General features: G+C 40.9%; 103 protein-coding genes, 6 tRNA genes and 6 pseudogenes (1 of these 115 running past the window's edge). 67 read left to right on the forward strand and 48 right to left on the reverse strand.

The genetic code is table 11. The features are described from left to right. From GTU69_RS09650 to GTU69_RS09665, 4 genes are all read left to right on the forward strand, one after another. Nucleotides 1-641: cytochrome d ubiquinol oxidase subunit II (locus tag GTU69_RS09650; RefSeq protein ID WP_171522018.1), on the forward strand; the 641-nt coding region annotated here is incomplete at its 5' end. A 9-nt stretch (nucleotides 642-650) separates the two neighbouring features. After that, the gene (locus tag GTU69_RS09655; protein WP_004973777.1) at nucleotides 651-758 is read left to right on the forward strand and encodes a DUF2474 family protein; all 108 of its coding nucleotides are present in this window, start codon (nucleotides 651-653) and stop codon (nucleotides 756-758) included. Between the two features lie 127 nt (nucleotides 759-885). Further along, nucleotides 886-1,203 (forward strand): hypothetical protein, encoded by a 318-nt coding sequence (locus GTU69_RS09660; RefSeq protein ID WP_086194969.1) that lies wholly within the window; start codon nucleotides 886-888, stop codon nucleotides 1,201-1,203. A gap of 715 nt (nucleotides 1,204-1,918) precedes the next feature. Next, nucleotides 1,919-2,233, forward strand: coding sequence for a LysR substrate-binding domain-containing protein (locus GTU69_RS09665; protein ID WP_240921618.1), 315 nt, complete (start codon nucleotides 1,919-1,921; stop codon nucleotides 2,231-2,233). Between the two features lie 225 nt (nucleotides 2,234-2,458). On the opposite strand, the gene GTU69_RS09670 is transcribed toward GTU69_RS09665, so the two are convergent. The 3 genes from GTU69_RS09670 to GTU69_RS09680 form a co-directional block, all read right to left on the reverse strand. Then, a complete protein-coding gene (locus GTU69_RS09670; protein ID WP_166170098.1) occupies nucleotides 2,459-3,433 on the reverse strand; it encodes a class I SAM-dependent methyltransferase in 975 nt (324 codons plus the stop codon). Nucleotides 3,434-3,771: 338 nt separating this feature from the next. Beyond that, nucleotides 3,772-4,470 (reverse strand): pirin-like bicupin family protein, encoded by a 699-nt coding sequence (locus GTU69_RS09675; protein ID WP_166170100.1) that lies wholly within the window; start codon nucleotides 4,468-4,470, stop codon nucleotides 3,772-3,774. Nucleotides 4,471-4,652: 182 nt separating this feature from the next. Beyond that, nucleotides 4,653-5,888 carry a L,D-transpeptidase gene (locus tag GTU69_RS09680; protein ID WP_086194972.1) on the reverse strand — a complete coding sequence of 412 codons (1,236 nt, stop codon included), beginning with the start codon at nucleotides 5,886-5,888 and terminating at the stop codon, nucleotides 4,653-4,655. A gap of 203 nt (nucleotides 5,889-6,091) precedes the next feature. Between GTU69_RS09680 and hemE the strand changes: the two genes are divergently transcribed. From hemE to GTU69_RS09705, 5 genes are all read left to right on the forward strand, one after another. Continuing rightward, on the forward strand, nucleotides 6,092-7,162 hold the full coding sequence (gene hemE / locus GTU69_RS09685; RefSeq protein WP_086194973.1) for a uroporphyrinogen decarboxylase: 1,071 nt from the start codon (nucleotides 6,092-6,094) through the stop codon (nucleotides 7,160-7,162). 38 nt (nucleotides 7,163-7,200) lie between these two features. Further along, entirely contained in the window at nucleotides 7,201-8,001 is an 801-nt protein-coding gene (locus GTU69_RS09690; protein WP_171522020.1) for a DUF817 family protein, read from the forward strand. Nucleotides 8,002-8,147: 146 nt separating this feature from the next. Then, on the forward strand, nucleotides 8,148-8,618 hold the full coding sequence (locus tag GTU69_RS09695) for a DUF3015 family protein (RefSeq protein ID WP_166170104.1): 471 nt from the start codon (nucleotides 8,148-8,150) through the stop codon (nucleotides 8,616-8,618). Nucleotides 8,619-8,704: 86 nt separating this feature from the next. Beyond that, complete coding sequence (locus tag GTU69_RS09700) at nucleotides 8,705-10,606, forward strand: DUF4105 domain-containing protein (RefSeq protein WP_166170106.1); 1,902 nt, start codon at nucleotides 8,705-8,707, stop codon at nucleotides 10,604-10,606. Between the two features lie 140 nt (nucleotides 10,607-10,746). Beyond that, nucleotides 10,747-12,123: a diguanylate cyclase gene (locus tag GTU69_RS09705; protein ID WP_166170108.1), complete on the forward strand. Its 1,377-nt coding sequence runs from the start codon at nucleotides 10,747-10,749 to the stop codon at nucleotides 12,121-12,123. An 89-nt stretch (nucleotides 12,124-12,212) separates the two neighbouring features. Here the strand turns inward: GTU69_RS09705 and GTU69_RS09710 are convergent, their stop codons facing one another. The 6 genes from GTU69_RS09710 to GTU69_RS09735 form a co-directional block, all read right to left on the reverse strand. Next, nucleotides 12,213-12,572, reverse strand: coding sequence for a cupin domain-containing protein (locus GTU69_RS09710; RefSeq protein ID WP_166170110.1), 360 nt, complete (start codon nucleotides 12,570-12,572; stop codon nucleotides 12,213-12,215). A gap of 114 nt (nucleotides 12,573-12,686) precedes the next feature. Next, nucleotides 12,687-13,235 (reverse strand): GTP cyclohydrolase I FolE, encoded by a 549-nt coding sequence (gene folE, locus GTU69_RS09715; protein WP_171522021.1) that lies wholly within the window; start codon nucleotides 13,233-13,235, stop codon nucleotides 12,687-12,689. Between the two features lie 94 nt (nucleotides 13,236-13,329). Next, the gene (locus tag GTU69_RS09720) at nucleotides 13,330-14,019 is read right to left on the reverse strand and encodes a Smr/MutS family protein (protein ID WP_166170114.1); all 690 of its coding nucleotides are present in this window, start codon (nucleotides 14,017-14,019) and stop codon (nucleotides 13,330-13,332) included. Between the two features lie 15 nt (nucleotides 14,020-14,034). Then, entirely contained in the window at nucleotides 14,035-14,841 is an 807-nt protein-coding gene (gene trpC, locus GTU69_RS09725; protein ID WP_166170116.1) for an indole-3-glycerol phosphate synthase TrpC, read from the reverse strand. Between the two features lie 18 nt (nucleotides 14,842-14,859). Continuing rightward, entirely contained in the window at nucleotides 14,860-15,906 is a 1,047-nt protein-coding gene (trpD, locus tag GTU69_RS09730; RefSeq protein WP_166170118.1) for an anthranilate phosphoribosyltransferase, read from the reverse strand. A gap of 17 nt (nucleotides 15,907-15,923) precedes the next feature. After that, complete coding sequence (locus GTU69_RS09735; protein ID WP_166170120.1) at nucleotides 15,924-16,508, reverse strand: aminodeoxychorismate/anthranilate synthase component II; 585 nt, start codon at nucleotides 16,506-16,508, stop codon at nucleotides 15,924-15,926. 965 nt (nucleotides 16,509-17,473) lie between these two features. Here GTU69_RS09735 and glnA point away from each other — a divergent pair. The 4 genes from glnA (at nucleotide 17,474) to ubiA (ending at nucleotide 20,757) form a co-directional block, all read left to right on the forward strand. Next, nucleotides 17,474-18,889, forward strand: a complete 1,416-nt coding sequence (glnA, locus tag GTU69_RS09740; protein WP_171263131.1) for a type I glutamate--ammonia ligase — start codon at nucleotides 17,474-17,476, stop codon at nucleotides 18,887-18,889. Nucleotides 18,890-18,981: 92 nt separating this feature from the next. Then, nucleotides 18,982-19,257: a hypothetical protein gene (locus GTU69_RS09745; protein ID WP_166170122.1), complete on the forward strand. Its 276-nt coding sequence runs from the start codon at nucleotides 18,982-18,984 to the stop codon at nucleotides 19,255-19,257. Between the two features lie 103 nt (nucleotides 19,258-19,360). Then, nucleotides 19,361-19,861, forward strand: a complete 501-nt coding sequence (locus tag GTU69_RS09750) for a chorismate lyase (protein WP_166170124.1) — start codon at nucleotides 19,361-19,363, stop codon at nucleotides 19,859-19,861. A 17-nt stretch (nucleotides 19,862-19,878) separates the two neighbouring features. Next, nucleotides 19,879-20,757, forward strand: coding sequence for a 4-hydroxybenzoate octaprenyltransferase (ubiA, locus tag GTU69_RS09755; protein ID WP_166170126.1), 879 nt, complete (start codon nucleotides 19,879-19,881; stop codon nucleotides 20,755-20,757). 80 nt (nucleotides 20,758-20,837) lie between these two features. On the opposite strand, the gene GTU69_RS09760 is transcribed toward ubiA, so the two are convergent. Next, the gene (locus GTU69_RS09760; protein WP_166170128.1) at nucleotides 20,838-21,722 is read right to left on the reverse strand and encodes a LysR family transcriptional regulator; all 885 of its coding nucleotides are present in this window, start codon (nucleotides 21,720-21,722) and stop codon (nucleotides 20,838-20,840) included. A 188-nt stretch (nucleotides 21,723-21,910) separates the two neighbouring features. Here GTU69_RS09760 and GTU69_RS09765 point away from each other — a divergent pair, with 188 nt between their 5' ends. Together GTU69_RS09765 and GTU69_RS09770 are read left to right on the forward strand one after the other, a co-directional pair. Continuing rightward, a complete protein-coding gene (locus GTU69_RS09765; protein WP_166170129.1) occupies nucleotides 21,911-23,653 on the forward strand; it encodes an FAD-dependent monooxygenase in 1,743 nt (580 codons plus the stop codon). A 140-nt stretch (nucleotides 23,654-23,793) separates the two neighbouring features. After that, nucleotides 23,794-24,036, forward strand: a complete 243-nt coding sequence (locus tag GTU69_RS09770; RefSeq protein ID WP_166170131.1) for a hypothetical protein — start codon at nucleotides 23,794-23,796, stop codon at nucleotides 24,034-24,036. A gap of 61 nt (nucleotides 24,037-24,097) precedes the next feature. On the opposite strand, the gene GTU69_RS09775 is transcribed toward GTU69_RS09770, so the two are convergent. From GTU69_RS09775 to GTU69_RS09805, 7 genes are all read right to left on the reverse strand, one after another. Beyond that, nucleotides 24,098-24,544, reverse strand: coding sequence for a DUF2726 domain-containing protein (locus GTU69_RS09775; protein WP_166170133.1), 447 nt, complete (start codon nucleotides 24,542-24,544; stop codon nucleotides 24,098-24,100). A gap of 54 nt (nucleotides 24,545-24,598) precedes the next feature. Next, nucleotides 24,599-24,674 (reverse strand) — tRNA-Asn (locus GTU69_RS09780). A gap of 103 nt (nucleotides 24,675-24,777) precedes the next feature. Then, on the reverse strand, nucleotides 24,778-25,083 hold the full coding sequence (locus tag GTU69_RS09785) for a hypothetical protein (protein WP_166170135.1): 306 nt from the start codon (nucleotides 25,081-25,083) through the stop codon (nucleotides 24,778-24,780). Nucleotides 25,084-25,280: 197 nt separating this feature from the next. After that, nucleotides 25,281-25,356 (reverse strand) — tRNA-Asn (locus GTU69_RS09790). A 5-nt stretch (nucleotides 25,357-25,361) separates the two neighbouring features. After that, nucleotides 25,362-25,437 (reverse strand) — tRNA-Asn (locus GTU69_RS09795). A gap of 158 nt (nucleotides 25,438-25,595) precedes the next feature. Further along, a complete protein-coding gene (locus GTU69_RS09800) occupies nucleotides 25,596-26,222 on the reverse strand; it encodes a superoxide dismutase (protein WP_166170137.1) in 627 nt (208 codons plus the stop codon). A gap of 150 nt (nucleotides 26,223-26,372) precedes the next feature. Beyond that, a complete protein-coding gene (locus GTU69_RS09805) occupies nucleotides 26,373-27,131 on the reverse strand; it encodes a Nif3-like dinuclear metal center hexameric protein (RefSeq protein ID WP_166170139.1) in 759 nt (252 codons plus the stop codon). 170 nt (nucleotides 27,132-27,301) lie between these two features. Between GTU69_RS09805 and GTU69_RS09810 the strand changes: the two genes are divergently transcribed. Beyond that, complete coding sequence (locus tag GTU69_RS09810) at nucleotides 27,302-28,483, forward strand: trypsin-like peptidase domain-containing protein (RefSeq protein WP_166170141.1); 1,182 nt, start codon at nucleotides 27,302-27,304, stop codon at nucleotides 28,481-28,483. Nucleotides 28,484-28,651: 168 nt separating this feature from the next. Here the strand turns inward: GTU69_RS09810 and GTU69_RS09815 are convergent. Beyond that, nucleotides 28,652-28,727 (reverse strand) — tRNA-Asn (locus GTU69_RS09815). 238 nt (nucleotides 28,728-28,965) lie between these two features. On the opposite strand from GTU69_RS09815, the gene GTU69_RS09820 reads away from it, so the two are divergent. Next, entirely contained in the window at nucleotides 28,966-29,424 is a 459-nt protein-coding gene (locus GTU69_RS09820) for a hypothetical protein (protein ID WP_166170143.1), read from the forward strand. A gap of 60 nt (nucleotides 29,425-29,484) precedes the next feature. Here GTU69_RS09820 and GTU69_RS09825 read toward each other — a convergent pair whose 3' ends face one another. After that, nucleotides 29,485-29,916 (reverse strand): PaaI family thioesterase, encoded by a 432-nt coding sequence (locus GTU69_RS09825; RefSeq protein ID WP_166170144.1) that lies wholly within the window; start codon nucleotides 29,914-29,916, stop codon nucleotides 29,485-29,487. Between the two features lie 466 nt (nucleotides 29,917-30,382). Between GTU69_RS09825 and GTU69_RS09830 the strand changes: the two genes are divergently transcribed. Beyond that, entirely contained in the window at nucleotides 30,383-31,234 is an 852-nt protein-coding gene (locus tag GTU69_RS09830; protein ID WP_166170146.1) for a DMT family transporter, read from the forward strand. 119 nt (nucleotides 31,235-31,353) lie between these two features. Here the strand turns inward: GTU69_RS09830 and GTU69_RS09835 are convergent, their stop codons facing one another. The 3 genes from GTU69_RS09835 to map all read right to left on the reverse strand — a co-directional run bounded on the left by GTU69_RS09835 (nucleotide 31,354) and on the right by map (nucleotide 34,298). Then, nucleotides 31,354-32,580: a pyridoxal phosphate-dependent aminotransferase gene (locus GTU69_RS09835; RefSeq protein ID WP_166170148.1), complete on the reverse strand. Its 1,227-nt coding sequence runs from the start codon at nucleotides 32,578-32,580 to the stop codon at nucleotides 31,354-31,356. A gap of 308 nt (nucleotides 32,581-32,888) precedes the next feature. Then, nucleotides 32,889-33,308 (reverse strand): hypothetical protein, encoded by a 420-nt coding sequence (locus tag GTU69_RS09840; RefSeq protein WP_166170150.1) that lies wholly within the window; start codon nucleotides 33,306-33,308, stop codon nucleotides 32,889-32,891. Between the two features lie 162 nt (nucleotides 33,309-33,470). Then, nucleotides 33,471-34,298, reverse strand: a complete 828-nt coding sequence (gene map / locus GTU69_RS09845; protein WP_166170152.1) for a type I methionyl aminopeptidase — start codon at nucleotides 34,296-34,298, stop codon at nucleotides 33,471-33,473. A 207-nt stretch (nucleotides 34,299-34,505) separates the two neighbouring features. Between map and rpsB the strand changes: the two genes are divergently transcribed. The 3 genes and pseudogenes from rpsB (at nucleotide 34,506) to GTU69_RS09860 (ending at nucleotide 36,836) form a co-directional block, all read left to right on the forward strand. After that, nucleotides 34,506-35,258 carry a 30S ribosomal protein S2 gene (gene rpsB / locus GTU69_RS09850; protein ID WP_086175302.1) on the forward strand — a complete coding sequence of 251 codons (753 nt, stop codon included), beginning with the start codon at nucleotides 34,506-34,508 and terminating at the stop codon, nucleotides 35,256-35,258. 140 nt (nucleotides 35,259-35,398) lie between these two features. After that, nucleotides 35,399-36,274: a translation elongation factor Ts gene (gene tsf, locus GTU69_RS09855; RefSeq protein WP_086194999.1), complete on the forward strand. Its 876-nt coding sequence runs from the start codon at nucleotides 35,399-35,401 to the stop codon at nucleotides 36,272-36,274. Between the two features lie 77 nt (nucleotides 36,275-36,351). Then, nucleotides 36,352-36,836 (forward strand): annotated as a pseudogene (locus tag GTU69_RS09860) (DUF3465 domain-containing protein). 114 nt (nucleotides 36,837-36,950) lie between these two features. On the opposite strand, the pseudogene GTU69_RS17180 reads toward GTU69_RS09860, so the two are convergent. From GTU69_RS17180 to GTU69_RS09890, 7 genes and pseudogenes are all read right to left on the reverse strand, one after another. Beyond that, nucleotides 36,951-37,359: pseudogene (locus GTU69_RS17180) on the reverse strand (Mpo1-like protein). A gap of 247 nt (nucleotides 37,360-37,606) precedes the next feature. Beyond that, entirely contained in the window at nucleotides 37,607-38,215 is a 609-nt protein-coding gene (locus tag GTU69_RS09865; protein WP_086195000.1) for a septal ring lytic transglycosylase RlpA family protein, read from the reverse strand. A gap of 285 nt (nucleotides 38,216-38,500) precedes the next feature. Further along, nucleotides 38,501-39,502: a lytic murein transglycosylase B gene (mltB, locus tag GTU69_RS09870; protein ID WP_166170154.1), complete on the reverse strand. Its 1,002-nt coding sequence runs from the start codon at nucleotides 39,500-39,502 to the stop codon at nucleotides 38,501-38,503. Nucleotides 39,503-40,424: 922 nt separating this feature from the next. Continuing rightward, entirely contained in the window at nucleotides 40,425-41,075 is a 651-nt protein-coding gene (locus GTU69_RS09875; protein ID WP_086195002.1) for a hypothetical protein, read from the reverse strand. Nucleotides 41,076-41,101: 26 nt separating this feature from the next. After that, nucleotides 41,102-41,917 carry an NADPH-dependent 7-cyano-7-deazaguanine reductase QueF gene (gene queF / locus GTU69_RS09880; protein ID WP_166170156.1) on the reverse strand — a complete coding sequence of 272 codons (816 nt, stop codon included), beginning with the start codon at nucleotides 41,915-41,917 and terminating at the stop codon, nucleotides 41,102-41,104. Further along, nucleotides 41,917-42,690, reverse strand: a complete 774-nt coding sequence (locus GTU69_RS09885; RefSeq protein WP_086195004.1) for an ABC transporter permease — start codon at nucleotides 42,688-42,690, stop codon at nucleotides 41,917-41,919. Before GTU69_RS09885 ends, queF begins: the two co-directional genes overlap by 1 nt. After that, complete coding sequence (locus tag GTU69_RS09890) at nucleotides 42,687-43,622, reverse strand: ABC transporter ATP-binding protein (protein ID WP_166170157.1); 936 nt, start codon at nucleotides 43,620-43,622, stop codon at nucleotides 42,687-42,689. Before GTU69_RS09890 ends, GTU69_RS09885 begins: the two co-directional genes overlap by 4 nt. Nucleotides 43,623-43,801: 179 nt before the next feature. On the opposite strand from GTU69_RS09890, the gene GTU69_RS09895 reads away from it, so the two are divergent. The 22 genes from GTU69_RS09895 to GTU69_RS09995 all read left to right on the forward strand — a co-directional run bounded on the left by GTU69_RS09895 (nucleotide 43,802) and on the right by GTU69_RS09995 (nucleotide 62,868). Next, nucleotides 43,802-43,877: transfer RNA gene (locus GTU69_RS09895), tRNA-Arg, on the forward strand. A gap of 168 nt (nucleotides 43,878-44,045) precedes the next feature. After that, nucleotides 44,046-45,371 carry an integrase arm-type DNA-binding domain-containing protein gene (locus tag GTU69_RS09900; RefSeq protein ID WP_166170159.1) on the forward strand — a complete coding sequence of 442 codons (1,326 nt, stop codon included), beginning with the start codon at nucleotides 44,046-44,048 and terminating at the stop codon, nucleotides 45,369-45,371. Between the two features lie 306 nt (nucleotides 45,372-45,677). Continuing rightward, the gene (locus GTU69_RS09905) at nucleotides 45,678-46,979 is read left to right on the forward strand and encodes a hypothetical protein (protein WP_166170161.1); all 1,302 of its coding nucleotides are present in this window, start codon (nucleotides 45,678-45,680) and stop codon (nucleotides 46,977-46,979) included. 135 nt (nucleotides 46,980-47,114) lie between these two features. Beyond that, entirely contained in the window at nucleotides 47,115-47,330 is a 216-nt protein-coding gene (locus GTU69_RS09910) for a transcriptional regulator (RefSeq protein WP_166170163.1), read from the forward strand. 3 nt (nucleotides 47,331-47,333) lie between these two features. Then, on the forward strand, nucleotides 47,334-47,717 hold the full coding sequence (locus tag GTU69_RS09915; protein ID WP_166170165.1) for a hypothetical protein: 384 nt from the start codon (nucleotides 47,334-47,336) through the stop codon (nucleotides 47,715-47,717). Beyond that, nucleotides 47,714-47,929: a helix-turn-helix domain-containing protein gene (locus tag GTU69_RS09920; RefSeq protein WP_166170167.1), complete on the forward strand. Its 216-nt coding sequence runs from the start codon at nucleotides 47,714-47,716 to the stop codon at nucleotides 47,927-47,929. The genes GTU69_RS09915 and GTU69_RS09920 overlap by 4 nt, the downstream gene beginning before the upstream one ends. Then, nucleotides 47,926-48,432: a BRO family protein gene (locus GTU69_RS09925; RefSeq protein WP_166170169.1), complete on the forward strand. Its 507-nt coding sequence runs from the start codon at nucleotides 47,926-47,928 to the stop codon at nucleotides 48,430-48,432. The genes GTU69_RS09920 and GTU69_RS09925 overlap by 4 nt, the downstream gene beginning before the upstream one ends. After that, nucleotides 48,425-48,793 carry a hypothetical protein gene (locus tag GTU69_RS09930; RefSeq protein ID WP_166170171.1) on the forward strand — a complete coding sequence of 123 codons (369 nt, stop codon included), beginning with the start codon at nucleotides 48,425-48,427 and terminating at the stop codon, nucleotides 48,791-48,793. The genes GTU69_RS09925 and GTU69_RS09930 overlap by 8 nt, the downstream gene beginning before the upstream one ends. 9 nt (nucleotides 48,794-48,802) lie before the next feature. Further along, nucleotides 48,803-49,108, forward strand: coding sequence for a hypothetical protein (locus GTU69_RS17185; protein ID WP_240921619.1), 306 nt, complete (start codon nucleotides 48,803-48,805; stop codon nucleotides 49,106-49,108). A 118-nt stretch (nucleotides 49,109-49,226) separates the two neighbouring features. After that, nucleotides 49,227-49,508 (forward strand): hypothetical protein, encoded by a 282-nt coding sequence (locus GTU69_RS09935; RefSeq protein ID WP_166170172.1) that lies wholly within the window; start codon nucleotides 49,227-49,229, stop codon nucleotides 49,506-49,508. A gap of 2 nt (nucleotides 49,509-49,510) precedes the next feature. Continuing rightward, complete coding sequence (locus tag GTU69_RS09940) at nucleotides 49,511-49,915, forward strand: hypothetical protein (protein WP_166170174.1); 405 nt, start codon at nucleotides 49,511-49,513, stop codon at nucleotides 49,913-49,915. Further along, entirely contained in the window at nucleotides 49,908-52,028 is a 2,121-nt protein-coding gene (locus tag GTU69_RS09945; RefSeq protein ID WP_166170176.1) for a DUF3987 domain-containing protein, read from the forward strand. The genes GTU69_RS09940 and GTU69_RS09945 overlap by 8 nt, the downstream gene beginning before the upstream one ends. A 240-nt stretch (nucleotides 52,029-52,268) precedes the next feature. Next, on the forward strand, nucleotides 52,269-52,595 hold the full coding sequence (gene ssb, locus GTU69_RS09950; RefSeq protein ID WP_166170178.1) for a single-stranded DNA-binding protein: 327 nt from the start codon (nucleotides 52,269-52,271) through the stop codon (nucleotides 52,593-52,595). A gap of 179 nt (nucleotides 52,596-52,774) precedes the next feature. Next, nucleotides 52,775-53,965: a Fic family protein gene (locus tag GTU69_RS09955; RefSeq protein ID WP_166170180.1), complete on the forward strand. Its 1,191-nt coding sequence runs from the start codon at nucleotides 52,775-52,777 to the stop codon at nucleotides 53,963-53,965. 91 nt (nucleotides 53,966-54,056) lie between these two features. Further along, entirely contained in the window at nucleotides 54,057-54,734 is a 678-nt protein-coding gene (locus GTU69_RS09960) for a hypothetical protein (protein WP_166170181.1), read from the forward strand. Between the two features lie 243 nt (nucleotides 54,735-54,977). Beyond that, complete coding sequence (locus GTU69_RS09965) at nucleotides 54,978-55,589, forward strand: hypothetical protein (protein ID WP_166170183.1); 612 nt, start codon at nucleotides 54,978-54,980, stop codon at nucleotides 55,587-55,589. A gap of 554 nt (nucleotides 55,590-56,143) precedes the next feature. Then, the gene (locus tag GTU69_RS09970) at nucleotides 56,144-56,389 is read left to right on the forward strand and encodes a hypothetical protein (RefSeq protein WP_166170185.1); all 246 of its coding nucleotides are present in this window, start codon (nucleotides 56,144-56,146) and stop codon (nucleotides 56,387-56,389) included. Between the two features lie 60 nt (nucleotides 56,390-56,449). After that, nucleotides 56,450-56,737: a hypothetical protein gene (locus GTU69_RS09975; RefSeq protein WP_166170187.1), complete on the forward strand. Its 288-nt coding sequence runs from the start codon at nucleotides 56,450-56,452 to the stop codon at nucleotides 56,735-56,737. A gap of 94 nt (nucleotides 56,738-56,831) precedes the next feature. Beyond that, nucleotides 56,832-56,908 (forward strand) — tRNA-Met (locus GTU69_RS09980). A 272-nt stretch (nucleotides 56,909-57,180) separates the two neighbouring features. Continuing rightward, nucleotides 57,181-57,417: a hypothetical protein gene (locus GTU69_RS09985; RefSeq protein WP_086175106.1), complete on the forward strand. Its 237-nt coding sequence runs from the start codon at nucleotides 57,181-57,183 to the stop codon at nucleotides 57,415-57,417. Nucleotides 57,418-58,132: 715 nt separating this feature from the next. Then, nucleotides 58,133-62,512, forward strand: coding sequence for a tape measure protein (locus tag GTU69_RS09990; protein WP_166170188.1), 4,380 nt, complete (start codon nucleotides 58,133-58,135; stop codon nucleotides 62,510-62,512). Nucleotides 62,513-62,514: 2 nt separating this feature from the next. Then, nucleotides 62,515-62,868, forward strand: coding sequence for a hypothetical protein (locus GTU69_RS09995; RefSeq protein ID WP_166170190.1), 354 nt, complete (start codon nucleotides 62,515-62,517; stop codon nucleotides 62,866-62,868). 51 nt (nucleotides 62,869-62,919) lie between these two features. On the opposite strand, the gene GTU69_RS10000 is transcribed toward GTU69_RS09995, so the two are convergent. The 6 genes and pseudogenes from GTU69_RS10000 to GTU69_RS10025 form a co-directional block, all read right to left on the reverse strand. Beyond that, complete coding sequence (locus tag GTU69_RS10000; RefSeq protein ID WP_166170192.1) at nucleotides 62,920-63,252, reverse strand: hypothetical protein; 333 nt, start codon at nucleotides 63,250-63,252, stop codon at nucleotides 62,920-62,922. A gap of 52 nt (nucleotides 63,253-63,304) precedes the next feature. Next, nucleotides 63,305-63,955, reverse strand: a complete 651-nt coding sequence (locus GTU69_RS10005; RefSeq protein WP_166170194.1) for a hypothetical protein — start codon at nucleotides 63,953-63,955, stop codon at nucleotides 63,305-63,307. A 176-nt stretch (nucleotides 63,956-64,131) separates the two neighbouring features. Continuing rightward, the gene (locus GTU69_RS10010; RefSeq protein ID WP_166170196.1) at nucleotides 64,132-64,746 is read right to left on the reverse strand and encodes a hypothetical protein; all 615 of its coding nucleotides are present in this window, start codon (nucleotides 64,744-64,746) and stop codon (nucleotides 64,132-64,134) included. A 3,921-nt stretch (nucleotides 64,747-68,667) separates the two neighbouring features. Then, nucleotides 68,668-68,760: pseudogene (locus GTU69_RS10015) on the reverse strand (IS1 family transposase); the annotation flags it as partial. Nucleotides 68,761-68,862: 102 nt separating this feature from the next. Beyond that, nucleotides 68,863-70,605: a gamma-glutamyltransferase gene (ggt, locus tag GTU69_RS10020; protein WP_166170198.1), complete on the reverse strand. Its 1,743-nt coding sequence runs from the start codon at nucleotides 70,603-70,605 to the stop codon at nucleotides 68,863-68,865. Between the two features lie 348 nt (nucleotides 70,606-70,953). Further along, the gene (locus GTU69_RS10025) at nucleotides 70,954-71,316 is read right to left on the reverse strand and encodes a MerR family transcriptional regulator (protein WP_166170300.1); all 363 of its coding nucleotides are present in this window, start codon (nucleotides 71,314-71,316) and stop codon (nucleotides 70,954-70,956) included. Between the two features lie 94 nt (nucleotides 71,317-71,410). Here GTU69_RS10025 and GTU69_RS17385 point away from each other — a divergent pair, with 94 nt between their 5' ends. Further along, nucleotides 71,411-71,737 carry an SDR family oxidoreductase gene (locus GTU69_RS17385; protein WP_346764480.1) on the forward strand — a complete coding sequence of 109 codons (327 nt, stop codon included), beginning with the start codon at nucleotides 71,411-71,413 and terminating at the stop codon, nucleotides 71,735-71,737. Between the two features lie 144 nt (nucleotides 71,738-71,881). After that, nucleotides 71,882-72,070 carry a hypothetical protein gene (locus GTU69_RS17390; RefSeq protein ID WP_346764481.1) on the forward strand — a complete coding sequence of 63 codons (189 nt, stop codon included), beginning with the start codon at nucleotides 71,882-71,884 and terminating at the stop codon, nucleotides 72,068-72,070. Nucleotides 72,071-72,303: 233 nt separating this feature from the next. Here GTU69_RS17390 and GTU69_RS10035 read toward each other — a convergent pair whose 3' ends face one another. Then, nucleotides 72,304-73,707, reverse strand: a complete 1,404-nt coding sequence (locus GTU69_RS10035) for an LLM class flavin-dependent oxidoreductase (protein ID WP_166170199.1) — start codon at nucleotides 73,705-73,707, stop codon at nucleotides 72,304-72,306. 641 nt (nucleotides 73,708-74,348) lie between these two features. Between GTU69_RS10035 and GTU69_RS10040 the strand changes: the two genes are divergently transcribed. Continuing rightward, nucleotides 74,349-75,599 (forward strand): SfnB family sulfur acquisition oxidoreductase, encoded by a 1,251-nt coding sequence (locus tag GTU69_RS10040; protein WP_166170201.1) that lies wholly within the window; start codon nucleotides 74,349-74,351, stop codon nucleotides 75,597-75,599. A 13-nt stretch (nucleotides 75,600-75,612) separates the two neighbouring features. Beyond that, the gene (locus tag GTU69_RS10045) at nucleotides 75,613-76,869 is read left to right on the forward strand and encodes an acyl-CoA dehydrogenase family protein (RefSeq protein WP_166170203.1); all 1,257 of its coding nucleotides are present in this window, start codon (nucleotides 75,613-75,615) and stop codon (nucleotides 76,867-76,869) included. 149 nt (nucleotides 76,870-77,018) lie between these two features. Here GTU69_RS10045 and GTU69_RS17395 read toward each other — a convergent pair. The 4 genes and pseudogenes from GTU69_RS17395 to lipA form a co-directional block, all read right to left on the reverse strand. After that, nucleotides 77,019-77,426, reverse strand: a pseudogene (locus tag GTU69_RS17395) (monooxygenase); the annotation flags it as partial. A 124-nt stretch (nucleotides 77,427-77,550) separates the two neighbouring features. After that, nucleotides 77,551-79,170, reverse strand: coding sequence for an oleate hydratase (locus tag GTU69_RS10060; RefSeq protein ID WP_166170209.1), 1,620 nt, complete (start codon nucleotides 79,168-79,170; stop codon nucleotides 77,551-77,553). Nucleotides 79,171-79,667: 497 nt separating this feature from the next. Beyond that, the gene (locus tag GTU69_RS10065) at nucleotides 79,668-80,759 is read right to left on the reverse strand and encodes a transcriptional regulator (RefSeq protein WP_166170211.1); all 1,092 of its coding nucleotides are present in this window, start codon (nucleotides 80,757-80,759) and stop codon (nucleotides 79,668-79,670) included. Nucleotides 80,760-81,035: 276 nt separating this feature from the next. Beyond that, nucleotides 81,036-82,013 carry a lipoyl synthase gene (gene lipA / locus GTU69_RS10070; RefSeq protein WP_166170212.1) on the reverse strand — a complete coding sequence of 326 codons (978 nt, stop codon included), beginning with the start codon at nucleotides 82,011-82,013 and terminating at the stop codon, nucleotides 81,036-81,038. Nucleotides 82,014-82,373: 360 nt separating this feature from the next. Here lipA and GTU69_RS10075 point away from each other — a divergent pair, with 360 nt between their 5' ends. The 12 genes and pseudogenes from GTU69_RS10075 (at nucleotide 82,374) to GTU69_RS10130 (ending at nucleotide 95,739) form a co-directional block, all read left to right on the forward strand. After that, nucleotides 82,374-83,336 (forward strand): thiamine pyrophosphate-dependent dehydrogenase E1 component subunit alpha, encoded by a 963-nt coding sequence (locus GTU69_RS10075; RefSeq protein ID WP_166170214.1) that lies wholly within the window; start codon nucleotides 82,374-82,376, stop codon nucleotides 83,334-83,336. 15 nt (nucleotides 83,337-83,351) lie between these two features. After that, a complete protein-coding gene (locus GTU69_RS10080; RefSeq protein WP_166170216.1) occupies nucleotides 83,352-84,371 on the forward strand; it encodes an alpha-ketoacid dehydrogenase subunit beta in 1,020 nt (339 codons plus the stop codon). Between the two features lies 1 nt (nucleotide 84,372). After that, nucleotides 84,373-85,923, forward strand: a complete 1,551-nt coding sequence (locus GTU69_RS10085; RefSeq protein WP_166170218.1) for a 2-oxo acid dehydrogenase subunit E2 — start codon at nucleotides 84,373-84,375, stop codon at nucleotides 85,921-85,923. A gap of 10 nt (nucleotides 85,924-85,933) precedes the next feature. Continuing rightward, the gene (gene lpdA / locus GTU69_RS10090; RefSeq protein ID WP_166170220.1) at nucleotides 85,934-87,334 is read left to right on the forward strand and encodes a dihydrolipoyl dehydrogenase; all 1,401 of its coding nucleotides are present in this window, start codon (nucleotides 85,934-85,936) and stop codon (nucleotides 87,332-87,334) included. A 125-nt stretch (nucleotides 87,335-87,459) separates the two neighbouring features. Further along, on the forward strand, nucleotides 87,460-88,518 hold the full coding sequence (locus tag GTU69_RS10095) for a 2,3-butanediol dehydrogenase (protein WP_166170222.1): 1,059 nt from the start codon (nucleotides 87,460-87,462) through the stop codon (nucleotides 88,516-88,518). A gap of 118 nt (nucleotides 88,519-88,636) precedes the next feature. After that, nucleotides 88,637-89,258: pseudogene (locus GTU69_RS10100) on the forward strand (SDR family oxidoreductase). Between the two features lie 256 nt (nucleotides 89,259-89,514). Further along, nucleotides 89,515-90,309 carry a thiazole synthase gene (locus GTU69_RS10105; protein ID WP_166170224.1) on the forward strand — a complete coding sequence of 265 codons (795 nt, stop codon included), beginning with the start codon at nucleotides 89,515-89,517 and terminating at the stop codon, nucleotides 90,307-90,309. Between the two features lie 658 nt (nucleotides 90,310-90,967). Then, the gene (locus GTU69_RS10110; protein ID WP_166170226.1) at nucleotides 90,968-91,954 is read left to right on the forward strand and encodes a putative oxygenase MesX; all 987 of its coding nucleotides are present in this window, start codon (nucleotides 90,968-90,970) and stop codon (nucleotides 91,952-91,954) included. Between the two features lie 27 nt (nucleotides 91,955-91,981). After that, a complete protein-coding gene (locus GTU69_RS10115; protein WP_166170228.1) occupies nucleotides 91,982-93,010 on the forward strand; it encodes a methionine synthase in 1,029 nt (342 codons plus the stop codon). A 97-nt stretch (nucleotides 93,011-93,107) separates the two neighbouring features. Further along, nucleotides 93,108-93,602, forward strand: coding sequence for a flavin reductase family protein (locus tag GTU69_RS10120; RefSeq protein ID WP_166170230.1), 495 nt, complete (start codon nucleotides 93,108-93,110; stop codon nucleotides 93,600-93,602). A gap of 44 nt (nucleotides 93,603-93,646) precedes the next feature. Further along, nucleotides 93,647-94,447 carry a sulfite exporter TauE/SafE family protein gene (locus tag GTU69_RS10125; RefSeq protein WP_166170231.1) on the forward strand — a complete coding sequence of 267 codons (801 nt, stop codon included), beginning with the start codon at nucleotides 93,647-93,649 and terminating at the stop codon, nucleotides 94,445-94,447. A gap of 1,073 nt (nucleotides 94,448-95,520) precedes the next feature. Further along, nucleotides 95,521-95,739 carry a hypothetical protein gene (locus GTU69_RS10130; protein WP_086195017.1) on the forward strand — a complete coding sequence of 73 codons (219 nt, stop codon included), beginning with the start codon at nucleotides 95,521-95,523 and terminating at the stop codon, nucleotides 95,737-95,739. 97 nt (nucleotides 95,740-95,836) lie between these two features. On the opposite strand, the gene GTU69_RS10135 is transcribed toward GTU69_RS10130, so the two are convergent. From GTU69_RS10135 to GTU69_RS10145, 3 genes are all read right to left on the reverse strand, one after another. Continuing rightward, the gene (locus GTU69_RS10135) at nucleotides 95,837-96,187 is read right to left on the reverse strand and encodes a hypothetical protein (RefSeq protein WP_166170233.1); all 351 of its coding nucleotides are present in this window, start codon (nucleotides 96,185-96,187) and stop codon (nucleotides 95,837-95,839) included. 215 nt (nucleotides 96,188-96,402) lie between these two features. Beyond that, nucleotides 96,403-97,029: a hypothetical protein gene (locus GTU69_RS10140; RefSeq protein ID WP_166170235.1), complete on the reverse strand. Its 627-nt coding sequence runs from the start codon at nucleotides 97,027-97,029 to the stop codon at nucleotides 96,403-96,405. Between the two features lie 85 nt (nucleotides 97,030-97,114). Continuing rightward, complete coding sequence (locus GTU69_RS10145; RefSeq protein ID WP_166170237.1) at nucleotides 97,115-97,813, reverse strand: DUF3820 family protein; 699 nt, start codon at nucleotides 97,811-97,813, stop codon at nucleotides 97,115-97,117. Nucleotides 97,814-98,420: 607 nt separating this feature from the next. Here GTU69_RS10145 and GTU69_RS10150 point away from each other — a divergent pair. The 5 genes and pseudogenes from GTU69_RS10150 to GTU69_RS10170 all read left to right on the forward strand — a co-directional run bounded on the left by GTU69_RS10150 (nucleotide 98,421) and on the right by GTU69_RS10170 (nucleotide 103,873). Beyond that, a complete protein-coding gene (locus tag GTU69_RS10150) occupies nucleotides 98,421-99,671 on the forward strand; it encodes an alpha/beta fold hydrolase (RefSeq protein WP_166170239.1) in 1,251 nt (416 codons plus the stop codon). 154 nt (nucleotides 99,672-99,825) lie between these two features. Beyond that, a complete protein-coding gene (gene glyA, locus GTU69_RS10155; protein ID WP_086195022.1) occupies nucleotides 99,826-101,079 on the forward strand; it encodes a serine hydroxymethyltransferase in 1,254 nt (417 codons plus the stop codon). Nucleotides 101,080-101,246: 167 nt separating this feature from the next. Continuing rightward, nucleotides 101,247-101,651 carry a nucleoside diphosphate kinase regulator gene (gene rnk / locus GTU69_RS10160; protein WP_166170241.1) on the forward strand — a complete coding sequence of 135 codons (405 nt, stop codon included), beginning with the start codon at nucleotides 101,247-101,249 and terminating at the stop codon, nucleotides 101,649-101,651. Between the two features lie 407 nt (nucleotides 101,652-102,058). Beyond that, nucleotides 102,059-103,025 (forward strand): annotated as a pseudogene (locus tag GTU69_RS17400) (TauD/TfdA family dioxygenase). 149 nt (nucleotides 103,026-103,174) lie between these two features. Beyond that, nucleotides 103,175-103,873: a Crp/Fnr family transcriptional regulator gene (locus tag GTU69_RS10170; RefSeq protein WP_166170243.1), complete on the forward strand. Its 699-nt coding sequence runs from the start codon at nucleotides 103,175-103,177 to the stop codon at nucleotides 103,871-103,873. Between the two features lie 121 nt (nucleotides 103,874-103,994). Here the strand turns inward: GTU69_RS10170 and slyD are convergent, their stop codons facing one another. Beyond that, a complete protein-coding gene (gene slyD / locus GTU69_RS10175) occupies nucleotides 103,995-104,477 on the reverse strand; it encodes a peptidylprolyl isomerase (protein ID WP_092819263.1) in 483 nt (160 codons plus the stop codon). A 446-nt stretch (nucleotides 104,478-104,923) separates the two neighbouring features. After that, a complete protein-coding gene (locus tag GTU69_RS10180) occupies nucleotides 104,924-106,234 on the reverse strand; it encodes a D-alanyl-D-alanine carboxypeptidase PBP6B (protein WP_166170245.1) in 1,311 nt (436 codons plus the stop codon). 180 nt (nucleotides 106,235-106,414) lie between these two features. Between GTU69_RS10180 and GTU69_RS10185 the strand changes: the two genes are divergently transcribed. Continuing rightward, a complete protein-coding gene (locus GTU69_RS10185) occupies nucleotides 106,415-108,118 on the forward strand; it encodes a M61 family metallopeptidase (RefSeq protein WP_166170247.1) in 1,704 nt (567 codons plus the stop codon). Between the two features lie 250 nt (nucleotides 108,119-108,368). Here GTU69_RS10185 and GTU69_RS10190 read toward each other — a convergent pair whose 3' ends face one another. Continuing rightward, on the reverse strand, nucleotides 108,369-109,160 hold the full coding sequence (locus GTU69_RS10190; RefSeq protein ID WP_166170249.1) for an rRNA large subunit pseudouridine synthase E: 792 nt from the start codon (nucleotides 109,158-109,160) through the stop codon (nucleotides 108,369-108,371). Between the two features lie 194 nt (nucleotides 109,161-109,354). Between GTU69_RS10190 and icd the strand changes: the two genes are divergently transcribed. Next, entirely contained in the window at nucleotides 109,355-110,608 is a 1,254-nt protein-coding gene (icd, locus tag GTU69_RS10195) for an NADP-dependent isocitrate dehydrogenase (protein ID WP_166170251.1), read from the forward strand. 277 nt (nucleotides 110,609-110,885) lie between these two features. Here the strand turns inward: icd and GTU69_RS10200 are convergent, their stop codons facing one another. Beyond that, entirely contained in the window at nucleotides 110,886-112,064 is a 1,179-nt protein-coding gene (locus tag GTU69_RS10200) for a YbfB/YjiJ family MFS transporter (protein ID WP_166170253.1), read from the reverse strand. Between the two features lie 230 nt (nucleotides 112,065-112,294). On the opposite strand from GTU69_RS10200, the gene GTU69_RS10205 reads away from it, so the two are divergent. Then, a complete protein-coding gene (locus GTU69_RS10205; protein ID WP_166170255.1) occupies nucleotides 112,295-114,271 on the forward strand; it encodes an acyltransferase family protein in 1,977 nt (658 codons plus the stop codon). 73 nt (nucleotides 114,272-114,344) lie between these two features. Here GTU69_RS10205 and GTU69_RS10210 read toward each other — a convergent pair whose 3' ends face one another. Next, nucleotides 114,345-115,343, reverse strand: partial view of a pyridoxal phosphate-dependent aminotransferase gene (locus tag GTU69_RS10210; protein WP_166170257.1) — the 3' portion only. The gene runs 432 nt beyond the window's last position; only the last 999 of its 1,431 coding nucleotides appear in the window; its start codon lies off the right edge, out of view; the stop codon is at nucleotides 114,345-114,347.

Raw genomic sequence — 115,343 nt, forward strand, 5'->3', positions numbered from 1 at the left:
TCTTGAGCTCATTTTTCCAAGGATTGATTTTGGGAGCCTATATTCAGGGGATTAAAACCACGAATGGCATCTATACTGGCGGTGGTCTGGACTGGTTAACACCTTTTTCCCTGTTTACCGGTCTAAGTGTGGTTGTACTGTATGCAACCTTGGGATGTGGCTGGTTGATCTTTAAAACCGAAAAAATGCTGCAGAATCGCATGTTTGAACTGATGCCAAAACTGCTCATCGCATTATTGCTGATTTTTGCCTGTGTCAGTATTTATACGCCTTTGCTTCATCATGAAATTGCAGCGCGCTGGTTCAGTCAACCGCAACTCTTTTATTTTAGCCCGGTACCCGTACTGGTTCTGCTGTTTACCTTCCTGGCAATCAAAGCCTGTAAGCAGCGCAAGGAGTTCCTGCCATTCATTTATACTTTGGCTTTGGTAATTCTCGCTTATAGCGGTTTTCTGATTAGTTTATGGCCTTATGTCATTCCACCATCTATCACTATCTGGGAGGCTGCAGCACCTGCCAGTAGTCAATTATTTGCCCTTATTGGCGCACTGATCTTAATTCCGATCATTCTTATTTATACCGGATTATCGTATTGGGTTTTCAGGGATAAAGTGCGTGTGGGTGATGAAGGTTATCATTAAGGAGGCTGAATGAAAATTTCTGAATTGAAATGGTTTATTGGCTTATGGCTGGCTGGTTTTTTAAGCTTGGCCTTGGTTGCAGGGCTATTTAGATTGCTGTTGAAATTAGCGTATTAAGTTTTAAACACAGATCAGTGGGAGTTCTCACTGGTCTGCTGAATCAAGATACGGTATGTTAATCATAAAGCTGTTCATGGAATTGAACCAATTGAATCAGACAATTCATATCAATCAGGAGTCGATAATGAAAAAATATCTTTTTTGTGTAGGCATTGAATTTAAAAAAGCATCAGATCCATCGGAATCTTATGCGTATGTGACAGCTTATTTAGGCGCAAAAAACATCGATGAAGCAATTCAACGGGTGAAAAAACAGCTGGAGCAAGAAGGAAATGAAATCCTGTTTGTCCGTGGTTGTTGGGTCGTCGATTCAGACTGTGATGATGGTTTCTGTCCAACAGATGAGAGTAAAGTACTTGCAAAAAATGACTTGCTCTTTAATGACCAGATCTTGTTTGGAAAGTTACAGGAATGGTCTATCGATAATAACTACGAATACTAATTTCGTGAACGATGCGTCAGTTGGTTTTCTTTCTGATGTATCGTGCTTTATCCCAGTCCATGTATGGTCAGTGATGAACAGGAACTATGTTCGTTAACAGACAGAACATCATCTGATTCAAATAGCTGTGGATAATGCTGGTGACATTCTAGTAGTGAAAAGTATTTACAAAGAGTTTGAAGAATACTAGAAAGAATAACAAGAAAAGCAATCCTTGTTCGCTAGAACTCATCAGAGTCTTAACATAAAAGCTATTCCAATCTTATCGGAATTACGCTGAGAATCGTAAATTGCAGTTGAGATATAAATTTCAAACTGTTTTTGTCATGTAGAAGTTTCTATATTCACAGACCTCATAAAATATGAAGGGGTATATTTTTCCCTTCCAGCAGTTAAATTGCTTTTGCATCTTTTTTATGCAGCCATAACAGAGATAAGGCCGATAGAATAATCCAAGGTAGGAGAGCAATATTCATGATTTGCCATCTCCAAATATCTAATAAAGCTCCAGCACTGAAAGAACAGGCTAACCTGACAATGGGAGTGGAAGCTGGTCTGGACTTGTCGCTGAAAAATTAATGGGAGAAGAAACGTTTCCCGTCTGTTCACCCACCTTTTATCAAGCACATTTAGAACAATTAAAGTCTCCTGAAGGATTGTTAAATTTACCTTTAATTCATGATCTTTCAATGGATCATCACTCTGGTTTCACGACTTGGGATATACATGGTTACATTTTCATCAAATAACTAATGAAGATAATCCACGGGGTCTCAAAATCAATAATTCAGCTGCGGTATTACAGGCTGCAATTAATGGTCAAGGAGTAGCACTCGCGAGAAGTGTCATGATCTATGATGATTTAAGAGCAGGGCGTCTGGTCCGCCTGTATCCAGAAATAAAATGTCCTTCCACTTTGGCTTATTATGTTGTTTACAGAGAAGAATGCCGGACTTTACTCAAGCTGAGTGCATTTAAAGACTGGCTGATACAGCAGGCTCAACAGGCTGATATTTTGGAGTTAATTTGACGATGCGCTGATGAATAAGTCCCGCCGGGTCCCCCATTTTAAAAAACGTGTCGATGATATTGCAGAGCCGACTGTCATTGATGCGGTTCAGCTATAGCTTCCTAATTCATCCTAAAACAGAATAGGTGGAAAAGCGGCGACTGATTTAACTGTAGTCGCTTTATTTTTTAATGGTTTCGATTTTAGCTAAACGCCTTTTAAAGTCTTTCAATATTGCAGCCGCTTTTAATCCATCAGTTCCGCCTTCACCAAAACCAAAGCAATCCTTTCAATCTGCTGATAAGCAGGCTGATCCAGTTCTTCACCAAAAACATCGGGATCAATTTCTTCATAACACCAATCGATACTCGGTTGCGACAGCATCAACTTTTCAAGCTGTTGTAAAAAAGGGTTACCGTCTGGACGAATAGCTACACCGGTATATAAAAATAAACATCCTTGAGGATTAAGCCGCTGAATGCCTTCTTTTACAATATTGAAGGCGAGTTCATTACCATCGAGTTGATCGCCACCATGACGATATTGACGCTGATCAGCATCCATTAAATAAGGCGGATTGGCAAAAATAAGATCGAACTGTCCTGCAAGATAAGTAAATAAATTGCTGTAAACCGGAGTGATATTATTTAAACCTGCAAAGCTGGCATTGATTTGACTATACAACAATGCTTTCGGATTAAGATCCGACACGGTTATTTCATTAAAGTCAGGATAATGTTTAGCCAGACTAATCGCAGCAGCCGAACTGCCACAGCACAATTCCACAGCACGTTTAAATGAATGGGGACGAGCTGCTAAATATTGTTTAAGATGGTATGCAAAGCGGTAAGTATCGGGACCAAAAAATACCGAATCGTGTTGAAGGGTTGGGAAACTTGAATGAATAAATAATTCACGATCAAGCGAAGCGACACGTACATCACTCAGCCATTGATGATCATCCTGAAAATGGATGAGCCGATTTTCTTTTAGAATTTCAAAAAGTGCCGGATCAAGATCGGTTTCGGCAAATGCCAAATTCCAGCCAAATATATCTCGAAGCGTAATTAGGGTGTTCTTTTCTTGTCTTTTTCGGCTCAGAATACTTTGATGGGAAAGTGGGGTAATGGCGGTAAACTGATAGTCTCGTTGTTTTAAGAAATCTAATAAAAAAAGCAAAGCCTGTTGTTGAACGGTATCGACATTCAAAATTTGGTTCATATGGATGTTCTCTTCTGATTATTAAAAACCAATTCCGAGGTTTTGGAGCTTATTTAAGCTTTTGAAACGAGGTGTGACCAGACGAGTCCTGATTGATTAAAGGGCTTTTTATCGGGTAATTGCATACAAACGACAAGCTTGATTTTCGCCTAAAAAGCAGTTGATTTGGGTAAAAAAGTGCTGCTGATTGGTTAGATTTATATTTTTGTATAGATCGATAAGACAGGCTATAGACAACAATTAAATTTGAATAAATTATTCATTTTATTATTTTATTTAAATAGTTTGAGATGACTACCTGACAGTAATCATCTCGAACTTGGAGGTATAAAATGACTTTAATCTTGCAGTTCAGGCAAATCAAACCAGATGACTTGAGCATCTTGCAAAGCTTCAATCTGACTTGCCTCTAAAAAGGCAATGGCACCGCCAGCTTCTACAGTATGCTCTGCAATCTTGATTGAACCCGAAATAACATGCACATAATTAATATATTGGGTCGCTTCAATGTTTAGGCTTTGACCCTGGTTAATCACTGCAGTTTTAACTTCGGCTTGCTGACGAATATGCATCGGTGCATTTTCATTAGGACCAACAATCAAATGCCATTGATTCGGCTGTTCACGTGGGTCACATTTGATTTGTTGATAGTTTGGTTCTGCATTGCGTTCATTTGGAATAATCCAGATCTGTAATAAATGAACCGGCTCATCACCTTGGTTAATTTCACTGTGCTGAACACCTGTGCCGGCACTCATCAGTTGCCATTCACCGGCAGAAATTCCACCTTCATTACCCATGCTGTCTTTATGAGAAATCGTTCCCTTAAGCACACAGGTCAAGATTTCCATATTGTCATGGGGATGGGTGCCAAAACCATTATGCGCTGCGATTAAGTCATCATTAATTACACGCAAGGCGCTGATACCCATGAGTTTTGGATTATACCAGCTACCAAAGGAGAAGCTGTGTTTAGACTCAAGCCAGCCCATGTTTACATGACCGCGGTTGTCACTGGGGTGTAAAAAAGCATTCATATTGATGCTCCTATCATTATTTTAAACATGAGCTTATTTTAATGGTTTGAAAATGACATAGAAATCATAAAACGGCAACAAGTCATCCTGTTTTTGAAACGATGATGTTTATATTGTTGAGGCAGTAGTTTATAAAAAAGCCTGCAACAGATGCAGGCTTTTCTTGATACAGGGTGCAGGGATTATTCCAGGAATTTAACCGTGACACCCGATTTGACTTTTTTACCCAAATCATTAGCATCCCAGTTGGTCAAACGGATACAGCCATGCGATGCAGTTTTAGAAATGGCAGATGGATTTGGTGTACCGTGGATACCAAATGATTTTTTACTTAAACCGATCCAAATGTTTCCGACAGGAGCATTTGGACCTGGTGGTAAAGAAAGCGGTTTTGTATTATTGCCTTGAATAAAGTTACTTGGTGAATAGCTGTACCATGGGTTTTGCGCTACACCGGTAATTTTATAAGTACCTGTAGGGGATGGTGTATCTGAGCTACCAATTGTGGCAGGGAATGAGCCAATCATCTGGTTACGACTATTAAATAAGTACAGTTGTTTCGCACCTTTATGCGCAACGATCAGATGAATATCTTCTGGAACTTCATTGCGGATATTGGCCACAATAATTTTTTCACCAGCTTTTTTGAAGGTTGCCTTAGGATTTAACTTTTTCAAAAAGTCTTCATCCATATGGAATTTTTCACCCAGCATTTCGGTTACGCGCGTGTAATACAAACCTTTCATTTTGGCTTGCAAGGCATAATCATGCGGAATGGTTTGTGCATAAGGACCTTTCAAGTCTGCATCGGTAATTGTATATTCAATAAATGCAGGCTTAGCACCTTGGCGAGCAATCAAAGCATCCCAAGTTTCCTGAGTTAAAATACCTGTCGGTTTAATGCCGTTGATTTGCTGGAAGGATGCAATGGCTTTGAGGGTATTTTTACCACTAGCACCATCAATCGCACCTGGAGAAGCATGGGCATTGTTGAGCATCACATGGGCACGTGCATAAACAGGGAATTGGCCTTTACCAATATTGTCATACCATGTAGCGTTATTTAAACCTTCTAAGGTCCAAGAGGCTTTCGCAGAAGCAGGAGTAGTAGTTGGCGTGCTCAGTGTTTTTGTAGTCGGTGCAGCACCAATCGCAGCATTATTATCTTCAGTATTTTGAAGATCTTGCAGGGTTTGCGAGGCCTTGTTCAGGTCATTTTGTTCTTGTGGGGTAATCTGTGCATTCGCAGTGCTTGCAGCACCAGATGCGGCATCGGTTGCCAGTGGGTCAATCGGATCTTGAACCGCCGTATTCGCAATCTTTTGAGGATTTAATGGTTGTTCAGCAGTAGATGCGGCAAACGCTGTACCCGCAAAAATGCAACTTAAACTCATGGCGAGTAATGTGCGAACGTACATGTAATTCAACCTTAAGAATTATTCATTAACTATGTGACAAAACTAGGCAAGTATTGCAGAAAAAATGAGGAGATGCAGTATTTGTTTTGTGTAAAAAAAATTTTACATTTAACGTGATCGATTTTTAGCTGCAAGAGAAGTTACTAAATTTTCGACCTTTTTGTTATGATGGTTCGAAGATTAAAAATGAGATGGGAAAGTAAATGACGACGCTAAAAAACGATCGTTTTCTGCGGGCCTTATTGCGTGAGCCGGTAGATACCACACCAGTTTGGATGATGCGTCAAGCAGGACGTTATTTGCCTGAATATCGTGAAACACGTGCCAAAGCAGGTGATTTCCTTTCCCTGTGCAAAAATAATGATTTTGCCTGTGAAGTGACCTTACAGCCTTTGCGTCGTTATGACCTGGACGCTGCCATTCTATTTTCAGATATTTTAACCGTGCCAGATGCTTTGGGGTTGGGCTTGTATTTTGAAGCGGGAGAAGGTCCAAAATTCCATAAGACTATCCGTACCGAGCAAGATGTGGCGAATTTACCCAATTTTAATGCCAAATCCGATCTTGATTATGTGATGAATGCAGTAAGCACTATCCGTTCAGCCTTGGGTGGTCAAGTGCCGTTAATCGGTTTCTCGGGTAGCCCGTGGACATTGGCCACTTATATGGTGGAAGGCGGTTCCAGCAAGGAATTTCGCTATACCAAACAGATGATGTATGCACAGCCTGAAGTGTTACATGCTTTGCTGGACCGCTTGGCGATTGCGGTGATTGATTATTTAAATGCGCAAATTGATGCTGGAGCACAAGCGATACAGATTTTTGACAGCTGGGGTGGTGCGCTGGCACATCGTGAATATATCGAATTTTCACTGAATTACATGCAAAAAATTGTTGCCGGTTTAAAACGTGAAAAAGACGGACGTAAAGTTCCGGTGATTTTATTTACCAAAGGCGGCGGTCAGTGGCTTGAACCGATGGTGGCAACTGGTGCTGATGCCTTTGGACTGGACTGGACTACATCTTTGAACGTGGCACGTCAAACTGTGAATGGCCGTGCTGCATTACAGGGCAACCTCGATCCGGCCACTTTATATGGTAATGCTGCATCGATTGAAAAAGCCACCAAAGCCATGCTGGATGACGCTTATGCGGGTGGTGAAAAAACAGGTTATGTGGCCAATTTAGGGCATGGTATTACCCAGTGGGTTGATCCTGCGAATCCTAAAGTGTTTATTGATACAGTGCATGAATACAGCGCTAAATATCTTTAAATCTGTATGAGTTAATTCATTATTAGGATTCAACCTTGATCAGTTTTTTTAAATCATGTTTTGAGTTCTCATTTAAGGCAGCTTCGGCTGCCTTATTTGGGATATTGCTGCTGATTGCTTTTGCACTTAGCGCCTCTATGGGCAATCAGGAGTTTTACGGCCTCTTCAGATATGATTATTTATTGTTCTATGCCTTGATCATTCAGGTCTGTTTGCTGTATTTAAAACTGGAATCGTGGGCCGAAGCCAAAGTCATTGCCTTGTTTCATATCATGGCCATGGGCATGGAAATTTTTCTGACCCATCCTCAGATAGCATCCTGGCAATATCCACAGCCGGCGGTGTTTAAAATACTGACCGTACCCTTATTTGCCGGATTTATGTATTCGGCAGTGGGCAGTTTTTTTGCACGCTCACTCAGACTGTTTCAGGTGTCCTTTGAGAAACTGCCAAGCTTTCCCAATATGCTGGTTTTGGCGGTTTTTTCCTATATCAATTTCATGAGTAAATTTTTTGTTCCCGATATCCGCCTGTTTCTCTTCGCCTGGAGCGTGATCATTTTCTGGAAAACCAAAATTCGCTTCCAGTTGCAACAGCATCAGCTACAACTCCCGATGTTGCCCGTACTGATTGTATTAGCGTTTATAATCTGGATTGCAGAAAATATCAGTACTTTTTACAGAATCTGGCTGTACCCCAGTCAGGTCGATGCCTGGCATATGGTCGGCTGGGGCAAGATGGGTTCCTGGTATTTACTGTTGCTCTTGAGTCTGGTGTTGGTGTTAAAAATATTGGGTAATCGCAGCAAAGATGAAGTCTGGACTTTAAAAAACAAATAACTTCAATGTTTTATGTGGTAGGTGATGACTTTGGTGTAAATTGTTTTGCCTTATAAGAAAGTTGCCGCTATCTTACAGAGGTGTAATAAAATTTACACAATGGTGAAGAATTAGAACGCTTGAATAATAAATTTTGGAGAATAACCATGTTGAAAAAATTAGCTTTAGCTGCAGTGATAGCGCTCGGTTCTACAGCAGCATTTGCAGATCGAGATGCAGGTTGTGGTATCGGTTCTCAAGTCTGGGCAGGTCAATCCGGTAAAGTACCTAAAATTCTTGCTGCAACAACCAATGGACTTTTTGCCAACCAGTTATTCGGTATTACCTTTGGTACGCTAGGTTGTAGCGGTACAGGGACAGTGACTGCTCAAGCAGTGACTTTTACCAATGAAAATGCCGAATCTTTAGCACGTGATATGGCCGTTGGAGAAGGGGAAAGCCTAAATGTACTGGCTGAACTTTTAAATATCAAAGCACAAGACAAACCCCGTTTTTTTGCGGTTTCTAAACAAAACTTCACTAAAATTTATGCTGCAGAAAATCACGATTCACTTCAGGTACTTGCTTCTTTGCAAGCGGTGATGGCTAAAGATGAAGTGTTGAAAGCCTACGTATAATAGATAAACACAAAACCCTGTCATTCTGACGGGGTTTTTTCTTATTTTACCTTTCTTCTTGAACAAAAGATAAATACCCAATTTGCATGAAATCACTTGCGTTCGTTCTTGCTTTAACCTTTTCCACAATGACCTACTCGGCAACGGCTATTCAAAGCATTGAAGCTCATATCGCTCAGCCCTACATAGAACGTGCAGCACAACAAAAACTAGATCAAGACATTACTTGGCGCAGACTTATGTATGCCGATAAACAAGGGCAAAGTGAAGTCAGCTATGCAGGTTATTTCTTATCGCCAAATGGTCAAGTTGATTTAAAACAGGAATTGCAGGCCAATATTCAGGCTTTATTTCAACCCTCAGCGCCGAATCGGTCGCTGCGTTGTCGCTTTCCAGCACGCAGCCAGTGGTTAATGCAGCAACTGCATATTTCTGAACAGCAATTGCCTGTGGTTACTTGTCCGGAACTGGACGACTGGATTGGTCAAATCAAGCCTTATAAAGCCACACTGATTTATGCAACCGACTTTATGGGCAATCCCAGTTCCATGTTTGGGCATACCTTGCTGCGCCTGGATCCCCAAGATCAGAAACAGCTGAATTTGGTATCCTACGCCGTGAATTATGCAGCCACAGTCACCGATGGCGAAGGCTGGTCTTTTGCCTGGAATGGCCTAACGGGGCAGTATCCGGGGGAATATTCCTTAATGCCTTATTACCGTAAGGTTAAGGAATATGGGGATCTGGAAAGTCGGGATTTGTGGGAATATGAACTTAGCTTAACTCCTGACGAAACCCGATTTTTGGTACAGCACATTTGGGAAATGAAGCATGTGAGTTTTCCTTATTACTTTGTTAGTGATAACTGTGCCTATCGTTTATTGGGGCTGATTGATCTGGTTCGTCCAGCACTGAATTTAAAGCAACAGTTTAAAGTCGCAGCCATTCCTGTTGAAACCATGAAAGCCATTGAGCGGCAGGGTTTGGTCAAGGAAACGATCTATAGACCGGCTTTAGAAACCCAGCTGTTATCGCAAGCCAGACAGCATGGCAAAAGTCTGGCTAAAGTGGCGCATCAAGTCGCTTTTGCCGAACCTATAGAAATGTCTAGGCAAATGGAGGCGTATCAGGACTTGGATAAAGCCAAGATTTTAGAAATGGCCTATGATGATTTATACCTGCAATTTATCGGGCGTAAAGTTGAGCCGGTTTTTGCCCAGCCACGCTTGCGCCAGCTATTGAGTATGCGCAGTGAAATAGATCTGGAAAAACAACGCCAACAACCACAACGCCCTAAAGTAGACCCTACTCAAGCACATGATGCCCGTCATTTTTCGGTCAATATGGGGGAGTTACAGGGTGAGAAGTTCGTCGAGTTGGGACATCGTCAGGCTTATCATGACCTGATTGATCCGCAAGGGGGCTTCAGGACGGGTACGCAGTTGCTATTTTGGGATGGTTCAATTCAGTATCGTGATGATGAGTTGAAACTGGAGCATTTTAATTTTCTCAACGTGAATTCTTATAACCCTATAACTCCATTTAAAATGCCACTGAGCTGGGGTTTTAACTTTGGCTGGAAGCAGGAAGCTTTGGAACAAAATGGTCAGTTCAGTGAGCAGGAACAACATGGCATTGCCAATTTACAGGTTCAGATGGGCTATAGCTATGCAAACCCGGCACGTGAACATTTGTGCTATATGCAACTGCAAAACCATATACAGGCCGGCAAGGCTTTAGATCAGGGCTGGCGTGTCGGGATGGGACCGACTATAGGTTGTCAAAATATCTGGTCAGATCACATCAATAGTCTGCTACAGCTGGAATTACCGTATTGGGAAGATTCCAAGCAATGGCAACTTAAACTGAACACCCAGTGGCAATATGTCCTGAATCCGCAAAATGTCATTCGTTTTAATTGGCAATATCAGCAACAAGATCATAAGGACTGGATGAAAACCAGTCTGGGCTATGTACGTTTTTTTTAATACTTTATAAAAATAAATTTATTTTTTCTCATTACTTATGAAAAAACATCGAATAGTTCACAAAGTTATTTTTATTAAAATTTGTTATATTAGTCATCTAAACATCTCCCTCATATTCAAAAGCTGTTGGAATCAATTGTATGAATACTGAAAGTATTGCTGTGCTTGCCGCACAATGGAAGTCGGTTTGCCAGGACTTTTCAACAACTGATTTAAACGATACTTTTCAATTTATTCAAGCGCATTCCCAGACCCTGGTCGATGAGTTTTATAAAGATATCATGCAGGAAAAGGAAGCATCCTATTTCTTATCCGATGATATGGTTCAGAACCGTTTAAAAATCACGCTGAATCAATGGTTAATCGATTGCTTTAATGTGCCCTTGCAGCAGAACTTTATCGAGATTGTCGAAAAGCAGCTGATGGTGGGTAAAGTCCATGCGCGTATCGGCATTCCATCATGGTTAATTATGCGGGGTATCGGTGAAATTGAGAAGAAAGTCTTTTTGCTTCAGACCGAGCAGACGCAAGAAAACCGTCTGGCCATTGCAGCGTATATTGTGCAGATACTGGGTTTTGCTTCGGAAATTATGTGTCGCTCCTATGAAGTCAATCTGGAAAAAAATAATGACACAAAACATACCTATCGTTTATTTTCTGCCATGCAGGATGTGTCGGCGCAAAAGGACAAGCAACGCAGTTCATTATTAGACTGGGAAAATGAGCTGATGTTTAAGGTATTTTCGGATGAGCCGAAATTTACACATCCCTTGCTGTCAAAATCTGAATTTGGCTTATGGTTTATTCATAAAGCTGCTTATGCGTTTACGGGAACTGAGCAGGTCTCGACCATTATTGACCGTATTCACCAGATTGATTTGCTGAGCCAGCAAGTTTTAAATGCCACTGAAAGAGAGCAGGCCATTCAGCTGATCCAGCATATTCGTGAAAACAACAGGGAGATTCAGCATCTGGTCGATCAACTGTTTCAGGTGGCTGACTATATCGACTCGGGCAGTGATTCCCTTACTCAACTGCTCAATCGGCGCTATTTACATACCATTGTTTCGCGTGAAATTAATTTTTCCCGTAAAAATAATGCTCCCTTGTCTTTGCTGGCTATAGATGCCGATTACTTTAAACGGATTAATGACAAATTCGGCCATGCAGCGGGTGATTCAGCTTTAAAGTTTATTGGTGAAGTCCTGCTCACTTCCATTAAGGGCAGTGATTATGCATTCCGTGCAGGTGGGGAAGAGTTTTTATTGTTGCTGGTAGATAGCGATTTGGTTCGGGCACAAGAGATTGCAGAACAGGTCCGTAGCCGGATTCAGGAAACTACCATTCGTACCAGCATGGGCATCAGTTTTAATTTTACAGTCAGTATCGGCTGTGCATTATATGATGGTCATCCAGACTATCAGCGTTTTCTGGATGCAGCAGATGCAGCACTCTATGCAGCAAAAAATAATGGCCGAAACTGTATTCAAGTCACCAAGCAGGTTGCGAGTTCTTAATCTGGAAAAATCAAATCGATGAATAAAAAACTCCTCATATTCAGGGAGTTTTTTATTTGAAAATTTATGGTGAGTTATATTTTTAAAAGTTAGGCTTCGACAATCACGTAGTATTTTTTCACAGCTTCAAGCACTTCAAAGCTTCCCTTAAAGCCGGGCGGAATAATCCCAGCATTTCCAGCAGTCACTTCAATATAAGTTTCGGTCGCTTGGTCGTGGATGCGAACTACACCTTCAATCACCTGAAAGAACTCCTGTTTGTTGTCGGCAAACTGAATATTCCAGCAACCGACTTCACAATGCCAGATGCCACAGTCCATATTGGCATGTTCATACAGGCTATACGTTTCACGTTGAGGATTGCCTTGAACCAAACGGTCAGGGCGGGGGTAATCAATTGATTTTTCAGCGTGCGTTAAACCTTGTCCAGCTAACAGAATTTGCGACATGATCGGTCCTTAATATATGTGCTTCAATCAGGAGATATCAATTTTTGTACGGTGTTATTTAACCACACACAAAAAAGCCTCAATCGCGATTGAGGCTTTTTTTTTAGAATTAAATTAATAGCTTTCAGGCAAGGCAGCCAAAAATTCACGACGTTCATCTTTATTGGTTTTGAAATCACCCACAAAAGACACAGTACGGGTAGTCGATTCCTGTTTGCCTACACCGCGCATCATCATGCACATATGCGCAGAATCAATCATTACCGCAACACCACGTGCTTGAGTCACTTCAGCCACCGCCTCAGCAATTTGCTGGGTCAGGTTTTCCTGTATCTGCAAACGGCGTGCAAACATTTCAGTAATGCGGGCAAATTTGGATAAACCCAAAACCTGCCCTTCAGGTAAATAGGCAATATGCACACGGCCATAGAATGGCAATAAATGATGTTCGCAGAGTGAATAGAATTCGATATTTTTGACCAAGACCATTTCACGGTTGTCAGAAGGGAAGACCGCATTATTTGTCACTTCTTCCAAAGTTTTGCTATATCCAGACGTTAAATACGAAAAAGCTTTAGCAGCACGCATTGGCGTATCTTTAAGACCAGGACGATTAAGATCTTCACCAACGGCAGTTAAAATGTTGGCGTAGGATTGCTGCATAGACATAAGACGTGTTCACTTACACTGATATTGAACAAGGACGGCATTGTAGCAGAAAACCGCTACAATGCCCTGTTTTAGAGAAAAATTCCGATTACTGTTTGAATTTTGGGTTCTTTTCTGCACGTTTTAGCAGAACCAGAACAGCACCGGTGCCACCTTGCTTTTCAGGTGCACTGACAAAGGCTAAAACATCACGGTGCTGACGCAGCCAGCCATTGACATAGGTCTTTAAAATGGCTTCAGGACCTTTGCCGTGCACAATTTTAATAACATTCTGATTTTCATCTTTGGCCATTTGAATAATCTGGAGCACCGCAACACGGGCTTCTTCCACCGTACAGCCATGCAAATCAACTGCTTCAAACCAGCGTAGGTTACCTGCTTTTAAATCTTCAAATACTTTATGCTGCAAAGTTGCAATGCGATAGCTTAAGGTCGCCTGACTGGCTACCGGATTGAGCATGGCCTGTGTATCAGACAACTCTGCCTGATCGGTTTGCATAGGGCCGGTCGCAGCTGCACGTTTCGCTAAAGTTTGTGCATCTGGCTTTTTCTTTGACGCTCTTTCAAGTTTTGCAATGTTGCTAGTGTCCATCTTTTTGACACCTTGCATTTGCTTTTGAAAAAGCGCGAAGTCATCTTCCTGCTCTTGTTCAGCAGTCTTTTGCACAGGCTCAGGCTGCTTCGTAATCTTCGAGGAATGCGGATTAGTGATTTGCTTTTTAAAAGATTTCAGTAAATTGTACTGATCTTTCGAAAGCGAAGAATCATGTTTACTCATAATCTTAATTATTCATCAAACAGTTTCAGGCTGACCAAATAATGCCGTAAAGGCATGATCTGGACGAGGCTGTTTCATAAAACTTTCACCCACAAGGAAGGCATGAATATCATGTTCTTGCATCATGTGGACATCATCTGGTGTGGCAATGCCGCTTTCAGTCACCAATAAACGTGAGGGTTCGAGCAATTTTTTCAAACGCAGCGATGTATTTAAATCGACATCAAAGGTTTTTAAATTGCGGTTGTTTACACCTAGCAAGCAACGTTCTGAAAGTTTCAGTGCACGTTCCAGCTCATCTTCATCGTGTACTTCAACCAGTACATCCAGATTATGTTCGAATGCGGTTTTAGACATTTCTTCCAGTTGCTGGTCAGACAGACATGCCACAATTAAAAGAATACAGTCTGCATGCAGGGCACGGGCTTCAATCACGCCATAAGGGTCAATCAGAAAATCCTTGCGTAATGCCGGCAGGGCACAGTGTGAACGGGCAATCTGGATATTTTCGTCGGCACCCTGAAAAAAGTCCACATCTGTCAGTACAGACAGGCAGGCTGCGCCAGCTTGCTCATACTGCTGGGCAATTTCAGTAGGATTAAAATTCTCACGAATCACGCCTTTAGATGGAGATGCTTTTTTGATTTCTGCAATCACACCTGGGCGCTTGTGTTGTAAAGACTGTGCAAAACCACGCACAGGCGTTGCTGCTTGTGCCAGTTCTTCCACATCTTTATAGCTGCGTTGCTTAAGACGGGCAGAAAATTCTTCCTGCTTACGGTCGACAATTTTGCCTAAAATTGTATTTGCGATATCTACCATGATCTTTGCCCTACCGTCTTAAGCTTCGTATTCTTTTAAAGTTTTGGTGAATTCAGACAAAATGCCCATTTTTTCTAAAGCTTGACCGCCATAGATAATGTCATGTGCCAAAGCGACACCTTGCTTATAGCTATGGGTCAAGCCTGAAACGTAGATACCTGCACCGGCATTGAGTGCAATCATATTTGCCGCCTTTTCACCGATTGCAGATTTTTTCTTGCCTAAAGCATCTTTAATTAAAGCCAGGCTTTCAGCTGCACTATCTACAGAAAGGCCGGTTAAAGTTTGCGATTCAATGTCGACTGCTTCAGGCTGAATTTCCCATTCCGTGATTTTACCATCTTTCAGTTCAGCCACATAAGTTGAAGAGGCAAGACTGATTTCATCTAAGCCATCTTTAGAATGCACTACCATGGCATGTTCTGCGCCCAGCTGTTTCAATACTTCAGCCATTGGGCGACAAAGTTCAGTGGAAAATACGCCAATCACAAAGCGTTTCACCCCGGCCGGATTGGTGAGCGGGCCAAGCAGGTTGAAAATACTGCGAAAGCCGAGTTCTTTACGCGGACCAGCAGCATATTTCATCGCTTTATGGTGATTCGGTGCAAACAGGAAGCCAACCCCCATTTCACGGATGCAGCGTTCAGTTTGTTGCATGTTCAGGTCAAGATTAATTCCTGCCTGTTCAAGCAAATCAGAAGAACCTGATTTGGATGACACACCACGGCCACCATGTTTGGCAATGGTGGCACCAGCAGCTGCAATAACAAAGCTTGATGCAGTCGATACGTTAAACAGGTTCTGGCCGTCACCCCCTGTACCCACAATATCAACTAAATGTGGAAGATCGCTGACATCAATTTTAATTGCAAATTCACGCATGACACGTGCAGCGGCAGTAATTTCATCAATACTTTCGCCTTTTAAGCGCAGTCCCATCATCAAGGCACCAATCTGGGCATCAGTGGCCTGACCATTCATGATGGTACGCATCACGTCTTCCATTTGCGGTTGAGTGAGTTCGATATTTTTAGTGATGTTATTTAAAGCTTGTTGAATATTCATAATCTTTGTAGCGCTCATTATGCGTAAATTTCTAAAAAGTTTTTAAAGATCTGATGACCGTGCTCACTCAGAATGGATTCAGGATGGAACTGCACGCCTTCGACCGGCAATGTCTTATGTTTCACACCCATGATCTCTTCCATAGAGCCATCTTCTTCATTGGTCCAGCAGGTCACTTCCAGGCATTCTGGCAATGTCGCCTGATCAATCACCAGTGAGTGATAGCGCGTTGCAGAAAATGGGCAAGGGAGATTACTGAAAATCCCTTTATTGCTGTGATACATCTCCGATAAACGGCCATGCATGACTTTTTTAGCCCGAATCACATTTCCACCAAAAGCTTGTCCAATACTTTGATGTCCCAGGCATACGCCCAATAGGGGGATTTTACCGGCAAAGTGCTGGATCGCTGGAATAGAAATACCTGCTTCGGAGGGAGAACAAGGGCCAGGACCAATGACGATATACTTCGGTTGCCATCGCTCGATATCTTCCAATGTCACGGCATCATTACGGACTACTTTTACTTCCTGATTTAACTCGCCAAAATACTGCACGATGTTGTAGGTAAAAGAGTCATAGTTGTCGATCATTAAAAGCATGAGCTAACCTATTGAAATTTGCGCACATATATGTGCTCGAATAGTCCAAGAATACTCGCATGATTCAGATTTTCACTGCCTGGTCCAACTTAAACTAAAGGCAGTAAAACGGCTAAAAAAATGGAGTGCGAATCATCATAGCAAAAAATAAACATTTTCGGCTGAACTATTTCCATGATAATGATTTTATAGAAATCACTACATGAGAATAAGCTGATTTATTTGCATTTTATGTTGAAGAAAATTCATTGAAGATGAGGTTAATCATCTTATGTTATTTTGAAAATACGCTACAAGTACCACCTCCATTTAAAAGCTTAATATAAGATACTTAGTTTTTATTAGTAATAAACTATTTTTAAGTAAGTATGGCGCTAGTTAAATTAATTTGATTGAAGTTTGGCTTCATAAAGGTTCATAAAACTGTTGCAATCAGATTGGCAGCTTGTCACCAAAATGGCGCAGAGTATTTCACGCTTTCGACTGTTTGAAATATCTGCAATTTAAGGGCCAAAAATAAAAAACATATCTATAATAATAAGATAGCTTGTATTTATGCTTTAGGTGAGTTTTAGCTTGAAATAGAAAATGCTGAAAATATTCAATAATGAAATCATTAACATGACAGAAAATAAATTATTAAGAATTTATTTTAAGCGGAACTGATGGATATTCAGGCAAATCGCAAGAAAAATAGGACTCTTATAAAAGGGAAAAATAAATGTGCACCAATTTGATACACTAAAAGCTACTTTTCAAGTAAATGTGATTATGAGTGTTTGAATATGGTGCATTTAGATTTACACACAGTATAATAGTAACAAAGCAAAAGGCTCAAATCTTCTATTCTGATAAAGAATTCAATATTTTAGCTTTGCTTTTTAAAAGTTGGTACGAGAATTGCTTTATAGATACCAACTACTAACACGCACTTAGCAGGTGCAACAAAAAATCATCGGAGCAAAATGAGCATGGCGAACAAGGTCCTTCAACTCATCCAAGAAAGTGGCGCAAAATGGGTCGATTTTCGCTTTACTGATACTAAGGGTAAAGAGCAGCACGTAACTTACCCTGCAGATACAATCGACGAAGATACTTTTGAAGACGGTAAAATGTTTGACGGTTCTTCAATTGCTGGTTGGAAAGGCATTGAAGCATCTGACATGATCTTGCGTCCAGACGCTGAAACATGTTTCCTTGACCCGTTCTTCGCTGAAGCTACAGTTGTGGTAACTTGTGACGTAATCGAGCCATCTACTGGTCAAGGTTATGAACGTGACCCACGCTCTATCGCTCGCCGTGCAGAAGAATACTTAAAATCAACAGGTATCGGTGATACTGCATTCTTTGGTCCAGAACCAGAATTCTTCGTTTTTGACGAAGTAAAATGGGACATCGACATGTCTGGCGCGCGCCACACATTGATCGCTGAAGAAGCTGCCTGGTCTACTGGTAAAGATTACGAAGCTGGTAACTCTGGTCACCGTCCACGTGTTAAAGGCGGTTACTTCCCGGTTCCTCCTGTAGATTCTTCACAAGATATGCGTGCTGATATGTGTGCTCGTATTGAAGACATCATGGGTCCAGGTCGTGTGGAAGTACATCACCATGAAGTTGCATCTTGCCAGTTAGAAATTGGTGTGAGCTTCAATACTATGGTGCGTAAAGCTGACGAAGTTCAACAGTTTAAATATGCAGTTTGGAACGTTGCACACCAATATGCTAAAACTGCGACTTTCATGCCTAAACCAATGGTAGGTGACAACGGTTCTGGTATGCACGTGCATATGTCAATCTCTAAAGATGGCAAGAACCTGTTTGCTGGTGATGAATATGCAGGCCTTTCTGAAATGGCATTGTACTTCATCGGTGGTGTGATCAAGCATGCTCGTTCATTGAATGCGATTACTAACCCATCTACTAACTCGTACAAACGTTTAGTTCCGCATTTCGAAGCGCCGATCATGCTTGCTTACTCAGCACGTAACCGTTCTGCTTCTATCCGTATTCCTTACGTTTCTAGCCCTAAAGGCAAGCGTATTGAAGCACGTTTCCCAGATCCAATGATGAACCCGTACTTAGGTTTCGCTGCATTGTTGATGGCTGGTCTTGACGGTATTCAAAACAAGATTCACCCAGGTGAAGCTGCTGACAAGAACTTGTATGATCTTCCTCCTGAAGAAGAAGCTAAAATCCCTACAGTGGCTCACAGCCTGGATATGGCGCTTGAAGCTCTTGCAGCGGATCATGATTACCTGCTTAAAGGTGGCGTGTTCACTAAAGAAATGCTTGAAGCCTATATCGAACTTAAAACTGAAGAAGTACGTCGTCTGAACACGACTACTCACCCAGTTGAATTTGATATGTATTACAGCCTGTAATTCATATTCGAATTTAGGTTCAAGAAAAACCCGCGCTTGTCGCGGGTTTTTTTTGTATGATCTATTCAATTACTTGAAGTATGTACACGACTATGGCGCAGCGTAAAAAGCACACCGGTTTTTTTCCTTGGATTGATCCAAAGGATCATGAAAAAGGATTTAAACTGAACTTTTCAGAAGTGACTTATATTGAGGTTGGGCGAACAGTGGAAGGCTATAAGCAAGCTGAGTTCGTCGCTTTGAAAAATCCTGAACTGGCTCTGGATTATACTTATCCTAAAAGTTTTTATTTAACTGCCGAAGGCATGATTTTAATTAAAACTCCGCAGGGAAAATTTGAAGTCATCGCCAAAACAGACAACAGTTAAACCAAAATTTCATTTTAAATTAAATGATAACAAGTAAGCTCCAGTCTTCTGAATATCATTTAAACTGTGTATAAATTTTCATATTTTTAAGAGCTTTATCGTTATGCGTGAACCGCGTGCATACGCAAATCAAAATTCAACTATTTTACCTGCATTCAAGCCGTGGTTATATGCTTCAGGTTCACTGACACAACAATTAACCGATTTGGCGGGTGGGGTATTCAAGGTTCAGCCTATTGAAGAGCATTATCAACGTTTAAGTCGGGTTGATAGCCGCTGGATGAACATGCCGCATCAGCATACCTCCTGGGTACGTGAAAGCTATTTATATGGTTGTGATGCAGAGCCGTGGGTCAAAGCGAAAAGCATTTTTCCAATCCTAAGCTTGCAGCGTCGGGCACGCCTTTTTAAGCATATTGGTAAAAAACCTATAGGATGGTTTTTATTTCAACGCACAAACCCTATATGTCAGCGTCGTGTCATTCTGCTGGAAGATGGCTGGACACGACAAAGTTGCTATACTTGGCATGGTTGTAAATTTATTGTGCAGGAAACTTTTTTACCTGCATTTGAGCAATTTATTCAACAAAAAATTAAACAGTAATCTGGTTAAGGATGGTCATGGCAACTGCGCATCAAATTACCTGGCGTGAACGCCTGGAAGCTTATTATTATCTCTGTCGTTTTGATAAGCCTATTGGTACGGAACTGGTGTTTTGGCCAACCATGTGGGCGCTATGGATTGCTAATCACGGCATGCCATCCATCAGTATTTTGATTCCCATGATTTTAGGCACCATCTTTATGCGTGCGGCAGGCTGTGCCATTAATGATTTTGCCGACCGTAAAGTCGATGCACATGTGGAACGGACTAAAACCCGTCCACTGGCGACCGGAATTATCAGTGCTCAAGAAGCAATATATGTATTTTTAGCTCTGGTTGCTGCCAGTGCCTGTATGTTGTTCTTTTTGCCGATTGAAACCTTTTACTGGTCATTTGGGGCGTTGTTTCTGGCATTTATCTATCCGTTTATGAAGCGCTATACCCACTTGCCACAGTTGTTTTTGGGCGCGGCATTTTCATGGTCTATTCCGATGGCCTATACCGCAGTGGGACAGACACCGGATTTAACCTGCTGGCTTCTGTACTTTGGTAATCTGGCCTGGACCGTGGCTTATGATACTCAATATGCCATTACCGACCGTGAGTATGATTTAAAGATTGGTGTGAAATCCACAGCGATTTTATTTGGTAAATATGACATTGAAATTATTTCTTTATTGCAAGTTATTAGCCTTGTATTGATTGGCAGTGCCCTGTATTTGGAAAGTCTGTTGATGCCATTTGGTTTAATCGTATTGCTATGCGTTGCTGCAGATTTTATTTACCAATGGAGCAAAACCCATGATCGTGATCCACAGCGCTGTTTTTGGGCATTCCGTCATAACCGCTGGGTAGGCGTCATGATTTTTGCCGGAATTTTCCTTGCTTTGTTTTAGTAATTATTTGAAGTAAAAATCGTCATAAAAAAGTATCCGTATGGATACTTTTTATTATGGGTTAAATGTAGGCTGCGACATCAGTTCAACTGAGTTTGTATCTTTAGTTCTCGGGTAATGAACTGTAATGCGGCATTTTTTGAATTTTTTCTAAAACTGGCATACAGTTGCAAGGTAGGAAGTTCGAATTCGGTCGCAACCACTTGCACATGATCGCCGAGAAATTTTAGCAGGTATTCCGGAACGAAACTAAAGCCCAAGCCCATATTGATCATGTTGATATGTTGCAGAACATTGGTCACCCAAAGCATCTGATGATGCGGTAGATGTTTAAGCTGCAATTGTTGATTGATTTTTTCATAAAATACTGGCGAAGCACTTTGTTCACACATGATGATGTTCTGTTTTCTCAGGTACTCACGGTTGATCTGATGTTTAGAAGGATGTAATTTTTCTGCTGCCACAACATAGATTTTTTCAGTCAACAGGCACAGGTTTTCATAATCATCATGCTGCACGGCGTAACGAGTAAAGGTCAGGTCTAGCTCAGCATTTTTTAGGCGCTGAATCTGCTCAAGGCAGGTCAGGCTTTGCACATGAATTTGCAGATCCGGAATTTGCTGCTTGAGTTTGTCTAGAATTAAGGGCATGACCTTCAGTTCTGCCACATTTAAAAAGCCAATATAAATCTGGTTGTTTTTATTGTAGGCGACCTGACGTGCAGCAGAGATAGCGAGCTGGGCATTTTCCAGCGCATGCTGCGCATAAGGTAAAAAGGCTTCACCTTCATCAGTTAGACGGATTTTTTTAGCAGAGCGGTCAAACAGTAACACGCCGATTTCTTCTTCCAGGTCTTTAATTTGCTGGCTTAATGACGGCTGTGCGGTAAACATTTTTTCGGCCGCCTTGGTGAAACTGCCTTGCTGGACCACGCTGACAAAATACCTTAAATGACGTAATTCCATAATTCACCACACCTATAAACCCGATTGCACAGTCTCTTTCTGAGCTGATGCTGCAAATCAGATTATGAAATGTGGCAGACCTAAAAACTATGCAACCATAGTTTAAGTCTATGGGTGTTCTGCAAAATAACGTGGTTGCATACACTGAGATCAGACAGCTGAAGGGTGACATTGAAAAGGAGTAGGTGATGTCTGAGCAATTTGATACGGATGTGCTGGTGGTAGGAACAGGTCCTGCAGGGTCAACCTTGGGGCTGGCATTGGCCAATTATGGTATTAAAGTCCAGCTTTTTACCCAGTTTAGCTGGCTGGCCAACAGTCCACGTGCACATATTACCAATCAGCGGGCCATGGAAGTGTTGCGCGATCTCGGCGTAGAAGAACAGGTCAAGCAGATTGCCACGCCTTGGGAACAGATGGGGGAAAGCCTGATTACCACCAGTCTGGTTGGGGAGGAAATTGCCCGTTTAAGTGCCTGGGGTACTGGTGATGAACGGCATGGCGATTATATTAAAGGCAGTCCCTGTCCATTGGTGGATCTGATCCAGCCGAAAATGGAAGCATTGTTAGCAAAGAATGCCGCCGAACGCGGTGCGATTTATAACTTTAATACAGAATATCTGTCTCATACTCAGGATGAACACGGTGTGACGGCAACCTTTCTAAACCGGATTACCAATACCGAGTTTAGCTTACGTGCCAAATATCTGGTGGGTATGGATGGTGCACGCTCTAAAATTGTCGAGCAGTTAAATCTGCCGTTGGAAGGCGTCATGGCGCGTGCCGGTACTGTGTATGTGACCTTCAAGGCGGATTTAAGCCAATATGTGCAGCATCGTCCAGCAATCCTGCAATGGATTGTTAACCCCGAAGCCAGTTTTGGTGATTTGGGTATGGGGCTGTTGCGCGCTATTACCCCATGGAATGAGTGGATTATGGGTTGGGGCTTTGATATTTCCAAAGGTGAGCCGCAGGTGACTGAGGAACAGGTTCGTGCTCGCCTGAATGCCTTTGTCGGGACTGAAGTTGAAGAAGTCGAAATCCAAAAACTGTCGTATTGGTACGTAAATCAGACCTGGGCGACAGAGTATTCCAAAGGTCGTGTGTTCTGTGGTGGTGATGCCGTACACCGTCATCCACCATCCAGTGGTTTAGGCTCGAATACCTGCATGCAGGATGCCTTTAACCTCGGCTGGAAACTGGCCTATGCGGTGAAAGGCTGGGCCAAAGAAAGCTTGCTGGATTCTTATACTCGTGAGCGTGCACCTGTGGGCAAGCAAATTGTGGCCCGTGCCAATCAATCCCGCTTTGACTATAAGCATTTGAAAGATGTCTTTGGTTTTGATCATGGTGTAACAACACAGGCAGAGATGTTACAGCGAATTTTCGCTGAAGATGATGCGGGTGCTGAAATTCGTCAAAAATTATTCCAGGCGCTCGAGATTAAGCATTTCGAATTTAATGCCCAAGGGGTAGAGCTAAATCAGCGTTATGATTCAAATGCTGTGATTGCCGAGGCGACAGCGGAAACCTTTATGCAAGATTCGCAGCTTTACTTGCAGGCAACGACACGCCCGGGGGCAAAAGTGCCGCATACCTGGTTGATTAATGCTAAAGGACAGAAGCAATCGACCCTGGATATCGTAGGACAGGGCCGCTTTACCTTGTTGACCGGGCTGTCTGGTACAGGCTGGAAAAATGCGGTGCATGCTATGAATTTACCTTATCTGGATGTGATTCAGATTGGTTCCCGCGAATACCGCGATGTTTACGGAACCTGGGACCAGAAATCTGAAATCCATGAAGCGGGTGCGATACTGGTACGTCCGGATGGTTATGTGGCTTGGCGAATGCAAGACAAGCCTGAAGCTGGTTTTGATTATGTAAAAACCTTGCAAGAGGTATTGCAGCAAATTCAGCTTGCTGTCTGACTGTGGAGATAAAAAGCCGGTTTCGACCGGCTTTTTGATGCGGGTTTACAAAGTAGGTGAATGATCTATTGAGACGGCACAGGGTTTTGTTATATTGGACAGGTAAATTTAGTGTGTATATAGATTGACAGGTATTGATTATGTCGCAGTCAGGCGCGAAGCCAAATCCCAAGAAGATGATTATTCTGATGAGCCTTGGTTTACTTATCCCGATTTTTCTTGTCTCTATGGCTTATCTGGCAGTCAGTAGCGATGAGAAAAACCAGCAAAAATACAAGCAGCAACAGGCTGAAATGCTGGAACGGATCAAAGCTCGTGAAGCAGCTGAACAGGCTGCTTCTAAGCCCACTGTAGAGCTGTCTGAACAGCAAGCCAGCAAATAATTGAGATCGATACTAATTCAGCCACTGCATCATACGGTGGCTTTTTTATGTCGAAATAGAATTAATTTAAAATGTCTTTTTTTAAGTTGTGGGTACTTGGAATATCGGTATAGCGATAGACCTGATAGCCTGCTTCGTTCAGCATGGCATCACGCTCGGCATCTTCCTGTTCCTTACCGAGATGGCTGGGATCATCCAGTTCAATAATCGCGACCACTTCGAGCTTTTGATTCAGTAAAACGAAGTCGGTAACTTTACGGTTGAACTTGTTGCGTATCTTAAAGTTATTATTGGTGATTAAGGCACTAAAAGCGACTTGAGCCAAGATGTGATGCTGTGGAAAAGCTTCTTTCAGCCGGATAAACATTTTACTTTCAAAAGGCGTGATCACACGTTTAGGGAAAAATTTCTGCTGTGGTTTGAGCAGTTGCTGAAAAACAAGGGTCAGCAAGGCAAGAGTGGCAATGCAACCAATAATGAAAAAAGTGGCTTGGCTTGAGTCGAACACAATAAAATCTTGATATAAGAAAAAACCCACTCTGTTGAGTGGGTTTTTAGAATTTGGCTCTCCAACCTGGGCTCGAACCAGGGACCTGCGGATTAACAGTCCGTCGCTCTACCGACTGAGCTATTGGAGAATCTGGTACGCATTCTATGTATCTCAGCTTACAGGGTCAAGAGTTTAGTGTTAAAAAAGCCATGAAAATGAATTGAATGTTTTAAAAATAAACTTATTTCTGGTTATTTAAGTGATTTTATTAGGTCTATATAGTTTTCTTTGCTTTGTAATGGGTGGGCTTGACGGCATTCGTCCAGCAATTTCATCACTTCAGCTTGGGTAAGCTCAGGTTTGAGTTGCTGCTGAATGTGTTTTAAAACCTCCGGGTTCTTTTGGACTAAATTACGGGTGCAATGAAACAGGCGTTCATACATGAGCGCGGAAGCCTGCTTTTTATTTTCAGAATTTTGACTACATTGAAACACTGCAAACATCACAATAATCAAAATAATCCAGAAAATGAGAGATTTTAACCAGGTGGCATTCATAGCAGTTTATTAGAATATTGTTATTAGAATGAACATAACCAAATTTTAATCAGCGAACAAGAGATAGGAGAATGATCTACAATTTTAATAAAAAGTGATGACTCAAAAGCATAGATCGTAAAAGTGCAGATTGCAGGAAATGTAAATCTGCTGAATAAAAAAAGCCCACTTCGCAATGAGTGGGCTTTTTAGAATCTTGGCTCTTCCACCTGGGCTCGAACCAGGGACCTGCGGATTAACAGTCCGTCGCTCTACCGACTGAGCTATGGAAGAATAGATGGCTCTCCAACCTGGGCTCGAACCAGGGACCTGCGGATTAACAGTCCGTCGCTCTACCGACTGAGCTATTGGAGAATCTGATGCGCATTTTAGGGATGAAAACTAAAGTCGTCAACAAGATAATGTAAAGAAATGAATTATTTGCTTTATTAATATGCGTTTGGGTCCTGAAAATAAAAAAATCACCCATAAAGGGTGATTTTTTAAGCAAAAAATAAAAAATATTTTATTTCTTATTTTTCAACGCCAGCAGCTTGACCAGCATATTTAGCATTTGCGTAATCCCAGTTTACCAAGCTTTCCAGGAAAGTTTTGATATAAGCAGGACGTGCATTGCGGAAGTCGATGTAGTAAGCGTGTTCCCAAACGTCAATAGTCAACACAGCAACTTTACCATGAGCAAGTGGAGTGTCGGCATTTGAAGTTTTAAGGATAGAAAGGTTGCCATTTACTTCATCAGCAACCAACCAAGCCCAGCCTGAACCGAATTGAGTGGTTGCAGCAGCAGCGAATTCTTCAGCAAATTTTTCATAAGAGCCGAAAGCTTCATCAATTTTAGCCGCTAAAGCACCAGTCGCTTTACCACCACCATTTTTAGCCATACAGTTCCAGTAGAATGTATGGTTCCAAACTTGAGCCGCGTTGTTGAACACGCCAACTTTAGCAGCATCACCAGCAGATGCTTTAATGATTTCTTCTAAAGTTTTACCTTCCAGGTCTGTGCCTTTGATCAGGTTATTCAAGTTTACAACGTAAGTGTTGTGGTGTTTGTCGTGATGGTATTCTAAAGTTTCTTTGCTGATGTGCGGAGCAAGATCTTCGTAACCGTATGGAAGTGCCGGTAAAGTAATCATTGTCATGTCTTCAATTCCTTGCATTTTGCTGGGTTTTAACATTAAGTGGCTTTATTGTAATAGATTCTTGAGGAAAATTGCGCATTGCTTATAAATAACAATACAGAATAAAGCCTCAATTTATACGTATAAAGAAAATGTTAAACCGTCATTAAATTAAATCGGATTGTTTAATTCAAAGTAACTATACTCAATATCGAACTGTTCTGAAATAGCTTTTGCCAGACGTTGTACCCCATAACGTTCGGTAGCATGATGCCCGCAGGCATAGTAGTGCACATTCAGTTCTTTGGCCTCATAAAAAGTCCGTTCACTGACCTCGCCGGAAATGTACGCATCACAATTTTGCTCCGCCGCTTTGCCAATAAAATCCTGAGCGCCACCTGTACAATAAGCCACTTTCTGAATGCTGGTTTTTTCGGCAGGAAGGTGAATGGCATTAAAATTTAAACGTTCAGAGACATATTGTTTAAAGTCTTCAGCAGACATGGCGTTTTTTAAATAACCAATATTGCCAATCGGGTTGCGTTCAGCTGGATCTAAAGCTTCAATATTTTCTAATGCTAACATCTCGGCAATCGCGGCATTATTACCTAAAGTAGGGTGACTATCTAAAGGTAAGTGATAGCCGACCAGTGAGATATCATGCTGAATCAGGCTTTTAATACGTTTACCACGCATACCTGTAATCGGGTAGGGTTCACCTTTCCAGAAATAGCCATGATGCACCAGCAGTAAGTCGGCACCTTGTTTAATTGCAGCCTCAATCGCATCCTGAGATGCCGTAACAGCACACAAAATTCTGCTAATCTCCGGTTTGCCTTCTATTTGCAAGCCATTTGGTGCATAGTCTTTAAATTCGTGTGATTTCAGGGTTTGATCACACCACTGAATAATCTCGCTGAGCTTTGCCATAAATTTCTCAAAAGCCTTAATATTGAATATCATCAAAAGATATTTTGAATTGTAACTAAAGCAGCACAAAACTCTGAATTATTTTTAAGTTTCCTGCTGTATTTCATTTTACAATGGCCAATAAATTACTTAGTCATCAACGAATTAAAATATTGTTAGAGGAAATTACCGTGCGCCGCACCTTTTCATGGTTACCTTGGGTTTTACTTGTTTTAGTCACTCTCGGTTTTCTTGTCTGGCAACATTCTCAGAAGCCACAAGCCCCTGTTGCATCTGACGGTATAAAAATGCCAAGAGAAAAAGTCGAGCCTTTAGTTAATACCAACAGGGCGGGTGCAGTCGAATCTTACAGTAATGCCGTGAAGGTGGCGGCTCCTGCGGTGGTAAATATTTTCACTACCCAGAAAGTGAATAAAGCAGAGCACCCTTTGTTAAATGACCCTGCATTTCGCGAGTTTTTTGGTGATCAGGTCCCTGAACAGTTTGATCAGGAGCAAAATGAAAACAGTCTGGGGTCGGGTGTTATTGTACGTTCAGATGGTTACATCTTGACTAATAACCATGTAATTGCTCAGGCTGAACAGATTGTGGTGGGTCTGAATGATGGACGCCGTGCAGTCGCTAAAGTGATTGGTACAGACCCGGATTCTGATCTGGCGGTGATTAAGATTGAACTCGACAAGCTGCCGGTTTTGCCTTTTAAACTCAGCGGCAATGAAGTTGGGGATGTGGTACTTGCAATTGGTAACCCATTCGGTGTGGGACAAACGGTCACTCAAGGGATTATTTCCGCCACCAACCGTTCAGATTTGGGCATTAATACTTATGAAGACTTCATTCAAACCGATGCGGCGATTAATCCGGGGAACTCGGGTGGGGCACTGATTGATGTGGCGGGTAATCTGATTGGTGTGAATACGGCTATTTTCTCGCAATCCGGTGGTTCATTGGGGATCGGTTTTGCCATTCCTGCAAAAGTGTGTCAGCAAATTCTCAATTCAATTCTGAAAGACGGTCGTGTAGTTCGCGGCTGGTTGGGCATTAGCCTCATGCCAGTACAACAGGACAATATTCTTGAACCTAAGCAAACTGGCGTAGTCGTTGCTGACGTACTTCCTCGTGGTCCTGCAGCCAAGGCGGGAATTAAAAAGGGTGATAAAATTATCCAAGTCAATGGAGAACAGATTACTTCTGCTTCCCACTTGATTAATTATGTAGCCTTGCAAGCACCGAATAGCACCATTAAAGTTGAAGTGGTGCGAGACGAGCAGCCATTAACCCTGAATGTGGTGGTGACTGAACGTAAAGCACAGAATAATAATTCACAATATATTCCTTTACCTCAACAATAAAAACAATCCTGCTATTGATCCATGTTGAGGTGAGTGAACACAGAAAAAGCGCATTTCGATGCGCTTTTTTTTTATGGCCTGGCTTAGAGTTTATCTGATGACTAGATAATTATAGATTATTTAGGCAATAAAAAAAGCCCGCTTTAGTGCTGCGGGCTTTTTTGTATTTGGCTCTCCAACCTGGGCTCGAACCAGGGACCTGCGGATTAACAGTCCGTCGCTCTACCGACTGAGCTATTGGAGAATCTGCATGCGATTATAAGCAGATTTTACAGGGGGTCAAGCTAAAAGTGTCATGATTCCTTAATTTTTATGCCGTATGCTTTTTATTTAAACAACTCAATTAAAAATCCTAAAAAAACTTGCACAGCCAAAACTGGATTGTTAGATTAAATGCATAACAGAGCGTTTGAATGTAAGTTCAAACAGTGTGGATTTAAACCAACTTGCCAGCACTAAAATGGCTAAACAGGAGAAAGCGAATGCATACGCTCACGATTGCCGAAATTTTTTCAAATTTATCTTTTTATCAAGACAATTACCTTTCTATTATTCAAGACCCGCAGTGCTATCAGACCGCTGTTGAGGATGCTTATATCCAAGTCTGGCCTGTCGGAACTCAAGCCTTATATTTAGGTGACTTATTGCAGCTTTGGTTTAGCGATAAATGGTTGATTAATTCACCTTGTCAGTTACTTTTAGATAGTTATTCCAATGGTCGCAAGCAACCTTTGCAGCGTGATCATGACCTGTATTTATATCAATTGAATGGCAGTGCCTTATCCGGACGTAATAATTCAAAAGTGTGGTCGGTGTCGGAACAGAAAAAACTTTCCATATCACTCGATAGCGTATTTAAGTATTTATGTATTTATAAGGGAATTTCACGTCCAGAAGTGTCTTTATCTGCACTCACCAAATCGTTTAAATCTGCCGTTTAATTATGCATTAGCATAAGAGCTTAGGAAATGACTTAAGCTCTAAATGCAGTATATTGTGTATTAACGGATAATCATACAAGTCGCAGTAGCATGGGCATAAAGTTTGCCATCTTCATCGACAATTTTACCTTCAGAAATACCTAGGTTCTTGCTGATATTCATTACTTTGCCTATAGCGATTAGTTCCTGATCTTGAGGAATAGGGCGGCACATTTTGATATTTAAATCGATGGTGCCATAACCCACACCTGCTTCCAGCATACTGTGAACGGCACAGCCAGTAACGGAATCCAGTACGGTTGCTGCAAAACTGCCATGTACGCCCCCTAAAGGGTTTAAATGATGGTTATCCGCTTTCACTTTGAAATGAATCGTGCCTTCCGAAACTTCATAAGGCTGTATGGGAATGTTTTTACTCATTGAGGGTGTTGCAATTCTGCCATTACAAATGGCTTGTAAAAGTTGCAGTCCAGTCATTTCTTTGGGATTCATTGTTATTATTTCCTTATTTCCTTATTTCCTTATTTCCTTATTTCCTTATTTCCTTATTTCCTTATTTCCTTATTTCCTTATTTCCTTATTTCCTTATTGATTTATAAGTTCCAAAAAGGAACTTGATTTTAAATTAGCGGTGTTGATCAAAACCGTCAAGAAATATGCAGCAGGTCTTAGGGAAATAAAATTTATTGAATGAGCAAAAGAATAGAAAATTATTAAAGCATAAAACTAAGCGTACTATCTCTCGTACTATAAAAAGTTGCCAAAGGATAAGTCGAGAGTCACTTGCAGTAGTTTGTAAAGATTGAATGTTGATCATCAAGTGCGTGTGGATCATTGTTATGTATCTCCAGAATTTTGCTCATGTGTATTTTTTATAAAATGAATCGGCAAATTTCTATGGATTTAAAAAGCTAGATTGGCTATATCTAAAGCAGGTTGTTGATAGGGACGCTCAACCATGCTGTTTAAAATCATGATTGCCATGCTGGCTTTTGCTGCCAATTCGGTTTTATGCCGTTTGGTATTGGCAGGCCAGCAAATTGACCCGATGAGTTTTAGTCTGATTCGTGTCTGTAGTGGTGCTGTCGTTTTATTGGTGCTTTACCTGTTTTCTGCACAAAAAGCCAAAATTGAGTGGAGTGTTAAAAACGGTTTTTTTCTGGCGCTGTATATAGTCGCTTTTTCACTGGCTTATTTACATATAGATGCCGGTGTCGGGGCATTGCTGTTATTTGGCACTGTCCAGCTCAGTATGGTCGGTTATGGTCTATGTCATGGTGAAAAAATCAATCTGCGCCGTGGTGCCGGGTTGTGTATTGCCATTATTGGCATTTTCATTCTCTTGCTTCCGGGTGCAGATGCTCCAAATTTGGTTTATGCAGCCATTATGGTGCTTTCAGGAATAGGCTGGGCTATGTACAGCATTGCGGGCAAAAATATGCAAAACCCCTTGGTCAGTACCTTGGCTAATTTTGTCATGGCGATTCCTTTTGTCTTGCTGGCTTACGCTGCGTTTTATGCCCACAGCTTTACACAGCCTCAAGGTGTGCTTTTGGCGGTGCTGTCAGGTGGTTTGGCCTCAAGCGGTGCCTATGTGTTGTGGTATGTCATTGTGAAACAGATTGACCGTGTGACAGCCAGCAGTGTGCAGCTCTCTGTGCCGTGTTTGGCGATAATGGGTGGCGCGCTGTTTATTGGTGAGACTTTAAGCTGGCGGATGATCATGTCTGCCGTCATTGTTTTAGCAGGAATTGCCTTGGTGATGAGAACTACGCCTGATCAGACGCATGCGCAAAGCACATTGAAATAATTAAAATGTGTTTAAAGTAGAATTACTCTGGATATTTTTAGGTTTAAAAAGATCAATCCTGAGATAAAAAACCCGCGAAAATCGCGGGTTTTTTTAAATCTTACTTTAGAAAAAGCAGATTATTTTTCAGCAGCAATTGAAGCAATCGCTGCATCTACGCCTTCGATTGAATCAGCAGCTTTCTTGATACGAGCAAGTGCATCTACAAGAACTTCGTCAGCAGTTGCATATGAAATACGCATGTAACCGCCTAGACCGAATGCATCACCAGGAACAACGGCAACACCAGTTTCTTCCAGTAACCATGCAGAGAATTCTGTGCAAGATTTTAAACCTTTGGCACGAATTAACGGACGGATATTGGCATAAGCATAGAATGCACCGTCAGCAGGCAGGCAAGTAATACCGTTGATGTCGTTCAAGCCTTTCACAACCAGGTCGTGACGACGTTTGAAAGCTTCAACCATTGGCTCAAGAACGTCTTGAGGACCGTTCAATGCAGCTTCGGCAGCAACTTGTGAAATAGAAGTCGGGTTAGAAGTGGATTGAGACTGGATTTTTTTCATCGCACCAATCAGTTTGGCAGGACCCGCTGCATAGCCGATACGCCAGCCAGTCATTGCATAGGCTTTAGATACGCCGTTAAGTACGATTACGCGATCGTAAAGGTCTGGAGCAACAGTGGCGATGTTGTAGAATTCGTCGTCCCAACGGATTGGTTCGTACATGTCATCAGATGCAACCAGTACTTCTGGGTATTTACGAAGAACTTCAGCCAAAGCTTCAAGTTCAGCTTTAGTGTAGATCATGCCAGTAGGGTTAGATGGGCTGTTCAATACCACTAAACGGGTTTTGTCAGTAATAGCAGCTTCTAATTGAGCAGGCGTGATTTTGAAACGTTGTTCTTCACCACATTTCACTACAACAGGCACGCCTTCAGCAATGAGTACCATGTCTGGATAGCTTACCCAGTATGGCGCAGGGATGATCACTTCATCACCTTTATTTAACAGAGCAAGTGCCAAGTTAAAGAATGACTGTTTACCACCGCAAGAAACCAGAATCTGGTTTGCTGCATAGTCAAGATTATTATCACGTTTTAATTTCGCAATAATTGCTTTTTTAAGACCTGGAGTACCGTCAACAGCGGTGTATTTGGTAAAACCGTTGTTAATAGCTGCAATTGCTGCATCTTTGATGTGTTGTGGGGTGTCAAAATCTGGTTCACCTGCACCCAAACCAATTACGTTTTTACCAGCAGCTTTAAGTTCGGCAGCTTTGTTGGTAACAGCAAGTGTAGGGGACGGTTTGATGGCATTTACACGATCAGAGAGACGTACGTCCACGGCAGTATTCCTTCTTATAGGGATTAAAAAATAAAAAAGCACACTATCTTATCTTAAATTGCGCCAAAAAGGGGAGGTCGAATATAGCAATATTGGAAAAAAGTATTTAATCCGGTTGAATCAGCTGAGCATTAACAATTAATAATTAAATAATTAGTCTGAATAAAAGGGCTAAGAATGACTAAAAAATGGCGGTAAAAGTGATAATTAAATGTGAATGACTAAGTGAAAAAGAACACTACAATTAGATGGTGCACTATTTAATTGTAGTGTGTGGAGTGTTAGCAAGTTGTCACAAAAACTAAACATCAATAAGCATAATTCAGATCGGTATAATCATTTAAGGATTTTTGCAGATGGGTATTAATGAACTCATGTACATCAGCAGTAGTCATTGGTTGCCCCTGTTTGGTAATGACATGTTCAATCGGCTGCTGACCTTGGGCAGTAATAGTATAGACAAAATTACGCGTCACTTTGAAACCAGCTTCTGCTTTGAGGATGCAAGTCACATAATGATAGCTATGTTCAAAGTTTAAATCGGTATGTGAAAATACAAACTGATCAAACAGTTTCATGTTTTGACCATCAGCCAAAGCTTTGAGTTCATCCACAATGCTGGCACTAAATTTCATGCCGTAACGTTCAGAGATAGGCTTGTGATCAATCAGTAGTGAAACGGTGTCATCATCATTTTGGGTTACGGTGACATTGCTAAAATCGGACATGAAAAATCCCTGTGTTAAATTGAACTGTGCTGCAGTATGTGGAAAATAAAGTGAAAATCAATTGAGTGTGGTACAGATTTTAAGCAAAACGTTTAACTGAAGATAACTTTAAATAAAAATGGCTACAACAGAGGTAGCCATTTAAATCAATTTGAAATGAACTTATTGATTAAAGCGGGACAGGTCTTCTTCAGGACGTGCAGTCAATACTTCAACACCGGTTTTTGTCACTAAAAGGGTGTGTTCATATTGTGCGGACAAGCTATGATCTTTGGTCACCACCGTCCATTTGTCACCTAAGATTTTGGTTTTCCAGTCGCCAGCGTTTACCATCGGTTCAATAGTAAAGGTCATGCCTTCTTCAAGCACCATGCCGGTATTGGGTTGACCATAATGCAAAACTTGCGGTTCGTCATGGAATACAGTGCCAATACCATGACCGCAATATTCACGGACTACGCCAAAACGTTCTGATTCAACATATTTCTGGATGGCATTGCCAATATCACCAATTGTAGAACCTGGTTTTACCGTCGCAATACCGAGGTACATGGCTTCTTGCGCCACTTTGCATAAACGATCGGCAAGAATTGAAGTTTCACCGCCGACGATATACATCATATTGGTGTCGCCGTGATAGCCGTCTTTAATGACAGTGACATCAATATTCAGAATATCGCCTTTTTTCAGGATTTTGCTTGCAGATGGAATGCCGTGACACACTACGTGGTTGACGGAAGTACAAATCACATGCTGGAAAGCTGGACGGCCGGGTGCTGCACCATAACCAAGACAGGCAGGAATGGCATCCTGTTTATTGACGATATAATCGTGGCAGATGGTATCCAGTTCGAGTGTAGAGACACCCGGTTTGATATGCGGTTTGATCATATCCAAAACTTCAGCCGCCAGTCGACCCGCCACACGCATTTTTTCAATTTCTTCAGGGGTTTTAATGAGTCGACGGGGAGCTTCGTAAGTACTGTTCATGATCTTTAAAAACTTTTGGAAATTTGTGTGTGACTATGGTATAAATAGCCGCCCATTTTATCAAATGCTTTTTCGTGAATAAATTTCACGGGCTTTGTGCGATGGGGCAATAAAATCCGCACATATATCGACACATTTCTCTGGGTGCTCGCAAGAGTGGAGAATGCGGATATATGGAGGCCTAACCCAAACTTTAAGGTAAAGAAAATGGCAGATTACAACGTAAGCATGCGCGACCTTCTTCAAGCAGGCGCTCACTTCGGTCACCAAACTCGTTTCTGGAACCCAAAGATGCGCGAATACATCTTTGGTGCGCGTAACAAAATTCACATCATTAACCTTGAGCACACTGTTCCTGCGTTAAATGATGCTTTGAACTTTGTTAACAATCTTGCAAGCAAAAAGAACAAAGTATTGTTTGTTGGTACTAAACGTGCTGCTTCTAACATCATTCGTGAACAAGCTCAACGCGCTGGTCAACCATATGTAGACCACCGCTGGTTAGGTGGTATGTTGACGAACTGGAAAACACTTCGCCAATCTATCAACCGTTTAAAAGATCTTCAAACTCAATCTACTGACGGTACTTTTGCTAAACTTACTAAACGTGAAGCTTTAGAACGTACTCGTGAAATGGAAAAACTTGAACGTGCTTTAGGCGGCGTTAAAAACATGGGTGGTTTACCTGACGCATTATTCGTAATTGACGTTGACCACGAATCAATCGCGATTAAAGAAGCTAAAAACTTGGGTATTCCTGTAATCGGTATCGTTGATACAAACTCTAACCCAGACAACGTAGATTACGTTATTCCTGGTAACGACGATGCGATCCGTGCGGTTACACTTTACGCTTCTGCTATGGCTGATGCTATCCTTGCTGGTAAAGAGTACGCTCAATCACAAGCAAATGCTCAAGCTAAAGGCGAAGAAGCTGCTAAAGAAGCTCCAGAGGCTTAATGCGTTTTGATGCAGAATTGTCATTTTTGCGACATGTAACCGTGGCAAATTAAGCGTCAAGAAAGCGAAACGGTCCAGAGAACACTTTGGGCCGTTTTTGTTGAACAGATTCATTTTTCTACCGTATTTAGGAGAATAACATGACTGCAGTTACTGCGAGCATGGTAAAAGAATTGCGTGACCGTACTGGTTTAGCAATGATGGAATGTAAAAAAGCTTTAACAGAAGCGAACGGTGACATCGAATTAGCGATTGATAACCTTCGTAAATCTGGTCAAGCAAAAGCAGCTAAAAAAGCTGGTAACATTGCTGCTGACGGTGCAATCACTATTGTTCAAGAAGGCAACAAAGCTATTCTTGTAGAAGTAAACTGCCAAACTGACTTCGTTGCTAAAGACGAAAACTTTGCTGGTTTCTCGACTAAAGTTGCTGCTGCTGCGCTTGCTGCAAACGAAACTGATGCTGCTAAAATTGCTGAATTGAAACTTGAAGATGGTTCAACTGTTGAAGAAGCGCGTATTGCTCTTGTTCAAAAAATTGGTGAAAACATCCAAGTACGTCGTGCGAAAATTGTTGAAGGCGAAAACCTTGCAGTTTACAAACACGGTTTAAAAATTGGTGTTGTTGTATCTTACAACGGTGATGCTGCGACTGGTAAAGGTATTGCGATGCACGTTGCTGCGTTCAACCCAGTTGCTGTAACTGCGGAAGGCGTATCTGCTGATCTTATCGCTAAAGAAAAAGAAATTGCTGAAGCGAAAGCATTGGAATCAGGTAAACCTGCAAACATCGTTGAAAAAATGGTAACTGGTTCAGTTGAAAAATACTTGAACGAAGTTGTTCTTGAGCGTCAAATGTACGTAATCGACAACGACAAGAAAGTTGCTGATGTTCTTAAATCAACAGCGACTACAGTTGCTCAATTCGTTCGCTTCGAAGTGGGTGAAGGTATTGAGAAAAAAGCTGAACTTTCTTTCGCTGAAGAAGTTGCTGCTGCTCAAGCTGCTGCAAAATAATCTCTGATTATTTGCAAAAAAAGCCCCGTTTGGGGCTTTTTTTATGCGGAGTTTAAAATTGTGAGAGAGCAATAAAGATGGTGAACAAAGCCCAGATGGGTATCGATGCCATTATTTTTGTTTTAGTTGCTGTCTATTTTGGTATTGATTTACAACAACGGCAAAATCCTTTAAATGAATTGCTCCGCAATTCAAAAGCACATACTGAAATTTTATCGAAATCACAATTTCAGAAAGCCTCTCTAGATTCGAAAGCATCAAATTTTCAAATTCCAAATGATGATGCAAAAATTCAACAGGCCTTTCAAACACAAAAAACAATATACAGCTCCAGTCAAGCGGAACAGTCAAAGTGGTTTTAGTGGATGATAACAACGGCTCACGTCATCAAAAGTTTATTCTACAATTGCAGAATGGCCTAACCGTGTTAGTGGCTCATAATATCTATTTAAGTTCCCACATTGATGGATTGCAAAAGGGAGATACGGTCGGGTTCTATGAAGAATATGAGTACTCTGAAAAAGGTGGGTTAATTCACTGGATTACTCACGCTCCACAATAATGATATGCAGAAGTATGGTTGAAATAGAAAGGGAGAATCTATCAATAAAGGTCCTTTAGAAGGCTAAAACGATAAGTGCTCTTAAATTGCGTTGTTTTTCGATTTTTGGCGGGTTTAAATTTTTGCTGGTGGTTCAATTGTGTGGGCATTCATGCACCATACGCGGCCAATGAGGAGGAACTGGAGATATTTAAACAAGGAAGACTTTTTCTCTCGACCTTATGGCTATAAAATTGCCCAATTCAGGCTAAAATGAAAAGCGCAATATAAAATCCTGTTCCTAGAGGCAAAATAAAAATCAGCCACGCCATGATTAGAATGAGAGCAGCCATTGCGACAGCAAGGACTAAGTTTAGTCGTGTAAAAAGACCAAGCTTAAAACCAAAATTAAGGCCGTGATTAACGCACTGAAATGAGCAAGAGCAATGATCGAAAATAAAATAGCGAGCACATAAGCTCAGTGAATGACTTTGTTAATTTTGTTCTGATGGTTTTCACTATATTCATTCAGCCATTCTGTTATAGCTTTCCTTGTTTACTCCGGCTTTTTATTGATGAACATCCATCAATCCATGCTTTATTCTTGTAAAGATAAAATATAAATCAGACAGCAGTCCTCACATGAGCGGCTTAGTAATATTTGTTTGTAAAGGATGGGTGATGTTGGGGTGTTGTGAACAAGATTGGGGAGATGGTTACTTTTGGTCAGGCATTAAAAAAGCCACGAGAAGTGGCTTTTGTGTCAAATGTATCAGGAGTCTGGCAAGCTCTTATGAATTTGGACCATCCACACGTTCGATGTTTACTTTTGCAGTACCTGCATTGGTAATACCGAGTTGTTTTGCAGCACCATAAGATAAGTCTAGAACACGATTACCATGGAATGGACCACGGTCATTCACTTTTACCACTACGCTCTTACCATTGTTTTTATTGGTTACGCGAATATAGCAGTTTAATGGCAAGCTACGGTGAGCTGCAGTTAAACCATTCATATCGAAAGTTTCACCACTTGCAGTTTTACGGCCATGGAACTGACGACCGTACCAAGAAGCTGCACCAGTTTGGCTAAATTTACGTACTGTATTCGATGCAACAGTATTTAGCTTTTCAATCACTGAAGGCTCGTCTGCAGGGATTTCAATTTTTGCGGCAATCGTTTGACGACGAATTTTATCACCAGAACGTTCAGCGATTGAAAGACTATTTAAATTTGAAAAGTGGGAATTAAAATTTTGAGCATCTTTATTTAATACACGCGTGGCCAAGCGGGAGTTGTCACTATCGGTATTAAATGATGACTGCACCAATTCTGCTTGAGACTGACTCAGGGCAAAGGTGGTAGTTAAGGCTAAAATATACTTTATCGAGGAATGCATTATTAAACTCCTAAAGACTGCTCTTTTATCTCAATTAAGCGATTGAAATAAAAGCGATCAAGTCTGTTAATTCTCTTTTGCAACTACATTTGACGAGATGGATAATATTCATGCCAAGCTAAAGCTGTCTACTTTTTAATTAAAATAATTACAAAAAGTACAGAAAAGCATCGTTTTTAGATTAAAATTTAATCAATATTGTAACATAATGTTTAATATGTTCATTTTATGAACAATTTATCAAAAATAAATCTTGACTTTAGTGTTGTTTGGTAAAAATCAGTCTTAACGACTGACGATTTCGTTACCTAATTGCCATACCGCTGTAGCATACATGCGACTCTTGTTGTAGGTCGTAATGACCTGAAAATTTGGATAGGTAATATAATAAATCGGGCCATAACTATCTTGAAGTTGAATAATATTTACCATATCCAGATCATCAATTTGTACAATCGGATTGATCGGGGTGATGCCTTGAGTTTTTAAAGCGCCATATGGTGTTGGCTGTTCCAAATCTTTTGCAATAATTGAGTCTGGATTATTCCCTGTATAGCGGGCAGCAAAGCCGATGGGTTGATTGCGTTGCCATCCATGTTGTGCCAAGTAGTTGGCAATAGAACCAATAGCATCTACGGCAGAATTTCTTAAGTCAATATGTCCATTGCCATCATAGTCCACGCCCATTTTGCTAATGTTGCTCGGCATGAATTGAGGATAACCAATCGCTCCAGCATAAGAGCCAACCACTGAGCTGGCAGGTACTCCATCTTTATAGGTCCATGCAATCAGTGCCGCGAGCTCATTCTGGAAATACTGGGCACGTCGCTCATAGCCGAAGCCTAGGGTTGCTAGGGCATCACGGGTAATGAAATTACCCTTATTGGCACCAAAACCGGTTTCTACCCCTAAAATCCCTAAAATGATCGATTGCGGTACACCAAACTGCTGTTCAGCGCGGTTTAAAGTGTCGGCATATTGAGTTTTGAAACGTACCCCACGCTGAATGGTGCTTTCCGCCATAAAATTGGTTTTATATTCATACCAGGGTTTACTTTCACCAGGGCGGTTCATGATATTGATGATATTAGGCAGGTTTTTTGAGCCATTCATGGCCCAATCGACCTGTTCTGCACTCAAGCTATAAGTTTGCATGGTCTTTTGTTTAAAGCTGTTATATGCGGGGTTATTATAAAAATCGTTAGCTTGACAGAAACTGGTGATGGAAAGTGCACCGAGAAGTAAAGGAAGACGTTTAATGCTGTTATAAAAGTTGATACTTAACATATTACTCAAAGTTCCAAAAACATAATCAGTGTGTGTAAATTGACTTCACGACGCTAAAAGACGGTATTACAAATATAGTGACCAAAAATCCATTTCATGAAAGATAACGGAATTTTTCAAGTGGTTAAGATAGCATTGACCAGGGCTGTATCCACAAGTCCATATACAAAAAAAGACAAAGAACGTTATTTATTGCATAAATCCATGTATTTGATGCCAGTTCTTTGAACTGTACTGTGTATACTCAGCAGAAGAACTGCAAATTAAAGTTCAGTCTGCTTAAGCTGATCCAGCCCGGTTCTTTATATTGTTTGCAATGATACGTTTTATATAAGCCCAGAATATGAAATTTAGTAGTGATTTTGCATTATCAGGAGGTGTTTGTCTGAAAAAACATCAGAACATTGTATCTGGTTGGATGGATGCTTAATTGTAATAAATCATCTAATATTTACCGGTCAGGTAAAAATATGTTCTGTTATGGCTTCTTTGTATCAGATCGCTAAAAAAGTCTATTTGAAAACAAAATTTAGAAAAATTCCTGCTTTTTTATTTCTTATTCAAGCATGCAAGAATCTGCTTGCTAGACAACCATCTTACAAGTTCATAAATTGAAATTTTTCTTGATGATTGTTGCTATAAAAAACGTGAAAGAGATAAAAATTTAAGCCCTAAAATAGTATAAAAAGTGAATTCAGTAGGGTTTGATTTTGCTCAACACTTTATATTGAAATTATTTGTATAAATGATTGAGGCAGAGATCATAAAGCCTTTTCTGAAATTTATATAATACCCAGTACATCTATAAATTTGATCAAGACAAATACTCACAAAGACAGTAGTGCTGCACTTATGGTTTGGGAATAAAATTTTGCAATAAAAAACCTGGCGATTGCCAGGTTTTAGATCATGTTAAATGTGCTCAAGCATGAAATAAGGTATCGTGATATTCAGCCAGTACCAATAACTCACCTTTAGTTAGATGCGGAATGATTTTTTCCACAGCAATATGTACGGCTTTAATCACTGCAGCAGAACCCAGATCGGCAGCTTTACGCTTGATCATGCCTAAATCTAGGGTTTTATTAAAGTCATTCATGAAATGACGTACGGTCGCTTCAGCAAACTGCTTATAAAGTTCAGTTAAGACTGCTTTATTTACCTCATTGCCTGCTTTAATTTCCGCATAACTATTTTTAAGATTGGTCACCAGACTGGCATCTAATGGTTCACCTACACGGAAATTGCCATCTGCATCTTTAAACAGGCTTTTTTGTGAAAACTCAATTGACTGTTTTACTACATCATTGGAGGATTTGCTCAACAACTGTTTCAATAAAACTGCAACGGTTGATTTGACATAACCGGCCAGTTTTTCAGCGGTATCACGTTTATCACTGGCTGGGAAACGACGCACAAGCTCAGTCAAAATAGCATCAATGATTTCATCATTGATCAGCAATGCAGTCTTGTCGCGTAAAGGGTATAGCGGTTCGCTGGAATTTTTCTTTTCCTGACCTGTTTGAATACTTGTTAATAATTCTGCAGAAGGAATAAAACCAAAAAATGGCATGTTAAACAACCTCAATATTCTTCATTTTATTGTCGCGCCAAACGAATGGGGCGAGGCATCCATGTCGCATCGGATACACGGCAAGGGTTGATGTCTAATCCGCCACGACGTGTATAAGTTGCATATACCATCAGTTTTTCCGGCGCAAGGTTTTGCCAGATGTCGGCAAACATCTGTTCCACGCATTGTTCGTGGAAACCGTTATGCTGACGGTAAGAAATAATATAAGCTAAAATACTGCGATAACAAGGTTTTTTACCCTGATAACGTATAAAAACTGTGCCCCAGTCTGGCTGGCCGGTGACTGGACAGTTACTGCGTAGTAAATGTGAATAAAGTTGTACTTCAACTTGTTCACTATTTTCTGTGTCTAATGTTAATAAACTCGCATCTGGATGGTTTTCCAGGCGTTCAGGGCTTAAATCATCAATACAGATTCCTTCAGGTTTGGAAATATCCAGATCATCTACCTGAAATAAAGTCAGCGTGACCGGTGCACCTGCCGCAGCAGATAAATCTTTTTCGACCGTTGCAATAAATGCTTCTTTTGAATCGAATTGGGTAAAGTTCATACTATTAAAGTAGAGCTTGAGAGATTTTGATTCGATCAGGTTAGGTGAAGATGCCGGTAGAGTTATACGGCCAATTGCAACTTGAGGAATGCCTGCAGCATTGAGCCAGGAAATTTCAAAAACATGCCACCAGTCTTGACCTTGCTGAATACCTTCAACATGGGCGTATTTTTCACGTGCAGTGGCACGTGAAATTGGAAACAGAATATCGGGTTGATATTCTGTTGGATAATTGGTGTCTTTACCTAATAGAGAATGTTCTACACTCATTATTCACGCATTCCTGAACCACGAGAAAGTAAATAGTACGCTATGCCATATAGCACAGCACAACATAAGGTAATCACAGTCAATGAAATGGAAACATTAACATCACTATGACCTAAAATGCCGAAACGGAAGGCATTGACCATATATACGATCGGGTTAATTAAAGAGAGATTTTGCCAAAATGGACTTAAAGCACTAATGGCATAGAATACACCACCTAAATAAGTCAGTGGAGTCAGTACAAAAGTGGGGATAATCGAAATATCATCAAATGATTTTGCATAAACAGCATTAATAAAACCGCCTAATGAAAATAAAAATGACGTAATCAGCACGGTATATATAGTGACGAACCAGTTGGTGATATATAAGTCGGTAAAAAACAAGCTCATGGCAGTGACAATGATACCAACCAAGGCACCCCGGCAAACACCACCAATTACATAGCCCCACAAAATCATATGCAGCGGTACAGGACTCATGATCAGTTCTTCAATGCTTTTCTGGAATTTTGCACTAAAAAAACTGGAGGAGACGTTGGCATAACTGTTGGTGATTACGGCCATCATAATCAGGCCTGGTACAATAAACTGCATGTAGCTAAAGCCGCCCATTGTGCCAATTCGCGAACCGACCAAATTGCCAAAAATCACGAAATATAAACTCATGGTGATGGCAGGCGGCAATAAGGTTTGTGGCCAGATGCGCATGAAGCGACGCACTTCTTTATGTACCAGGGTATACAGCGCAACACTGAGTTGATTAAAGTTCATTGCGCAGCTCCGTCAAGATTTTTTTCAACCATTTTCACAAACAGTTCTTCTAAGCGATTCGATTTATTACGCATACTGCGCACTTGAATGCCTTGCGCTTCCAGCAGTTGGAACAATTCATTCACGGTATGTGCCTTATCCATGGTGACTTCTAAAGTGACAGGATCAATTAAATTAAAACGCACACCAATAATTTCAAGATGCAGCGGTTGAATCGGTTCGACCAAATCAAAAATAAAGGATTCTTCACTGAGCTGATTCAAGAAAGATTTCATGCTGGTATCTTCTTTAATCACACCACGGTCGATAATGGCAATGCGACGGCATAGCATTTCAGCTTCTTCTAGATAATGCGTAGTCAGAATAATGGATGTGCCTTTTTCGTTCATTTCGGTGAGAAAATCCCACATTGAACGGCGTAATTCAATATCTACACCGGCAGTCGGTTCATCTAAAATGAGCAGCCGAGGTTGATGCATCATGGCACGGGCGATCATCAAACGGCGTTTCATTCCGCCAGAAAGCATGCGTGCCTGTATGCCACGTTTTTCCCATAAGCCTAATTTTTCTAAATATTCTTCAGCTCGGCTTTCTGCAATTTTTTTAGGAATACCGTAATAGCCGGCTTGAGTCACCAAAATATCAAAGGTTTTTTCAAACTGACCAAAGTTGAATTCTTGCGGTACGACACCTAGGCATTGTTTGGCTTCTGAAGGATGGGTATCCAGATTATGGCCAAAAATTTCCACTGTACCAGAGGTTTTTTTGGTCAGTGAGCTAATGATGCTGATGGTGGTTGATTTACCCGCACCATTTGGACCAAGGAGGGCATAAAACTCACCTTCAGGTACCGTTAGGTTGATTCCTTTTAGTGCTTGAAAACCGTTACGATAGGTTTTGGATACGTCCCTCAAGGTCAATGCATCAGTCATGAAATTCTCACCTGGTGAATAGTATGAGTATTGTGAGTGATCTTGCTGAATAAACCAAGTAAATAAGCAGGAATTGTCTGTTACAATAATGGAACATTGCTCAAAGTATAAGCACAAAAATTGATGACTTATATATAGTTGCTTTACCTTACGGTTTTTTTTGTTATGATGTGCATCGCGCGCTCATAGCTCAACTGGATAGAGTACAGGTCTCCGAAGCCTGTGGCGTGGGTTCGAGTCCCGCTGAGCGCACCAAATCAATAGCAAAATATACAAGAACATAGTTTTAAGCCCTTTATATACAAGGACTTATATAAAAACATAGCAGAACATAACAAAATAAATAAGGATATAGTTGCAAGTTATAAGGATATATATGAGGATATATTCGATTCTATCCACTTTTGTATCCTTATTCTGACTATGGCCAAGCACATAACACCGCTCTCAGATTCCAAATGCACAAGCGCCAAGCCACAAGATAAAGACTATTCTTTATACGATGGACAGGGCTTAATTTTGTTTGTCCGAAAGAGTGGCACTAAGGTGTGGCGATATAAATATAAAAAAGCCAATGGTAAAGATGGATTGATGACGTTAGGCAACTTTCCCGCATTAAGTCTAAAGTCAGCAAGGGATAAACGCCGCGAATATGAAAAGTTATTGGCACAGTGTATAGATCCAATCGAATATGAAGAAATCCAAAAGTATAAAAAGGACAACTCATTTAGTTTTGAAGCCATAGCCCGGGACTGGCACAAGGAATACAGCAATACAGGCAGATGGATACCCGATACAGCAAACAAAGCATTAAGAAATTTAGAAGAGTATGTATTCCCCTTGATTGGAGAGAAGTCTATTGATGAAGTGAAGCCTAAAGATTTAGTTATGGTTTTGCGGTCAATTGAGGAAAAAGGATTTACAGAGGTACTTAAGAAAACAAGACAGAGATTTAGTGCCATCTTTGCTTATGCAATCTCAAGAGGTTTATTAGAGGAAAACCCATCTTATTTCTTAAAGGACGTATTTGTTAAGACCAATAAGGCAAAACACTATCCGCAATTACCACTTGAACGACTGCCTGAGCTATTGCAAAGATTGAACAGTGATACTGGCTATCCATTAACAAGATTATGCACGGCGTTCACATTGCATACCTTTGCGCGTTCCAGTGAGGTACGTTTTTCTCGTTGGACTGAGTTCGATCTTAAAAAGGGGATATGGACCATACCACCAGAGCGGGAATTAATAGAAGGACAGAAGTATTCTAATCGTGGTGCCAAAATGAAAACTGAGCACCTGATACCTTTATCGCCTCAGGTTGTTTCTATTCTTAATGAAATTCATATCTATAGTCACATGACTAAAAATGTTTTTCCCAAGAACGGCGACCCTCAAGGCTTTATCAGTGAAACCACAATCAATAATACTTTGCGCCGTTTAGGGTATGACACTGATAATGAGATATGCGGGCATGGCTTTAGGGGTATGGCTTGTTCTGCCCTGGTACAAAGCACGCTATTTCAAAAGGAAGCAGTAGAGAAGCAAATGAGCCACCAAGAGCGTGACCAGGTACGTTTGGCATATACGCACCAAGCAGAATACATGGAAGAACGGAAAGCTATGTTGAATTGGTGGAGTGACTACCTGGAAGCAAATCAGAACAGCTTTATAAGTCCTTATGACTTCACTCAGCAGCTTTTAAGCAATGATGTGATTAATTTTAAATACGCAAAACTGGCTAAGTGATAAACCTTATCGCTCAATCTGCATTTTAATATATTTCCCTAGAAACTCTGCGATTTTGCGAATAGGCTTTGTATGTCTTGCTATATAAGGGATTGCGTTTCGCAAACCGTTTGCGATTCGATTGCGACAGTTTGCGATTCGTATAGTTCTATTGCGACATACCTTGTCACACCACTTACCCAAATATACACAATTATAATTAAATATCGTTTATATTCAGTTTGCTAAGTCTAGGTTCGCTACCGAAAGTCAGATACCCAATCTGATTGGCTTAGCTATTTTATTGGGATGCTGTGGGAGGCATAAATGGGTTTATTGAATTTAATAAAAGAAGATGAAAGCTTAAAATTTATTTCATTAAAAGAAGCTATAAATCTATTGGCTGAAAAAACCAATTCCAATATCTATGAGGTATCAGCTTACCTTTTGAATAAAAATGTGCCTGGTCAGCTAGATAGTTATGCGCGCCAAAATAATTACAAAATAGAAGCCACTAGCTCATCAATCGATGAGACTCATTGGTGTGGTGAAAATCACTGTTTTTTCTGGTTGGAATATGTTGCTAAAGATCAAAAACATTACCCATCTTTTAGGGTTGCAAATAACAATAAATACAGCAGGGGTTGTGAGGAAAACTATTGGATTCGAGCTGACTTTTTAAATTTAGATTGTATTAAGGAGCTTAATGTATTTGGTACAGAAGATGCCAATTTAGATAAGCGCCAGCAATACATTTGGGATACTCATTATTTAAATATATTGAAAGATGATATTCCTGATTTAGAGATAGCTAAGGATGAATTATTTATCTATAGCTTTATGGATCAACCGCATGAATATGAGCAAATTCCCTATCAAGATGAAAACAATACAAAGCAATTAGACAACCTGTTACCGTCACATATAAAAATTCTAGCAATGAATGATTACTTTACAGTTGTTGAATCAGCTTGCTTCATCTCTTTTGATGAGCCAGAGAAAATGCAGGCATATATAGATAGTGGTGATTTAATTTATGATGCATGGAGGTATGGAGAACATATACAAGCTGTAAAGGTTATTGAGGGTGGATTAAAAGCTCAAAAATTAGATATGGATAATGATGGCATGATTTCTAGGACATCATTACAACAATTTTTATTTGATCGTAATCATGTGATTGCTGGCTTTAACGACAATCTATCACAACAAAATCAATCGACTTTTGGCATTCCAAAACTTCAACAGACAGAGCCAAATATTGAGAATCAGAATGCTGAGATTGCACGACTAAGGGGCGAACTGGCAGCAGCACAAGAACGTATTAAGCAGTTGGAATCAGAACCGCTAATTGAGCGAGTAGAAGAAAACAATCTTTTAGCCTTGATTTTTGATGAATCAGCTACTGACCGATACGCACCTGATTTAGTGCTCTCAATTAAATTATGGGAGCATATTTATATTACTAACCCAAAGAGTGATAGTCATACTAATAAAGCCATTAAATGGCTAGAGAACAATACATGCTATGAGGTAAATAAAAAAGCTGGATCAGCTTCAAAAATACGGGAAATCACAACTCCTTTTGTAAGCTGGGGCAATCTAAGAGATAAAAATTATAAAAAATAAATACCACCTAAATAATTGATTTATATATACCCTACCTACCCAAGCTAGGGTATTTTCTTTCTTTACCCCAGTTACCCCACCTATCCACATTTTTGCTTTTATGCCCTAACAATATTTAGCCATATAGGTGCATAAATGACTATTAATCCAATCCGCGTCCAATTCAAAACCGCTTGTGAGCTACTAGACATAAGCCGCGAATCGTTGCGCCACATCGTGCGTACTGACGCTGATTTTCCGAAGGCAATTAAGATGGGAACTGCTAAGCAGGCCCCAGTCTATTTTGACTATGCGGAGCTTGTGGAGTGGCACAACAAGCAAAAGCAAAGCCTTGCAGTATTGGAGGCTTAATCTATGACTAAAACTCAAATTAAAGCCATTGCCTTAAATGCCAGCCGGCAATTAAACGCCGTGGCCAAAGATGTTTATAACCGTGATTTAGTGACCTCTATTAATCATAGTCAGTTAAAAGACACCTCAGCTACATTAAATGATTTATACGGCGTACTGGATACTCAGTACCAGCGCAGTATGAAAGCCGGCATTGATGAGCCTATGGAATACACAGAGCTTGTCAAAAAGCGCATTGATGCCCTCGCTGAATATATCCGGCCAGCACGTCTTAAAACTGTTCATATCTCACCTAAGCACATCGTACAAATGCTTGATACTGAACAGCAGGCCATGCACCACCTTTCAACCCTCCTGGATGGAATCAACATAGGGGGCAAAGCATGAGTACAAACCATCAAACCCAAGTTTTAGCCCACCTTAAAACTGGTAAAACACTTTCACAGGCTGAGGCTATTCATCATTTTGATTGCTACCGGTTGAGCGCCGTCATTCAGCGTTTACGTATTGCTGGGCACAACATCGTAACCCACAACGAACCCAACTTGAACGGTAAAGGAACCCATGCACGGTATGAACTAGATGAGGTGCAGGCATGAAACCAGCAATATTTAATTTTAATGAACACGGCGTAAGAGTTGCCCTTGATACCAGTGGCGAACCTTTGTTTTGTTTTCCTGATGTGTGTAAAGCATTAGATATTAAAAATGCTCACGCAAGCCGATTTAGCCTAAATGAAAAGGGTGTACATTTCATGTATACCCCTACCAATGGCGGAACTCAAAAACTCACTTTTATTAGTGAAGAAAACCTTTACCGGATTGTCTTTAGGTCGACTAAACCCGAAGCGCTGAATTTCCAAAATTGGGTATTTGCTGAGGTGCTGCCCTCGATCCGCAAGACCGGTTCATATTCAGCACGGCAAACCGCTTATGAAGAACTGAACCGCCTATGTATGCAGGAAAAAGTATCCAAGGACAAAGGCACATTTCATAGCTTAGGTATGCACCGCCGTAAACATGAAAAGCATTTAAACGCCGTCCGTATTGAAACATGCAAAGCAAATTTACAGCTTACTTTTAAGGGGCTTAACAATGACTGAGCATGTAGACCCTGAGTTTTTTAAAGCCTTTGACCACTACAAAACAATGCTTGAGCAGTACGGGGAACACCACCCTATCACAGAGCAGGCACTTATCCTGACAATGCACTACACCCCTGAACATATCAAAGCGGAAATGAACCAAAAGGCGAAAGAGCTAAACCTACTACCACTACCAAGCGGTTACACGGATGACGGCCAGCCAATGTACCGCCTAGAGGACATTGCAAAGCATTTCGGCATTAGCTTTGAAGAAGCAGAACAGCATTTATTGCAAATGATGGATAACTGCCAGCAGGTAGGGTTATCGAATGACGACGTTTTGATTGATTCAAATATCAATATCAACTTGGTGCAGTGAGGTGAAAGCATGAAAAATAAATCATTCAATATTGCCAATATGCCTAAGTATGGTTATAGTTACTTCGCTTTGAGCAAAATCTCGAAGTTAGCTTTGGTCGGCTATGAATATCTAGCGCATACAGTCCGCTTAATGGGCTTTTTTTGTATGCGTAATTTCTCTATGCGTTCGCATGTTATGGTGAAGTTGGAGGGGGACACTTTCGAGTGTGCCAGTTACCTAGATTACTGGTCGACCAACCCCTTTCAGCTTTGCCACCTTAATTACTTGGTCGTAATTGGCAGAGCTTCTAAATTAAATCTAGGAGCGCATTAATCATGCCTAATATTCATCAAATTACACGCCAACGTATCCAGTCTAATGACTTTGCACAAAAGCAGGGATTAGTTAAGCGCATTTCCTCAATGCTTAAAAAAGTATGGGGAGTGTAACAATGTCGAATCAAATCAATAAAGCCTATAACCCAGATTTAGGTACTACCAGTGCTTTTTTTGCACCTCACCATGAAGCTAATCATTTAAATGCCCAAGATGTTGCTTTTGAATTGGTAGCAAGTGCAAAAGACATTTCGATTGCTACTTTTCAATGTTTTGAAGGCGGCAACAGGCTAATGATTAAAGCGGAAATTGTCGCCAATCTTATTATCGAAATTCAAACAAAACTAGAAATGATTGAAGCTATCTTGCCTTTGGCTTTTGAAAGTGAAGGGGCTTAATCATGTCAAACCAAATCAATAAAACAGCTCAAGACCTTTTAGAAAATGCTCAAGTCATTCTTGAGTCACTAGAAGGCTCATTATTTCGGTTGTATGTCAGCTATGACCAGTGTGACCTTTCTGATGATAAGGCTAAGGCCATGATAAGCGTTTGCGGCATGCTGGCAAATGGTGCTCTAGAAGAGATTGAGAGTGCCAGTGTAAAAACAAAACTAAATATTTCAATATTTGTTAATCAAGCTACTGGCATCCTGGTCACACTTGAAGAACTCTCAGATTTTTATTTATCCAAAGGCCATACGGCATCAGCTATACACGGCTTGTTCTTAGTAGTAGGGCAATTAAAAGAATCATTAGAAAATGCAGTTTATGCGGTTACGGGAAAAGGGGGTAGCCACAATGCTTGATTATGACCACCCCAAAGAACTAATAGCACCCGATGCCATTTTAGCGCAATGCACACAGCTTGTATCGTTTGATGAGGCTTATTTATCACATCCATTGATACAGCGTTTTGGCAGTCCTGAGCAGCCGATCTATGTCGATGATGGCAGTGTGGATATAAACGGCGTTACTTATGAGCAGCCCTTAATCATGCCTATCTATGATGGGCAAATGGAGCTTGTACAGTGTGCCGTCATACAGGATGTGCAACGTGTAGCGGTCATCCCTGATGGATTGGCTAAAGGTTTTGCCAGGTATGGTCATTTTGACCATACCCAGCCTGTCATTATTACTTACAGTCTAGAATCATTCTTTAAGGTCGCACAGACTGGCTATGCCGTTGTATTGGTCGTATTGCCCACCTTATGCAATGCAAATCTCACACAGCTCAAGCCGTTTGATTTTGAACAAATCCAATTTGTGATTAATCAGTTATCTGCAGCAGGATACAAGCAGCTTTATTTACCGGTCCGACCTGAGCATATAAATCTTGAACCATTTCAAAAGCTGGAACAAAACACGGCTGTAAGATTGCTTAACCAGTATTTAAAAATTGGTGTGAGTGAGTTTTTCTATCAGTTCGATAAAGAGGATGGTACAGCCGAAATACTGGCGTTTATTGACGAGGCAATTGAGCGATTAAATAAGCCGACTGAATGGGGCGAGTTATTGCCTTTATCTCAATCAGAAACCACTTTGAATCCTTACCCGATTCATGCACTGCCACCACTGGCACAAGATGCGGTAATAGCGATATCGGAACACGTACAGTCCCCAATTGCCATGACTGCCCAATGTGTGATTGGGGCAATGTCACATATTGCCCAGGCTAAAGTAAATGCACCTCATCCGTTTAATGCACACGGCGAGCCATGTAGTTTATTTTTACTGACTGAAGGTCAAAGCGGAAGCCGTAAGAGTACAAGCCGAAATCTAGCAGATCAGGCAATCATTAAGCATGAGCGTAAACAGTACGAGGCATACCGGAAAGAGCTGGAGCAATGGAAAAGCGGACATGCTGGCCTGCCTAAAAAAGACCGGGAGGCATATTGTGCAGAGAATCCGCCACCGAATGACCCAAGCACCCTATACAGCGATATAACGCTTGAATCTATTGCCGGTCTCTTTATCGATGGCATTTTAAGTAATGCTTCTATCGCAAGTGATGAAGCAGGCCAGTTTTTTGGTGGCCATACCATGAAAGGCGATACACGTAACCAAGCACTAGGAGGCTATGCCAAGTTATTCGATGATGGTTTTGTGGAACGTACCCGATCCAAATCTAATTTGAACGGTAGTGGCCGGGCCTATGACGTGCGATTGACGTTCAATCTGCAGGGGCAACATGAAGTATTAGCAGAGGCATTAAAAGACCCAGTTTTAAGAGGGCAGGGATTTTTACCTAGATTTATTCTAACCATTCCCGAAAACCTAGCAGGCACACGCCTACAGGATGCAATCTATCGGAATAAGAACGCAAGCACAGACCACAGACTTATAGCCTACTGGACACGCTGCGAATATCTACTCGATGACTGTCCACACGTAAAAGCTGAGCAAGAGCTACATAATGGGCGCTATGTTCTGCCTATGAGTGATGAGGCAAGAGAGATAGATCAAGAGTTCTACAATATGTTTGAGTTACTTCAAGGTAAAGGAAAACGCTATGAGTACCTGCAGGCATTCGCCAGTCGTGCCAGTCAATTAGCACGCCGTCTAGCGACTGTATTTGCTTATTTTGAGGGCTCGCAGTGGATTGATGCCAAAACCCTCAAGGGGGCTTGTGAAGTTGTTAAGCATTCTTTAAATGAATGGGCAATGTATGCAGATATTGAGGTGAAAGCCGAAAGTGATGCAGAGCGTTTAATTAAATGGCTTGTCAAAAAGTGCAATGACCAAAAGACTGACCGTATAGCGTATTCAAATGTTCAAACTTCATGCCCTAGACCAATGCAAAAGAATAAAAACCTTTTGGAGATGGTTATACAGCAGTTGATAGATTCAAACTATATCAAGATCGAATCTATAGGACGGACAAGATACGTTGTAATTCACCCTTGTTTAGTAGAATCGTGACTAAGTGACTAAATAAGGCTGAAAGCATTACCACCAAAGGATTTACATTTAGCAGTAATTGTTTGACTAAGTGACTAAGTGACTAAGCAAAAAATCTTAAATCATTATTTCATTTAGTCGCTTAGTCATATGGTTTTTATATGACTGCTAAATACAGAGCCTTATATATCAGTGGTTACAGGGCGATTTAGTCATTTAGTCAGACTTTTAAAGAAAAATATATAAATTGAGATTGAACCAATGGCAAACTTAAACAGAGTTACAGTGATGGGTGTTCTAGGCCGTGACCCTGAAACTAAACAATTTCCCAATGGTGGCAGCGTTACCACTTTCAGTGTGGCGACTTCTGACCACTGGAAGGACAAGACCACAGGAGAACGCAAACAGGCTACAGAATGGCACAGGATTACCACCAGCAACCGTTTAGCTGAGATTGCCAGTAAGTACCTCAAGAAAGGCGGGAAGGTTTACGTAGAGGGCTCATTGCGTACAAGGAAGTGGAAAGACCAAAGCGGAATAGATCGGGAAGTGACAGAGATTAGAGCTGATGAGCTGCAATTGCTTTAATGAATAGCCTCCTTAGTTTGGGGTAAGTAGTTGATGTGCAAGAATAAAAAACAACCAAAAGAGGTTTTGACATTTTCTTTGACATTTTCTTTGACATTTTTTTTAGTAATGTTTGACTAAGTGTATGAAATAAAATATTAATGTACTGACATTTTCTTTGACATTTTTACTGACAAAATATGCCTGAACAAAGTAAAACATGGGTAGATGATACTACACTTAGAGTTATGACATACAAATCTGGCTCTTTTACATTTCAGCTAGGGTTTGAGCTAAAAGAAGTTCAAGCTATGTTGGATAGAGTTAATGATTCACAGAATCGTTTTAATAAAACTCCAAGTCTCCCCTTGATTATTGATCAAGTTCAAGAAAAGGTACTTGCAAGTAGTATTTATAGTACCAATACGATCGAAGGGGGACAATTTACGGAGCAAGAAACCGCCGATATTTTAAAGCAAGATCCTAAAACTATTCAGAAGTCAGAAGAAAGAAGGCTTACAAATCTCAAAGAATCTATAGAGTGGATTAAAGCAAAAAGTTCTAAGAAATTGTCTCCAGTATCAGGCAGTCCATTTTCAGTGGAAACGATATTTCATTTGCATACACTCGTTTCACAAAATCTTTCTGAGCAACATAATCCTGCTGGGCAATTACGAAATAATCAACCTACACAGAAAACGATTGTTGGTAATGATGCACATGGAGGAACATATAGACCACCTAAATGTATAGAGGATATAGAGTATCTTATTCAGGCGTGGATAGAGTGGGTAAATAGTCCTAAGATAATTAATCAACCAGTAATTATCAGAGCATGTTTAGCACATTATTATTTTGAGTTAATTCATCCATTTTGGGATGGTAATGGACGTACAGGACGACTAATTGAAATGCTCATATTAGAGCAATCAGGATACAGATTTAGTTCGTCAGCTATATGGAAATATTATCAAACGAATATCCATGAGTATTTCGCATTATTTAATCATTGTAGAAAGCAAGCTGAACGTAAGTTAGATAATCCAAATCAACCTTTCATTACATTTGTACTTAAAGGAATGTTTGAAACAATTGAATATCTACATGACGAAAGCAACCGCTTGATTGAATTTTTGTTGTATCAAACAGCATTGAATAATGCCAAATTCGATAAGAAAATTTCAGATAGACAATTTAATTTAATTCAGACTTTATTTATTGTTTGTAGTGAAAATAAAAAACATTTTTCAAAAGCAGAATTGTATCGAATACCAAGAATACAAATTCTGTTCAATGGGAAGACGGATAGAACCTTCTATCGAGATATTGATAAATTAATCGAGATGAAATTTTTATCTGAACAAGACGGATTAATTTTTGTTGGTAACTAACAGTAAAATTAGCTTCCTTAACCGGGGGCTTTTTTATTAGTGGTTGATTTGTGCTCAATATAATAATATTTTTCTAAATTTAGGGGGATTTATGAATCTAAAAGGAAATAATGCAGAGAAGTTTGCTACAACTTTAATAATATTTTTTGTTCTGTTTTTAGTATACATTTTAGTATGCATTATCTTTAAAACAATGACTGGTACTAATTTAGAGAGCATGGTTAAAGATGGTATGAGCTTTGCTGTAACAGGCATCACGCCTGTAGTCGCTATTCTGCTATTTAGTGATTGGAGGGAACAACACAAATTAATGAAAAATGAAGCAAATATTGAAAGAATATTATTAGATTTAAATAATGTTGATCGAAAAATTAAAAAATTTCTTAATGTCTCCCTCAGCCTTAGGGCAGATGCTATCGAGATTGAAAACTTAATTCCGCTAAAACCTGAGATTGATCAATGCTCACAAGATATCAATACAATTTTTCTTCAGTTAAGATTTTTTGACTTTAAGGTTAATGATAAAGAAATAAAGGATACTTGCACCCAATTTTTAACAGAAATAATATTCGTTCTAACTCAATGTAAATTTTGCTTAGATCATTACGAGAAAACTATAAATAATAGTAATGAAGCAGATAATGAAAAAGCATTTCTCAATGCATCTAAAACCTTATTAATGGGCTCAGTTAAGACATACTGGGATAAAAGTTCTGAAAAATTTAGTCAAATCGATAAGCTCTCAAAAAAATACGTTATTGAATCATAGTTTTGGATCAAATTTTCCCTATTAGATTTGGAATCTGAAAGGATGGCATTCGAAATGCTATAGGGATAGCGAGTACCGCCAAAAGATAATGGTACTATGAGATAGGGTATCCCTATTAAATGGTACTGGTATATTTAAATACGATTGAAATTTATGAAAAAGAAAACTTTAGAAGAAAAGATAAAAAATGTTAGTAGTTAGGCTTTAGGCTTATCGATTTTATATTTCTTAATTGGGGCATGGTTGAATAGTGATGGCTCCCATTTCGACCCGGCTAAAACCTATGAGTTAATTAAAGATACTCTCACACTTACAGCAACATTCCTTGCACCAGTAGCGGCTTTTGTATTGTTTAGTGATTGGCGAGAACCTCATGTTGAAAAAATTATTGAAGATGGTAGTTCAAAAATTTATGAAGGCATAAATAATGGGATTAATGAATTGCTCCGAATTCTATTTGAAATAGAAGATCATGATAATTTCAAAGAAAATAACGACTCTATCCCAGCAAAATTAATCGATGAATTATCTGAAAAAATAGAAAAGCTTAATATATTGAATATACATTTGGGAGCTAGAGGTGCTGTTGTTAAAAATTTCACAGAGTGTACTGCTAACATCCTAAAACAAATAAGAGGCCTAAATAATGAATCAGCCTTTCTATCTACTTATCAATTAAAGATACAAAATCCACATGTTTATAATGATCTTGCTTGTGATGATCAAGATTTTGCAGAGGAAATGCAGAAATCATATGATGGTCTATATTCACAGATTTTGCGAACGGTTCCCGAATTAAGAACATTAGAAAGAAAATTAAAGACACTATGTGATGAATTAAAAATTAAAGCATAGCTATAGTGCTAAGGCTATCTATGGACAGATCCGCAGTATCGAATTTGAAATCCCAAAAGGTGGCATGTGAAATGCGACCCTTTGAGAAAGCCTTACTTAATTTGGCTTTCACAAAAAATGGACCCAAAATCACTACAAGATTTTTCCTTGATGGCTCATATTCTTAAATTGACAAATATCGGGCCTAAAACCTTATGGGATATGACTTACGGCATTTTTGATGATATGGATTTTCATCAAGGAACATCAAGGAAAACCTCTATCCAAATCTGGATACCCCATCCGCATTTCAAATGCCAATGGGAAAATTCCGATCTTATTCTTTCATGAATAAGGGCACCATAATCGGGCCGGCAGGATAAGCCTTGACCAATTCATAACGCCGTCAGGTATGGTCATTATCACCATGCAGATTCAACCATCATGGAAATCGTGATAACTGAATACCTGACTTTAGACGGCGTTAGATTCATGCAGTCTAATTAGCCAAAACGCATTTTTGCGTTGTCATGATGTTGAACCCCATGAAACCTGTTATTCAAAAGGAGAGGGATATGAGCAACACCGAGTTATTACAAACCATCCTTTCAAAGGTCGAGGGTCTGGAAAAAGCTTTGATTCAGCAGAATGAACGCCGAGTGAAGGCTAAAGAATTTGCAGCACGTTTAGGTGTTTCAATTCCAACCCTTTACGCTCGCATCGCGGAAGGATTGATTGAAAAACCAATGAAGGATGGGAAGCTGAGCTACTGGCTGAACAGTTATGTAAATGATGTTGTTGTGGGTAATGAAAGCCCATAATAGTGGGATTTTTTCATATTGCAGATGGTATAGTGGGCTACCAACTCAGTAATTTGTTTTATGTCAGAATTTTATAAATACCGATACACTCAAATAAGTGTATTGGGTTCATTACCAACACACAAAGTGCTTATAAGTAACATCCCTAATAAAGCAAAATTGGTATTTGCCGATAATACTTTTATATATGGCTCAATTTCTGATTGGGTGTTAGGTAATTCAGATTTTGATTCACGAGCATCAACATGGCTAGAAGAGCCAAAGGCTTTTTTGGAAGATGAGAGAAGAAGATTGAGCCTTTATAGGACTTCTCATCCGTTGTTTAAGACTGAGCCGAGTATGGGTTAAGATGTTTAATTAATTTAATTGCCTCTGTAAGTGACTATATTTCTAATAAAGTTTGCTTTGATGCTACTTATGACGTATAAAGTCACCTCGTTGATGCGGGATGGAGCAGTCTGGTAGCTCGTCGGGCTCATAACCCGAAGGTCGTTGGTTCAAATCCAGCTCCCGCTACCAACGAAAAAAGATTCAAAGTTTATAGCCCAGTCTACCCAGACTGGGTTTTTTTATGGCTGCTTTATTTAAAAGCAGCAGTATGAATATTTGTATTAGTGATGATCTAGAAGGGCAAGCTTTTTTGAAATTGTGTGATGCCTCACATCGGATCGAAGCCATATTAAAAAAGCCAAAGAATTGAATCTAAGGGCTCATCGAAAGGCGTGCTTTTTTGATACGAGATATTCATAAAATTAAAGTATGATGTTTTTTTAGGTTTCAGTTCAATTCAAATGCCAAATATCAGTGTAAAAAAACTAGATAAACTTATTGGTGATATGGTCTCAAAAAATCAAACACCTGAAAAAATATTAATTGGTTATAAGGCTTATGGCGAGCTAATGAAAGATCGCAAATTCTTTGAAGAAGTGGTCGGTTCAGCTATGGAGCCCAGTAAGCGAAAATATAAGAAGTTTAAAATTAGAGTTACTCAAGATGATTATCAGCTTGAGGTGAAGGGTCTAACTTAATAGATTGATATATCACTAAAAGCTCGGTCATTTGATCGGGCTTTTTTAATACTTAATAAATAACTAATTAAAATTTTATAATATATTGATTTATCTTTTTTTATTTTAATTTTTGGAATATTCAGCCAGTGAAAACTATTTGAATAGTGTACAAAATGGTCAATAGAAACTGCTGTAGTTTCTGAATGACCTCCCAAGGTCCTTAGTTTATAAGCCCACATCAATCTACTACTGAAGTGGGCTTTTTTTTGTCTGGAGGAAAGCATATTTCGTTTTTTTCGTAATCCTAACCGGTTCAGGAATATTGCCCTTTTTAGCAGTCTATAAAACTTGGTTCGACCTACAGCAAGAAGGTCTATAAAGGGTTATTTAAATATCTAGTACTTAGACAAAAAATGTTCATATTTTGATGTGGTAACAGCAAAAATTTGAGGTAGTAACATAGTCAAAATATAAAAAAATAAACAAAAGTATAGACATTAATTATATGAGTATGACTTTATGATTAATCTATAAAAACTCTCATTTAGGCCTAAATTTTTGTGCAATTATTTTATAAAATAAATAATAAAAACAAATATATATAACAATAAAAAGACTTTTATCTTAGGTATAAAAACTATTATGAATTAAAATATGTGCAGAGCTGAACAATATAAAAAGTGCACTATTTTTTGTTTGGCCAACTTTAATAATTTAAATAGGCGAGTAGTGTATGTCTGGAAAAAATTTAACATTTAAATTGGTAATGGATGCTGATACCAAGGGGTTTGATACTGGTACTAAGGCATCTAAAGACAAGTGGGAAGCTTTCATATCGGTATTAAAGAAAGAATCGGAAGCACTAAAGACAACCTCTGCAGATGCATCAAAAGCAATTGGCAATATCGTTCCTGATGAACTGAATAAAAACACGAAAGAGGCCAAAGATGGTCTGGCTGCATTATCGAGGGCTGCTGAAAATGCCGGAGAGACTGCTAAGCGTGCTGGTTTTGAAATTGGTGAAGCTATCCCGGGTGATGCTGTCCAGTTGGCAGAGTCACTGGGTAATAAGTTCTTTACTGCAGCAAAAGAGATCGAGGCCTTAGGTGATAAGTCGACTATTAGTGCCGGCGAACTACGTGCAATGTCGAGTGCCGGGGAACAAGGCCTTAATGCATTAAATCTAGCCTTGAAAGCATCCCAGGCTGAACTTGTTCGACTTCAAAGCACTGATGGCACCTTAAAAGATATTGAAATCGCCAAGCAGCGCGTTTTCAGTATTCAGGATGCGATTAACGAGGCATCCAGCGCATTTAATTACTATCAGGGTGTTGCTATCAATGCCATGAAAGGTGTTGATAATGCAACCCAGTCAGCAATCAACAAGGTACAGCAATTCAGCTCCGTAGATCTAACCGGTGTAGTGGGAGAGGTTCAAACTGCCAGCCGTGCGATTGAAAGTATGGGAGATGGCGCGGCTATTTCTTCAAAAGAATTGGAACGAGTTGGCCAGCTGGGAACTCAGGCCATTAATTCACTCCAAAATGAGTTACAGCAGGCAAATTTAGAACTTAAGGCTCTTAGCCAATCATCTGATGCTGTGCCACTTAGTAAATTCAATGAAGCCACTGCAAAGGTTAACGCCCTGGAGGATGCATTATCTTTAACAAAGACCGCTTATACGGATTTTCAGACCAGAGCATCTACAGCAATGGGAAGTGTAAGCAGTAGCACGGATAAGGCATCAAATAGCGCCACACAGGCAGGGCATGCGATTTACGCTGCACTTGGTAAGACACCACCCACGGTAATTAATGATGCAATTGCGAACTTAAGTAAAAAGCTTGAGGACTTTAAAGCCAATAGCAAAATGCCTGCTGAGGAAGTTGCCCGGGTAACCAGACTTACTGAACAAGAGATTGCACGCTTAAGAAGTGAATTAGACGGCGTAGACACCTCTGCAAGTAAAGCCAATATGGGTATGGGTACATTATCCAAAGGGGTAGACGCCACCAAGTTCGCCGTGACAGCACTTGTTGGAGCAATGGCCGCCCTGGGTGTTGGCTTAAGTATTCGTGAACTGGCCCAAGCAGCTGATTCATACACTAATCTGTCAGCGCGCATCAACATTGCAACGAGCGAAGGTGGTAACTTCAAGCAAGCGATGGCAGGTGTACATCAAATTGCACTCGCTACAAATTCAAGTCTTGATGCTACCGGTAATCTTTTTGCAAAGATTAATGATACCGGTAAAGAAATGGGGATGACGCAGCAACAAGCGTTAGATCTCACCAAAACAATTAATCAAGCAATTCAAATCGGTGGCGGTTCAGCCCAGGCCAGCGAAGCAGCAGTACAGCAATTTATCCAGGCATTACAGTCTGGAGTTCTTCGTGGTGATGAGTTTAACTCCATCATGGAGCAAGCACCCGGGCTAACCAGTGCTATGGCCAAAGGCCTTGGTGTGGCTACTAGCGAACTTAGAAAGATGGCTGAGAATGGGGAGTTGGGTGCTGAACGTGTAGTCAAAGCGCTGCAAAGCCAAGCCAGTGAGGTTCAAAAAACCTACGATAAATTCCCTTTAACGATCAGCAATGCACTGCAGAAGATTTCTACACAGTGGCAGATTCTGATTGGTGAAATGGACCAAGCCAATGGATCAAGCGCAACGGTAGCAAATGCTCTATCGGTTATTGCAGATAATTTGGGTATTTTAAAAGGATTCTTTGATGATGTTGCCGAAGGGGTTGGGTACCTTAAGTCAAAATTTGACGATATAGACCCAAGCACATTAAATGCATTAAGAGACACTCTTACTCAAGTTTATGAAAATGTTAAGCAAAACATTAAATATTTTGCTGATTTTGGTGAAACGGCGTGGAGTGCATTTACAAGTGCAATGGATGCCGTCTCTCCGCTATTTAATGCATTGGTGAGTGGTGGGGAGGATGTAAATGGATTTACAACATTCTTGAATATGTTGCGCATGGCAATGGCAGCTGTTTCGGATGTTAGTTTTGGCTTTAATGTAGGCCTTAAGGTCCTATTATCTTCTGTCCAGTTCTTGGCCGGTGGTTTTTATAGCTTAACCGCTGCGATGTTACAACATGTCCCATTTATGGGGGCAGTGGCAGATGAAGCAGAGAAAGCTTCGGATCGAATGTTTGCTCAAGCAGAAAAGAATATGCGTGGTGCTATTCAACTTAGCAATGAGCATAAATGGGCTGTAGTTGAGACTCGTAATCAAATACAGCAAACTGAAGAGCAGAAAAACGCTGAATCGGTAGAGTCTTCCAAGAAGAAACTCGAGCAGCTTTTAGCTCACCAACAAACTGAAGTTAATGGCACGAAAGTAACTGAATCTGAAAAGATGAGCGCCGTTCAAGCCTATGCTGAAGCCGCCATCAAAGCCAATGGCGGTGTCATGGACGGCGTAATGCAAGCCGATCTACTGACTAAGGGTTATATCGTCACAATAAATCAGGCCGGGAAGGTTAGTGTCCAGGCTGGTGAAAGTGCAGCGCAATCAGCTGAAAATGCCAAGGCCAAAGAAGAGGCCTTAAAGCTGGCCAAGGAAAATGTTAAGAAGGCCGATGAAGAATACCTGGCATTCCAGAAACAGGCCGCCATTGAACGCGCGGCGCTCGATCAGCAGATCCAGCAGGCCAAAGCATCAGGCGATCTAAATGAGCTGAAACAGGCTCAAGATAAGGTCAATCAGATTAATGCCAAAGAGGCTGAGCTGGCAAATAACCGTAATCTACGTATTGCTGAACTCAATCAGCTCAATTCTGGTTCTGGCCAAGTTGTTGAAAGTGCTTATTCAAGGGCATCCGCTGCAGCTAACCAGTTTGGTGTTGATTTGGATGTCTCATTAAATAAAGTATCCAAGTCATTCACAGCATCTGGGAATGGCCTTACTGAGCTCCAAACAAAATTAAACAATGCCGGGGTTACTGGTCAGAATGCCGCAAATGTTCTTTATCAAGCATGGGAGAGCTGGTTAAACAAAGCCAAAAGCCCGGCTGAAATTGATGCAGCTAATGCCAAGCTTCGTGAGTTTGAGGCGCAAGGGGTATTTTCAACCAAACAGGTTGAACTCGGCATTATGGCCATTCGTAATGCGAATGCTAAATTGCCAGATGAATTGGATGAGACTGGAAAAGCCTTTGAACGTCTCGGGATTAAAACCAAGGAGCAATTGAAGCTCTCTGCGCAGCAAGCGGTGATGGATTACATCAAGGTTAGAGATAGTGGAAAGGCTACAGCGGAAGGCGTAGACAGTGCTTATCAGAAGATGATGCAAACCGTTGCGGCCTCTGGTGATGTTGGCGTAATTGCTGCAGCAAATACAATGAATGCTGGCCGTAATCTTGAGATTCAGATTGACGCAACAGGAAAGGCTTCGGTTAAATCCATGTCTGAACTTGAGGCATCTATCAACCGTGCAGGCAATAGCTTTAAGAATATTGAAAATGGAGCAAGATCTGCAGGGAATGTTGTACGTGAAGAAGCCCAAAGTGCCGGTGATGCATGGCAGGCCGCCGTGGCAAAATCGAACAAGGAATTCAGGGATGAAATGAAACGCCAGGGTGAAGCCCTTAGCTCTATGTATGATTATCAGTCTTACAGTAAATCAGATGTTTTGGCTGCGCTTAAGAGCAAGGGCTATAGTGATCAAGAGGCTCAAAAATTGGCGGGCTCGATTTGGTCTGAGGGCTTGGCGGCAGATCGTGATGCAAAATTCTCATCCCTTGGTAATAGTGGACCATTAACAGCTTTGATTAATGCTGAATTTGATAGAGCTGCAGCAAGAGGATTAACTACTCAAAATGGTACGAACAAGATCAATGAATTGTTGCGTCAGCTGAATAGCAATAGCCTAGCTTCAGTTGGATCATTACCTAAAGCGCCTTCAGTGGATATAAATAGCCTTGCGCCTAATGTAAACGCGAATCTACCCACTCCAGATACATCATCTGAGCCTAAAAATACAACTAGGATTGAGCTTGTATCTGGGAATAAGACTGCTACAGTTTACGCTGATGCATCTTCAGGCAATGCACTTCAAGAAATGCTGAGAGAATTAGAAACACTCAAAAAGAGTACTTGATTATGGGTGAGTTAATAGAGTTTAAGCCAAGAAAAGAGCCACTGAGTGAGGTGGTTCATGAAATATTTGCAGAGATGAAGCGCTTTGCTTATGAGAAATTGCTACCACGAGGAATATCTCAGAGCCTTGTTGATGAATTCCTTAATGAGTTTGAGCCCATACTTTTATCAATGATTCCGCCGTCGATTACATTACTGGTCATCAAGGAGGATGATCCGAATCATGATGAACACATGAAGGTGGCGAGTGAAGCTCAAAAACAGATTGATGATTATGTTTTAGGGGTGATATATAAAACTTATCACAGAGAAATGAGGCATTTCCTGACAAAGAAATTGGGATTGAAAGGGGAATAGTTTTAAGCCTTAGAAAAAGAAAAGGTCGTTAAATTTAACGACCTTTTTATATTATTGCTTGGTTCCATCTATATCGCCTCTTACTACTTCAGGCGTTGTACTTACCTTAAAATCATAAAATAGCTTAGCATTGGCTTCACGTTCTTGTGCAAACCAATCATCAAGATACTGTTTGATTTTAACTAGGTGCTGAACTTGTTCATCGTTAGCAGTTTCAGGCATGGAGCAAGATAAATCTGCAAGTAGGTCACATAAATCAGCAATCTTAACTATTGTGTTTTGATGTGATTTTGCAAGCTCATGGGTTACTGTGATTTTGTCTTGTTTCAATTCTCGAATTTCATTTTCAATGTTTACTTGGTTTGTTTTTTCTTTCTCGGTCATGAGCTTAAATATCCTAAATATAAATTTGTTAATTTGTTAATTTGTTAATTTGTTAATTTGCTATTTTGCAGCCACTTTTCAGTTTGTTAATAGCATCCTGTGTACCAGATAGGCTTACCTCATAATTAACCAATCGATCTGACGTACTGGATATCTGAACAATGACACGTTTTGCACTGATCAGCTGTGGCACAACCTCTCTGGACTGCATATCGCTTAGGACTATTACCGTATTATGGCTTCCTAAACGAGCCACACCGTGCATAGGCTCACGTTCATCAACCTTTATCGTATAACGCCCCATAGGCCCATCAGAGTTGAAACTATCGGTTTTAATGGGGTGCTCAGATGACATACCAGCCATGATTATTTTATCTTTTCCGCTATTACACATAATTGTAAAGCCGGCTTCAACAGGCTTTTTGGTATCGTAATCAAGGAACTGAGCAAATGCAGCATGACTGGCAACATTAGTAATAGGATCTTTATCAGTCTTATATTCCCAGGATGATGGCGGCATTGATGTTTTTGTATCTTGATCTGATGGCGGCATTACCGATGCCTGTTTTGCATTATCATCACGAGATAATGCATATATAGCACCACCAATAGCCACAATAACCACCAGGATAATTAAAGGCACAACAATGCTATTCTTATATTCAGCCCCGCATGTTCTACAATGACTATCTGCCGCCTTCATTGGCTTCTTACAAGCCTTACAGTATTTAATCCCCATATTTACCCTCTCAAAATTTAGATTTATTTATCAATTTCACATTCTAAATGCGGAATTGTATTTTTTGACTGAAATTAATTATTTATCAATAGTAACCGAAGGCCCAGATATTAAATATTGTTTACAGAGTTTTTTAATTTTTAGGATCCAGTGGTATTGGCCATGCTATCCAGCTTATCCATGAATGCGTTATGGAAAGCCATAGCAGCAGCATTGTACTGACGCTCATATTCATCATGCTTTTCAACCATAGCCCGGAATGTCTTTTGGTTTTTATTGAGTGGCTTATATATCTTTTTTAAAAAAGGAACCGTTTCACGATCCAATGGCCACCCAAGTTTTATTCGCATTCGTTGCATATTGAGCTTTGCAACATATCTCTTAGGGCATTGCTGAATTTGATAATTGAGTTGATGGCACTGCCTGCAGTGGAATACACCATCAGCCAGATAAAGCTTTGCTACACGCTTACCACAGCCATGATTGGGGCATAAGAACCAGTACCGATGTTTTCCGTAGTTGCATGGTGTGGATGTCACTCTGATGTGCTGTTCTATCGATTGGTTATGAATTGCATATTGAAGGGTAAGTACGCCGTCCTGGTGAAGATAACCTAGGCTGCTGATGATATCGCCTTTCCCATTTCTCCAAACCCATGTACTTGCAGCGCCGTCTATAAGTGAATTGGATCTTGCCATGGTCCGGCTATCGATACTCAAGCAGTCCTCTACCGTACGCTTCCTGTCTTTTTTCATGCATAAAACTCACAATATTTGCCATAAATTACGCGCCAGATACCCCTTGATTGCATTTTTAAGCCTGTTTTTGGCATGAAATTGCATAAAAAGCGCATAAATTTACCCTTATTCACACTAATTATGCATGAAAAACCCATGCTTTTAGCACTCTCATCAAGGAAGATAAAAACCATTTTTAAATTATATTTATCAATTAATTAGAATGAAACTGGTGAAAATCAGTTGCATTATTTTACTAATGATTTAGATAAATATTGATAAAAAATCATGGTGGATAACTGTTTTAGAACATGTTTATAACAGTTATATGCCGCATGGAACTGCAGAAAACATTGCTATCTTGCCCGCGTTTTAAATGTGAGCAAGTTCCGTATATTCAGTCTGGCGCATCTGTGCATTAAGTTCTGGTACCCCAATTGTGCTGTCCGGCACATTCAATTGTTCCATAGGGCACAATTGTGATTTAGAGGGGATTTCAGAATGCTTAATTAAAGATCGATATAGATTCAAACCAAATATGAGTTTAGCGGTTTGAATACGTGATTTTGATGAGCATTAATCCCAGGATCATAAGCCAGATATTGAAATTCCATTCAAAAGCTGGATTTCTTCAAAAAAACATCAAATGTCTACGGTTACACGTTAGAAAAGTGACTATTTGGCTTGTTACACGTTAAGAACGCACGGCGTTACACGTTAAAAGTACGCTTTATGTGGGTCTGTTACACGTTAAAAGGCAGCATTTGGCAGAGCGTTACACGTTAGAAAGCATGTTTTGCAGGTGTGTTACACGTTAAATGAGGTGGTTATAGCAGCGTTACACGTTAAAATTATTCCCATTACACATTAAAAATTACACTGTAATGGGGCATAGGTATATCGTGATTTGAGCAGGGCTTTGATGTGGCAGTGCACTCCATTTTTTGTAGCACTACAGATTTTGTAGATCTATATTTTCTGTAGTGTTGAGGTGCTTCACTTTTGGAAGTGGTACTTTCGCCTTGAAAGCGCTTCACTAACTGAAGCACCAGTACTTTACTAGCTAAAGCACCAGCACTTTAGAAATTAAAGCGGCATTCTTGATGATACTTGATGAAATTGGATTTCCTCAAAATTGCGGTAAACATTACTGCATATAGCTTTGAAGCTGTTTTGATGGTCTTTCTACTGGTGGACCATCAAGGAAATTAAATAAACGCTGTAAAGAATAATCTAAGGCTGTTTTGTGATACGTACTGATACGGATTTAAAATCATTAAATTGCTGTATTCCTTTCTGTGACTGGCATAGAAAGCATTTTTCACAAGTACCATGTATCACAAAAATTACTTAGATGTACTTAGATGAAATAAGCCATTTACCTTGATGTACCTTGATCAAATAGGAACTTTTTCACACTTCTTGCTTTACGTAGCTTTACGGATTGAAATTAATAAAATGACCGTATGCCTTTTTGTGCTTGGCTTACATAGCGATTTATGCAGATAGGTCGTAAAGCAAAATAAATTTACTTGGACGTACTTGGACGGATTTTAAATCCAATCAAGTTTTACTTGGATGTACTTGGATGGAATGGTGGAAAAGTGGTGCGTTTTACGTTGATGTACGTTGATGAAATAATGCTTCTTCTTAGACGTACTTAGACGGAATGCAGTTTTATGAAAAACATATAAAAGGGCTGTGTTCTACGGCTGATAAGGCTTATAGGTGATTTTATAGAATATTTACGGTGCACCTTGTCAAAGTAAGTTTTTAGCTAATTTAGGTGGACGTAGGTGGACGGAATAGGGTTTTCATAAAACTATCCAAATCCTTTCGTCACAAGGCTTTGAACACTATTTTACAGATGATTTAACCTATATGCCGTCAACCTAAAATAAGGCTAATCTTGCATGACGTAGAATGACAAAACGCGGTTTTCAGATAGCTAATCACAGCTAGGCTTGAGCTATCTTCTAAGTATTTCAAGTAAACCAATGATTAAGTTTTTCTAATATATTGATTTATTTGAAACTTATATTAATTTTTAACAAGAATTTAATGAATAGGTATGTATAATCGCCACTGGAAACGGCTGTAGTTTCCCAGTGACCCTTCAAGGTCCTTAGTTTACAAGCCCACCTCAACTACTACTGGAGTGGGCTTTTTTTTGCTTAAATTTTAATTGTCATCATTCAATAACTCCTTTGATGGGTAGCATTTGAAATGTCACCCTATCAGATTTTAAATCTGATAGGGCTTAATGCAGATAATTGTTTTTAAAGGTTAATCCAAAATTGGATTAAATGAGCTGTGTATCTAAATTATTGTTTTCAAAGCAAACCTCAAAATTGAGCATTCATGCCAGATGAATATAATGTGTTGTTTTTACAGGTAAACGCAAAAATGCGTTTTGTCTAATTAGACTGCACCGATCTAACGCTGTCTAAAGTCAGTTATTCAGTTATCATGATTTCCATGATGGTTGAACCTGCATGGTTATCTTGACCATTCAGCCAATAAAGCCAAATTGAATAGGGGTATCCTCAAATTGAGGATACTCCTGTCTCATTCAGCGGCACTACTATCTAATGGGACCAGTCCCTTTTATTGGTACTGATATCTGGTACACCGTCAATGTAAAGATGCGGGGGAATGAGCAAGCTTGCTCCACCACTTGGGCAGCCAAGTTACTTCTGGATTTAAAATCTGAAATTCTACCGGTACCCAAATTCATAGCATCTCTAACCTATGGGGATAATCATACAGCTGATACCTTGACCGTCAAAAATGACGTGCAGCATAAGCTCCCCAAAAAAGAGGAGCTTTATCGCAAAGGATAGGATTCCAAATCTGACCCATTGGCATTTTAAATGTAAATGGGTGCGTACCTGATCCATTAAATAGAGGAGCAGCTCAAATGCAGATTTGTGCTCCACCAAAAAGTGGAGGCCAAAAAGTACATTAAACCGCTATAAGAATTATTGTATTGATCACCAGGTTATTGAGTTGAGTGTATCTATTAGAATCCCTCAGCGTGCACCTGACCCATGCCACAATAATCGGAAACCTAAAAAATAAAATAGACAGGTAGTTTTAAGGATATAAAAAGGGGGTACATTCAGAAATGAGGATACAAGAGAGGATACACGGCGATATGTTTAAATGGAAAAGCCTTTATTTATATGGGTTATAGAGCATTGTTCTATCCCCGCTGAGCGCACCATTTATATGTTAAGTTGTTGTAATTATTATAATTTATAAATTAATTTTTCATTTTGTGTACTCATAATTATTTTCACTTGTTTGTAATTGAATATTTCATAACTCGCTAAAATTTTATTTTTTTATATTCATATCCATCTAATTGCATTGTATTTATATAAAAATACTTTAACTCACCTACTTATATCCTTATCTCATTGAGTATTTTGTATTGGTCAAATACTTAAGAGCCGGTGCGAATCCTAAACAGGATTCGAACTGGTGGAATCATTATGAATGGATGTAAGAAGATAAATCAGATAAATGCTTTTGGCCAACAATGCTCTTTTTGAATTATGGCGCAGAAACATGAAGAGAGCGTTATCCATGTGAAGAAGGGTGAGCTGCATATAAGTATAAAAATTGGCTAAATAGATATTTTCGAAGAGTGTGAGCTGCAGGATTAGGTTATTGATGAGTTAGATATAGAGTAGGGAAGTTGAATTGGGAAATTGTAAAATCATGATTTCAACCGGTACCGATATAATTTTATGAAATTTAAAATTCCAGAATTCTTAAAGAAAAAATCTTTTACCAGTAGTTCTATATCTGCTTTTATCAGTAATTCCGAATTTAATCGGTTGCCTAGTACCTGAGAGTTACTGTCTTGCTGGATCAGATAAATTGGTTGATGTTCTAACTATTTCCACATACGTGATACCAATTATTTTAGTTATTGTTGCCTTCAATACCTGCGGTAAAAAACTTACCTATTACTTGCTTGTAACAGGTAAATGCTGTGACAAAACTATCTCAATGATCACTAGAATCTAGCTCATCCATTTTTATACAGGCTTGCATCTTAGAAAGGCATCCGTCAACTTTCTGTGCATATATTTTGGCTCAGTAAAAGCCTATGATGTGTAACCCTTAATATCCACGTGTTGCGCCATCCGGATTACGTGGATCAGAATAGCCATAGATGCCATCTGGCAGAATTTGGATGGTTTGGGTTCTGCCCATGGTAGATTTCTGCACAATTTTATGACCTTTTTGCTTTAATAATTCGAGGGTATCGGCACTGATGCCTTTTTCTACACGGATTTCGTCTGGTAACCACTGGTGATGAATTCGCGGTGCTGCCGCCACTTCAGCCGGGTTCATCTGAAAATCGATGCTATTGATCAGGGTTTGTAGCAAGGTACTGATAATTCGGGAGCCTCCCGGGCTGCCGGTGACCAGCCAGGCTTTCTGGTCTTTTAATACAATTGTGGGGGTCATTGAAGACAAGGGACGTTTATGGGGAGCAATGGCATTAGCATCTCCGCCAATTAAACCAAAAGCATTCTCTACACCGTGTTTGGCTGAAAAATCATCCATTTCATTGTTGAGTAAAATGCCGGTACCTGCTGCGACAATGCCACTGCCAAAGTTGAAATTCAGTGTATAGGTCACCGAAACCGCATTGCCGTGTTGATCGACCACTGAATAATGTGTGGTTTGGTCACTTTCATAGGGGATCGGGTTGTTGGGCTGAATGGAGGCCGAAGGACGGGCTGTGGTAGCTGAAATCTGCCGAGCCAGCATTTTCGCATATGGCTTTGAACTAAGACCTGCCACAGGCACATGTACAAAATCAGGGTCTCCCAGATATTTAGAGCGGTCGGCATAGGCCAGTTTCATGCTTTCGGCCAGATAATGAAGGGTCTGGGCACTATTTGCTCCCCACTGTTGCAAGGGGAATTGTTCCAAAATATTCAGCATTTGTACCAGATGTACACCGCCGGAACTTGGCGGTGGCATGGTGACAATCTGATAGCCTTTATAATTGCCCATGATGGGCTGACGTTCGATAACTTTATAGGCATGCAGATCACTTTTTTGCATGATGCCCTGATGCTGCTGAATTTGTGCAATAATCTTGTCGCCGATTTCACCACGATAAAACACGCGGCTACCCTGTTGGCTAATTAATCGTAAGGAATGCGCCAAATCCTGCTGAACCAAAAGTTCGCCATAGCGTAAAGGTCGATCCGCTTGAAAGAGAATAGCACGTGAACTGGGCCATTTCCCTAATTTATCTTGAGCTGCATTCAGCATTTTGGCCAAAGAATGGCTGACCGGTATTCCGTTTTCCGCCAGCTGAATTGCCGGGGCAATCACCTCTGAAAGGGGTAAGCTTCCCCATTTTTTCAGGGCATATTCCAGACCTGCGACTGTGCCAGGAACCCCGATGGCATCATGTGAATACAGTGATTTTCCAGCAATAATATTGCCATTTTCATCCAGATACATATCCCGTGACGCACGACGTGGAGCCATTTCACGAAAATCCAGCGCAATATTTTTACCAGACTGGGTATCATGCACAATCAGAAAACCGCCACCGCCCAGATTACCGGCATGCGGTAAAACCACTGCCAAGGTAAATCCAACGGCAACGGCGGCATCAACCGCATTGCCACCGCGTTTCAGAATGTCCAGACCGACCTGACTGGCGATTTCATGTTCGGAGGCCACCATACCATTTTGTGCCCGAACCGGATGGAAAATGTCATTGTCATAATCATAACTGCTGAGCGTTGCCTGATTGAGTGCCGTATTTGCATAAAGTTCAGTAGTAAGGCAACAAAGTGTGGCCAAGCTGAGTTTTAGGGCAAAACGGATCAACATAATATTTCTCAAGTAAACGAACAGTCGAAGCCACACAGCATTCAGCGCACTATCCGCGCGTCGTTTTGGGGCGCCTTAGTATATGCTGAAATTCATATCCGGTTGAGGGTTGAAAGAAAAAGCAGGTCAGGACAATGCCGTAAAAGATCATGAAATCAGCAGATCGCTCAGTGATGATTTTCTCACAAGCGAATTTTTCAGTCAGCATTCAGCAGTTCAGCCTGTTTTTTCAGCATAGTTTTTGAAGCACTACCGAATTTTTAATTTCATTTTTTCTGATTGTAAAATATGACCAGTAATACCGCGACTATGATCAGTATCACAACTATTACATATCTTTCCATAGGTTCACCTGTAACTAATCGGTGGTCTTAATTCCGAGAGTCTAATCTCAAAACTATTTTTATAGTAATCCGGAGCTGATTCTAAATCAGACAGTAATTTAGCTTTAGTGTATTCAGCTGGTGATAGCCTTAATAGCGATGGAATGTAATTGGATTTGTATGCTATAGGGTATCTTTGTTTAATTTCCGTCAGGGTAAAATCTAATTTTTTAGCGCTTTGAATCAGTTTGAGTTGCTGTAAGCTTTGTTCAGTATAATCTTTATAACCATTGCTCCTAATAAGTAGTTTAATTAATTGCAGTTTTTCATAAAATCGGATGGTATCCCGACTGAGATTGGTGTGTTGTGCTAATTCTCCGACTAGCATCATAATCTCCACATCTTCTGTATAAAAACACTTGACCCTAGAGTGTACTCCATACTTTATCTTAAATATGAATCAATCAACAGAGTGCCATTCTATGCAAGGCTTAAACCAAACAGCATGGGTGATTGAGGCAACAGGATTTATCGGTAAATTTTTAACGGCACAATTACTCAAAGAAAATTATCAAGTGTTTGCCATGTGCCGTAATCTCCGTCAGCAAGAAGCTCAATTACGGGACTGGTTAAATTCATTCAGTGCTGACTGTAAAAAATTAATCTATATTCAAGGTAATGTTACACAAACTGATTTAGGGATTTCTGAGCATGACTGGCAGCAATTAAAAACCGTCGATTATCTGTTTAATACTGCTGCTTTATTTACCTTTGGTGTCTGTCAACATGTTGGTAAATTCAATGATTAAAGCATCCAAGGATGACCAAACGACAGGTCAGGAAATCTTGATTGCCAACCAAGAGCAAATCCGTTTTCAAAAACTTGTCGAAATTATTTCAGCGCAATTACACGTCAATAGTCCTCGATATTTTATTTCTATCCGGTTGCTAAAATGTCTACTGCAATGGAAGTGGTTGGCAAAAAAATAGATTTATCAACAGAAATGTTAAATTTTTTAAGAACCGAAACACTGGATTTAAATACATTTAAACAGCTAGAGCGGACTTGGAATATTCCAGCAACCGATCTGAAAAAAACCATTGAAAATACCGCAATATGGGTAAGCCAATGCCAGGTTTAAGTAGAGTATCATCCACTATCTTACTGCAATATGTAGACCTATATTCATGTTGCGGTCAGGTTATTGGATCGAAGTTTTATAATGTGTTCATCCAGGCTGTTCCGGAACAGCCATCCTTTTAATATTCAAGATTAAAGCAATAGACAATCAAGCTGAGACGCCAGATGGATTTTCTATTTTCATGCCGGGAGTGTATGTAGAGCGTGAACTTTACCTTTATGCGAATAAAGACATTAAGCTCTTTTTAAAGCCTCTGTCGTTTGAAGGTGTTGAGCTGGATAACGGAAGCTTGCACCACGGTGATTCTCTGGAAGCAACGGCCCGTGGCCAAACAGTTTTTCACGTAATGTCCCTTCCGTATATTCAGTTTGATATACACCACGGCGCTGAAGTTCCGGGACTACAAACTCAACCACATCTTCAAAGGTTTGATGTGCCAGAATGTAGGCCAGATTGAAGCCGTCAATATCGGTATCTTGTACCCATTCTTGCAAACGGTCTGCCACTGTTGAGGCTGAACCGACAATTACCGGACCATTGCCACCGACACTGATAAATTTAGCAATCTCTTCAATCGTCCAAACTTTATCTGGGTCGGCTTTGACATAGGAATCCAGCATGGACTGAATGGCATTGGTATGGATATATTCCACTTGATCTTCTGCCTGGAATTGCGAAAAGTCTACACCTGACCAGCCTGAAGCCAGTGTTAGTCCACCATGATAGCTGCCATATTGCTGGTATTCTTTAAATTTTAATTGTGCTTTTTCATCGGTTTCATCGACCACAATTGAAAGCATGGTATAGATCAGAATTGAATGAGGATCACGGCCTTCTTCGAGCAGTTTACTGCGGATTCCCTCAACCAGTTTTTTTACTGCGGCTTTGGTCGGTGCAGAAATGAATACACATTCTGCATTTTGGCTGGCAAACTTTTGACCGCGACTAGAGGCACCAGCTTGATAAAGCACGGGGGTGCGCTGTGGAGACGGTTCACAGATATGAATGCCGGGCACAGTAAAATATTCGCCCTGATGTTCAATGGGATGCACTTTCGTGTGATCAGCAAAAATGCCTTTTTCCTTGTCACGCAGCACTGCATCCTGTTCCCAAGAACCTTCCCAAAGTTTATACAGGACTTCCAGGTATTCATCGGCTATGTCATAGCGGTTGTCATGGCTAACCTGTGTTTTCAGCCCGAGGTTTTTGGAACCACTTTCTAAATAGGAAGTTACGATGTTCCAGCCGGCGCGGCCTTTGGTTAAATGATCCAGTGTGCTCATGCGGCGCGCAAAGGGGTAAGGGTGCTCAAATGAGATGGAAGTTGTCACCCCAAAGCCTAGGTGTTTGGTTACAGCAGCCATCGCAGGAACGATTTGTAGAGGGTCATTCACTGGAACTTGCACCGCACCTGTGAGCGCATGTTCAGCTGACTGGTGATAGACATCATAAATACCCAGCACATCGGCAATAAAGATACCGTCAAATTTACCGCGTTCCAAAATTTGTGCTAAGTCTGTCCAGTATTCCAAGTCTTTGTATTCAGTCGAACGATCGAGCGGATGCCGCCATAAGCCCGGAGATTGATGGGCAATACAGTTCATTTCGAAGGCATTAAATCTAATTTTCTTGGTCATACTTGTCTACAGTAATATTAAAATTTTTAATAATTTTAATAAAAAAATATTGAGAATTTTAATAAGAAAAATATCAATATTTATCACAATACCTGTTTATGAAAATAAAGTATTTAGTAATTGGACCTCTTTCATAAAGCAAAACCATACAACTTTTTGGTGATTGTCTTTACAGAAAATCTTGTAGGATTTATACATCATCTATGGATGATATATATGGATATAAAAATTTTTCTGACCCTCAGTTCAAGCAATACACGGTTATCTCCTGGTCAGCTTTTTATTTAATACTTGATCAATTACAGAAGCCTATCCCGTTTGAAGGCAGATCACCCAAGTGAAGCTTAGACAATCAGGTTCTTCTTTATCTTTGCTAAATGTTATCGAAATAAAGGGAAAATACTCGATTTTAGATTTAATTTAATCGCTGGAATTTACAACATGAAACTGAGTAAAAAATGATCCATTAAAGAAGTCTATTCTTTCTTGTTATCCTTTATATGAAAATATGAAATTCTAAGAATAAATACTACATAACATTTTAATTAAAATGATTTGTTTCGCTTATTAAATTATAAATAGTCTTTAAAAATAATGTTAGCTTTTATCCATTATATATAGGGTAACTAGAGCATTTTATAATGACATCCAAAATTGAAATAAATCTGAAACATGCAGACAATATTCCAAAAGATTTTTATCAACATGACCAATTGGCACAGGTTATACAGTCAGATGAAGAAGCAATTGAAGTGGCGCAGCAGCTGGCGGCTGTTTTTGCCAAAGAGGCTTCCAAACGTGATCATGAACGCCTTCTACCCTTACAGGAAGTGCAGCAGTACTCAGCTTCAGGCCTGTGGGGAATTACGATTCCCAAGCAGTTCGGTGGTGCAGGGGTTAGCTATAAAACCCTTGCAGAAGTGGTAAAAATCATTTCCAGTGCAGATTCCTCATTAGGTCAAATAGCACAGAACCATTGGGCCTTTTTGGAACATATCCGTCTGGATGCCAGTCCAGAACAGCAGGCATTCTTTTTTGATCAGGTGCTAAAAGGACAGCGTTTTGGCAATGCCTTCTCAGAAAAAGGCTCAAAAACAGTGGCAGATCTGAGCACCAAAATCGAGTTCAAGGATGACCATGCGGTGATTAACGGCCAGAAATTCTTTGCTACTGGTGCACTGCTGGCACACTGGATTCCTGTGGTTGCGGTCAGTGATGAAGGCAAGCCATTTGCAGCACTGGTGCCACAGCATACACCGGGTTTAACCATTGTGAATGACTGGAGTGGTTTTGGCCAGCGTACCACTGTGAGTGGTTCAGTACTTCTAGATAATGTACAAGTCGATCTGAAATATGTTGTGCCGATCTATCAGGCATTTGAACGTCCTACGGCAGCAGGAGCAATTTCACAATTTATCCAGTCTGCTATTGATGCGGGTATTGCGCACGGTGCAATTAACGAAACCATTGCTTATGTACGCCAGCATGCACGTCCGTGGATTGACTCTGGTCTGGAACAGGCCGTGCAAGACCCGTACACCATTGCCAATATCGGTGAATTAAAAATCAAGCTGCGTGCGGCCGAAGCAGTTTTGGCTTTAGCCGGTGAAGCGATTGACCATGCTTTGGAAAACCCGACGGAAGATACAGTATCTGAAGCGACGTTAATTACGGCCGAATCGAAGGTACTGACCACTGAAATTGCCCTGTTGGCTGCCAATAAGCTGTTTGAACTGTCTGGCACACGCTCAACACTTTCTGAATTGAACCTAGACCGTCACTGGCGCAATGCACGCACACATACTTTACATGACCCTGTGCGCTGGAAATTTAATATCGTCGGGAATTATTACCTGAATGATGTTCCACCACCGCGTCATGCATGGAGCTAAAAGGAAAAATATTATGACTCTTCAAGCCAATCAAAACTTATCTCTGGGTGCAGATTACCAACAGGTTGCTGCTAAATTCCACCCGATTTTTCAACGAATTGCAGACGGTGCGCTGGAGCGTGAAAAGACCCGCACACTCCCGTATGAACCAATTCAGTGGCTGAAGCAGGCCGGTTTTGGTGCGATTCGCGTACCCACTGCTTTTGGCGGTGACGGTGTATCGCAGAAACAGCTGTTTCAACTACTGATTGAACTGGCAAAAGCCGATTCCAATGTAGCTCAAGCGTTACGCGGCCATTTTGCCTTTGTCGAAGATCGCTTAACTGCCCATAAAACTCAATCTCAAGACCTCTGGTTTCAGCGCTTTGTACAGGGTGAAATCGTGGGAAATGCCTGGACGGAAATCGGCAAAGTTGAAATTGGAGATGTGGTGACCCGCGTCACTGAAAATCCACAGGGCCAGCTGGTGGTGAATGGTCAGAAATACTATTCCACTGGAACCATCTTTGCCGATTGGATCGACTTGTTTGCCTGGGATGAAACCACGAATCAGCATGTTATTGCTGCTGTGTCGACTCAAGTGCCAGGCATTCAAGTGGTGGATGACTGGAACGGTTTTGGCCAAAAAACCACAGGCAGTGGTACCTTGACCATTCAGCAGGTTGACATCAGCCGTGATCATATTTTGCCATTTGAAGAACGCTTTAAATACCAAACTGCCTTCTATCAAGTGGTGCATTTAGCAACCTTGGCTGGTATTGCACAAAGTGCTGTAGCAGCATTTACTCAAGAAGTCCGCAAGCGCACCCGTATTTTCAGTCATGGCAATGCGGATTTGGTCCGCGACGATGCACAAATCCTGCAAGTGATTGGTAAAGCATCTTCACAGGCTTATGCGGCTGAAGCGATTGCTTTACGTACTGCTGAAGCACTGGATGGTGCCTATATCAGTCATTTTCAGAATGATGCGGCGGCTGATCAGCAGGCAAATGACCGTGCTGAACTGGAGTCTTCACAAGGGCAGGTGGTTATTTCAGAGCTGGTGCTGAATTTGACTACAGAGCTGTTCAATGCACTGGGTGCCTCTGCCAGCACCACCGAAAAGCAGTTGGACCGCTTCTGGCGCAATGCCCGTGTTGTGTCTTCTCACAATCCACTGATCTATAAACAGAAAGTCATTGGTGATTGGGTAGTGAATCAGGCACCTTTGCCCTATGTTTGGCAGATCGGCAACAGTCCGGCAGCTAAAAAGCAGGAAATTGCAGCATAAATATGATTTAAAAGATTTAAATAAAACCGCATATCAATGCGGTTTTATTCTATTGAGAGGCTCGAAAAATATAATCTCAGCTTTATTTTAATTCATGTATTTCAGATATTTTTAAATCTTATTTTCTATCTTGGTTTCCAGAACTAAACCTGACCAAAGCCGTTCCAGTCGTCAATGATGGTTACACCTGCAGCATCATGCGGAATCAGTATGCAGGCTGGGTTGCCATTCAGATCGGTCATCCTGACATCCACCCAGTCAGCATACAGGCTGCTGGTGGTATAGTATTTTTGCCATTCAGCACCACAGTCCCGTTTTTTCATTGTGCAAGATGCGTGCTAAATTGTTCAATGGACTCTTTACCGCCTTCCGACCAGACACCGCCAACTGTTCCACCTTTGTCGATATGTTGCAGCCATAACGCTTTAAAAGCCTCATTCTGGCTCAGCAGCAGATCTTCAGTAAAGCCAAAATGTACACGCAATGCCTGAGGTAAATTGGTATCTGCCTGTGCGAGTAATCAGCAGGGTAAACAGTTCAGGAAGGGTGGTATCAAAATCATGATAAGCCTGCATACAGCCGCTGATAGCGGAATGTTGATGATTTATCTGGAGCAAAAAAGAGCACCCGAAAGTGCTCTCATGCGGCATGCTTCCGCATGCATTTAGAATGAACGGAAAATTAATGAAAAACTGTTTCTAACGCCTTTAAGCCGACTTTAGGGTCGAGCAGGCCATTATAAATATCAGGAATTTCACGTTCTACGCCAAAAAACTCGTAAATGGCAATCATGGCACCACGTACTGAATATTCCACGGTAAACACCACATCCTCTTCAATTTCCACAAACTGGCCTAAGAATGCAAAGTTTTGCGAGCCTTGAGGGATGACTAAAGGGCGATCGCCGGGTTTACGGCAGGCGAACAAGGCAGATGCATAGGGCATCATGGCCGTGGTAATGTCGGTGCTTTGCAGCACATGGTCTAAAATGTCATCAAAACCGAGCTGCTTGACCAGTTCAGTTAAGATCTCTTTGCCTGTCGCTTGTGACATGGGCTTTTTGATGTAATCGCCTGTATGGTCAATTTGGAAACCGTAGCCCCAAAGGGTGTACATGCCTTCAGGCAAATCGGCAAAGTGTGGTTGCGCTGGAACAACAATAGATAAATGCCAGCCAGACTCAAACCAAGTCATCAGTGCACCTGTACCCGGCTCATTACCAGTATAGTCAATGATGCGTTTTAACAGTACCTCATCTTTCATGGTCAGGGTAAAAGACTCCCACTTATGTTCATCGACATTGCCATAAAAGGTCATGGGACGGCCAAAATCCGGTGCCTTTTTAGCCAATGTATCCCACAATGTCCAGCCATGATCCAAACGGTCACGAATTAATGCAGGTACATCATCCTTGCCGCCATAGCGAGAATCTGCAGTAATCGAACCTAGGGTGAAAATGGCCAAGTCATGCGCTTTCAGCTCAATCTGCTCCGTGCCTTCAGGTAGTTTGACATACAGGCGTGTAGCACGGCGCTCTTGCGTGTCTGCATCGGTCATGAAGTCGGCATCCGTCACATAATTGCCAAAGCGCACATCGACACCTTGCTCCACCAGCCAGCGCTGTAGCGGCAGAATCATCGAATCATACTGATTGTATTTGGTGCGCTTTACCCCTGCGAGTGTATGAATGCGCGGCAGCTCTTGAATGAAGCGCAAAAAATAGCGGCGTAGTTCGGCGGCGCTATGCCATTTTTGAAAGGCGAATGTCGTGCGCCACATGCGCCAGAAGTTGGTTTCAAAAAATGTCTCATCAAAAAATTCATCAATACGGCGACTACCGATTTTCTCTTCTTTAGACGCCAACAAGCGCAGCATTTGCGCACGGTGCAGGGTATTGAGGCCTAGTTTTACGGCATCGGCAATGACATGCTGCGCATCAATTAAACGCGCTTGGGCATGTGTTTTCACCTGTTCATTAAACTCACGGCATTCTTCACGTACGGAAATTTCAGGGTTTTCCAAAGAGGGAATACTGGAAAATAAATCCCAAAGGCATAAATAGGTTTCATCGGTCAGCATGCGTCCACCCCGTGTGACCCAAGCCTGTGCAGCATTGGGAGTAGGGCCGCCGTCCATTGATCCACCTGAAATATCCAGTTCTTCCAAAATATGAATATTTTTTGCAGGTACTTTGGCATCACGGATTGCAAAGGCCGCTGCTGCCATACCAGCAATACCGCCCCCTATAATCCAAAGATGGGATTGCTGTGCATCTAACCCATAGCGTTTGTTATTTTGCATTATTAGCCCCTCGTTTAATTAATATGATGTGCAAACGGTTTTAAAACCATAAATTTAGTATGCTTTTTTATATATGAAAAATGTATTAAATATAAAGTTATTTATCCACAATTTTTGTAATTAAAGATTTACTTATTATGGTTTTTATGAATGCTTAACGGACATTAAATGATTTTAATCTGTAATTAAGTTATTGAATTAAAAATGTTTGTTGAGTTATTGCTCTATATTATTTTTTAAAATAAAGATTTTTAAATAATTCACAAGTGTATTTAAATTTATAATAAAAATCTATCATTAATGTGAAAGGCTTGGCCTATACGGTTTTCAAAGCTGGCTCTGCTGTTGTCGCACTGAATTATTAGATCAAATCAGGCAGATATCATCTTTGAATGGTATCTCGACATCAGTGAGTCATAAAATTATTCAGCTTCAGGGGATATGCAATAAAGTCACTGATGCCGGTTTTACTTTTCATTAATAATTCAGTACACAGACTAAAGAAACTTTAAAAACAGGTTTCGATGTGGGCTGTCTTGCGGCAACAGTTCCAGCAGGCGCTGTACGGCATCTATCCGCTCAGGGGCACGACCAATAATCCGCAGCAGTTGATCAATATCCTGCATTTGATAAATTAACTGGCTCAGTCGCGCATCAAAACTATTGCGCCAAATACTTAAAAATGGACTTTCGGATTTGCTTAAAAAACTTCCTTTATACAAATTGAAAGTACTGGCAAGAAGACCCGCATTCAACGATTGTTCTGCCCGTAAAAAGTCACATTGAATTTCACAGCTCAATTTGTAAATACGCGGTTCAATACAGTTTGGCAGCAGGTTACGCAGTTGCGAAAGTTCAGCTTTAAGGGTCTTGATACTGACATCACGTTCGCCATACAAGGCATAATGCAGTTCGTCTAGATTGATGCCGTATGGATGCAAGACCAAAATACACAGAATCTCAATCTGTCGGTGAGTCAAGCTTAAAATATGCTGATTAAACTGAATCCACGGCGTACCCAGTGCTTGAATATACAGGACATTTTTCTGTTCAAACTGGATGGCACGCTGTACCAAATCTGCACAGCGCTCTACTGCAAGCAAGCCGAGCGGCGTATGTTTTTTATATTTGGTTGAAAGGTTAATAATGCCATGAAACTGGCCAGAGTACGGATCTAAAATGGGGGCTGCATAGCATACCCAGTCACGGACGCTATCCATTTGATTTTCATGCGAGTAAACACAGCTGGAGGTATGGCTGTTCAATGTCAGCCCGATGGCATTGGTTCCAACGGCCTGAGTGGACCAATGTCCGCCTTCGACAAAATGAACCTGTTCAGCCGAAGAGAGCATGGCTGAGCTACTCCATGTCCATAACAAGGTACCCTGATGGTCGGTCAAGCCTATTGCCATGCCTGAATCATCCGCAATTTTCAGCAAATCGGCATAATTATGCTGAATGGAACGGCGGAACAAGGAGGGCTGGGATTCCTGGGGTAAAGTCAAAAGAGGAGCTGCATTCACCGTTGTCCGATTGACTAAATGTGTGGTTTGTATGGTTTGAGCATTGGCTGTATGCAATAGGTTCATATCATATTCCTTTATGATTGAGCGGTAATGTTCATCAATTCCCAATGCCTACTTTATTTTTATGTGCATGAGTATTTACTTTCCTTATAAAACTACTCATCCGCACAAAAAATACTTTAATTTTTTCAGCATGATTATTTTAAAAATTAAGCTTACTTTAGAACCATATTTACCTACAAAACATGATTATTTTCACCTCAAATGTAAAAAAAGGTAACCGTTTTTATAAGCTTAATTCCTTATTCTTTTGTCCCCTCAAGATCAGTAATGTGTACGTTAACGCAAAGCTGTAAAGGGCTGAGGTACGGCTTCTCCATAGTATTGCCGGTCTGCAAAATAGCTGGAACGAACCATTGGTGCACTCCAGATATTTTTAAATTTTAAACGTTCGCCCTGGGTTTGATAATGCTCAAACTCCTGTAAAGAAACAAAGCGTTGAATAGGTGCATGCGACTTGGATGGCTGCAAATATTGGCCAATTGTTACATAATCGACCAAATGATCACTGAGATCATTCAGCAGCACAATCACTTCGGCTTCTACTTCGCCTAAACCCACCATTAGGCCGCATTTGGTCGCTATATCCGGGCGATAGGTTTTAAACTTTTTAAGCAAATCCAGAGAATGCTGATAGTCTGAACCTGGTCGCATTGCGCGGTATAGACGAGGCACAGTTTCAATATTGTGATTAAACACATCGGGAGGCGTCGCGCTTAAAATTTGCAATGCAATATCCATTCGACCACGAAAATCCGGCACTAAAATTTCAATCAGTGTTTCGGGGCTGGTTTTACGAATTTCCTGAATACAGTCAGCAAAATGCTGCGCACCGCCATCTTTTAGGTCATCTCGGTCTACTGAAGTAATGACCACATATTTTAAATTCAGGTTTTTAACCGTTTCGGCTAAATGTCGCGGTTCATCAGGATCCAACCTATTCGGTCTGCCATGTGCAACATCGCAAAACGGGCATCGGCGCGTGCAAATGTCTCCCATAATCATAAAGGTTGCAGTGCCGCCGCCAAAACATTGCGGCAGATTGGGACAGGCCGCTTCTTCACAAACCGTATGTAACTTTTGTTGGCGCAATAAATCTTGAATACGTTTAATTTCTTCAGGATGGCTAATTTTTGCACGAATCCATTCCGGCTTTTGGGGGATTTTTTCAGTGTGAATAACTTTAATGGGAATACGGGCAAGTTTATCTGCACCACGTAATTTCTTCCCAGGCTGTACTGAATTATTTAAATCCATTTTAAATACTCCATTAAATAAATAATTAATATAAAAAACATAATTGTTTTAAATGTCAATTTATATTAATCGTGTTTTTAAGCACAGTAAAATAATACAAATATCCTATATTATAAAATAAAGGTTGGTTAAAGGTTTGTTTTTATAGGTATATGAAAATTATAGAAAATTTAAAAATATTTATAGTTGTTTAAGTTTTTGTTTTTAATATTTTTATTTACTTTTATAAACAATATTTTTTTTAGTCTAATATGCAATTTCATAAAAATGTTTTTATATAAATATACGGTTTTTAAATCCGGTTATTAATTTCTCTAATACCTGGGTTTTCTTTTAAGCGTACTGATAAGGATTAAACATATGCAATTAACGGAAGAGCAATTGCTGGCAGCATACAAAAGAATGCGCGACATTCGTGAATTTGAGGATCGGCTTCACGATGAAAATAATACAGGTGACATTCCGGGTTTCATTCATTTATACAGCGGTGAAGAAGCGGTTGCTGTCGGGATTTGCGAAAATTTAACTGATCAAGATTTTATTACCTCGACCCATCGCGGACATGGTCACTGTATTGCCAAGGGTTGCAACATTCATAGCATGATGCTGGAAATCTTTGGTAAGGATGATGGTCTGTGCCGGGGTAAAGGCGGTTCAATGCATATTGCCGATCTGGATAAAGGCATGCTGGGAGCCAACGGGATTGTCGGTGGCGGACCTCCATTGGCGATTGGTGCTGCCTTAACTGCAAAAACATTAAAGACCGGCGGCATTGGTTTGTCATTCACTGGTGATGGCGGTTCAAATCAGGGCTTAACCTTTGAAGCCATCAATATGGCCGTGGTTTTAAAACTTCCTGTCATTTTTGTTTTTGAAAACAATGGATTTGGTGAAGGTACGGCACATGATTATGCCGTGGGAAGTAAGGATATCGCAGGGCGTGCCGCAGGCTTTGGTTTGCCTGCTGAGAAAGTAGACGGGACGGATTTCTTTGCGGTTTATGAAGTGGCCCAAAAAGCCATTCAACGCGCGCGCCGCGGTGAAGGGCCAAGCGTGATTGAAACCGTGACCAACCGTTTTTATGGGCATTTTGAAGGTGATCCAGGTCTAATCCGTTCCAAAGAAGAACTGGATTATGTGAAAGAGCATAAGGATCCCTTGAAAATTTTCCGTGAGAAAGTCAAAGGTCAAATTGATGAAGCCAAACTGGATGCGATTGATGTGCAATCAAAAGCCAATGTTGATGATGCGGTAGCCAAAGCCCGCGCAGCGAAATATCCAGAAGTTTCCCAACTTCTTACCGATGTTTATGTCTCTTACTAAAGGAATAGTAAAGCAATGCCAAATAAAAGTTATCGAAACGCGATTAAAGAAGCGATTGAATCAGAAATGCGCCGTGATCCTTCGGTCATTGTGGTGGGTGAAGATGTGCGTGGCGGTCATGGCGGGAAAAATACCGATGACAATAAATTGGAAGGTTTTGGTGGTGTACTCGGTGTAACAAAGGGCTTATGGACGGAGTTTGGTTCAGAGCGTGTCATCGACACCCCGATTACTGAATCTGCGATTATTGGCATGGCCGCCGGGGCTGCCGCCACGGGCTTGCGTCCTGTGGCCGACTTGATGTTTATGGATTTCTATGGCGTGTGTTATGACATGCTGTATAACCAGGCTGCCAAATTCCGCTATATGTTCGGCGGCAAGGCCAAAGCACCGATGGTGGTGCGCGGCATGATTGGTGCCGGGTTTTCAGCAGCAGCCCAGCATTCGCAGTCTCCTTATAACGTCTTTGCCTCGGTTCCCGGCCTGAAAGTGGTGGTGCCATCCAGTGCCTATGATGTCAAAGGTTTGCTCATTCAAGCCATTCGTGATGATGATCCGGTGGTGTTCTGTGAACATAAATTGCTCTATGACATTAAAGGTGAAGTCCCTGATGAGTCCTATACCATTCCCTTTGGCGTGGCGAACTATACCCGTGAAGGGACAGATATCACCATCATTGCTTTAAGCCTGATGGTACACCGTGCCAATGAAGTTGCTGATAAGCTGGCCAAAGAAGGCATTTCGGTTGAAGTGGTCGACCCTCGAACTATCTCGCCTTTAGATGAAGACGGGATTTTAGAGTCGGTGGCTTCTACAGGCCGCGTGGTGATTGTTGATGAGTCGGCGGCCCGTTGCGGTTTTGCTCACGATGTGGCAGCACTGATTGCACAAAAAGGTTTTCACTACCTGAAAGCACCGATTGAATTGGTGACGCCTCCACATTCACCTGTCCCTTTTTCTCCTGTATTGGAAAAAGAGTGGTTACCAAGTGTAGAGCGTATTGAACAAGCTGTACGTAAAACGTTGGAGGCTTAGGATGAGCGAAATTAAAACCTTAGAAATCCCAAAATGGGGTTTGTCCATGGAAGAGGGCACCATTGCCCAGTGGCTGATTCAAGAGGGTGAACATTTTAGCAAGGGGCAAGAAATTTGTGAGATTGAAACCACAAAAATCGTCAATGTGCTGGAAGCGCCCTTTGAAGGCACATTGCGTAAAATTCTGGCCAAGAATGGCGATACCTTAATCGTTGGTGGTCTTATTGCTGTCTGTGCTGAACCCCAGATTACCGATGCTGAAATTGAAGCCTTTGTTCAGTCTTTGGGCGGTACATCTGTAACTGCGGGCGAGTCAAAAAATGAAACCCAAATAGTCGGAACCGTTGCAGAAAAAACTGCGCCGGTTCAGGCTGAAACCAGAGCGCAAACTGTATCTGTGCAAAATAGTGCTTCGAAAGCCTCAAAGCCAGCTGTGCAAGGCGGCTATTCGATTCCTGCTACGCTGCAAGGATATCAATCCGTAGATGATATTTTTGCGACCCCACATGCTTTAAAGCTGGCAGAAAAGCATCAAGTCAATTTGGCAAAAATTACTGGATCTGGACGTGCAGGTCGCATCAGTGTCAGTGATATTCAAGCTGCTGTTATCGCAGCAGGTGGGCAGTGGCCGGATATCCGTCATCAGGCTAGTACTAAAGTGGTCAAATCAACTGCAGATGACAGTCAGATTGCGGCAACGCCAGTTGCACGCCGTCTGGCCAAACAGTGGGACATCAATTTGCATGATTGCCGTGCTTCCGGTTCACGCGGCCGTATTTGCAAGGAAGATGTCGAAGCTGTTTATGCCCGTGACAATCCAAATCTAAGTCATACGCCGTGTGAGTCTGCACAACCACCAGCTGCTGCGGTAACGGCCATTGCCATGAATGGTATGCGCAAGGCAATTGCCTCACGTTTACAGTCTGCCAAACGAAATGCGCCGCATTTCCGGTTGATGGCCGATTTAAATGTCGATGCCATTCAGTCCTTGCGCGGTCAAATTAATGCCACGGTTCCACAGCTCAAGCTGTCGGTAAATGACATGCTGATTAAAGCTGCGGCGGCAGCCTTGATGAAAGTACCGCAAGTCAATGTGCAGTTTGATGAAGAAAATCAGCAGATTTTACAATTTCAAAATGCAGATATTGCTGTGGCTGTTGCTATTGAAAATGGCTTGATCACACCGATTGTCAAAGCTGCCAACCAGAAATCTCTGGCTGAAATTTCTGCCGAGGTTCGAGATTTGGCGACACGCGCCAAAACAGGAAAGCTTGCGCCAGATGAGTTTCAAGGGGGCAGTTTCAGTATTTCAAACTTGGGCATGCTGGGGGTAAAGCAGTTTGATGCCATTATCAATCCGCCGCAGGGCGCTATCCTGGCCCTGGGCGCATCTGAGCAGCGCGCAGTGGTTGAAGACGGCAATATCGTAATTCGTCAGATGGTTACAGCCACCTTGTCGTGTGACCACCGGGTGATTGACGGGGCACTCGGTGCGAAATTTTTAGCAGCTTTGAAACAGTTTGTTGAAAACCCTGCATTGATTTTGGTGTAGGAGAATAAGCATGTCAGACATTCAATTTGATTTGATCGTCATTGGTGCAGGGCCGGGCGGCTATGTGGCTGCCATCCGCGCAGCCCAGCTTGGACTAAAAACGGCCGTGGTCGAGGCCAATCATCTGGGCGGTATTTGCCTGAACTGGGGATGTATTCCCACCAAGGCATTACTGCACGGTGCAGAACTTGCGCAGCAGTTTAAGCATAGTCAGCAGTTTGGTTTTAGTGTGGGCGCTGTAGACTTCGATATTACCCAGCTGGTGAAACATAGCCGGCAAGTTTCCAGCCAGCTGGTACAAGGTATTGGCCAGCTGCTGAAGAAAAACCAAATTACGGTTTTTAATGCCAAGGCCAAGTTTATTGCGAAAGAAAAATTAGAACTGACCGATGCGGATGGGAACAAGCAGCAGCTTTCTGCACCGCATATTATTGTCGCAACTGGAGCACATGCAGCCACTTTGCCTCAAGTGCCGGTCGATGGGAAATATATCTGGAGCTACAAGGAAGCACTGATACCTGAACAACTGCCAAAATCGTTGCTGGTGATCGGTTCAGGGGCAATTGGTAGTGAATTTGCCAGTTTGTATCAGGACTTGGGCTGTCAAGTTACCTTGCTGGATATTGCCAAGCAGATTCTGCCTACAGAAGATGCCGAAGTAGCACAGTATGTGCAAAAGCAGTTTGAACAGCGTGGGATGAAAATTCTGACCGAGGCTTCGGTACAGCATTTAGATATTCAGAATGGACAAGTCCTTTGCCAAATTGAAATACCGGCTGGGGTACAAAGTTTAACTTTCGACAAGGTGCTTTCTGCCATTGGTGTGCGGCCGAACTCGTCAGAGCTGGGTTTAGACCGTCTGGGCATTGAACTGGACAAGGGCTTTATTAAAACTGATCAGTGGTGCAAAACCAATGTGGTGGGCGTGTATGCCATTGGTGATGTTGCCGGTGCGCCTTGCTTGGCCCATAAAGCCAGCCATGAAGCCATTTTGTGTGTGGAAAAAATTGCGGGCGTAGCAAATGTCCATGCGCTGGATCGTAGCCAAATTCCGGGTTGCATTTTTACTCATCCACAAGTGGCCAGTATTGGATTAACCGAACAAAAAGCCAAGGCCGCCGGTTATCCGGTCAATATTGGCAAGTTTCCATTTCAGGCCAATGGCAAAGCCTTGGCTCTAGGCGCCAGTGCTGGATTTGTAAAAACCATCATCCATAGTGAAACCGGTGAATTACTGGGTGCGCATATGGTGGGTCATGAAGTTACCGAACATATTCAAGGTTTTGCAATTGCCAAATCTCTTGAAGCTAGCGATGAAAGCTTGGCTCAGGTGATTTTTCCGCATCCAACATTATCTGAAGCGATGCATGAATCTATTTTATCTGCCATGCAGCGTGCGATTCATATTTAAAAAACAGGTTTATTCAGTGCCCAGTCTAGCCAGAACCTGATGAATCTTGGCTTTAATACACTGAATAAGCCGGTTTGCGGCACTTTAATCAGCATCGTTTTATACAAAACATATGGGGAACATCTATGAAAGCAGCACGTTTTTATGATCGAGGCGATATTCGCATTGAAGAGATTCCTGAACCGCAAGTGACGGCCGGCACCGTGGGTATTCAAGTGGCTTGGTGCGGGATTTGTGGAACAGATTTACATGAATTTATGGAAGGCCCGATTTTTATTCCACCGTGCGGGCATCCTCATCCGATTTCCGGTGAATCGGCACCTATTACCATGGGGCATGAATTTTCTGGTGTGGTCTATGCCGTAGGTGAAGGCGTAGAGGATATACAGGTTGGCCAGCATGTGGTGGTTGAGCCGTATATTATTGCCGATGATGTGCCGACCGGACCAGAAGATCATTATCATCTGTCAAAAAATATGAACTTTATTGGCTTAGGCGGGCGCGGTGGTGGCTTGGCCGAAAAAATTGCGGTACAGCGTCGCTGGGTGCACCCGATTTCCAATGATATTCCACTGGATCAGGCCGCCTTGATTGAACCGTTATCGGTCGGACACCATGCTTATGTCCGCAGTGGCGCAAAAGCCGGGGATATTGCTTTGGTCGGCGGTGCAGGCCCCATCGGTTTGTTGCTCTCTGCCATTTTAAAGGCCAAAGGCTTAACGGTGATCATTACCGAACTGAGCGCCAAGCGGAAGGAAAAAGCCAAAGAAGCCGGGGTTGCCGATTATGTACTTGATCCTTCGGAAGTGGATGTGGTTGCAGAAGTCATGAAAATTACTGCTGAGCGCGGTGTCGATGTGGCCTTTGAATGCAGCAGTGCCAATAAAGTGCTGGATACCTTGGTCACGGCAATCAAGCCAACAGGCGTGCTGGTGATTGTTTCCATCTGGAGCCATCCTGCCACAGTCAATGTGCATAGTGTGGTCATGAAAGAGCTGGATATCCGCGGCACAATTGCCTATGTGAATGATCATCATGAAACCATTAAATTAGTGGAACAAGGCAAAATCAATTTAGCGCCGTTTATTACCCAGCGTATCTCACTGGATGACTTGGTTTCGGAAGGTTTTGAAACCCTGATTCACAACAATGAATCTGCAGTAAAAATTATTGTTCATCCGTAGCCAATTTACAAAGGAAGATGAAAGCGCGTCAAACCAGCTATGGCTTAAAAAGCACAAGAAAATGAATAAGCAGTGATGGGTTTGACGCAAATCAACTGCAATGCAAAAGGAATGTATTATGCCAACAGGTTTAAGCAATAAAGTCGCTTTAGTCACAGGTGCCGCACAGGGTATTGGCCGCGGTATTGCCCTGCGTTTGGCGCAAGAAGGTGTACATTTGGCTTTGGTGGACTTGTCAGAAAACAAACTGAAACAGGCACAGGCTGAAGTTGAAGCATTGGGGGTAAAAGCGGCAGTTTTTGTCGCAGATATCAGTCAGCTGGAACAAATTACCCAAGAAATTTCTTCAACGCAAGCAAAAAGGCAAAATCATTAATGCCGATTTTATTGCCGGGCATGAAGGTTTCGCTTTACTGGGAGTATATTCCGCGACTAGGTTTGCGGTACGTGTCTTAACGCAATCGGCAGCAAAAGAATATGCTAGCCAGGGCATTACGGTAAATGCCTATTGTCCGGGTGTTGTGGGTACAGACATGTGGATTGAGATCGACAAGCGATTTTCTGAGATAACCGCTGCACCGATTGGTGAAACCTATAAGAAATATGTTGAAGGAATTGCTTTAGGTCGTGCACAAACGCCAGAAGATGTGGCTGCCCTGGTTGCATTTTTAGCCAGTGAAGATTCGGATTACATCACGGGACAATCTATTTTAACTGATGGCGGTATGGTATATCGCTAATTTCAACCTACAGGTTGTAGCCTATTTATCTCTGTTGAGGCGATCAATTTCCAGTTTGTCTTTTAAAACAACATGATTCTAAATAGACGAGACCAGAAGAGCTATGGACAGAAAACTGTACAGATCTTTTTAAATAATGCAGCCCAGAATAGTACATTTTGAGGATAAGGGTTGTGCTATGTCTCAGTACATTTACTGATAGATATTGATTTTATTGAAATTATAGATGCCATAGATGGCAGATAATGAGGTTTACATGAAAGACGACACGCTGGTGATTGGTTCAAGAACATTTGAATCGCGCTTATTGGTAGGCACAGGAAAATATCAGGATCTAAAAGAAACAGATTTAGCTATTCAAGCCAGTGGTGCACAAATTGTTACGGTTGCTATTCGCCGTGTCAATATTGGTCAACATGCTGACCAGCCTAATTTATTGACGATTCTTCCTTCAGAAAAATATACAATTTTACCGAATACAGCAGGCTGTTTTGATGCACAGAGTGCTATACGTACCTGTATGTTAGCGCGTGAACTTCTTGAAGGCCATAATTTAGTTAAACTGGAAGTTCTGGGTGATGAGAAAACGCTTTACCCTAATGTCACAGAGACACTCAAAGCCGCACGTACCTTAATTGATGAGGGTTTTGAAATTATGGTGTATACCTCAGATGATCCTATTGTGGCTCAAGAATTAGAAAGTATGGGCTGTGTTGCCATTATGCCTTTGGGTAGTCTTATTGGTTCCGGTTTAGGGATTTTGAATCCCCATACACTTTCAATTATTAAAGAAAATGCCAAAGTTCCGGTATTGGTTGATGCGGGTGTAGGTACTGCCAGTGATGCTGCTATTGCTATGGAGCTCGGTTGTGATGGCGTACTGATGAATACGGCCATTGCTGCAGCAAAAAATCCTGTACTCATGGCATCTGCGATGAAAAAAGCAGTTGAAGCGGGTCGCGAAGCATTCCTTGCAGGCCGTATGCCACGTAAATACCTGGCAAGTGCAAGTTCACCTGAGACAGGCTATTTTTTCTTGAACAAGAGTTGAACTGTATAGGTCACAGTCTTGGATATACGATTTAACACATGTTCAGCTAAAGCCCACTTCATAAGTTTTATGAACTTACTCACTGAACCAAAATTTTCGATGATGAAAACGACTTAATCAGCCTAATATTCGATAGTTAACTGTTTAAGCTTTGAAATTAATGGTGTTGCATCTTGTTCATAACTTTTTGCGAGAGTCAGTTTTTGATATCCAAGTTTGTTTGATATAGCGATAGGGTGAGTATCTAACCCTGATATCAAGCTATTTAGATAGAATTAGGAAAAGTGAATATCTTGATATTTTCTAATTTTAAGATGAGATAAATTCACATAAAGCTTCGAATGTATATTTTTATATCATATTTGGGTTTGGACATTTTCTGCATCTCATTCAGCATTTTACTCAAAAATTTAATAATAAAAATAAACAAGTATTTATTATCTATAGATTTATTAGATTAAGAATACTCAATTTTTTAAAGGACAAAGTAGAGCAGGTTCATCCTCATCAAACTAAAGACGGGCAAAGAATATATAAAAATGAATTTTACTCATCTTTTGATTAGACTAAATCATTTTTATTCATTTAATCATTCGCGTATAAATTATTCCATTCAGAAATTTTGGTTTTATCTCAAAAATTAGGGTAGCGGATCACCATGAGTAAAGAGTTTGCATGTTCAATTAAACGCATTCGTTTTGACGAAAACTATCAGCCAGCAGACAGCACACGTCTGACTACGAATTTTGCCAATTTAGCACGCGGTGAAAGCCGTCAGGAAAATCTGTGCAGAACTTTAGTGATGATCAATAAACGGTTTAATAGCTTGGCAGCTATTGATAATCCGAAAGGAGATCGCTATTCACTTGAAATCGATATCATCTCTGCAGAACTAGACGTTGAAGGCAACGGCAAGAGTTTTCCATTCATTGAAATGCTGAAAAGTACGATTACCGACCATAAAACCCATGAACGTATTGAAGGCATGATTGGTAACAGTTTTTCATCTTATGTACGTGATTATGACTTTAGCGTTGTATTACCGGCATTGGGCTGTAAAACAGATGAGAAGCCAGAGAACTTTGGTGATTTGCATGGCAAGCTTTATCAACACTTAGTCAATTCAGAGGTCTTTAAAGCAGAGTTTAAGAAACAGCCTGTGATTTGCCTCAGTGTTTCAACAACAAAAACCTATTACCGTACTGCGAATGTGCATCCTGTATTAGGGGGGGAATATAAAAATGATGAATATTCACGCACAGATGACTATTTCAAAAAAATGGGCTTGCGAGTGCGTTATTTCATGCCTGCTCATGCAGTTGCACCTTTGGCATTCTACTTTAGCGGTGATTTACTGCGTGACTACACCGATTTTGAGCTCATCAGTGCGATTAGCACCATGGAAACTTTCCAAAAGATTTACCGTCCTGAAATTTACAATGCCAACTCGAACGCAGGTTTAGTCTATCAGCCAAGTTTGAACTATCAGGATTATTCATTGACGCAAATTGTTTATGACCGTGTTGAGCGCGGCCAACTGGCAGTCAAACAAGGTCAATGGACTGAAGAAAACTTCATCAAGCCTTACAAAGACATTCTTGAGCAATGGGCTGCAAGCTATGCCGTTGAAAGCCAAGCTGCTTAATTTATTCAATATAGATGATTACTGATTATGAAAATTTTATTACCGACTTCAACAGCGGGCAGCTTACCGAAACCCTCTTGGCTGGCAGAACCTGAAAAACTTTGGTCACCCTGGAAACTGGAAGGTGAACAACTGCTTGAAGCAAAGCGAGATGCTTTAAGTTTGTCGTTGCATGAACAATTGCAAGCAGGCATTGATATTGTCAGCGATGGTGAACAAACCCGCCAGCACTTTGTGACCACGTTTATTGAACATCTTGAAGGTGTCGATTTTGAGAAACGTGAAACGGTTCGAATCCGTAATCGTTATGATGCAAGCGTACCTTCAGTGGTGGGTGCAGTATCACGTAAAAAACCGGTGTTTGTGGAAGATGCAAAGTTTTTGCGCAGTCAAACCCATCAGCCGATTAAATGGGCGTTACCTGGTCCAATGACCATGATTGATACGCTGTATGATGGGCATTATAAAAGCCGTGAAAAACTGGCTTGGGAATTTGCCAAGATTCTTAATCAAGAAGCTTTGGAATTAGAAGCTGCAGGTGTCGATATCATTCAGTTTGATGAACCTGCTTTTAATGTGTTCTTTGATGAAGTGAATGATTGGGGCATTGCAACTTTGGAGCGTGCACTTGAAGGTTTGCAATGTGAAACTGCGGTACACATTTGCTACGGTTACGGCATTAAAGCCAATACCGATTGGAAAAAGACTTTAGGTTCAGAATGGCGTCAATATGAAGAAATTTTTCCTAAATTACAACAGTCTAAAATTGATATCGTATCACTTGAATGCCAAAACTCACGTGTGCCGATGGATCTCATTGAACTGATTCGTGGCAAAAAAGTGATGGTCGGTGCGATTGATGTGGCAACCAATATCATTGAAACCCCAGAACAAGTAGCAGAGACCTTGCGGAAAGCATTGCAATTTGTTGATGCAGACAAGCTGTATCCTTCAACCAACTGTGGCATGACGCCATTATCTCGTCAAGTCGCTCGCGGCAAACTTGAAGCATTAAGCGCAGGTGCTGCGATTGTTCGTCAAGAGCTTGGTGCTTAACACGAAGTGTGGCTAAATCAGAGCAGGGCGAATGATCCATAGAGCATTTGCCCTACTTGAGTCTAGGTACGTCATAAATACATTTGAGATAGAAGAGATGATTGAAGCAACTGACTTTAGAAATACAATGTCCTTGTTAACCACTGCTGTAAATGTAATCACAACACAAGGTACGGCAGGGATGCATGGTTTTACTGCATCAGCCGTATGCAGTGTGACTGATACACCGCCCTCATTGCTGGTCTGTATGAATCAATCCTCTCGCTCACATGCACATTTTATTGAAAATAAAGTGCTATCAGTCAATGTGCTCAGCACACAGCATGAACACATCTCTAATGCATTTGCCTCAAGCAAATTCAATTCTGAAGATCGCTTCAAATTTGGTGATTGGACCACACTCGAAACAGGATCACCTGTGTTAGAAGATGCTTTGGTGAGTTTTGATTGTCAGATTGAAGATATTCAAAACGTCGGCACACACAGCATTTTCTTATGTCGAGTCTTAGCGATTAAACAAAGTCAGCAAGAGGAAAGCCTGGTCTATTTTAACCGTGCTTATCATCAAGTCGGTCAATTAGAAACGGCTTAACCGTCCATTGCTTCAATACTCCATTCTTTAAAAGTCAGCATATCGTGGAACTTATTATTTTTTTAGCCATTGGGGCGCTTGCCGGATTTGCAGCAGGGCTCTTTGGTGTGGGTGGTGGAACAATCATTGTCCCGCTCTTATTTATTGTCTTTACCCAAATGGACTATCGTCCTGACGTCATTATGCATTTGGCCTTAGGCACTTCTTTGGCAACCATTGTTGTCACCTCGATCAGCTCATTGATGGCTCACCATAAAAATGGTGCAGTCATATGGCCTGTATTTAAAAATCTAGCACCAGGAATGGTGATAGGAGGCTTTGTCGGGGCCGGAATTGCAGGATTACTTTCTGGAATTCATCTTCAGCTGATTGTTGGCGTATTTTTGCTTTGGGTGGCTTACACCATGTTTAGCGGTGCTAGAAAAGTGGTAGATACTCATAAAGTACTGCCTTCATCTCCTAAACAAGTAGGTGCAGGCGCTGGGATTGGTGTAGCTTCTGCAATTTTCGGTATCGGTGGTGGCAGCTTAACTGTACCTTATTTGAATCATTATGGTGTAGTCATGCAAAAAGCGGTTGGAACCTCAGCTGCATGTGGTTTACCCATTGCGATTGCTGGTGCTTTGGGATTTATGATTTTTGGTATGAATGCCCACGCCGCTGTGCCCAATAGTATTGGCTTTGTACATATTTATGCCTTTTTAGGCATTAGCCTGATGAGTTTCTTTACAGCAAAATTTGGTGCAAAAGCAGCACATGCATTATCACCACAAATGCTGAAAAAATGTTTTGCCATATTGCTGTTTATCATTGGATGTTTTTTCCTTTTTAAAGGACTGCGTTGAAACATATTCAATCTTCAGTATGATGAAAAAGCCCATGGAATATAGGCTTCTGTATTTTTGCAATAGCTAGAATGATTGTCTGAGACGCAGTTGTCTTACTATGACTCAGATAACTTGGCATTGAGCCATTAAGAATCATTGAACAGCCAGACTGAAATTTGACTTGCTGAAACAGGGACGAATCGTGCTGAAAACAAAAAATAATTTCACAAAATAGTAGACTGTATTGGTATGTACTTTATGCAGAATGATTTAACCCATTTTTGTATGAATTTGACCAATCAAATCTAAGAAATATGGGGAAAATTTAGATGAAATTTTAAAAGTGAAAAGCCGGAAATTTTATATTTATTGATTCTACAGACTTTACTATTGTGCTTGGACATCCGGGATATTCTAAAGGACAAGACGTCATTGTGATTCCCAGAATCCGTATTGCAGATAAAACAGCAGGCATTTTTTCAACAGATGGAAAAGCTTGTCAGGCAATATTGGGTACAGAATTCGTTGCCGTGAGTGTATTTACTATCATTGGGCTAAAAATAGCAGAGATAAACTATTAGATACGAACTAATATGAAAACAGCATTTATTATCCACGCATTTATAAAATATACAATAATAGTTTCTTTGAATTGTTGTGTATAAATGTTGAGCAGGGTTGCCTATTTCATTTTCGAGTTTTATATTAAAAATACAGTAGGTCGAGAGACGCTACAAAGTGGTTGGACGGATCAATGACAGCTTGTTGAGCTTGCAACCTTCGGGTTGAAGCAAAAAATCAGCACTAGCCTTCCAACATAAAAGCCCGCAGTAATGCGGGCTTTCTTATTTTTAGGGCTAAAAAAATTTCCAATGAACCAATATTCTAGAATTTATTTTAGATGATTGAAGAAATTGATCGAGGTGATTTATTATAAAAACTAAGCGTTTTCTAAATAACATGTTTAAGAGAAATATCATCTATTTGTTTATAAAAAATTACATTGCCAAAAAATCTAACATCTCTAAATTATGAATAAATAAAATTTATGCTATAAAAAGTTTAGTTAAATAAAGAGGGCAGGGAATAATATGAGCCAATTAATAGAGATAAAGGTTAAAGACCAATTTAGCAATATTCATGCAGTACAGGCATTATTACAGACAATTCCGGAAAATTCAGCTTTGCATAAACTCTCATTATTTCAAAAGATCGAACATATCGTGGTCAAAGGTGAAATTATTCGTCCAAGTATTGAACTGCTTTTTGAAAGCCGTATTTCCACGAGTATTTACCGTATTATTGAATAATGAAAGTATGATAAAAACTCACTATTAAAGGTGAGTTTTTATAAAAAGTAAAAAAATGATTAAAAAATAATCAATACATGGAGTTACAGAGCAATATTTAAATCAAACTAAGTTCGACGTCATATTTATTAAACTCTTCTATCAGGTTTTCAATAACTTTGATTCCAATCGCATCACTACAACTGAATATTTCATCCTTACCTTGAGCACTGTTATAACAGATGATTTGCTGGATTAACCAGCGATTTTCAATTTCTGTTTGATTAATAATGATTCGAACAGGTTGCAGGTTTTCACTGACTTGGCGCGGCAACACACTGGTAATCGCAAGTTGGATATGGGTCAGATCTTCTCTAGGACTCAAAAATGTTATTACCCAATTACCTATTTTTTTTAAGTATACGGGATGGTCTGCCGGATGAAATTCTAAATAATGTAAGGATGTCATCGTGAATTCCCCTGAAATAGTTAATATATGCGGTTTTTAGCAATACTTTACCATTCAGCTAAGGTCGTATTTAGAATCACGCCATGGGTTCTTGTTTAATCTAGTTATTGTGTAATAAATAGAATCTTATTGTTTTATAAGTATAAAAATAAATATGTCTTAGATGGCTAAGACCTCAAATAAATAATGAAACATAAAAAAGCTCTTAAGCTTGATCAGCTTGGAAGCTTCTGTAGAGAAAAATTGATCTGATTGAGGTAGCGGTTTAATTCCTGTGGAGTGATGCGGCTTTCCTGTAAGGTGGTAATCCATTGCATCTGGCACTGTTTTAAACTGCGTAAATCGTCAGCAGACAGAATACGGCTAATCAGTTGTTTTGCCATTAAACCGCAATGACGTTGCAGCAGTTCAGCCATGAATTGCTTGACCTGTTCAAAATCCAGGATTTCTAGCGTTGTTTGAACTTCATTTTGACAGGATGCCTGCTCAGCTTTTTCATCCGTGATTGAAGATGGGGAAATGCTGGGAACAAAGATATCTTCGGCAGAGTGATCCTTAAGTTGAGTGCTGTGCAGCGCAGGGCTGGTTTTAATTTCTGTATCTAGGTTGTCGGATGTCAGGGGTGTTTGAATGGACGGGTTAGCCGCACGGCTGATCAGTCCCATTTCCAGCAACTGTTCGAGTAATTCGGGTGGCGCGATACGATGCCTGAATTGTTCAGAAAGCAGATCAAAATCATCGGTGCCAATCAATAGTAACAGTCTGCGCTGACGAGCATTCAGATTCATTGAACGCTGTTTTAAACTTTCAATGCCTAAATCAGTTTTATGAAATTGAGTCATGCTTTAATTTACGTTGCAATAAATTAAAGCTGATTGTAGGGGGGAATCATGACAGGAATATTAAATAATATTACAAATCATTATATTACAGGGTAACAATACTGGTTTTCTCTAGAGCCTTGCGCAAATAAGGGTCCAGATCTTCCTGACGCAGCAGCCATTGCATATAGTCTGCAGGTAAATCTGCTATTGCTGTGCCTCGATGCTTGCCAAAATTAATGGTTCGAGGAATACGCGCGTCTTCCGATGCCAGATAAAGCTCTTCAATATTTTGAATGTTTAAATGATGGATTTCATGCATTAAAATATTGGCGGTTAAGATAATATCCATATCGGCACGATGTGCTTTTTTAATCATTTCACGGGCTTTTTCACTGCCTTTGCTGATCATATAAATAAGGGCAGAAATATTGTGCGCTTCAGCATCTGGCCAGACTAAACGTGCCAGGGCAAGGGTACAAATTGCTTTGATATTGCTGGTATCTACACCGCATTTCTCAATGGCACGAATATCATAATCAATATTGTGACCAATAATGTAAGTGGTTTCCTGTGGAAGGCTGAAAGTCGTATAGTGAGGCTGACCCACCAGCTCGGATTCCAGAATATGATGCACGGCCATGGCTGCATATGAAATCGGTTCATCGACACTATAGAGCTGGTCGAAAATTTCATTTTTGTTTAAGGAAAGTTTGCTGTCATGGATTTGGATCGGTGCATAAGCAATCTCAATTGGCTGTCCATTTAAAGTATGGGTTTCGGTATCGAGAATAATTGCTTGCATGACAGATCCATAACCGTTGTGATTGTTTGAGTCAATTTAACATTTTCAAATATGCCGATACAAACTGAAAATAGGCTCTTTTCCCTGTTCATGCTGATTTGTGTACTGGACTGTTGGTTAAATGCGCTGCTTCGAAAACATCACTTGAAATACATGCTTTAGATGAATAGCAGGATAACCGGCTTGATCAAGGGGTATTTGAGAAAGCCTGAATATATCCTTTGATTGGTGTTTAATGAATTGAATTTGCCAATCGGGTCGCTAAAAGTGAGGTGATGGCTTTTGCGAAGTCATTTTATTGATTGGTTATCGGTCAGCATATTTGTTTAGTATTTTTCTTTTTAAACTTCTACAGTCGACCCCAAACAAGTCTACAATCAGACAAATAAAAGCAGACATATTTTGTTAAATTAATAGTGTTTGATATTTGTAAAAGTAAAAAAATAAAATTTATAAAAATCATTAATTTGTATTAATAAGAACTCGGTCTCTTTTTAAATTTTTTATTTGATGTTAAATCGCATTGTTCAAATATTAAATAAAGGTAATAGTTTGTATTCATAATTACTTAAATCATCAAAATAAAAAGATATAAGGAAATGCAAAAATGAAAAAAACATTATTAACGATGTTTATCAGTAGTTCGGTGATCCTTTTAACAGCGTGTGGAAGTGGAGATGGTGATTCGGTCTTCAATAGTCCAAATAATGGAATTCCGGTCAATGATATTCAGAACCCGGTCGTTTCTACTCCTACACCTTATACTGAAACAAATATGACTAGTGTGGCGGGTGAAAGCGTGGTGATGACCTATAAAATGTTGGGGGTGAACGCTAAGCAAGTTCAAGCGACTTCATTGGTCTTTACACCGAAAACAGCGGCACCTGCAAAAGGCTGGCCAATTGTGGTCTGGGCGCATGGTACGACTGGTGTGGCAGATCAATGTGCACCTAGTCGAAATGCATTGAATATCTATATTCAAGCAATGATTGCTCAACTTTTAACTGCGGGTTATGTGGTAGTTGCTCCTGATTATGAAGGTTTGGGAGAACCAAATGGTAATGAGCTTCATCCTTTCTTGAATGTAAAAAGCGAGGCCTATTCTATTACGGATGCGGTTGTCGCTGCGCGCCATTATTTGGGGACAAAAGCATCCAACGAATGGATGGCAGTAGGACATTCACAAGGTGGACAAGCTGCCTTAGGTGCGGCCCAATATGCTTCACGCGCCTCTAACTTGGTCTATAAAGGAACAGTGGCCCTCGCTCCAGCTTCTAACCTTGCGCTTATTTTGACAGCAGGGGAAAGTGCTGCAGGAAAAGAAACCGACCTGAATAAAAAAATTAAAACGTTGTCATCTTTGGATGCATTTACTGCATTGATTACAGCAGGACTGCGCAATCCTCATCCTGATTTGAAATATAGTCAGGTTTTTAAGTCTCCTACGGATAATATTGCTAAAAATGCAGAAATTGATTGCTATGATCTGTTAGAGCAGGAATTTGTTAAAGGGATGGATGATTACGTGGCAACAGAGGGTTCAGTCAATATAAATAATTACCCGCGTACTCAAATGAATTTTATGGGTATTCCTGTAGTTAAAACCTTTTTGGAAAAAGATTCGCAGCCACTTCAGGTTAAAGTCTCAACGCCAGTGATTATTTATCAGGGATCACTGGACCCTACTGTTACTAAACAAGTGACTGATGTGCTTTATTCTTCAGCGATACAACAAAACACTAATATCCGTTATTTGACTGATGAATCAGCTGCAACGAAATGGGATCATGGAACGGTCTATGCTTTAAATATTCCTAATATTATTGCAGATGTAAAATCTCTGATGCCAATTCAATAACTTGGTTTCAATAAAATGCTCATGTTTCTGACGAAGATGAGCATTTTTTATTTAAAACTGAGTAAAGTTCATTCTCAATATTTATAAACTTCATGCTACAATACGCGCCAATCTTAGCACGGCTTAAAAGCCCTAATTTAATAGGACCTCGCTAATGTTTGCCAATATCTCTATTGCTGAATTTGATCCAGAAATCGCTCAGGCAATCGCCAATGAAGATGCTCGCCAAGAAGCGCACATCGAGTTGATTGCTTCTGAAAACTATTGCTCACCAGCAGTAATGGAAGCGCAAGGATCAAAACTCACTAACAAATATGCAGAAGGCTACCCAGGCAAACGCTATTATGGCGGTTGTGAATATGTAGACGTTATTGAACAATTGGCAATTGACCGTGCTAAAGAACTTTTTGGTGCTGATTATGCTAACGTTCAACCGCATGCTGGTTCTCAAGCAAACTCAGCTGTTTACTTAGCCCTTCTTAACCCGGGCGACACTGTTTTGGGTATGAGCCTGGCTCACGGTGGTCACTTGACTCACGGTGCTAAAGTAAGCTTCTCTGGTAAAACTTATAACGCAGTTCAATACGGTTTAAACCCGGAAACTGGCGAAATCGATTACGAAGAAGTTGAACGTTTAGCTGTAGAACACAAACCACGTATGATCGTGGCTGGTTTCTCTGCTTATAGCCAAGTTGTAGACTGGCAGCGTTTCCGTGACATCGCGGACAAAGTTGGCGCTTACCTTTTTGTAGACATGGCTCACGTAGCTGGTCTGGTTGCTGCTGGTGTTTATCCAAGCCCAGTGCAAATTGCTGACGTAACGACTACGACTACGCATAAAACTCTTCGTGGCCCGCGTTCAGGTTTAATCCTTGCTAAAGCAAACGAAGAAATCGAGAAAAAATTACAGTCAGCTGTATTCCCGGGTAACCAGGGTGGTCCATTGGTTCACGCTGTAGCTGCTAAAGCAATCTGCTTTAAAGAAGCCATGGCACCTGAATACAAAACTTACCAACAACAAGTGGTTAAAAACGCTCAAGCAATGGCTGAAGTATTAATCGCTCGTGGTTATGACGTAGTTTCTGGCGGTACTAAAAACCACTTGTTCTTGTTGTCTTTAATCAAGCAAGACATCACTGGTAAAGACGCTGACGCTTGGTTAGGTGCTGCTCACATCACTGTGAACAAAAACTCTGTACCTAACGACCCGCGTTCTCCATTCGTGACTTCTGGTATCCGTATCGGTACCCCAGCTGTTACAACTCGTGGTTTCGGTGAAACTGAAGTACGTGAACTTGCTGGCTGGATCGCAGACATCCTGGACAGCAAAGGCGACGAAGCTGTAATTAATGCTGTAAAAGCGAAAGTTGAAACTGTATGCGCTAAATTCCCTGTTTACGCAAAATAAGTTCTGACTTGAGAAAAGCCCCCTCAAGGGGGCTTTTTTTATATATATTAAAAGTCATATTTTTCAAAGCTGGTATTTCTGCTATAACAGAATAAATCTCCCCTATAAAAGCTATAAATATTTTGCTGTTGCTGTAATGACATTTTTCGTCCAAAGGAATCAGATAAATGGCTAAACCCACTATTATTATTTCACAACAAGATCTGGAACGTTTAGAAACGATGCTTGAGCATCAGTCTAAACTGACGCCAACCATGCAGCATCTGGAAGATGAGCTTGCACGTGCTCAAGTAGTTGCCCCGCAGGATATGCCGACAAATGTGGTGACAATGAATGCACGGGTATCAATTACCATTGCCCCTGCGAATGAACCAACTACGATAACCCTGGTTTACCCGCATGATTTTCTGGGTGAGAAAGGGCAGGTGAATGTACTTGCACCAGTCGGTGCAGCAATTCTGGGACTGGCTGAAGGTCAGGAAATTGAATGGCCGCAGCCAGATGGTCATTTAATGAAAGTGAAAATTGAAAAAGTGTTGTATCAGCCAGAACGTGAAGGCAATTATCTATAACTTTTTCAAATAAATAGCCCCCCATTTAGGGGCTATTTTGATGTACAGATAAAATAATTAATGCTTAATGATTTTATCTAGACAACACATCATCAATGCTGAAACGACAAAGCTCTGGTGCATGTTATTCCCCAGATTATTTTCTTAATGTTTTGACTTGATCATCAATAAATCGCTTTAAAAATTTGACATTTTTATGTTTTTTAATAGCTTGTATTTTTTAATTGTCTGAATAATTTCAGGGTTGAGAAATCTAATCTCAAAATTCTAAATCAGGAAAGTTCAAAACTTCAGCAGGTATTATGCTGATCACTGTCAACGCTTTGACAGTGTTTATGGCCTATTCAGGGCAGACTGTATTTCAACAACATAATGTTGCAATAAAAATTGAAATATAAGGAATCGCCATGAGCCAAACTCAAACCAAACCCTATGATCCGAACTATCAATATCAACATATTCGGGTGAAACCGATTACCAGGCGTATTGGTGCGGAAATTGAAGGGGTTAAATTGTCTTCAACTCTAGATCAAGACACGGTCCATGAAATTAACCATGCTCTAATCAAGTACAAAGCTATTTTCTTTAAAAACCAACAATATTTAACTGATGATGAACAGGAAGGCTTTGCCGCTTTATTGGGCAAGCCCTTGAATCATCCAACCGTTCCGGTCAAAAGTGGCACAGCACATGTGCTTGAGCTGAATTCACGTGGTGGGCGGGCAGATACCTGGCATACTGATATTAGCTTTATTGAAGATTATCCAAAAGCTTCCATTTTACGCAGTATAGTTGCGCCTGCAGCAGGGGGGTGATACGGTTTGGGCAAATACCACAGCAGCTTATAACGATCTGCCAGAAGAACTGAAAGTTTTGGCAGACAGTTTACGGGCAGTGCATAGCAATGACTATGCTTCTAAAGTAACCACAAGCCCGCGTATTGATGTAGAAAAATATCGTGCGCTATTCAATTCAACCGAATATGAAACAGAGCATCCATTGGTGCGCGTGCATCCGGAAAGTGGGGAAAAGACCCTGTTATTGGGTCACTTCTTTAAACGTTTTGTGGGTTATAACAGCCAGGATTCACGTCGCCTGTTTGATTTATTCCAGGATTACGCCGTGAATTTAGAAAACATCGTGCGCTGGCGCTGGAGTGTCGGTGATGTTGCCATTTGGGATAACCGTGCCACACAGCACCGTGCGATTAATGATTATGGTGACGACCTTCGAGTCGTGCGCCGTGTCACCATTGAAGGAGATATTCCAGTTGGTGTAGATGGTCGTCCAAGTGTGAACCTGAAGAAAGTGGTGAAACAGGACATTTCCAATTTTACCTTTGAAAATGGTCAAATTTTAGAAAAAGCATCTTAATGGTTAGATGCATTGATTTAGGCTGTATGGACTTGTAGTGATCTGAATTCGAGATATACATAGCGCTAAAAGTTGGTTGGTTTAAGCATATAAAAAACCTAGTATTTATATATTAGTTTTTTTATTTTGAATGAGATCATCAATTTCGTATGCTGAGTCGCGCAGAAAAATTACAGCAGATTTTTGGGCAGGATGCTGTGTTTTCTGCATTCAATGCACAATCCCATCAAACCTTATTGCAGCATGTGAAATATCTGCGTTTTTTACCACAGCAACAGATCTTGCATTATCAGCAAAAAATGGACGATATCTATGTACTGTTGTCCGGACGGATGCAGATTGGCTGGCTGCTCAGTGATGGGGAGTTTAAAGTCAGTGATTATGTGAAAATATATTCGGTATTTAATCTGGTGCCATTTTTACAGCAAAAACCGCTGAATTTTGATTTTTATGCCGTAGAAGTAGTTGAAGTGGCTGTAATTTCAGGTCAGGTTTTTCTGGAACAATTACAACAGCAGCCGCAAGCCATGTGGCAGATCATTCAATTACTGAGTGAACGGATGTATGGTTTGATGGAGAAAACCCGTTATCTGCAAACTGCGAGTATGACGCAAAAAATTGCGCGTCATTTAATAACCTTGGGTCAACAGGCAAGACCAGTAGGTCAGGAAAAATCAACCATTCAATTTAAAATGAGCCAGCAGGAATTTGCCGAATTACTGCATGTGTCCAGGCAAACCTTAAACAAGCAACTACAATATTTTATCCAGCAACGCATTGTAGAGTGGAATTATAGCCAGATTAGGATTATCGATATGCAGCGCCTCAAACAGCTTAGCCAGTTCTAAAGAGATGGCTGAAAAGTTGCCCGGCTCACTGAAATGATCTCGGATAATTGAATGGGATAAAAAATTCAAGGCAATAAAAAAGGCAAAGTCAAAACTTTGCCTTTTATGATCGCGGGCGATCTTAGTGGTGATGACCACCAGCACCGTGTACGTGACCGTGTTCTAATTCTTCAGCAGAAGCTGCACGAATTTCAACGATTTCAACTTCGAAAGTTAAATCTTGGCCAGCAAGTGGGAAGTTAGCGTCTACAACAACGTTGTCGCCTTCAACTGCTTTAACAGTCACGATTTGAACGCCATCATCAGTTTGAGCCTGGAATTGCATACCAGGTTGGATGTTGTCTACACCTTGGAACATTTGAGCTGGAACTTCTTGTACGAGGTCAGGGTTGTATTCACCATAACCTTCAGCAGCAGGAACGTTTACAGTGAATTTTTCACCAACAGTTTTGCCTTCTAAAGCGTTTTCTAAACCAGGGATGATGTTGCCCGCACCGTGCAAATATGCAAGTGGCTCACCTTGTGATTGGTCGAGAGTTTCGCCCTCTGCGTTAGTCAACGTGTAGTGGAAAGAAACCACGAGGTCATTTGCAATAGCAGTCATGTTATTGATCCATTCAATTTTTTAAGGGTACATCATAAAGTGAAAAGTAGGTTTTGTAGACTAGATTTAGCAAAAATCTGCATTTTTCCCACTCTTATGGTGTTTTTTTAATAGTGGGGATGGTTTTTTTAATTTCAATGAAATTTTAATCTTTTTAGCTGTTTTTCTTGTGACAAAATCCAGAGCTCTTGATTTGTCCAGTCATACGCCAGTAGTTTGATAATGGTTTAACAACACGGCAAGACTTTGAGTGGGAAATTTGAGCATACTATACTGGGGCAGGGAGGAAAGTTGAATTTGAGCTGTCAGGTATTTAGGAGTCATTATTGGTCAGTAAAAAGAAGATGATGTATATCTATCATCTTCATTTTATTACTTTTATCCAAATGATTATTTTATGAATAGGATTGTTCTGTCATCTGACTCAAGTCAAAACTATTCATCCTTTAGCGTAGAGGATAAATTTTGACCCGAATGTCATCGCTTGAGAAAAAACTAAAAAGCTGTTTAAACCATAGGGCAATTTTCTGGAAAAAATTGGCTTCTTCAATTTGCACATCATTTTCAATGGCAATGGTGCGGATCAACTGGTTATTTTGATAAACCTGCACGGTGGCCAGTTGCATAACTTTGGCTAAAGGAGCAGTCAGGTATTTTTCCGTGATTTCAACATTTAAGTGGGTCTTGGTTTCTTGTAAGGGCTCAATGGCTTGAATCGTACCATTGCCTGTATTCAGCATAACACGCTGATTGACCGTATCATAAGTTTGCAGATCAATCGCATAAGGCTGATCATATAAAGACGTCGTCACAATTTGCGGTTTGCTGGTTTCCAGTTTAAACATTTTTAAAGTAGATTTCACCACCGGCAATTCAGCAATCAGCTGTTTATCTTTAATCGCCACCTCATTACGGGTATAGGTATAGGCCATATCCATCAGGGTATGGGCAACTTCTGCACGTTTTAATGCATTTTTTGTACCCATCACCACCACAATCAGGCGACGTTCAGGCAGCGCAGGATTACCAGTAGGGCGATGTGCAGTCAATGCCAGGTTATAACCTGCCGCCTTGGTGAAACCTGTTTTTAAACCATCTACACTTGGGTCAAACTTGAGTGCCAGATTGGTTGCGCGGTGAAAACGCTGGTTATAGCTGAAACTTGGCATGACTGAATAATGCAGATATTCAGGCGTCTGAACGGTCAGTGCTTGACCCAGCAGGGCCATGTCATGAGCAGATGAGTAATGATCTGGCATGGTCACGCCTGGTGCATTGGCAAAATGCGTATCCTTCATCCCTAAGGCTTTGGCTTCTTTATTCATGCGTTCAATGAAAGCCGGTACAGTACCCGAAATGCGTTCTGCCAAGGTCACCGCTGCATCATTGGCTGACATCACGATCAAACCTGCCAGAAGCTGATCTACAGTAATCTGATCACCTTGTTTAAGATACATCTGCGACTCATCCCACTGCACCATTTTTACCACTGGTGTCGCTGTGATGACTTCATCCTTTTTTAAACGACCGGCTTCAATTTCTTTCAATGCAATATACGCAACCATCATTTTGGTCATGGATGCCGGTGCACGTTGCTCATGACTATTGTGCTCTGCAATGACCTGACCTGATTGGGTATCAAGAATGGTCCATGCCTGGGCTTCAACGCTTTCAGGAACAAGGTTGAGTAATGCAGCATTGACTATCGTGGAACACAATAAACTTAAGGATGCGAGGAGGTAGATGACAGCTTTCAATGATCTTCCTTATTTACCAATCCATTGGTGGTAGAAATGCAAAAAATATGAGGAATGCTATGCCTTTTTTTTAAGAATGGCTAGTCGGAATTGCAGACAATTGCGACAGTTCAGCATTGCCGGACAAAAAATGCTAAGCTAATTGTTAAGTTAACTTTTTTATATTTTATATTGCCCATTATGTTGCATTATCAAATCGAATTTGACGATTATCGTCAGCATCTTATTCACGTGACTCTTCGCTTTTTAGCTGATCCAACTCAAGTCCTTTCTCTACCGACCTGGATTCCGGGTAGCTATCTGATTCGCGAATTCTCCAAGCATATTGAGTCAGTTCGTGCTTATGATGAAGATGGGCGCATTTTACAAATTCAGAAATTTGAGAAGAATAAATGGCGTTTATTTAATACCGATCATGAACTGATTACGGTGGAATATGATGTCTATGCCTATGACTTGTCTGTACGCGGTGCCTATGTGGACCAAACCCGTCTCTATGTGAATCCGGCCTGTGCATGTTTGGGGCTAGAAGGACAGGAAGATAAAGCGGTTGAAGTTGAAGTATTCCTTCCAGATGAACTGAAACATTTCCAGCTGGCAACAGGCCTAATGGCTAAAAGTCTGGTTAAAGGTCGTTATACCTTAAAGGCGGATAACTATGCCCAGTTGATTGATTCACCCTTTGAGCTGGCAGAGCAAACGCGCTTTAGCTTTGAAGCCAATGGTATTGCCCATGAATTTGTGGTGTCTGGCAAACATGCCATGAATGCTGCACGCATGCAGCAAGACATTGAAAAAATCTGTGCCACTGAAATTTCAATGTTTGGTTCTGCGCCATTTAGCGACTATACCTTTATGACCATGGTGACAGGTAATAGTTATGGTGGCTTGGAGCATCCGAACAGTACCAGTCTGATTACCCCGCGTGATGACTTGCCTAAAGCGGATGAACCTGCTGAACCCTCTGCGGATTATCAGCGTTTCCTGGGTTTATGCAGTCATGAATATTTCCATTCCTGGTTGGTAAAATTTATTCGCCCTGAAAATTTCGTCAATTATGATTTGAACAAAGAAGGCTACACTTCGCTACTTTGGATTTTTGAAGGTTTCACTTCTTATTATGATGACCTGATTTTGCTGCGTAGTGGGGTGATTTCTCAAGAATCCTATCTGAAATTATTAAAGACACAGATTGACCGTTATTTACAAAACCCGGGACGTGCGATTCAAACCGTTGCAGATTCAAGTTTTGATGCCTGGGTGAAATTCTACCGTCAGGATGAAAACTCCAATAACGCCGGCACCAGCTACTACAACAAGGGTTGTTTAGTGGCGCTGTGTCTGGATTTGGGCTTGCGTTTACGCGGTTCAAGCCTGGATGCCTTAATGCGTAAATTGTACAAAAATGCGCAAAATGGTGTTCAAGTTAATGAGCGTACCATCTTCGAATTGTGTAATGAGTTGACCGGTGATAACTGGCTTGAACAGATCAATCATTTGATCAATACCACCGATGAATTACCGCTAGATCAGTTACTTCCTGAGTTTGGTTTAAGTTTTGACGTTAAAAATGATAAGTCTTTGCCATTTGGCTTAAAGCTTGCCGATAAACCTGAAGGTGTGGTGATTCAAACTGCACGTCGAGAAGGTTCAGGGGCGAAAGCAGGTCTTTCTGCGCAAGATGTTGTTATCGCGATTGATGGTTTGAAAGCGACGACTAAACTTGTTGAGAAGTATGCAAAACAAGAGGGAATGTATACTGTTCATGCTTTCCGCCGTGATGAATTAATGACTTTTGAAGTTCAGGCGGGTGGTTCTGAATTGACTGAAGTTGAACTCAAAGTTGAAGATCAGGCCAAAGCTGAGAAGTGGTTAAAGGCTTAATTTGTATACTCTTTAAACTTTATGTAAAACCGATGCTTAGGCGTCGGTTTTTTATTTATCTAAAGAAAAATCAATAAAAAAAGAAGAACCAGTTATTTTGCAGGATTTTTCAAGGAAGAAAATAATTGGCATCAGATCAAGCAGTACTATACATTGAGCCAAGTTGATGAAGCATATGACAAGTTAAATCTATAATACTGATTAAAGAAAAAAGCCCACTTTCGTGAGCTTTAATTTGAATACTAAAAAATTAACCGCGACCACGCCCACGACCACGCGGTGCTTTGGTATTCGGACGCGTTGTACCATTGGTCTTACGACGCGGTTTCTCGCTTTCATCCATTTGCCAGATACGTTTCGTACCAGATGACTTCTTCACGGAACCATCTTTGTTCTTGCGAACCATTGGCTTACCGCCTGTACCACCCGGTTTTTTCACATAAGAACGTGAACGGTAAGGTTCTTCGGCAGGTACATCTTTAAAGTCCGGGTATAGTAAAGGTTCAATTTCTTTGGTTTCACCTGGTTGTAAACCCAATTGAACAAGATCAATAGAACCAATTTTCGTACGAATCAAACGTAAAGTTGGAAAACCTACCGCAGCAGTCATACGGCGAACTTGGCGGTTACGACCTTCACAGATTGAAATTTCAATCCAAGAGGTGGGCACAGATGCACGGAAACGAACCGGTGGATCACGGTCCCATAACCATTCTGGCTGTTGTACTTTAATGGCTTTGCCTGGAAGGGTCATACCATCTTTCAGTTCAACCCCTTTACGCAGCTGTTCAAGCGCTTCTTCAGTGACATCACCTTCAACCTGTACCAGATAGGTTTTAAACTTCTTGTTGGCCGGGTTGGTAATAAATTGGTTTAAACCGCCGTGGTCGGTTAAAAAAACTAAACCTTCAGAGTCCATATCTAAGCGACCTGCCAAACGCAAAGTCGGATCGTCTACGAAGTCAGCCATGGTCATATGTGCTTCGTCTTTACGGAATTGGGAGAGGACGTCATAAGGTTTATTAAGAATGACGATTTTCATAGCAAATAACTTCTTTAATTACATAAGACTAAAAAGGTTAAGTTTTATTCAATGGGGAAATGTTGTTATTTCCCGTATAAATCTTAAACACAATGGAATTCAATTAAACTATTATGCGTTAAGAAAGGACGAAAGTATTGCCTAATCGGCAATTATTTTTAGATATCGCTAGATACAAAGGGAGAACCTAGACAATGGGTTATCAGAAGATCGTTGTTCCTGCGGATGGTAGCAAAATTACCGTAAATGCAGACTTGTCACTCAATGTTCCAAACAATCCTATTATTCCTTTTATTGAAGGTGACGGTATTGGTGTAGATATTACACCGGCCATGAAAGCAGTGGTTGATGCTGCGGTTCTAAAAGCTTACGCTGGTAAGCGTTCGATTGAGTGGATGGAAGTATACTGCGGCGAAAAAGCAGACAAAATCTATGGCACTTACATGCCGGAAGAAACCTTTGAAGCTCTTCGTGAATTTGTTGTTTCTATTAAAGGCCCGTTAACAACCCCGGTTGGCGGCGGTATCCGTTCTCTAAATGTTGCATTACGTCAGGAATTAGACCTGTACGTATGTGTACGTCCAGTGCGCTGGTTTGAAGGTGTGCCTTCTCCAGTTCAACATCCTGAACTGACAGATATGGTGATTTTCCGTGAAAATTCTGAAGATATCTATGCAGGTATTGAATGGAAAGCAGATTCACCAGAAGCCAAAAAAATCATTCGATTCCTGAAAGAAGAAATGGGTGTGACTAAAATCCGTTTCGAAGAGAATTGCGGGATCGGGATTAAACCGGTATCTAAAGAAGGTACTCAGCGTCTGGTACGTAAAGCCATTCAATTCGCGATTGATAATGACAAGCCAAGCGTGACGCTGGTCCACAAAGGCAACATCATGAAGTACACTGAAGGTGCATTCAAGGAATGGGGCTATGAAGTTGCGCTTGAGCGTTTTGGCGGTGAACTTCTGGATGGTGGGCCATGGGTTAAAATCAGAAACCCTAAAACTGGTAAAGACATTATTATTAAAGATGTGATTGCGGATGCCTTCCTGCAACAAATTTTGATGCGTCCTGCCGATTACTCGGTGATTGCCACGCTGAACCTAAACGGTGACTATATCTCCGATGCGCTTGCAGCAGAAGTGGGCGGTATCGGGATTGCACCGGGTGCCAACATCGGCGGAGCCATACAGATGTATGAGGCGACTCACGGGACTGCTCCTAAATATGCCGGTCAAGACAAAGTCAATCCGGGTTCAATTATTCTTTCTGCTGAAATGATGCTACGTGACATGGGCTGGACTGAAGCGGCTGACTTGATCATCAAGGGTATTTCTGGTGCAATTGCCAATAAAACTGTGACTTATGATTTTGAACGCTTAATGCCGGACGCGACTTTGTTACGTTGTTCGGAATTTGGTCAAGCGGTCATCAACAATATGGAATAAGTCATTTGACCTGAATCTGTATGAAAAAAACCTGCGCATATCGCGGGTTTTTTTTATGGTTACGGCACACGATGTTTTATAGATCAGGAGCGAAATTTATCATGCAATCTGCACAATAGCATGAATAGTTAAGCGGTATGTTCTAGCATCGAACAAACGCGAGCAAGATAGTCAGTATGCGTCTTATTGCGACCGTTATGCTCATTTTTGGAGGTCAGTCCCGGTATCTGGTGGTGCAGCAGGCATACGTTATGCCATCTGCCTGAATCGAAACAGGTTATGCTGGCTCACTGGTTTTGAATTTAGCTGTACGGGTATGCCAGACCAGTTGTAATGTTCCCGATAATAAAACTATCGCAGCCAAGACAAACTGTTGATGATAAGTCACGCCAAAATGTTGCAGAGTGCTAAAACTTAATCCGCCAATCAGCTGCACAGATGCAAAGCATAGTGTGGCAATACTCCAGAGCTTTTTATACGCCAGACCATAGAGTTGCAGGATGGTATAGGAGGTTAAAAACACCACTGCCGGATTGAGCATGCCGGTAAAAAAGGAAGAAGCAAAAGTCAGCACTGGACTGGTGTTTAAGGTTGCAATAAAAATGGCTACTATATACAGACTGTAAAGAATTTTCAGGGCGAAAAAATTGCCAAATTTTCTTGCCAGTGAATAGGCAGTAAAAGCCCCGAAAGCACTTCCTAAGCCATACAGAATCCAGTTGAAATTGATCCAGAACAGGTTCAGCCCCAGTTCATGGCTCAGGTAGTCAATCCAGAATAATGAATGGGGAATATAGGCAAATGCACTGCAGGCATATACAACCAGCAAGCTATAAAAGATTGTGTTGAGTGGAGTTTTAGATTGAGCCGGCACTGTTTGTGCAGACAGATGATGCTTAAATTGTTGCAGTAAAACACTTAAGCAGGCACAAATAATCAGCGCGAAGCCACATAAAATCAGCCAGGCGGTCTGTATGGAAATCTGGTCCAGATAAGGCAGGAACAGGGTCGCCAATAAAACCCCCAGACCAATTCCGCTAAAACCAATAAAATTGATTTTAAAACGGTCCTGAATCTCACAGCATTGTGCCACTACACTCGGGGATAAAATCATCAGCAGGCCGCCACTGATTCCCGAAATCACACGCCAAAAAATATACCAGGCTTGCGGAAAACCGGAAAATGCACAGCACATTAAACTGAACATTCCGGCAATTGCAGCCATCTGAATATATAGGGTCATGCTTTTGTTTTGAGGTAGTCGCATGGCTGCAAAAGCCCCCATCAGATAACCGAGTAAATTGGCACTGCCTAAAAGACTGGCAAAACCTGTTGACCAATCAAACGCTTCACGCGTGCTGGGTAACAAGGCGGTATAGGAGAAACGTAAAATACCAATCCCCAAGCACATACTGAGGCATAAAAAAAGACTAAGCTTGATATTGGTTGAGGACATCCATGTACTCACAGTATTTATTATTCATTCATCATATAAATAGCATGTGTACCCAACAATAAACAGGATCAGAACAAATAAACACTATAAAAACATGCATGCATACGTGATTAAGTAATCTTTAAGAGTAGTTCTATAAAATTGGCCAAAATATAAATCTTTTATTTTGTAAATTGAGTTTTCTGAATAAAGGCATACAATTTTGCTTCTTTATTATACTTTGTGAAATGATGAATTTCTCCTATCGTGCTGATATCGATGGCTTAAGGGCAATTGCCGTTTTATTGGTGATTTTTAACCATGTCGGATTATCTTTCTTTTCAGGAGGATATATTGGTGTGGATATCTTTTTTGTCATTTCAGGTTATTTAATTACCCTCATTTTAACCCACGATATTCAGTGTAAACGGTTTTCTATTGCACGATTTTACAAGAAACGTGTGGTACGCCTGGCACCTGCTTATTTTACCGTACTCAGCGTTGTCAGTATTATTGCCTGGCAGGTGATGCTACCTGGGGATTTGACGCAATATTTTGACAGTGTGATGTATGCCACTCTGCTCATGGCGAATATCTATATGCGCAATGAGGTGGGAGATTACTTCAGCCAGGATGCCGAAGGTATTCCTTTATTGCACTTATGGTCGCTTGGGGTAGAAGAGCAGTTTTATATTTTCTGGCCGTTATTGTTGTTGCTGTTTGTTGGAAAGGTGTCGCGTAAATATACCTGGGCCATTATCACGACATTAATCGTAACTTTACTGTTTTATGCCCAGCACACGTTAACGCAAAATGCAGAGAAGGCCTATTACAGTATGCCGGTACGTGCCTTTGAGTTGCTGATTGGCGCATTAATTGGCTTTCTGCCTCAGCTCAAAATTCCGGAAAAATTACGACAAAGTCTGGTTTGGGGTAGCTTAATCACGTTGTTTGCCACAGCAGTATATTTTAACCAACAGACGCCTTTTCCTGGCGCAATGGCTTTGATCCCATGTTTTGCAACTGCATTTATCATTTATCTCGGGCAATGTTCACCCTCAAGTAATGTGTTACTGAGCAATCGTTTAAGTACCTGGATAGGAAGAATTTCTTATCCCTTGTATTTATGGCACTGGCCGATTATCGTGTTATTCGGCATTTATATGCAGCCATTAAATTTCGAAAATCAGGTGGTGATTGTATTATTGTCCATCCTGTTGGCATTTTTAACCTATCAGCTCATCGAAAAACCCAGCAAACGTTTTGTGATGACAGCAAATTACAAGGTGATCATCATTGGTTTTCTGCTGCCAGCCCTGAGTTTTATCGCGATTGCCAAGACCGTCAATCTAAATCAGGGATTTCCAGACCGGTTTCCACATTCTGTTTATCTTAAACAGGAAGCACTCAACTCATTTGCTCATATCATCCGAAATAAATGTATGGATATTGAGGACCCGAAAGCTTTACCGCATCAGGAGGACTGTGTATTGGGCAAGCCGAAAGCGGCTATCGATTTTTTGTTGATTGGTGATTCGCATGCTAACGCTTATAGCGCAATGCTGGATGTATGGGCCAAAGATGCCAATTTACGCGGTTATGATGTCACACAAAGTTCAACCTTCTATTTACCTGGAGTGCGGCGTTTTGAATCTAATTTTAATCGCTGGGAAGAGCTGAGCGAATTTAAATTAAGAAATGATGCGATTACTGCCCATCTTGCAAAAACACATTACCGCACCATTATCTTGGCAGGTTCCTATGTGCCATATTTTGGTGATGAAGTGAAGCTGGAAGATGGTATACATCATTCCAATGCAGAGATATTTAAAACCGGTTTTATGAAAGCCTTGAAGATGGCCTATCAGTCCAGTGATCAGGTCATTCTGCTGAATGATGTCCCTCGGCTAGATAGAGATGGGGTGCCGGCAGACTGTAACCTTCGCAATGAAATTTTACATACCCATGCACCATGTACTGTGTCCAGAAAGAATTATGAGGCACAGTTACTACACTTTAACCGAATTGTTGTAGAGGCAAAACGGCAATACCCTGACCTGAAAATTATTGACCCAACCAAGGCAATGTGTGATCAGCAGGCGTGTAAAACTATGATTAATCATGTGCCTTTATATCGGAATAAAGACAGCAATCATATTAATAATCAGGGTTCTAGAGAATTAGGTACTGAATATTTAAAACAGTTTGGCAATCCGCTTGAAGACTAACAAAGGTTAGTAGCAGGCATAAAAAACCGCGTGATCAAACGCGGTTTTTTTAGCAATCTCCGAAATCAGGACATTAGCGCATTTTTGACAGGAAGCGACCTAAACGGGTAATCGCTTCACGTAATTCATTTTCGGCCGGCAAGAATACCACGCGGAAATGGTCTGGAGTCGGCCAGTTAAAACCGGTTCCTTGCACCAGTAATACTTTTTCTGCACGCAATAAGTCGAGCATGAGTTTTTCATCATCCTGAATTGGATAAACTTCCGGATCCAGTTTAGGGAAGCAGTACATGGCACCTTCTGGTTTCACGCAAGAGACACCCGGAATCTCATTTAACATTTCCCAGGCAATATTGCGTTGCTCATATAAACGGCCACCCGGACGAATCAGGTCATTAATCGACTGATAACCACCTAAAGCCGTTTGAATCGCATATTGCGCTTGATGGTTGGCACATAGACGCATCGATGCCAGCATGTCCAAGCCTTCAATGTAGTCCATTGCACGTGATTTATCACCGGTAATGGCCATCCAGCCTGAACGGAAGCCGGCAATACGATAGGCTTTAGACAAACCATTAAATGAGATACAAAGTTGATCACCCGCAAGCGCAGCTACAGAGACATGTTCAATGCCGTCATAAATAATTTTGTCGTAAATTTCGTCAGCAAACAAAATCAGGTCATATTTTTTTGCCAGATCAACAATTTGTTGCAATACATGACGAGGGTAGACCGCACCGGTCGGGTTGTTTGGATTGATAATCACAATACCGCGGGTATTTGGGGTGATTTTACTTTCCATATCCGCAATGTCTGGATACCAGAAGTTTTCCTCATCACATTTATAGTGAATCGCGGTACCACCAGACAGGTTTACAGCAGCTGTCCATAATGGATAATCCGGCATTGGAACCAGCATTTCATCACCGTCATCCAATAGACCTTGCATGGCCATCACGATCAGTTCAGACACACCATTACCTATATACACGTCATTCACATGCATGTTGAGGATGCCTTTTTGCTGGTAATACTGACAAATGGCTTTACGGGCAGGGAAAATCCCTTT

It is taken from the genome of Acinetobacter sp. SA01, from assembly GCF_011319235.1.
GTDB lineage: Bacteria > Pseudomonadota > Gammaproteobacteria > Pseudomonadales > Moraxellaceae > Acinetobacter.

Bases quoted from the DNA above. Each gene is read 5' to 3' on its own strand.
- GTU69_RS09655 (WP_004973777.1), top strand. From the start codon at position 651: ATGAAAATTTCTGAATTGAAATGGTTTATTGGCTTATGGCTGGCTGGT.
- GTU69_RS09660 (WP_086194969.1), top strand. From the start codon at position 886: ATGAAAAAATATCTTTTTTGTGTAGGCATTGAATTTAAAAAAGCATCA.
- GTU69_RS09670 (WP_166170098.1), bottom strand. From the start codon at position 3,433: ATGAACCAAATTTTGAATGTCGATACCGTTCAACAACAGGCTTTGCTT.
- GTU69_RS09675 (WP_166170100.1), bottom strand. From the start codon at position 4,470: ATGAATGCTTTTTTACACCCCAGTGACAACCGCGGTCATGTAAACATG.
- GTU69_RS09680 (WP_086194972.1), bottom strand. From the start codon at position 5,888: ATGTACGTTCGCACATTACTCGCCATGAGTTTAAGTTGCATTTTTGCG.
- hemE (WP_086194973.1), top strand. From the start codon at position 6,092: ATGACGACGCTAAAAAACGATCGTTTTCTGCGGGCCTTATTGCGTGAG.
- GTU69_RS09695 (WP_166170104.1), top strand. From the start codon at position 8,148: ATGTTGAAAAAATTAGCTTTAGCTGCAGTGATAGCGCTCGGTTCTACA.
- GTU69_RS09700 (WP_166170106.1), top strand. From the start codon at position 8,705: ATGAAATCACTTGCGTTCGTTCTTGCTTTAACCTTTTCCACAATGACC.
- GTU69_RS09705 (WP_166170108.1), top strand. From the start codon at position 10,747: ATGAATACTGAAAGTATTGCTGTGCTTGCCGCACAATGGAAGTCGGTT.
- GTU69_RS09710 (WP_166170110.1), bottom strand. From the start codon at position 12,572: ATGTCGCAAATTCTGTTAGCTGGACAAGGTTTAACGCACGCTGAAAAA.
- folE (WP_171522021.1), bottom strand. From the start codon at position 13,235: ATGCAGCAATCCTACGCCAACATTTTAACTGCCGTTGGTGAAGATCTT.
- GTU69_RS09720 (WP_166170114.1), bottom strand. From the start codon at position 14,019: ATGAGTAAACATGATTCTTCGCTTTCGAAAGATCAGTACAATTTACTG.
- trpC (WP_166170116.1), bottom strand. From the start codon at position 14,841: ATGGTAGATATCGCAAATACAATTTTAGGCAAAATTGTCGACCGTAAG.
- trpD (WP_166170118.1), bottom strand. From the start codon at position 15,906: ATGAATATTCAACAAGCTTTAAATAACATCACTAAAAATATCGAACTC.
- GTU69_RS09735 (WP_166170120.1), bottom strand. From the start codon at position 16,508: ATGCTTTTAATGATCGACAACTATGACTCTTTTACCTACAACATCGTG.
- glnA (WP_171263131.1), top strand. From the start codon at position 17,474: ATGAGCATGGCGAACAAGGTCCTTCAACTCATCCAAGAAAGTGGCGCA.
- GTU69_RS09745 (WP_166170122.1), top strand. From the start codon at position 18,982: ATGGCGCAGCGTAAAAAGCACACCGGTTTTTTTCCTTGGATTGATCCA.
- GTU69_RS09750 (WP_166170124.1), top strand. From the start codon at position 19,361: ATGCGTGAACCGCGTGCATACGCAAATCAAAATTCAACTATTTTACCT.
- ubiA (WP_166170126.1), top strand. From the start codon at position 19,879: ATGGCAACTGCGCATCAAATTACCTGGCGTGAACGCCTGGAAGCTTAT.
- GTU69_RS09760 (WP_166170128.1), bottom strand. From the start codon at position 21,722: ATGGAATTACGTCATTTAAGGTATTTTGTCAGCGTGGTCCAGCAAGGC.
- GTU69_RS09765 (WP_166170129.1), top strand. From the start codon at position 21,911: ATGTCTGAGCAATTTGATACGGATGTGCTGGTGGTAGGAACAGGTCCT.
- GTU69_RS09770 (WP_166170131.1), top strand. From the start codon at position 23,794: ATGTCGCAGTCAGGCGCGAAGCCAAATCCCAAGAAGATGATTATTCTG.
- GTU69_RS09785 (WP_166170135.1), bottom strand. From the start codon at position 25,083: ATGAATGCCACCTGGTTAAAATCTCTCATTTTCTGGATTATTTTGATT.
- GTU69_RS09800 (WP_166170137.1), bottom strand. From the start codon at position 26,222: ATGACAATGATTACTTTACCGGCACTTCCATACGGTTACGAAGATCTT.
- GTU69_RS09805 (WP_166170139.1), bottom strand. From the start codon at position 27,131: ATGGCAAAGCTCAGCGAGATTATTCAGTGGTGTGATCAAACCCTGAAA.
- GTU69_RS09820 (WP_166170143.1), top strand. From the start codon at position 28,966: ATGCATACGCTCACGATTGCCGAAATTTTTTCAAATTTATCTTTTTAT.
- GTU69_RS09825 (WP_166170144.1), bottom strand. From the start codon at position 29,916: ATGAATCCCAAAGAAATGACTGGACTGCAACTTTTACAAGCCATTTGT.
- GTU69_RS09830 (WP_166170146.1), top strand. From the start codon at position 30,383: ATGCTGTTTAAAATCATGATTGCCATGCTGGCTTTTGCTGCCAATTCG.
- GTU69_RS09840 (WP_166170150.1), bottom strand. From the start codon at position 33,308: ATGTCCGATTTTAGCAATGTCACCGTAACCCAAAATGATGATGACACC.
- map (WP_166170152.1), bottom strand. From the start codon at position 34,298: ATGAACAGTACTTACGAAGCTCCCCGTCGACTCATTAAAACCCCTGAA.
- rpsB (WP_086175302.1), top strand. From the start codon at position 34,506: ATGGCAGATTACAACGTAAGCATGCGCGACCTTCTTCAAGCAGGCGCT.
- tsf (WP_086194999.1), top strand. From the start codon at position 35,399: ATGACTGCAGTTACTGCGAGCATGGTAAAAGAATTGCGTGACCGTACT.
- GTU69_RS09865 (WP_086195000.1), bottom strand. From the start codon at position 38,215: ATGCATTCCTCGATAAAGTATATTTTAGCCTTAACTACCACCTTTGCC.
- mltB (WP_166170154.1), bottom strand. From the start codon at position 39,502: ATGTTAAGTATCAACTTTTATAACAGCATTAAACGTCTTCCTTTACTT.
- GTU69_RS09875 (WP_086195002.1), bottom strand. From the start codon at position 41,075: ATGCCATTTTTTGGTTTTATTCCTTCTGCAGAATTATTAACAAGTATT.
- queF (WP_166170156.1), bottom strand. From the start codon at position 41,917: ATGAGTGTAGAACATTCTCTATTAGGTAAAGACACCAATTATCCAACA.
- GTU69_RS09885 (WP_086195004.1), bottom strand. From the start codon at position 42,690: ATGAACTTTAATCAACTCAGTGTTGCGCTGTATACCCTGGTACATAAA.
- GTU69_RS09890 (WP_166170157.1), bottom strand. From the start codon at position 43,622: ATGACTGATGCATTGACCTTGAGGGACGTATCCAAAACCTATCGTAAC.
- GTU69_RS09900 (WP_166170159.1), top strand. From the start codon at position 44,046: ATGGCCAAGCACATAACACCGCTCTCAGATTCCAAATGCACAAGCGCC.
- GTU69_RS09905 (WP_166170161.1), top strand. From the start codon at position 45,678: ATGGGTTTATTGAATTTAATAAAAGAAGATGAAAGCTTAAAATTTATT.
- GTU69_RS09910 (WP_166170163.1), top strand. From the start codon at position 47,115: ATGACTATTAATCCAATCCGCGTCCAATTCAAAACCGCTTGTGAGCTA.
- GTU69_RS09915 (WP_166170165.1), top strand. From the start codon at position 47,334: ATGACTAAAACTCAAATTAAAGCCATTGCCTTAAATGCCAGCCGGCAA.
- GTU69_RS09920 (WP_166170167.1), top strand. From the start codon at position 47,714: ATGAGTACAAACCATCAAACCCAAGTTTTAGCCCACCTTAAAACTGGT.
- GTU69_RS09925 (WP_166170169.1), top strand. From the start codon at position 47,926: ATGAAACCAGCAATATTTAATTTTAATGAACACGGCGTAAGAGTTGCC.
- GTU69_RS09930 (WP_166170171.1), top strand. From the start codon at position 48,425: ATGACTGAGCATGTAGACCCTGAGTTTTTTAAAGCCTTTGACCACTAC.
- GTU69_RS17185 (WP_240921619.1), top strand. From the start codon at position 48,803: ATGAAAAATAAATCATTCAATATTGCCAATATGCCTAAGTATGGTTAT.
- GTU69_RS09935 (WP_166170172.1), top strand. From the start codon at position 49,227: ATGTCGAATCAAATCAATAAAGCCTATAACCCAGATTTAGGTACTACC.
- GTU69_RS09940 (WP_166170174.1), top strand. From the start codon at position 49,511: ATGTCAAACCAAATCAATAAAACAGCTCAAGACCTTTTAGAAAATGCT.
- GTU69_RS09945 (WP_166170176.1), top strand. From the start codon at position 49,908: ATGCTTGATTATGACCACCCCAAAGAACTAATAGCACCCGATGCCATT.
- ssb (WP_166170178.1), top strand. From the start codon at position 52,269: ATGGCAAACTTAAACAGAGTTACAGTGATGGGTGTTCTAGGCCGTGAC.
- GTU69_RS09955 (WP_166170180.1), top strand. From the start codon at position 52,775: ATGCCTGAACAAAGTAAAACATGGGTAGATGATACTACACTTAGAGTT.
- GTU69_RS09960 (WP_166170181.1), top strand. From the start codon at position 54,057: ATGAATCTAAAAGGAAATAATGCAGAGAAGTTTGCTACAACTTTAATA.
- GTU69_RS09970 (WP_166170185.1), top strand. From the start codon at position 56,144: ATGAGCAACACCGAGTTATTACAAACCATCCTTTCAAAGGTCGAGGGT.
- GTU69_RS09975 (WP_166170187.1), top strand. From the start codon at position 56,450: ATGTCAGAATTTTATAAATACCGATACACTCAAATAAGTGTATTGGGT.
- GTU69_RS09985 (WP_086175106.1), top strand. From the start codon at position 57,181: ATGCCAAATATCAGTGTAAAAAAACTAGATAAACTTATTGGTGATATG.
- GTU69_RS09990 (WP_166170188.1), top strand. From the start codon at position 58,133: ATGTCTGGAAAAAATTTAACATTTAAATTGGTAATGGATGCTGATACC.
- GTU69_RS09995 (WP_166170190.1), top strand. From the start codon at position 62,515: ATGGGTGAGTTAATAGAGTTTAAGCCAAGAAAAGAGCCACTGAGTGAG.
- GTU69_RS10000 (WP_166170192.1), bottom strand. From the start codon at position 63,252: ATGACCGAGAAAGAAAAAACAAACCAAGTAAACATTGAAAATGAAATT.
- GTU69_RS10005 (WP_166170194.1), bottom strand. From the start codon at position 63,955: ATGAAGGCGGCAGATAGTCATTGTAGAACATGCGGGGCTGAATATAAG.
- GTU69_RS10010 (WP_166170196.1), bottom strand. From the start codon at position 64,746: ATGAAAAAAGACAGGAAGCGTACGGTAGAGGACTGCTTGAGTATCGAT.
- ggt (WP_166170198.1), bottom strand. From the start codon at position 70,605: ATGTTGATCCGTTTTGCCCTAAAACTCAGCTTGGCCACACTTTGTTGC.
- GTU69_RS10025 (WP_166170300.1), bottom strand. From the start codon at position 71,316: ATGCTAGTCGGAGAATTAGCACAACACACCAATCTCAGTCGGGATACC.
- GTU69_RS17385 (WP_346764480.1), top strand. From the start codon at position 71,411: ATGCAAGGCTTAAACCAAACAGCATGGGTGATTGAGGCAACAGGATTT.
- GTU69_RS17390 (WP_346764481.1), top strand. From the start codon at position 71,882: ATGTCTACTGCAATGGAAGTGGTTGGCAAAAAAATAGATTTATCAACA.
- GTU69_RS10035 (WP_166170199.1), bottom strand. From the start codon at position 73,707: ATGACCAAGAAAATTAGATTTAATGCCTTCGAAATGAACTGTATTGCC.
- GTU69_RS10040 (WP_166170201.1), top strand. From the start codon at position 74,349: ATGACATCCAAAATTGAAATAAATCTGAAACATGCAGACAATATTCCA.
- GTU69_RS10045 (WP_166170203.1), top strand. From the start codon at position 75,613: ATGACTCTTCAAGCCAATCAAAACTTATCTCTGGGTGCAGATTACCAA.
- GTU69_RS10060 (WP_166170209.1), bottom strand. From the start codon at position 79,170: ATGCAAAATAACAAACGCTATGGGTTAGATGCACAGCAATCCCATCTT.
- GTU69_RS10065 (WP_166170211.1), bottom strand. From the start codon at position 80,759: ATGAACCTATTGCATACAGCCAATGCTCAAACCATACAAACCACACAT.
- lipA (WP_166170212.1), bottom strand. From the start codon at position 82,013: ATGGATTTAAATAATTCAGTACAGCCTGGGAAGAAATTACGTGGTGCA.
- GTU69_RS10075 (WP_166170214.1), top strand. From the start codon at position 82,374: ATGCAATTAACGGAAGAGCAATTGCTGGCAGCATACAAAAGAATGCGC.
- GTU69_RS10080 (WP_166170216.1), top strand. From the start codon at position 83,352: ATGCCAAATAAAAGTTATCGAAACGCGATTAAAGAAGCGATTGAATCA.
- GTU69_RS10085 (WP_166170218.1), top strand. From the start codon at position 84,373: ATGAGCGAAATTAAAACCTTAGAAATCCCAAAATGGGGTTTGTCCATG.
- lpdA (WP_166170220.1), top strand. From the start codon at position 85,934: ATGTCAGACATTCAATTTGATTTGATCGTCATTGGTGCAGGGCCGGGC.
- GTU69_RS10095 (WP_166170222.1), top strand. From the start codon at position 87,460: ATGAAAGCAGCACGTTTTTATGATCGAGGCGATATTCGCATTGAAGAG.
- GTU69_RS10105 (WP_166170224.1), top strand. From the start codon at position 89,515: ATGAAAGACGACACGCTGGTGATTGGTTCAAGAACATTTGAATCGCGC.
- GTU69_RS10110 (WP_166170226.1), top strand. From the start codon at position 90,968: ATGAGTAAAGAGTTTGCATGTTCAATTAAACGCATTCGTTTTGACGAA.
- GTU69_RS10115 (WP_166170228.1), top strand. From the start codon at position 91,982: ATGAAAATTTTATTACCGACTTCAACAGCGGGCAGCTTACCGAAACCC.
- GTU69_RS10120 (WP_166170230.1), top strand. From the start codon at position 93,108: ATGATTGAAGCAACTGACTTTAGAAATACAATGTCCTTGTTAACCACT.
- GTU69_RS10130 (WP_086195017.1), top strand. From the start codon at position 95,521: ATGAGCCAATTAATAGAGATAAAGGTTAAAGACCAATTTAGCAATATT.
- GTU69_RS10135 (WP_166170233.1), bottom strand. From the start codon at position 96,187: ATGACATCCTTACATTATTTAGAATTTCATCCGGCAGACCATCCCGTA.
- GTU69_RS10140 (WP_166170235.1), bottom strand. From the start codon at position 97,029: ATGACTCAATTTCATAAAACTGATTTAGGCATTGAAAGTTTAAAACAG.
- GTU69_RS10145 (WP_166170237.1), bottom strand. From the start codon at position 97,813: ATGCAAGCAATTATTCTCGATACCGAAACCCATACTTTAAATGGACAG.
- GTU69_RS10150 (WP_166170239.1), top strand. From the start codon at position 98,421: ATGAAAAAAACATTATTAACGATGTTTATCAGTAGTTCGGTGATCCTT.
- glyA (WP_086195022.1), top strand. From the start codon at position 99,826: ATGTTTGCCAATATCTCTATTGCTGAATTTGATCCAGAAATCGCTCAG.
- rnk (WP_166170241.1), top strand. From the start codon at position 101,247: ATGGCTAAACCCACTATTATTATTTCACAACAAGATCTGGAACGTTTA.
- GTU69_RS10170 (WP_166170243.1), top strand. From the start codon at position 103,175: ATGCTGAGTCGCGCAGAAAAATTACAGCAGATTTTTGGGCAGGATGCT.
- slyD (WP_092819263.1), bottom strand. From the start codon at position 104,477: ATGACTGCTATTGCAAATGACCTCGTGGTTTCTTTCCACTACACGTTG.
- GTU69_RS10185 (WP_166170247.1), top strand. From the start codon at position 106,415: ATGTTGCATTATCAAATCGAATTTGACGATTATCGTCAGCATCTTATT.
- GTU69_RS10190 (WP_166170249.1), bottom strand. From the start codon at position 109,160: ATGAAAATCGTCATTCTTAATAAACCTTATGACGTCCTCTCCCAATTC.
- icd (WP_166170251.1), top strand. From the start codon at position 109,355: ATGGGTTATCAGAAGATCGTTGTTCCTGCGGATGGTAGCAAAATTACC.
- GTU69_RS10200 (WP_166170253.1), bottom strand. From the start codon at position 112,064: ATGTCCTCAACCAATATCAAGCTTAGTCTTTTTTTATGCCTCAGTATG.
- GTU69_RS10205 (WP_166170255.1), top strand. From the start codon at position 112,295: ATGAATTTCTCCTATCGTGCTGATATCGATGGCTTAAGGGCAATTGCC.